The following is a 110,297-nucleotide window of genomic DNA, read 5'->3' as shown; positions in this document are numbered from 1 at the left end:
CCTGGCCGACGTCGGGATCGTCCGAATGCAGCTCCCCGCCCGCACCTGGATCAGGACCCGACCGGAACGCGACCTCAACGTCGTCTACGTGATCGGCGGGCAATACACCATCGCTGAGGGCAAGACCGTCGACCGGCCCCGGCGCGGCGACGTCTCCCTGACCCTGCCGGACCTCCCGCAGGAGAGCGACAGTGTCGAACTCGACATCCTGACCGTGCGGCTGCCCCGCAAGCTGGTCGAGGAGGTGGCCCAGGCCGAGGCGAGCATCGACGTCGCCGATCTGCGCTTCGACGCCTCCCGCCCGGTGTCGACAGCGATGGCGCGGCACTGGGCGCAGACGTTGCGCTACGTCACCCAGGGTGTGCTCGCCGATCCGGCGACGGCTGCCAACCCGCTCCTCGCCGGGCAGGCCCGCCAGTTGCTCGCCACCGCGGCCCTGGCCACCTTCCCGAACACCGCGCTGGGCGGGGACCTTCGCCCGCCGGGTGACGTCACTCCGGCGTCACTGCGCCGGGCGATGGCGTACGCGGACGAGCACGCCGCCAGCGTCATCACCATCGCCGACCTGGCCGAGGCAGCCGGCGTACGCCCCCGGGCCCTCCAGTACGCCTTCCGCCGCTACCGGGACACCACCCCGCTGGGGTACGCCCGCCAAGTACGGCTGGAACGCGCCCACCGCGACCTGCAGGCCGCCGACCCGACCACCGGCACCACCGTCGCGGCCATCGCCGCCCGTTGGGGATTCGCCAACCCGGGGCGGTTCAGCACCGACTACCGCGCCGCCTACGGCCGCAGCCCGCACCAGACCCTGCGCACCTGAGCCGGCGGCGCCAATCTCGTGCAGGTCGAGGTCGCTGCGGGTGATCTCCTCGAGGGTGGACCGGAACGCGTCGACGAGCTGGTGGGGCAGGTGCCGGACAGGACGTGACGGTCGGCGATGTCGGGGTAGGAGGTGGGTCAGGAACGACGAAAGGTGCTGTCATGAACCTGCGTTTTCTACGCCCCCTGTTCGACCAGCCTGGCCCGTGGGCGTCGGTCTACCTGGACGCCTCGCGCTCCGGCGAGAACGCCGAGCACGAGGTGGAGCTGCGCTGGCGGGCCCTGCGGGAGGACCTGGCCGGCCAGGGCGCCGACCCGGCGACCCTGGACGCACTCGACGGGGCGCTGCGCGACCAGCCCGTCCAGCCCGGCCGGTACGGGTTGGCCCTGTTCGCCCGCGCGGGGCAGGTCGCCCTGGTCGAGCCGTTGACCGCGCCGCCGCCGAGCGACGAGGCGTACCACGGTCCGCTGCCGCACGTCATGCCGCTGCTCGCCCAGCGCGGCGAGGAGATCGCCCACGTCCGTGTGCTCGCCGACCGTACCGGCGGCGACCTCGACGCGGTCACCGCCGACGGCACGCCGAGACAACGCACCGTCGAGGGCGGTGAGACCTTTCCGCTGCGCAAGGTGCAGGCCGGCGGCTGGTCGCAGCGGCGCTACCAGCAGTCGGCCGAGGTCTCCTGGGATCGCAACGCCGGTGACGTGGCCGCTGCCACAGTGGATCTGGCGGAGTCAATCGGGGCCGAGGTGATCGTGGTCGGCGGGGACGTCCGGGCCGCACAGCTGTTCGTGGAGCGGCTGCCCGTCCGGTGGCGCGACCGTACGGTACGCACCGACGCCGGCTCTCGGCACGCCGGCGCGGACAACGCCGCCCTCGACGACGTGACCGTCCAGGCCATCGCCGAGGTGGCCGACCGACACACCCGCGAAACCATCGACCGCTACCAGGCCCAGGCCGGGGACGGCAACGCGCCGACCGGGCTGGTCGAGGTCGTGGCGGGTCTGCAGCGGGGGCAGGTCGACACCGTGCTGCTGGTCCACGACGCCTCCTCCACCGACACGCTCTGGATCGGCACGGACGACGCCGCTCTCGTCGCCGCCGACGAGGAGACCCTGCGCGCCCTCGGCGTGCAGAACCCCCAACGGGTACGCGCCGATGCCGCACTGCTGCGTGCCATCGCCGGCACCGACGCCGAACTGGTTCTCGTCGGGCCCGAGGACGCGTCGTTGGAGCACGGCATCGGTGCCGTCCTGCGCTACGCCGACTCCAGCGCCCCCTGATCCGGCGCCCCGCGGCTAGGTCGCCGGGTGCGGCGCGTCACCCGGCGAACCGGCGGTTCCCTGTGCCCTACTCACCCGTCGCCGGTCCACACCCGACTGCCGTACCAGGGAGTTCGCCCATGATCCAGATGCGGACCCCATCCGGGTGGGATAGCGTCGTTACCGGGTCAAGACATGCGCCCGGGTCCTCCTCGTAGGCGAGAAGCCGATCGAGGACCGCCACCGAGCGTCTCGGAGGTGTCATGTCCACCCGTGCCACTGCTGTGCAACCCCGCGTCGCCCTCGGCGACCCCATCATGTCCCTGGCCCTGACCAGCGACGGGCCTGCCAAGCGGATCACCGTCCGCGGCGAGATCGACACCAGCAATGCCCACCTGCTCATCGAGTTGGTGGAACACGTGGTCGACCAGCGACCGTCCTGCCTCGTCCTGGATCTGGCGGACGTGGTCTTCCTCGGTGCGTACGCGGTCGGCGCGTTGCTTCAGGCCAAGCGCGCGACCGCCGACGTCGGCGTCCCGCTGGTGCTGGAGAATCCCTCCCACCGCGTCCGCTACATCCTCGCGGTGACCGGCGCCGGCGCGGAGTTCGAGCTGCCGCCGCCCGACGACCAGCCCGGCCGGAACGGCGTCAACGGACGCGCGGTGGCCCATCTGCACGCGCTCCACGATGGCGCTGATGGCCCCGCCCCACTTGACCTGTGGCGGGCCACCGCTACGTGCCCGGCGGCCGGGTCGTGATTGACAATCCGTCGTTCCGCCACCGCCGATCCCGGGCATCGACTGCGGCCATGGCCCCTGCTCAGATCCCGGGCCGGGCGCCGGCCATGTCACTGACGCTCCACGGCCTGCCGCAGCACGACGGGCGGGCGACACTCGTCGCTGCCGGTGGCGAGATCGACATGAGCAACGCACACCTCCTCGTCGCGTTCGTGGCCTTGGCCGCCGGGCCCCGACCGACCCGGGTGGTGCTGGACCTGTCGCAGGTCACCTTCTTCGGCACCGACGGCATCCGGGCCCTTGAATCGGCCGACGACATGCTCACCCGGGCCGGTACCCGACTCACGATGAGCAACCCGGCAGGCTGCGTCCGATTCGTCCTGGCGGTGACCGGCCTCAGCGAACGTTTCGCCGTCATCGAGGTCGCGCGGCCCGGCCCGGCCGAGCCGGTGACGTCGCACTGGCCCGACGGCGACCCGGGCCATCCCGCCGGACCGCGCCGCAACGAACGGGCGAGCCACTGCCCGGGTCGGCACCGGTCCGGGCTCGACCGACCATCGGGCCAGTGCCACCGACCCCGCTCTCCAGGTACGAACCCTCGGGACGGCGACCGGTCCTTGTAGCGCATGAAGGGGCACTGGCGGGTGCCCATCTGCTGGCCCCTTGGCGATGAGGTGCCGTACTCCCAGCCGCAGCCCCGCACCAGCCACTGCGCACCTGACCTCGCCGGCGATCCGCGCCGCAGCCTGAACCAGCCCGCTCTCCGCCGACGAGACCCCGGTCCCGCCGGTCACTTCACCCTGGCCACCAAGATCAACGGGAGTTACACGGAGACTCCTGAACCGCGTCTCGCAGGTTCGAAACCCTGCCGGGGGAACCTCGCACGAGGCCTTGACCAGCGGCGAGCTGGTCAAGGCCTCGATACTCATCTGCGCCGTGGGTCGCCCCGCGACTAGCTTTCGCCCTCGAGCAGGTCGCGGAGGGCGTCGAGGGCGGCGATCTCCTCCTCGAACGTCTTGCCGACGACCGGGCCGAGGAAGCGCGACAGCCCGCTCGGCTGCCACGCCAGCTTCAGCGTGAGTCGGGTCCCGCCGCCGTCGGCCGGGGTGAGGGTGTATTCGCCCTGGGTGCGTACCACGCTGCCGGTTGCCTGGAACGCCAGACGTCGACCCGGCTCGAACTCGGTCACCTCGTAATCGGCCGGGATGCGGCTCCCACCGGGGCCCTTGAGTCCCTGTTTGTAGCGAGCGCCGACCCCCTCGCCGGAGACGCGCGCGACGTCGAGCACGTTGGGACGCCAGCGCGCGTCGTTCTCGCCACGGGCGAGAAAGGCGAAGACGACCTCAGGAGTCCGTCCGATCTGCACAGTCTTCTCTGCCGAGGGCACAAGAAACCTTTCTCAGGGGTCAGGGAATGATCTTCATCTGTGCCATCATCCCACTCGCGGAATGGTCAATCATGTGGCAATGGTAGACATATCGGCCAAGATACGGTCCGAATGTCGCCTGGAGTCGGACCGTCTCGCCCGGCCCCACCGAGATGGTGTCCTTCACCCCGGCCTCGCCCGGCGCCGGCGGCTGACCGTTGCGGGCCAGCACCCGGAACTGGACCAGGTGGGGGTGGAAGTTGTGCGGGATGCCGAAGAGCGTGTCGCCGTTCGTCACCGTCCACACCTCGGTCGTGTTGCGTTTGATCTCGGTGTCGACCCGTTCGGCATCGAACTGCTGCCCGTTGATGAGGAACTGGCCGGTTGCCGGGTTGAAGTTGAGCGTGAACGCCCGCTCCTTCGTGGCTGCAGGGAGCGCGGGGATGGTGCTCAGCCGGTCGGGCACCCGGCTGGTGTCGGCGGCGGCTCGGTTGACGTCGAAGCGCAGCACCGGCCCGGCCACCGCATCGTCGAGGAAGACCTGGCTGCCGACCGGGAACGCGCCGAAGTCGACGACGATCTCGACCCGCTCGCCGGGCGTCAGGCTCCACGAGCGGATCGGCGTCGGCCCGGCGAGCAGCCCGCCGTCACTCGCGATCTGGGCGACCTCGGCGTCGTTGCCGAGCCGCAGGGTGAACGTGCGGAGGTTGGACGCGTTGACGAAGCGCAGCCGGTACTTGCGGGCGGCCACCGGGAAGTAGGGCTGCGGCTTGCCGTTGACGAGGATCGTGTTGCGGAACTGGAAGTCGTCGTGTTCGAAGATCAGGCTCGCGTCGTCGGCGAACCGCGCGTCGCGCAGCATGATCGGGATGTCGTGGTTGCCGGTGGGCAACCGAAGTTCGGCCTGGGCTGGATCGTCGATCAGGAAGAAGCCGGCGAGCCCGCGGAACACGTGCTCGGCCTCCATGTGATGGGCGTGGTCGTGGTACCAGAGCGTGGCCGCCCGCTGCTTGTTGGGATAGCTGTAGATCCGGCTCTTCCCCGGGTCCAGCACGTCGGTCGGAAACCCGTCGCTGCTCGACGGCGTATGGCCTCCATGCACGTGCACAGCGGTCGGCATGTCGAGGTGGTTGCTGTGGGCAATGACCGCGAGCCGGCCCGTCTTGACCCGGAACGTCGGGCCGGGAAACAGCCCGTCATAGGTCAACACTTCGGTACGCGTCCCGGGCAGGATCTCCACTTGAGCCTTACGGGTGGAAACGACGTAGAAGTCGGTGTTGGCTACCGAGGCGATGGGCTGCTGCACGGGCGGTATCGGCATCCGGACAGCGAACGGGGCGGTGACGGCCGCGACGTGTGCCGTCTTGCCGTGGCCGGCGTGGGTGCCGTGCGCCGGCGTCGCGGACGGGGTGGAACCGCGGGCCGCTGCCGCCGCGGTGGTCGTGACCAGCGCGGCTGCTCCCGCGGTGGCACCGGCCTTCATGACGTTGCGTCTGCTCACCATTGGTCGCTCCACTCCTGGTGGTCGAGGTCTCGGGTGAACTGTCAGGGAGGTCCCTCGACGCGCCGTCGAAAACTGGTCGCGGCCAAATGTGGATTTCACCTTAAGTTTTGGTGTGACTACCAAAAGCTAAGCTTCGATGCTTCCAACGACGAGCGGTGAGACCGTAGACTCGTGCGAGTAGTCGGCCGTGACAACTCATAGAAGGCCGATCCGATCTGAGTGCTTTGTCGCCCACGACGGGGGGAGTCGGCGACACGGCGGGCAGCGGCGCTGGGGAGAGCCGTTCGTGCCCGCACCTGGGGAGCAATAGGGCACACACCGGGGGATCCGCAATGGTTGTTGGAAACGATGCGCTGCGGAGGACCGCTGCCGAGGTTCTCGAACGCAGGCATCAACCGATTCTTGCCGCCTACCGTCAGCGTCTTGCCGCTGCGAGTGACGATTTCGAAGGGGCCGCTGACCTGATCGACAGCTACGCCGCGCAGGCCGATGTCCTGCTCCGGGAGACGATGGCCGAGATTCGCCGTGGGGCGACCGAGCCGCTGTCGGCACCGCCGCCGGCGGCGTCCACCGAGGACGTCGAGCTTCACCCACGCGAGTGCTTTCGCGCGGTCGTCGCGCTGGCCGACATCGTGCTGGCCGACGCGCTGGAGCAGTTGGTCGGCCAGCCCGACCAGGGCGCGATCCTGGCGCTGGTCGCCGACGCGCTCACCCGTACGACACTCACCCGGCTGGTCGACGCGAGTTCGCGCTATGCCGCCGGCCTGATGAACGAGGTCCACCAGGCGCAGATCGCCGAGCGTTCGTTGATCGCGCGCGAGCTGCACGACCGGCTGGGCCACAGCCTCAGCGCGGCGTACCGCAACCTGGAGGCCCACGAGCTCGCCCAGGAACGACGCCACGACGACGTGGACCGCCGGGTGGTCATCGCCCGGGAGTCGCTCCACGACGCGGTCGGCTATCTGCGTGTGCTCATCGCCGACCTTCGGCTCTCTCAGCCGCTCGGGTCACTCGACGAGGCGCTGGCCAACTTCCTGTCGACGGTCGAGACGGGCGAGACACGTCTGCACACCGAGATCAACGGCGACGAGTCGTGGGTGCCGCCCGAGGTGCTCGACGAGGTGTTCCTGGTCGTCCGCGAGGCGCTGCGCAACGCGGTGGCCCACGCCGGCGCTCGGGTGATCCATGCGGTCATCGACATCACCCCGCACGAGCTGCGGGCGACCGTCACCGACGACGGGGTGGGCTTCGACTTCGCGACGGTGCGCGACGGCTCCGGCCTGCGCGCGATGGCTGAGCGCGCGGCCGTCGTCGGCGGTCGCCTCGCGGTGCGCGCGGCGGGCCACCAGGGCTCTTCGGTCGAGCTCGTCGTGCCGCTGCTCGCCGTCGGGGCGGGGGCCGGCCGGTGACCGTCACGATGATCGAGCCGACCCGCATCGTGCTGGTCGACGACCACGTCGTGGTGCGCGACGGCCTCCGGGAGATCCTCGACGCCCAGCGCGACCTCGTGGTCGTCGGCGAGGCCGGCGACAGCGGCGCCGCTGTCAACGAGATCCGAATCCGCCAGCCCGACATCGTGCTGCTCGACGTGCAGATCCCCGGCGACGGGGTGACCACCACGGTCCGTCGGATCCGTGACGTCGCGCCGGCGAGCCGGGTCATCATCCTCAGCATGTTCGACGGCCCGACGCTGTTGCGTGAGTTGTTGACCCTTGGCATCTGCGGCTACCTGCTGAAGAACTCGACGCGCCAGGAGTTGGTGGCGGCGATCCGCAGCGCCCGCGCCGATGACGCGCCGGTGATGCTGGCGGTGTCGCGGGAGAGCCTGACCCAGGTGCAGGGGCCGGTGCACAGCACGCTGTCGGACCGTGAGCGCGAGGTCCTGCAGTTGGTCGGTCAGGCGATGAGCAACGCTCAGATCGCCGGTCGGCTCTGCCTGTCGGAGGCGACGGTCAAGCGCCACCTGCGCAACATCTTCGCCAAACTCGGTGCGGTGTCCCGGATCGACGCGGTCAACAGGGCCATCGCGGCTTCGCTGATCGTCCTGCCGAGGCTCTGCGTCGACCCGACGTTTCACGGATAGCAGGCCGCTCAAGGATTGCTCTGGGTAACTTGCCCGCAAACGGGCACTCGTGTTGGACTAATGCCGTGAATAGCACTCGCCTGTTCGTACTTGGAGCGCTCGCGCGCGGGGGCCCCATGCATGGGCACCAGATCCGCCGGGCGGCCCAGGTCGACCGTACCGAGCTGTGGAGCGACGTCAAGCCGGGGTCGCTCTACGGCGCGCTGCACCGGATGCAGGTCGAGGGCGTCATCGAGGCGGTCCGGACCGAGCAGGAGGGCAACCGGCCCGCCCGCACGATCTACGCGCTCACCTCGGCCGGCGCGGCGGAGCTGATCGACCACCGCGACGAGGCACTGCGCGACACCAAGCTCCGTCACGATCCGGTCGACCTGGCCCTGCAGAACGTGATCGACCTCGGAGAGGACGCGCTGCGCGCGATCATCGTGGCGCGCCGGAAAGCCCTCGCCGAGCAGCTCGACGCGTGGCTCGCGCTCCGAGAGCTGGCGGCACCGCACATCCGTGGTCTGGAGTGGACGACCTTCCGTCATACCGAGCTCCGACTCCGTACCGAGCTCGCCTGGCACGACGAGCTGCTCGACCAGTTGCCCAAGCTGATGGCCAACCAACCGACCTCGATGACGACCTCCTGACGGTGCCAGCCCCGGCCCCGGTGGCATCTCCGGGGCCGGGGCTGGCGGCTTGTCACTGAGCGGGCTCGGGCTGGGTGGTCACGTTCCAATCGGGCTTGCTCGCCTCGGCCCAGGGCTCTTCGGGCCGGCGGGGCAGCAGGTAGACGAGAAGGAACGTGAGGATCACGCCGACCAGGACGGCGCCGACGGTCCACTGGACCGCCCGGTTGAAGTTGGTCTCCAGCGCCGACGTGGCCGCGCTGTCGAAGGCCGCGCCGACCGGACCCGGCGCCGAGTCCGCGCAGCCGGGCGGCGTGGCCGTCGGATCCGACGCGCGCGACTGGCGGATGAAACAGTCGGCGAAGGTGGTCGTCGCCGCGCTCGCCTCGGCCGGCGGCAGGCCCGCCGCCACGAGCGATGCCTGGAGCTCCGGGCTCGCCTTCTCCGCGGCGGTCCCCGAGTAGGAGCCGAGCGTCCCGAAGAGGACCACGCCGGCCACCGCGACGCCGATCGCCTGGCCGAGACGCTGGGCGGTGCCGAGCACACCGCTGGCCGCGCCCGCGTCCTGCCAGGGCACACCGGCCAGCACGATCTCGACGCTCGGCGCGATCACCAGGCCCGAGCCGAAGCCGGCGAAGAGCAGGGCTGGCAATAGCTCCAGGCCGGAACCCCACCAGTGGATCGTGGCGATGATGCCCACCATGCCGACGATCACGATGCCTGCGCCGAGCATCAGGACGCCACGACCGAGCGCCCGGGCGACGTTGTCGGAGATGGCCGCGCCGACCAGTGTGCCGAACGAGAACGGCAGCAGGATCAGGCCCGTCGTCAGGGCGGACTTCTCCAGGCCGATCTGCAGGTGCAGCGAGAGCGCGAAGAGCAGGCCGATGAAGCCCGCGAAGTAGCAGAGGCTGATGCCGACGCCGGCGGAGAACGAGCGGTGCGCGAAGAGGCGCATGCTCACCAGCGGGACCTGGGCGCGTCGGGCGCGGCGCAACTCCCACACCGCGAAGACGGCCAACGCGGGCAGCGCCGCTGCCATCGAGACGAACGTCCATGCCGGCCAACCCAGGCGCTGGCCCTCGACCAGGGGTACGGCCAGCAGCAGGACGGCGGCCGAGACGAGCAGCATGCCGATCACGTCGAGACCGCCGCGGCGGCCTCGCGACTCGGGCACCAGGATCAGCGCGGCGACGAACGTGGCCAGGCCGATCGGCACGTTGAGCAGGAACACCGGCCGCCAGTCCCAGCCGTTGAGGTCCCACGCGATCAGCAGGCCGCCGAGGAGCGGGCCGCTGGCGGTCGCGATGCCGCCGATGGCGCCGTAGATCCCGTACGCCTTGCCGGTCTCCTTCGCCGGGAACGTGGTCTGGATCAGCGCCAGCACCGGCGGGTTGAGGATGCCGGCCATCATGCCCTGCACCACCTGGAACGCGATCAGCTGGCCGGGTGTGGCCGCGAGCGCCGACGCCGCCGACGCGAGCGTGAACCCCGCGACGCCGATGAGGAACAGCTTGCGGTGGCCGAAGCGGTCGCCGATCCGGCCGGCGGGGATGAGCAACAGGCCGTAGCCGAGCGCGTAGCCGGCGATGACCCACTCCATGGCCGTGTACGTCGACCGGAGGTCGCGCTGGATCGGCGCGACCGCCACATTGACGATCGTCGTGGCCAGCAGAATCATGAATGCCCCGGCCAAAATGACGGCCAGGATCAGCCATCGGCGCGGATTGGGTGGGGCGGCGCTGCGTTCGTCGGTCCAGCTCTCCGTCATCGCGTTCCTCCTGAGGTCGGACGGGGGTCGACAGCGGACCCACCCTTCGACTACACGCCGTCGCGTACGATTAGTCAAGTACGGCTATTTGCGTATGACCTGTACGGCACATGAGGAGGGCCCGGGTCAGGAGCTGACCCGGGCCCGGTGACGCAGAGGTGGCTACGACCAGTTGGAGGAACCCGAACCCCACTCGGAGGACCCGGAGCCCCACGCGGACGTCGCCGGCCACGCCAGGTCGAAGGGGAAGTCGTTGGCGCGGAGCTCCAGCGTGCTCTCCAACACGGCGTCGGTCAGCCGGTCGACGTCGGCGTCGCTGTGAGCGCCGCCGGCGAAGAACATCGGCATGCCGAGCGTGTAGATGCCGCGCTTGCGCAGCAGCAGCGTGAGGATGAACGTCGCCGGGTTGAGTGCCCGCGAGTAGACCCGGTAGTCGGTGTAGGAGTCTTCCGGAAGGAACTGGAAGCACCCGATGTAGTCGCCGAACCCCACCATGCGCAGCGGGATCCCCTCGGCCGCCCGGAACGCGGCCAGCCGCGCCTGGACCCGGTCGACCTTGGCCTGCAGCTCGGTGTAGTAGGCGGGCCCCTTGTCGCGAAGCAGCTGGAGCGTGGCCAGCGACGCCGCCACCGACAGGTAGTTGCCGGTGTGGCTGCCCTGCAGGCCGGTCTTCTGGCCGAAGTCGGTCCAGGACTGCCCACTGGTCTGCGAGATGTCGAGGATGTCGGCCCGGCCACCGATCGCCGACAGCGGCAGCCCGAGCCCGCTGATCACCTTGCCGTAGGTGACGAGGTCGGTCGGGATGTCGAACTTCTGCGCGGCGCCGCCGAGTCCCGAACGGAAGCCCGTCAGCACCTCGTCGAGGATGAACGGCACCCCGAGCCGCCGGGCGGCCACCGCCACCTCGCGGATCATCGGGATCGTCGTCTCCTCGAACGGGAACGACGAAGCGGCCGGCTCGGCCAGGATGCAGGCCAACTCGCCCGCGTGGCGCTCGATCAACTCGACCGCGAGCGCTGTGTCGTTGGGCAGGATCAGCAGGTCGCGCGGCTCGGCCGGGGTGACGCCGGCGAACGCCGAGACCAGCGGAATGCCGTCCTTGCCGATCTCCGGGAACGGCACCGCGGGATGCCCGTGATACCAGGGCGCGGTGTTGTGGACGGCCAGGTCGTGGGACCCGTGCAGGGTGCCCTCGAACTTGGCGACCATCCGCCGCCCGGTGTGCGCACGGCAGAGCCGGATCGCCGACTGGGTGGCGCCCGTACCCGAGTGTTGGAAGGCGAACTTCTCGTTGTGCGGGAGGATCTCCCGCAGCAGCGTCGCCAGCTCCAGCTCCAACGCGTTGGTGTAGCCGTTGCCGGTGCCCTTGCCGAGGTGCTCGCGGACGAAGTCGACGACCGGCGCCGGGTTGTGCCCGTGCAGCGCCTGAGCGCCGTATCCCATGTGGCAGTCGAGGTAGTCGTTGCCGTCGATGTCGGTCAACGTCGATCCGCTCGCGGTGGCCGCGATGACCGGAAACGGCGGTGCCTGGAACGGCCAGAACACGTGCGCGGCGGCGTCGACCGCCCTCAGTTGCTCGACGTGCGCGGCCGAGGCACCCTGGCGCGCGCCGATCTCGCCGAACAGCTCGTAGACCCACTTCTGCTGCATGAGGTCCTGAATGACCTCGATCGCTCCGCGCTCCTGGTGGCTGGCGCCCATCGTGTCCCCTTCGCATGGCGGCCGTGACAGGCGCAGCCTGCGCCCGTCCACTCGAACCCGGCTGGAGAACCGGTCGATCGACGCGGCTTCGAGCCGGTCTCGAGCGCCGTCGTCGAAGCTCGCCGCCATGACGGAAAATCGGGTCAATCTCTACTCGCTGACCGACACGATCACGCCGTGGGCAGTGCGGGCCGCGGCGACGCTCGGCCTCGCCGACCTGATCGCCGCGGGCACCACCACGCTCGACGAGCTCGCCGCGGCGACGAAGGCCAATCCCGACGCGCTGCACCGGCTGCTGCGCTACCTCTCGGTCCGCGGCGTCTTCAAGGAGACCGAGCCGCGGGTGTACGCCCTGACGGAGGCCGCCGAGTTCCTCAAGACCGACCACCCCGCCGCCCAGCGTCCCTGGCTCGACGTCGACTCGATGGCCGGCCGGATCGAGGGCACGTTCAGCTCGCTGACCCACTCGATCCGCACCGGCGACGCGGCGTACCCAGTGCGTTACGGCATCGAGTTCTGGGACGACCTGGCCACCAACCCCGACCGGGCCACGTCGTTCGGCGCGCTGATGGCCACCCACGCGAGCTACTTCGACCAGGTCGTCCAGGGCTACGACTGGAGCACCGTCAACCACGTCGTCGACGTCGGCGGTGGCACCGGTGCCCTGCTCACCGAGATCCTCAAGGCCCAGCCGCACCTGCGCGGCACAGTGGTCGACCTGCCGGGCGTCGTCGAGCAGGGCCGGGCCCGGTTCGAGGCGGCGGGCATCGCCGACCGCGCCGAAGTGGTCAGCGGGAGCATCTTCGACCCGCTTCCGGCCGGCGCCGATGTCTACATCCTGTCGAACGTTCTGCACGACTGGAACGACAGCGCCGCCGAGAAGATCCTCCAGCGGGCGGCGGACGCGATCGGCACGACCGGAAAGGTGCTGATCGTGCAGATCCTCGTGAAGGACGAGAACGACAACTTCCCCGATGACCCGGCTCGGCTGATGTTCATCACCCAGATGGACCTGCGCCTCCTCTCGCTCATGGCGGGCAAGGCGAGGACCTGGCGCGAGTACGCCGAACTGGGCGAGAAGGCCGGGCTCCAGGTGGCGGGCAGCACGGTGATCCCCACCGGGCAGACCCTGCTCTCGCTCCGCCGCGGCTGAGCCGACGGGCCCCTTGCTGACGGTTTCCGGTTGGGAAGGGGCCCTCGCTAACGGACCGTGCGCGCGTCGTACCGTTGCGGACATGAACCCGGCCATCCGACGAATCGCGATCGATGCCCTCATCGCGATCGTCGTCGCGGCCGTGGTGGCGGTGGCGATCCGGGTCGCCGACGAGCCCGGCGCCCGGCCGCCGGACGTGCGCGCCTACGCGATCGGCGCGGTGATCGGGCTGCTGCTGGTCTTCCGGCGCCGCTGGCCGCTGCTGGTGCTGGTCGGCTCGGTCACCGCGCTGATGATCTACTACGCGCTCGAGTATCCGGGCATCCCGCCCGCCCTCCCGCTGGCCGCCGCGCTCTTCTCCGTGGCGGCCGCCGGCCGGTTCACCTGGGCGCTCGTCGTCGCCGGGTTCTTCGTCGTCCTTGAGCTGATCATGCGGTACACGCTGCTCGGCGAGGGTTTCTTTCCCGCCCTCTCGGCCACCCTCGAAGAGGGCTCGCTGCTCGCGGCCGTGGTGCTGCTCGCCGAGACGATCCGCACCCGCCGGGTCCGGCTGGCCGAGGCACAGCAGCGTCTCGCCGTGATGCGCCAGGAGCGTCAGCACGAGGTCGCTCAGGAGCGGCTCCGCATCGCCCGCGAGGTCCACGACGTGCTCGGTCACACGATCGCCGCCATCAGTGTGCAGGCGAGCCTCGCCGACGACATCTTCGACAGCAAGCCGGCCGAGGCGCGGGCCGCATTGCGGAGCATCCGGGGCGCGGCACGCGACGCCATGCACGAGGTCCGCTCGGCGATCGGCATGCTCCGCGACGCCGGGGAGGTGCCCGATCTGGCCCGCGTCTTCGCGGTCGCCGAACAGGCCGGCGTGAAGGTGCGATCGGGGATCGCCGGCACCCCGCGCCCGATCCCACCGGAGGTGGCGCTCTCGGTCTACCGGATCGTGCAGGAGTCGATCACCAACACGGTCAAACACGCCGAAGCGTCGACCGTCGACGTCACCATCGCCTACGCGGGTGACGCCGTCACTGTGGAGATCGTCGACGACGGGGTCGGGTCCGGGGCGAGCCAGCGGGGGCACGGGGTGGCCGGCATGCGGGAACGGGCCACGGCCGCCGGTGGGTCGCTTGAGGCCGGGCCTCGGCCGCAGGGCGGGGGGTTCCGAGTGGCCGCGCGGCTGCCGGTCGAGGTGGAGGAGACAGCGTGACGATCCGGATGGTGCTGGCGGACGACCAGACACTCGTGCGGGCCGGCTTCCGGGGCCTGCTCGACCACAGCGACGACCTGGAGGTGGTCGGTGAGGCATCCAACGGCGCCCAGGCTGTCGAGATGGTCGCCGCGACCCGGCCGGACATCGTGCTGATGGACGTGCGAATGCCGGTGCTCGACGGCGTGCGGGCCACGGCCGCGATCGTCGAGCGGTTCCCGGCCGTGCGGGTCATTGTCCTGACCACCTTCGAGCTCGACGAGTACGTCTTCGAGGCGCTGCGCGCCGGCGCGAGCGGGTTCCTGCTCAAGGACATCGAGCCCGACGAGCTGCGCCAGGCGGTGCGGGTGGTGGCCGGCGGCGACATGTTGATCTCGCCGCGGGTGACGAGCCGTCTGGTGAGCGCGTTCGTCAGCAAGGTCGCGCCGACGCCGGTCGACGGCGGCCGGCTGGCGGTGTTGACCGACCGCGAGCGCGAGGTGATGAGCCTGGTGGCCAGCGGGCTGACGAACGAGGAGATCGGGCGTCGGCTGTCGATGAGCCCGGCCACGGCCCGTACCCACGTCCACCGGGCCATGGTCAAGCTCCGCGTCCGCGACCGCGCGCAACTCGTCGTCCTCGCCTACCAGACGGGGCTCGTCACGCCCGGCAGCTGACTACGGCACTTGTTTCGCAGGCGGTGCCGGCTACGGCGATCGCCGTACGCATCGGGCGTTCCTCAACGGATGCCGCGGGGTGCGCATCCTTCGTATGTTGGCGTCATGTTTGAGGTCGGAGAGAACGCCGATGGGATCCTGGCCGGGGTCCTGTTCCTGATCTGGCTGTCCGCGGCGATCCTCGCCACGCGGCTGGCCTGGCGGCCGACGCCCGAGGCGCTGCGCAAGAGCGCCCGTCGGCTGCTGCGTCTGCTCGTCGCCGCGCTGGTGGTGCTGGTCGTCAAGTGCGTCGCGATCGGGCTGATGCTCGCCGTCGACTGGATCTTTGCCGACAACCGCGTGATCGTGCAGATGCCGCTCCTGCTGCTGCCGATGCTGGCCGTCGTCATCTGGACCGTGCCGGGCCTGCGCGCCCTGGCCAACCGTGACGACGCACCGGTCGACGTCGAGACGCGCTCCGCCGCCGCCGATCCCCGATTCGTCGTGCCGGTCCAGGTGACGGCCGTAGCGACGGTCGTTGGCGTCTACTTCGCGTACGTGTCCCGTCCGGTCCCGTCCTACCTCGACGACATCGCGACCCACGCCGCGCCGATCCTGCTGTCGGTGGTGGTGCTGTGGTTCTGGCAGGTGCGTCGCCTGCGGGTCGTCACCGCGACCGGCTTCGCACGCCGTGGCCGGCGTGCCAGCGCCCTGCGCGCCACCGCACAGGCCGCCGTCGTGGTGCTCGTCGTCGCCGCCGGCATCACCTACGTGGCCCAGAGCAGCAGGCTGCCCGACCGGATGTCCATGACGTCCCACGACAACGTCGACTACGGTGGCGGCCCCTCGATCGGTCACGGTGGTCACGGCGGGACCTCGGTCGACGACCTGCGCGGGCCGCGGACCGGCAAGCCCAACAAGGCCTTCACACTGACCGCGAAGAACGCAACGGTACGGCTCTCGTCGGGCACCGAGATCAAGGCGCTGACGTACAACGGACAGTCGCCCGGGCCGGAGCTGCGGGTCCGCGAGGGAGACCTCGTCGAAGTGACGCTGCACAACGAGATTCCCGACGAGAACGTGACCATCCACTGGCACGGCCTCGACGTCCCCAACGGTGAGGACGGCGTGGCCGGGGCGACGCAGAACGCGGTGGAGCCGGGCGGCAGCTTCACCTACCGGTTCATCGCCGAGCAGGTCGGCACGTTCTGGTACCACACCCACCAGAACCCGCTCGAGGCGATCCGGCGAGGTCTGTTCGGCGCGCTGATCGTCGAGCCGCGCGACGGCCCACCCCCCGGCGAGCGTGACTTCGTCGTGCAGGCCCACGAGTGGCGTACGCCGGACGACAACATCGTCTCGTTCGGCACCAGCGACACGCTGCAACGCCAGGAGGTTGCCCCGGGCACGCCGGTGCGACTGCGTCTGATCAACACCGACAACAACCCGTCCACCGACAGTCGTCCGCGGGCTCTGACTGTCAACGGCACGCCGGTGCGGGTGGCGGCGATCGACGGGGTCGACGTCAACGGCGCGACCCCGCTGACCGACCCGCGGTTCGGGTTGGCGACCGGTGGACGCTACGACGTGACGTTCACGATGCCGGCGGGTCCGGTGCGCCTGACCGACCTCGCCAACCGCGACGGCGGGCTGGTCCTGGCGCCACCGGGTGACACCTCGACGCCGAAGATCGTCGACGACGGGGACCAGTTCGACCCGCTCTCGTACGGTTCTGGTGGCTCCCGGCCCTTCGACGCCGGCTCGTCGTACGACCGCTCGTTCACCCAGCTCCTCGACGACCGGCTGTCCTTCTACAACGGGGGGCTCCACCTGGTGCCGATCATCAACGGGCACAGCTTCCCCAACACGCCGACGCTCATGGTTCGAATGGACGACGTGGTCAAGGTGCGGATCGTCAACCGCAGCCACCAGAACCACCCGATGCATCTGCACGGCCATCACGCGTTGGTGCTGTCCCGCAACGGGGTCCGCGCGACCGGGTCACCGTGGTGGATCGACAGCCTCGACGTGATCCCCGGCGAGATCTACGAAATCGGCTTCAAGGCGGACAACCCGGGGCTCTGGATGGACCACTGCCACAACCTCGACCACGCGGCCAACGGCATGGTGATGCACCTCGCCTACGAGGGCGTGACATCCCCCTATGAGCTGGGGCGCGGCACCCCCAATCAGCCGGAGTAGGCGAACCTGTCGAGCCTTCCTCCACCGGGCCTCGAGGCAACGACGGCAGCGTCGTTCGCATCCGAACCCCGCATGCTGAGGAGAACCCATGCTCGACGCGATGCGACGAACGTTGTCGCTGGCTGTGCCGCTGGTACTGGTGGCCGGCATTGCCGCGCCCGCCACTGCGGCCACCTCGACCACTGGGCGACTGACCGTCGTCGCCCGCAACCTCGACAACCCTCGCGGTGTCGCCATCGACCGGGCCGGCACCGTCCACGTCGCCGAGGCCGGGCTCGGCGGCGACGACGTGTGCATCCCCGGCACGTTCGGCACCAACCTCTGCTACGGCTCGACCGGTGCGATCACGGCGGTTCGTCACGGCTGGCAGAAGCGAGTCGTGACGGGTCTGCCGTCGCTGCGCAGCACCGGCGGCGGCTTCTCCGTCTACGGGGCCCACGACCTGGCCTTCGACCGGCAGGGCAAGCTCCTGGTGGCGATGGGCTACAGCACCGACCCGGTCTCGCGCGACCTGCTCGGTGCGGCCGGGGCCACGATGGGGACGATCCTCCGGGTCGAGGGGAAGCGCCGCTGGTCGGTCGTCGGCGACCTCTCAGCCTTCGAGGGGCAGAACAACCCCGACGGGGTCATTCCGGAGAGCCAGCCGTACGCCGTGGTCGCCGACGGGCGTGACGTCTACGCGCTCGACGCGGCCGCCAACGACGTGCTCAGGATCGACCGCCGTGGCGTTGTCACTGCCGAACACGTGTGGCCGCAGGAGCAGGTTCCGGCGCCGCCGGAGTGGGGCCTGCCGCCCGGCTCGACGACGCCGATCCAGTTCGTGCCGGTCACCATCACCCGCGGGCCGGACGGTGCCTTCTACATCGGACAGCTGACCGGGCACCCCTTCCCGAACGGTGGCGCGCGGGTGTGGCGGCTGGTGCCCGGGCAGGAGCCGACGATCTTCGCGACCGGCTTCACCAACATCATCGACATCGCGTTCGACAAGCGGGGCCGACTGGTAGTGCTGGAGATCGCGAAGAACGGGCTCAGCTCCGGGGACTCCACCGGTGCGTTGATCCGGGTGGAGCGCGACGGTAGCCACCGGGAGCTGGCGAGCACCGGCCTGGACTCTCCGATGTCGTTCGCCATTGCTTCCGACGGCAGCTTCTACATCGCCAACAAGGGCCTCGGCATCGGCGAGTTGGTCCGTCTGTCCACACGAGACTGACAGAATCGCGCGGCGATCGTGGCGTTCTTCGTGTCGGGAGGACGCCACGATAGCTGTGGCGTCACACGTCCGCGATACGGTGCCAATCGTGTGCACGCTGGCGGCGGGGGATGGGGTCTGGGGGTTAGGTTGACGCGGTCCGACGGCGGGTCTTCCGCCGGCGCCACCACCATCCTCATAGTCGACGACCACGCTCTCGTCCGCGAGGGGCTGCGCTGGGTGCTCGAGGTGCACGCCGACCTCGACGTGGTCGACGAGGCGGGCGACTCGGCCACCGCGGTCGCCAAGGCTGCGTCGGAGCGCCCCGACGTGGTGTTGCTCGACGTCGAGATTCCCGGCGATGACCCGGTGGTCACGGTGCGCCGCATCCGTGAGGTGTCGCCCGACAGTGCAGTCGTCATCCTCAGCATGTATGACAGCCCTGACCTGCTGCGCCGTCTGATCGCCGCCGGGGTGCGCGCCTACCTGCTCAAGAGCGTGGGTCGTGAGGAGCTGGTCGCCGCGATCCGCAAGGCACGCGACGGCAGCGGCTCGGTGCTGCTCTCGGTCTCCGGTCAGAGCCTGGTGCAGGTGCAGAACGCGGAGTCGGCCATCCTGTCCCACGTCGAGCTGGAGATCCTGCAACTCGCGGCCGAGGCGATGACCAATGCCCAGATCGCACGGCGACTCGACCTGACCGAGGCCACTGTGAAGAGCCACCTACGTCGCATCTTCGCGAAGCTCGGCGCGGTCTCCCGCATCGACGCGGTCAACAAGGCGGTGGCAGCGTCACTGGTGACGCTGCCACACGACCGGTTGGTGCCACGCCCGCGCCGCCCGCCATTCTAGGGCCTGTTTCATAAGAACTGGCCGGCCTGCGGCGGGCCCGGACGACGACCGGCGGCGTTGCGGTTTCGTCCGGATACAACACCGGTATCCGGACGAAACCGCGCCTTGCCGGATCGCCGCCCGGACTCCGCCTCGGCTCGACCGCCCTTATGAAACAGGCCCTGGCGGTCGGCGACGTTCCTCAACAAGCGGCCTTGAGGTCGGCGGCGCGGTCCGTGCGCTCCCAGGTCAGGTCCGGGAGTTCACGGCCGAAGTGGCCGTAGGCGGCCGTCTGCTGGTAGATCGGACGCAGGAGGTCCAAGTCGCGGATGATCGCCGCCGGGCGCAGGTCGAAGACCTCGCCGATCGCCTTCTCGATCCGGTCGAGCGGCACCGTCTCCGTTCCGAACGTCTCCACGAACAGGCTCACCGGGTGGGCCTTGCCGATCGCGTAGGCCACCTGCGCCTCACACCGTTCGGCCAGGCCCGCGGCGACCACGTTCTTCGCCACCCACCGCATCGCGTACGCCGCCGAGCGGTCGACCTTCGACGGGTCCTTCCCCGAGAACGCGCCACCACCGTGCCGGGCGTACCCGCCGTAGGTGTCGACGATGATCTTCCGTCCGGTCAGGCCGGCGTCGCCCATCGGGCCACCGATCTCGAACCGCCCCGTCGGGTTGACCAGCAACCGGTAACCCTCGGTGTCGAGGTCGAGCGCCTCCAGCTCCGGCGTGATCACGTGGTCCCGGATGTCGGGGGCGAGCAGTTCGTCGAGGGAGATGTGGGCGGCGTGCTGCGTGGAGACCACGACGGTGTCGAGCCGGACCGGGCGTAGGCCGTCGTACTCGACGGTGACCTGGGTCTTGCCGTCCGGCCGCAGGTAGGGCACCGTGCCGTCCTTGCGGACGGCGGCCAGCCGACGGGCCAGCCGATGGGCCAGCGCGATCGGCAGCGGCATCAGCTCCGGCGTCTCCGAGCAGGCGAAGCCGAACATCATGCCCTGGTCGCCGGCGCCCTGGGCGTCGAGACCACCGCCGGACGAACCGTCGCGCAGCTCGATCGCCGTGTCGACGCCCTGCGCGATGTCGGGCGACTGGGCGCCGATCGAGATGCTGACGCCGCAGGATGCGCCGTCGAAGCCCTTCTTCGACGAGTCGTACCCGATGCCCAGGACCGTTTCCCGCACGATGCGCGGGATGTCGGCGTAGGCCTGCGTGGTGACCTCGCCCGCGACGTGGACCTGGCCGGTGGTGATCAGGCTTTCGACGGCGACCCGGCTGTGCGGGTCCTGCACCAGTAACGCGTCGAGGATCCCGTCGCTGATCTGATCGGCGATCTTGTCGGGATGACCTTCGGTGACCGACTCGGAGGTGAAGAGGCGGCGCGACATGTGTGACTCCTAACCCGAGGGGCGTGGGGGCCCGGCGAGTCTTCCCGCCCCTGGTGGAGGTTGCCTGGAGGAAGCATCGAGCGATCAAAGGGGTATCCGCCGTACAACTTTCGACACACATCGATCCTCGGAAGAACCCGCGATGTCGCTACCTGCGGTCGTTCCGACACGCCCCGCTCATCCATAGCTTGAGAACGTCTCGACGAGTGCTATGGGGAATGGGGGGACCACTGTGGTCAGGTACGAGATCCTCGGGTCGCTGGAAGTGATCCACGACGGCCGGATCTGCACGCCGACGCCGCCGAAGGTGCGGACCGTGTTGGCGCTGCTGGTGATGCGGGCCAATCGGGTCGTTCTGGTCGACTCGATAATCCGGGAGCTGTGGGGTGACGATCCGGCGCGCAGCGCCGTCACCACCGTGCAGACCTACATCTACCACCTGCGCAAGCTCTTCGCGAAAGAGGGGATTGAGACTCCGGACCGGACCGTGCTGGAGAGCCGTGCCCGCGGCTACCTGCTCAGGGTGGAGCCGGGCCAGCTCGACGCCGAGGTGTTCGAGTCGATGCTCGACCAGGGCCGCTCACACATCGAGTCGGACCGGCCCGAGGAGGGCGCCGAGGTGCTGCGGCGGGCGCTGGCCATGTGGACGGGGCCGGTGGGCGCCAACGTGACGTTCGGGCCGGCGTTGGAGGCGCACGCGATCCACCTTCAGGAGCAGTGGATCCGTGCGCTGGAGCTGCGCATCCAGGCCGACATCACGCTCGGCCGCCACCGCGAGCTGATCGGCGAGCTGCGCTATCTCGTGGGCACGTACCCGCTCAACGAGTGGTTCCACCGCCAGCTCATCGTGGCGCTCAGCCGCTCGGGGCGCCGTGGCGAGGCGTTGCAGGCGTACCACCACCTGCGCCGGGTGCTCAGTGAGGAGTTGGGCCTGGACCCTTCGCCTGACCTCCAGCGGCTCCAGCGGGAGGTGTTGGCAGCCGGCGGGCCACTGCGCCCGGGGCTTGCCAGGGCCTCGTGACAGGCCCTCGACCGACGCTCCAGCGCCGTTCGACCGGCCGTCCCTAGCTTTCACACGGACATCGCGGCCAGGAGGTCTTCCATGACGAGCACATCCGACCGTCGGGTGGTCATCACCGGGATTGGCGTCATCGCCCCCGGTGGACTGGGCACCAAGGCGTTCTGGGAACTGTTGACCGCTGGCCGCACGGCCACCCGTACCCTGTCGTTCTTCGACGCCACCCCCTTCCGGTCGCGGGTGGCCGCGGAGGCCGACTTCGACCCGGTCGCCGAGGGCCTGTCGCCGCAGGAGGTCCGCCGGATGGACCGGGCGGCCCAGATGGCCGTGGTCTGCACCCGGGAGGCGCTGGCAGACAGCGGCTTCGAGGTCGCCGACCCGACCCGGGTCGGCGTCAGCGTCGGCACGGCGGTCGGGGCCACGATGAGCCTCGAAGAGGAGTACGTCGTGGTCAGCGACGGCGGCCGGAAATGGCTGACCGACCACCGGTACGCCACCCCGCACCTCTACGACTATCTGGTGCCGAGCTCGTTCGCCCGTGAGGTGGCGTGGTCGGTCGGGGCGGAAGGTCCGGCGACGGTGGTCTCCACCGGCTGCACGTCGGGCCTCGATTCGGTCGGCCACGCCCGGGAGCTGATCCGGGAGGGCTCGGCCGACGTGATGATCGCCGGCGCGACCGACGCCCCGATCTCGCCGATCACTGTGGCCTGCTTCGACGCGATCAAGGCGACCACGGCCCGCAACGACGACCCGACGCACGCCTCGCGGCCGTTCGACAACAGTCGCGACGGGTTCGTTCTCGGCGAGGGTTCGGCGATGTTCGTCCTCGAAGAGCTCGAACACGCCCGCCGGCGAGGTGCCCAGATCTACGCCGAGCTGGTCGGGTTCGCCTCGCGCTCCAACGCCTTCCACATGACCGGCCTGCGGCCCGACGGGCGGGAGATGGCCGAGGCGATCCGCGTCGCGCTCGCCGATGCCCGGCTGCCCGGCGACGCCGTCGACTACATCAACGCGCACGGCTCGGGTACGAAGCAGAACGACAGGCACGAGACGGCGGCGTTCAAGCGGAGCCTCGGCGATCACGCGTACCGCACCCCGGTCAGCTCGATCAAGTCCATGATCGGCCACTCGCTCGGCGCCATCGGCTCGATCGAGATCGCGGCGTCGGCCCTGGCGATCAAGCACGGGGCGGTGCCACCGACGGCCAACCTGCACGAACGCGACCCGGAGTGCGATCTCGACTACGTGCCGCTCACCGCCCGTGAGCAGCAGACCGACGTGGTGTTGAGCGTGGGCAGCGGGTTCGGCGGCTTCCAGAGCGCGATGCTCCTGGCGCGTGTGGCATGACCACTGTCGTCACCGGGGTCGGGGTGGCAGCGCCCAACGGCTTGGGCCGCGACGCCTTCTGGGCGGCCACCGTCGCCGGGGTGGGTGGCATCGGGCCGATCAGCCGTTTCGACCCCTCGGGTTACCCCGCCCAGTTGGCCGGCGAGGTTCCCGGATACGAGGCGGCCGATCACATCCCGAGCCGGCTCATGGCGCAGACCGACCACATGACCCGGCTGTCGCTGACGGCGGCGCAGTGGGCGCTGGCCGATGCGTCGGTCGACCCGTCGGCGCTGCCCGAGTTCGGCATGGGTGTCGTCACGGCCAGCGCGTCGGGCGGCTTCGAGTTCGGCCACCGTGAGCTGGAGAAGCTCTGGAGCAAGGGTTCCGAGCACGTCAGCGCCTACCAGTCGTTCGCCTGGTTCTACGCAGTCAACACCGGCCAGATCTCGATCCGCCACGGGATGCGTGGGCCGACCGGGGTGCTCGTCACCGAGCAGGCGGGTGGGCTCGACGCGGTGGCACAGGCCCGGCGCCAGGTGCGCAAGGGCGTGCAGCTCGTGATGACCGGCGGTGTCGACGCGTCGCTCTGCCCGTGGGGCTGGACGGCCCAGCTCGCCAACGGCCTCCTCAGCACGGGGCGCGATCCGGCCACGGCGTTCCTGCCGTTCGACGCCAACGCGTCGGGTTACGTGCCGGGCGAGGGCGGGGCGATCCTCGTGCTGGAGGACGAACACGCCGCTGCCCGGCGCGGGGCCGCCGTCTACGGGGTGATCGCCGGATACGGCGCGACGTTCGACCCACGGCCCGGCTCCGGCCGCCCACCGGGACTGCGTCGGGCGGCCGAGATGGCAGTGACCGACGCCGGTCTCACACCGGCCGACATCGACGTCGTCTTCGCCGACGGCGCCGGTGTCGCCGAGCTCGACCGCGTCGAGGCCGAGGCGATCACCGCGGTCTTCGGCCCGCGCGGGGTGCCGGTGACCGCGCCCAAGACGATGACCGGCCGGCTCTACTCGGGCGGGGCGGCGCTCGACCTCGTCTCCGCGCTGCTGTCGATCCGGCACGGTGTCATCCCGCCCACCACCAACATCCGCCAGCCGGCCGAGGGCCTGCACCTCGACCTGGTGCGCGACGTCGCGCGGGAGACACCCGTACGCGCGGCGCTCGTCCTCGCCAGGGGCTACGGCGGGTTCAACGCGGCCATGGTCGTGACCGACGAAAGGAATGGACGATGACCGACGCCAGCCTCGCCGCCGTCGCGAACTTCGACGAGCAGCAGGCACTTGACCTGCGTGAACGGCAGATCGCGGTGCTGGGAAGCGCCAAACAGATCGCCAACGTGATCTACGTGGTCACCGAGCTCGGCGTGGCCGACCTGCTCGTCGACGGACCGGTGCCGGTCGCCCAACTGGCGGCGGCGACCGAGTCGCACGAGGACGCGCTGCGGCGGATCCTGCGCGCGGCCTCCGCTGTCGGCATCTTCGACGAGCAGGAGGACGGGTCGTTCGCGCTCACCCCGCTCGGTGAGGGGCTGACGTCGGCCCGGATCGGCGGGCTGCGGCCGATGGTGCAGTTCAGCGGGGCCGACTTCAACCGCCTCCCGTACGCGGAGATCCTGCACAGCGTCCGCACCGGCGAGCCGGCCTTCAACAAGGTCTTCGGCATGGGCTTCTACGACTACCTCCAGGCCCACCCGGAGGCCAACCGGTTCTTCGAGGGCTTCATGGCCCACTGGAGCCGGCGACTCGCCGACCGGTTCGCGGCGGAGTTGGCGCCCGAGCGGTTCGGCCGGATCGCCGACATCGGCGGCAGCAACGGCTACTTCCTGGCCAAGATGCTCCAGCGTCACCCCGAGGGCACAGGTGTTCTCTTCGACCTGCCCGAGGTGGTGGCCGATGCCGAACCGCTGCTCAAGGAGCACGGTGTCACCGAGCGGGTCGAGGTGCGGGGCGGCGACTTCTTCACCGACGAGCTACCGGCCGGTGCCGACGCGTACATCCTGAAGTCGATCGTCCACAACTGGCCGGACGACACCTGCGTCACGCTGCTGCGTCGGATCCGCGCGGCGATCGGCGACGCCGACTCCCGCCTCATCGCGATCGACCAGATCGTGCCGCCGCGCAACCAGTGGGACCACGCCAAGATCATCGACATCGACATGCTGGTGCTCTTCGGCGGCAAGGAGCGCGACCTCCGGGAATGGCAGGCGCTGTTCACCGCGTCCGGTTTCGAGCTGGTCAACACCCCCGCATCCCGCGGCTGGGCCCTGCTCGAAGCGCGTCCGATCTAGGAAAGGAAGCCCGCAATGGCACACATCGGCATCGACCAGCCGGTCGTGACGATGGTCAACATCTTCACCGTCGAGCCGGCCAACCAGCAGAAGCTCGTCGACATCCTGATCGAGGCGACCGACGCGGTGATGTCCAAGGTCGACGGGTTCGTGTCGGCGAACATCCACGCGAGCCTCGACGGGACCCGGGTCGTCAACTACGCGCAGTGGAAGAGCGAAGAGCACTTCACCGCGATGCTCCAGAACCCCGAGGTCCACCCCCACTTCGGCGAGGTACGCGCGATCGCCACGCCGGAACGCCACCTCTACAAAGTCGTCTACACGGAGGACGCTCATGTCTGACGGAAGCACCGACGTCCTGATCGTCGGCGGCGGCCCGGTCGGCCTGTCGACCGCGCTCTTCCTGGCCCGCAAGGGGATCCGGCCGATCGTGGTCGAACGTCGGCCCCGGCTGTCGACGATCCCTCGCGCGACCGGTCTGCACGCCCGCACTGTGGAGATCTTCCGCACCGTCGGCCTGGAGCCGGCAGTGCAGCAGGCCGGCATGAAAATCGTCGGGCCGGGCGCCGAACTCGACCTCGTCCGCGCCGGCCGCGCCACGCCACTGGTCATGCTCGGCGCCCAGTCCCTGGCCGACCTCCACAAGTCCTTCGTCATGGAGGCGCACGACGTCGACTATGACAAGTTCACGCCGAGCTGGCCGATCTGGTGCGGCCAGGACCACTACGAGCCGCTGCTTCACGACGCCGCCGTCGAGGCGGGCGCGGAGATCCGCTTCCAGAACGAGCTGGTCGGGCTGACCCAGGACCAGGACGGGGTGACCGCGACCGTCAACGACAACGGCACGACACGCACCATCCGGGCGCGCTACGTCGTCGGGGCCGACGGCGTGAAGAGCCCCGTCCGCGAACTGCTCCAGATCGGGAACCGCAGCAACGGCGTCGCCGGGAACTTCGTCAGCATCATCTTCCGCGCCAAGGTCGACCTGCCCGAGTCGGCACCCCGGTTCACGCTGATCTACCTGATGAACCAACTGGCCCAGGGTCTGCTGCTCTTCATCGAGCCGGGGCGGTGGATGTTCGGCGTCAACTACTACCCCGAGCGGGGGCAGTCGCCGGCCGACTTCACCCCGGAACGCTGCGTCGAGCTGGCCCGGATCGCGGCCGGTGACCCCGAGCTGGAGGTCGAGGTCGAGTCGGCCCAGCCCTGGGACGCGCGGCACATGGTCGCCGACGCGTACCAGTCAGGGCGGGTCTTCCTCGCCGGCGACGCCTGTCACGCCCACCCGCCGGCCGGCGGCTTCGGCGTCAACGCCGGCATCCAGGACGCGCACAACCTGGCGTGGAAGCTCGCCGACGTGCTTCACGGGCACGCCGACGAGAGCCTGCTCGACTCCTACGAAGCCGAGCGTCGTCCGGTCGGCGCGGCGACCGCCGACCAGGCGTGGATGCTCTTCCGCACCCGGGGTCAGCTCGCCGACGAGGACAAGGCCGCCTACCGGGACTTCGTCATCGTGACGATGGGCTACCGCTACACCTCGAACGCGATCGTCGGCGCGCCCGCCGACACCGAGCTGCTGCCCCGCGAGCTGACCTTCACCGGCCAACCCGGATCGCGTGCCCCGCACGGCTGGGTCGACCAGGACGGCGCTCGGGTCTCCACTATCGACGTGCTGACCGAGGGCTGGACGTTGGCCACGGCTCCCGGCGACGACGCCTGGCTTGCGGCGGCCGAGGCGGTCTCGGCGGAGACCGGGCTTCCGATCAAGGCGCTGACCGCCGGTCCCGGCGGTGACCTCGCCGACGACGGCTCGTGGCTCGCGAGCTGCGGCGTCGGCCCCGGCGGGGCGCTGCTGGTACGCCCGGACGGCATCGTGGCCTTCCGCAGCGCCGGCCCGGTCGACGACCAGGCGCAGACCCTGACCGCCGCCCTGGCCACGATCCTGCGGGGAGCGTGAGCACATGTCCTACCGCGCCCTCATGGTCATGCGGATGGCCCCCGGTCACGCCGACGCGGTCGCCGAGCTCTTCGCCGAGCACGACAAGGGCGACATGCCCTACGTCGTCGGCATCTCGCGGCGCACGCTCTTCCAGTACCAGGACCTCTACATGCACCTGCTCGAAGCCGACACCGACGTCTTCGACAAGCTCCTCGCGGCCCGAGCCCGCGCGGACTTCCAGGAGGTCAACCGGCGCCTCTCGGCCTACCTGCAGCGCTACGCGCCGGACAGCATGACCGAGTTGCAGGACTCGAAGGCCACGCCCTTCTACACCTGGAGCCCCGAGACAGGGAGCATCACGTGACGCTGACCCGCCGCGACATCAACGACATGATGCAGGCCTACAAGAAGACGAGCCTGCTGCGTACCGGGGTGGAGCTGGGCGTTTTCGATGCGCTCGCCGCCGGCCCGGCCACGGCCAGCGGGCTCGCTCCGAAGCTCGGCATCCACCCGCGGGGCGCGCGCATCCTGCTCGACGCGCTCACCGCGATCCGCCTCACCGACCGGACCGGCGAGCACTTCTCGCTCACCCCGGCGGCCGCCGACCACCTGGTCAGCACCCGTCCCGACTACCTGGGCGGAATGGTCAAGGTGATGTCGAGCGACTGGGAGTGGGACGCGCTGCGCGACCTCAGCGCCGCCGTACGGGCCGGCGGCACCGTCCTCGACGTGCACGCCGAGACCCCGGAGTACACCTACTGGGAAGACTTCGCCGCGTACGCGACGAAGGTCGCCCAGCCGACCGCCGAGGTGATGGCCGAGGCGCTCGCGCCGTGGACGAAGGAGCGCGCCGAACTCGACATCCTCGACGTCGCCTGCGGCCACGGCGTCTACGGCTACACGCTCGCGCAGCACAACCCGCAGGCGACCGTGGCCTCGCTGGACTGGCCCAACGTGCTCGCCGTGACGGAGAAGCACGCCGAGCGGCTCGGCGTGCGCGACCGGGCGTCGTTCCTGCCGGGTGACATGTTCACCACCGATCTCGGTGGCCCCTACGACGTCGTGCTGCTCACCAACGTCACCCACCACTTCTCCGAGGAGCGGGTGCATGAGCTGGTGAACCGGCTCGGTTCCGTGGTCAAGCCGGGTGGCCGGCTGGTCATCGTCGGCTTCACCACGGGCGACGAGTCGCCGGCACTGGACCCGGCGCCGTACCTCTTCTCGGTGCTGATGTTGGTCTGGACCTTCGAGGGAGAGTCGCACTCCGTCGCCGCCTACAACCGGGCCCTCGCTGCGGCGGGCTTCGGCCCGGCCACCGTCCACCCGACGGACCTGCCGTTCCGAGTGCTCGTCGCAGAGAAGGGATGATCCATGCATCGGCAACCGATCGTGAAGGTCGCCGCCACCGACGTGCCCGGCATCAACCGGATCGGCGGCGAGGTGCGGATCCTGCTCAGCCCGAAGACCGTCGACGCGACGGAGGGCTTCATGGGCACGGTCCGCCTGGAGCCGGGCGAGTTCCTGGCGGAGCAGTACAACCCGTACTCGGACAAGTTCTGTTATCTGGTGCGCGGCGAGGTCGTGATCCGGGTCGACGGCGCGGAGGTCAAGCTCGCGGCCGACGAGGCCCTCATGGTCCGTCGCGGCCAGCGGCACCGCATCGTCAACGCCGGTGGCGAGACCGCGCTGATCGTGTTCCAGATCAGCCCGCTCGCGCCGCGCCCCGAGCTGGGCCACGTCGACACCGAGGAGGTCCCGCACCCCGAGTCGCCGGTCCCGCAGGTCGGCGGCGTGCGCGACGGGTGGCAACGACCGACGGGAGGAAACTCATGAGCCAGCTGACCCTCGACGACCTGCGTCGGATCCTGGAGACCAGTTCCGGTGTGGTCGAGCAGACCGACTGGGCCGATCCGGCGACGCTCGACGCGCCGTTCGACGACCTCGGCTACGACTCGCTCGCGCTGTTGGAGCTGGCGGCGCGGGTGCAGCAGGAGTACGAGGTGCGCATCCCCGACGACGCCGTGTCGATCATGAAGACGCCGCGGCTCGCCGTCGACTACGTCAACCAACGACTCGCGGATCGGTGACCCCATGGCCGGACACACGGACAACGCGGTCGTCATCAACGCACCGTTCGACCTCGTCTGGGACCTGACCAACGACATCCCCAACTGGCCCTCCCTGTTCAGTGAGTACGCCAGCACGGAAGTGCTCTCGACGTCCGCCGACGGGGCCGTCGTCTTCCGCCTTACCATGCATCCCGACCCGGCCGGCCGGATCTGGAGCTGGGTCTCCGAGCGGGTGCCCGACCGCAGCGACCGGGTGGTGCGGGCACGGCGGCTGGAGACGGGCGCCTTCAAGTACATGAACCTGTTCTGGGAATACACCGAGATCCCGGACGGCGGCGTGCGGATGCGGTGGGTACAGGACTTTGAGATGCGGCCGGGCGGGCACGCCGACGACGAGGGCATGACCGCCCACCTCAACCGGACCACACGTGAGCAGCAGGCACGCATCCGGGAGATCGTGGAGAAGGCCGCGGCCGAACGCGGGCAGTCATGACCGCCACCGTCAACACGCCCGTCGGCAAGAGCTGGCTGATCTGCCCAGGCTGCCGGGCGCTGCTCTACCAACGTCGGGTCGAGCGCAACCTGGGCGTCTGCCCGGAGTGCGACCACCACGACCAGGTCACCGCACACCAGCGGATCGAGCAGCTCTTCGATCTCGACTCGGTCGAGGAGCTGCCGCCGGTCGGTGCCTTCGGTGATCCGCTCGGGTTCGTCGACACCAAGCCTTACCCGCAACGGATCGAGGCGGCCCGTCGGCGCACCGGGCTCGACGAGGCGGTCGTCTGCGTCCGGGGCGCTGTCGAGGGGCAGCCGTTGATCGCGGCGGTCATGGACTTCCGGTTCCTCGGCGGCAGCCTCGGCACGGGCGTCGGCGAGCGGATCACCCGGGCCGCCGAGTTGGCGCTCGAAACCCGTACGCCGCTGCTGATCGTCAGCGCCTCCGGCGGCGCCCGGATGCAGGAGGGCGTGCTGTCGCTCATGCAGATGGCCAAGACGAGCGCGGCGCTCGGGGCCCTCGACGAGGCCGGGGTGTTGACGATCTCGCTGGTCAGCGACCCGACCTACGGTGGCGTCGCGGCATCGTTCGCGACGCTCTGCGACGTCATTCTCGCCGAGCCGGGGGCGCGCCTCGGCTTCGCCGGGCCGAGGGTCATCCAGCAGACGCTGCGTCAGCCGCTGCCGGCCGGCTTCCAGACCGCCGAGTACCTCTTCGCCCGCGGCATGCTCGACGACCTGGTGCCCCGGTCGAACCTGCGGTCGACCATCGGCCGGTTGCTGGCCTTCGCGGGGGCCGACCGGTCCGCGCCGGATCCTTACCCGGTACGGGCCACCACGCCCCCCGAGTCGGCGGACCCGTGGGCGGTCGTGGCGCTGTCCCGCGACCTCGGCCGACCCTCCACACTCGACTACATCGGCCACTTCGTGGACGGTTTCGTGGAGCTGCACGGCGACCGGCTGGCGAGTGACTGCCCGGCGATCGTCGGCGGCGTCGGTCTGATCGACGGCCGGCCCACAGTGGTGATCGGCCACCAGAAGGGCCACACGGTCGCCGAGGTGGCCAGCCGCAACTTCGGCATGGCGACACCGGCCGGCTATCGCAAGGCGGCCCGGCTGATGCGCCTGGCCGAGAAGCTCGGCACGCCGATCGTGACGCTGATCGACACGCCCGGCGCCTACCACGGCATCTCCGCGGAGGAGAACGGGCAGGCCCTCGCCATCGCCGACAGCATCCGGTTGATGGCCGGGCTGACGGTCCCGGTCGTCGCCATCGTGACCGGCGAGGGCGGCAGCGGAGGCGCGCTCGCCCTCGGCGTCGGCAACCGGGTGCTGATGCTCGCCAACGCCACGTACTCGGTGATCAGCCCGGAAGGCTGCGCCGCGATCCTCTGGAACGACTCCGGTCGGGCCGACGAGGCCGCCGCGCAGCTCAAGCTCCAGGCCGGCGACCTGCTGTCGCTCGGCATCGTCGACGGGGTGGTTCCCGAACCACCCGGAGGGGCACCGGCCGATCCCGGGGCGACCGCGTCAGCCGTACACCGGGCGGTTGTCGACGCGTTCGCGGAGTTGGCCGGTCTCAACCGCGAGGAGGTGCGGGCCCATCGTCGGGCCCGCTTCCGACAGATCGGAGGTTTGACGAATGCCGGAGGGTAACGCCGACCCGCTGGATGCCGCGGTCCGCAGTCTCGCGCGGCTGATCGGGTCGACGCCAGGTCCGGTCCGCCGCGCCCGGCTCCAGCACGGCGATCTGGTGGTCGAGGTGGAGTGGCCGGACGGCGCACCCGGGATGGCGGCGGTCCCGGCGGTTCCGCCGGTGGAGGCCGACGCCGGTCTGCACTACGTGTGCGCGCCGATGGTCGCGACGCTCTACCTCGCGCCCTCGCCCGGGGCCGACCCGTTCGTCAGTGAGGGCGACCAGGTCGTGCCCGGCCAGCAGGTCGCGATCCTCGAAGCGATGAAGATGATGATCCCGGTCGAAGCCGACCGCGCGGGCGAGGTCGTGAAGGTGCTGGTACCCAACGCGACCCCGGTCGAGTACGGCGAACGGTTGATCGCCTTAGCTGTGTCGGAGGGCTGACCCAGTGTTCGAGTCGGTGCTGATCGCCAACCGGGGCGAGATCGCGGTCCGGATCGCCCGGACCTGCCGGGAGATGGGGCTGCGTACCGTGGCGGTCTACTCGACCGTCGACCGGGACTCGGCGGTGGTGCGCCTGGCCGACGAAGCCGTCCAGATCGGGCCGGGTCCCAGCCGGCGCAGCTACCTGAGCGCTCCCGCCATCATCGAGGCGGCCCGCCGCACCGGGGCCGACGCCATCCACCCGGGCTACGGATTCCTCTCCGAGGACCCGGACTTCGCCGAGATCTGCGAGGCCGACGGGATCACGTTCATCGGGCCGCCGCCCGCCGTGATGGCAGCGCTGGGCGACAAGGCCCGGACGCGGGGCATCATGGCGGGCCTCGGCCTGCCCGTACTCCCCGGCACTACCGACGCCGTCGAGTCGGCGGCCCACGCCCGCGCGGTCGCCGACGAGATCGGCTTCCCGCTGATCATCAAGGCGGTCGCCGGTGGCGGCGGTCGGGGCGTACGGGTCGTCCGCGACCCGGCCTCGTTCCTTGGCGAGTTCGCCGCCGCGCGGGCCGAGGCGCAGCTGCTCTTCGGCGACAACCGGGTCTACATCGAGCGCTACCTCGAGTCGGCCCGGCACGTCGAGGTGCAGGTGCTCACCGACCGCTACGGCAACGGCATCCACCTCGGCGCGCGCGACTGCTCGGTGCAGCGGCGTCACCAGAAGCTGATCGAGGAGTCGCCCGCGCCCGGGTTGCCGCAACACATGGTCGACCGGATGACCGCCGCCGCGGTCACCGGCGCGCTCGGTGTCGGCTACGTGGGCGCGGGCACCTTCGAGTTCCTGGTCGGCGGTGGGGACGACTTCCACCTCATGGAGGTCAACTGCCGGCTCCAGGTCGAACACCCGGTTTCCGAGCTGGTGACCGGCGTCGACCTGGTGCGGCAACAGATCCTCGTCGCGGCCGGCGAACGGCTCGCGCTGACCCAGGCCGACGTGACGCCGCGCGGCACCGCGATCGAGTGTCGCCTCAACGTCGAGGATCCGGCACGCGGCTTCGTACCGACGCCGGGTGAGCTGACCCGCTTCGACCTGCCCGCCGGCCCGTTCGTCCGCGTCGACACGCACGGGTACGCCGGCTACCGGGTCCCGGCCGACTACGACTCCCTCCTCGCGAAGGTGGTCGTCTGGGCGCCCGACCGCACCCAGGCCCTGGCCCGAATGGCCCGAGCCCTCGACGAGTGCGCCGTCGAAGGGCCAGGTGTGGCCACCACCCGCGACTTCCTCCGATCGACGCTCGACCACCCGCTGTTCCGCGCCGCGAAACACGACACCTCGCTGGTCGACACCATGCTCACCGGGCTCCAGCCGGACACCACCGAAGCTCCAGGGCGCCACTAACCGAAGGGTTCACACTGCTGCCGGTTCGCGGGTTTACGGCCCGTGCGTCCACGCGGGCGCCCGCGGACGGAAGGTGGCCGACATGGCAATTGACAACGCTTCTCGAGGTGTCAGCCGACGGCGATTATTGGCCGGAGTCGGCGCGGGGGCGCTCGTGGCCGGCACCGGGGGAATCCTGCTCGACGCGACGCCCGCGGCGGCCGCGTTCTCCAACCGGTTCGGCCGGATGTTCCCGTCGCTGCCGGCGTTCGGGTCCGCGACGACCCAGATGCGGAACGCGCTGATCGACCTGTCGCGCGTCGGCGGCCCGATGGACGCCCGCGACCCGCTCAACGTCGGCGCGGAGGCGCTCGCCGACCAGCAGCAGCACAGCATCAACAACCCCGACAACTTCTCGATCCCGCAGGGCATGACGTACTTCGGGCAGTTCGTCGACCACGACCTGGCCTTCGAGACGACGGCGCCGCTGGGTACGCCGGTCGACCCGACCACGGTGCCGAACCCTCGGACGCCGGCCCTCGACCTCGACTCGCTCTACGGTGGCGGGCCGACCGGGAACCCTGAGCTGTACAACTCCGCCGATCCCGCCAAACTCAAGATCGAGTCGGGTGGGCGCTTCGAGGACCTGCCGCGCAACTCCAGTGGCAGGGCGATCGTCTTCGACGTCCGCAACGACGAGAACCTGCCGATCGCGCAGATCACTGCCGCGTTCATCCTCTTCCACAACCGGGTGGTCGACCTGGTGCGCGCACAGGGCACACCGGCGGCACAGGTCTTCGCCGCCGCCCGGCAACTCGTCACCTGGCACTACCAGTGGATCGTGCTCAACGAGTTCCTTCCGCTGATCGCCGGCCCGGGCACGGTCTTCACAGTGCTCAACGGTGGCCGCCGCTTCTACCGACCGGAGCCGAACGCGACGTTCATCCCGGTCGAGTTCACCGCGGCGGCGTTCCGCTTCGGCCACAGCCAGCCGCGGCCGGCCTACCTGGTCAACCGCACCGGCAACGGTGGCGACGAGTTCTACGCCATGCTCTTCGACCCGGCGCTGAGCGGCGCCGACCCGGCCGACCTGCGCGGCGGGAAGCGGGCCGCCCGTCGTTACCTCGACTACCAGTTCTGGTTCCAGTTCTTCGACGGCCAGGTGCGCTGGAGCAAGTGGATCGACGTCCGCAACTCGACGCCGCTGTTCGGCTTCCCGCTGCCACCGCCGCCGTCCGGCTCGCCGTCGGCCAACCTGCTCGGACGCGACCTGCTCCGTCAGCTCACCTTCGGCATCCCGTCGGGCCAGCGGATCGCCGCCCACATCGGGGCGCCCGCACTGGGCAGCTTCAACTTCCCGGAGCTCAGTGGGTACGGCCTCGGCCTGGACTCGAACACCCCGCTCTTCTACTACATCCTCAAGGAGGCACAGCTCCAGGCCGGCGGAGGGTCGTTGGGCGCGGTAGGTGGGCGGATCGTGGCAGAGGTGCTCATCGGCATCGCCCAGCTCGACCCGGCGAGCTACCTGAAGGTGCAGCCCAACTGGCGTCCGACCCTGCCGGCCCGCTTCTCGGGCCAGTTCACGATGGCCGACCTGCTCACGTACGCCCGGGTCGACCCGGCCAGCCGCAACTCCTGACGGCGCCTGCTCCGCACCCGGGCCCGGGTGGCCCGGTGTGCGGAGCATGAGCCCGGTTGAACGGGACTCCAACGGTCCTCGACGCGGGTGGGGGAGGGTGCGGGCATGACTGGCAACTTCAGCGATTTCAAGGTGGCGGATCTGTCGTTGGCGGCCTTCGGGCGTAAGGAGATCGAGCTGGCCGAGCATGAGATGCCGGGTCTGATGTCGATCCGGAGGGAGTTCGCCTCGCGGCAGCCGTTGAAGGGTGCGCGAATCACCGGCTCGCTGCACATGACCATTCAGACGGCGGTGTTGATCGAGACGCTGGTGGCGCTCGGCGCGCAGGTCCGTTGGGCGTCCTGCAACATCTTCTCCACCCAGGACCACGCGGCGGCGGCGATCGTGGTCGGCCCGACCGGCACCCCGGACGACCCGGCGGGTGTCCCGGTCTACGCCTGGAAGGGCGAGTCCCTCGACGAGTACTGGTGGTGCACCCAGCAGGTGCTGCTCTGGCCGGACGGGCAGGGCCCGAACATGATCCTCGACGACGGTGGTGACGCCACGCTGCTGGTGCACAAGGGCGCCGAGTTCGAGGCGATCGGGGCGGTCCCGTCGCCGGAGAGCGCCGACTCGGAGGAGTACGAGGTCATCCTCGGTGTGTTGACGCGGTCACTGCGGGAGGACAACCGCCGCTGGACGCGGGTCGCTGCCGGGATCAAGGGGGTGACCGAGGAGACCACGACCGGCGTGCACCGGCTGTACGAGATGCAGCAGGCGGGCAACCTGCTGTTCCCGGCGATCAACGTGAACGACTCGGTGACCAAGAGCAAGTTCGACAACAAGTACGGCTGTCGGCACTCGTTGATCGACGGGATCAACCGGGCCACCGATGTGCTGATCGGCGGGAAGGTCGCCGTGGTGTTCGGCTACGGCGACGTCGGCAAGGGCTGCGCCGAGAGTCTGCGTGGTCAGGGTGCGCGGGTCATCGTGACCGAGGTGGACCCGATCTGCGCCCTCCAGGCGGCGATGGACGGCTACCAGGTCGCGACCATCGACGACGTGGTCGAGACCGCGGACATCTTCGTGACCGCCACGGGCTGCTTCAGCGTGATCACCAACGAGCACATGGCGCGGATGAAGCACCAGGCGATCGTGGGAAACATCGGCCACTTCGACAACGAGATCGACATGGCCGGTCTCGCGAAACGCGGGGACGTCGAGCGGATCACCGTGAAGCCGCAGGTGGACGAGTGGCGGTTCACGGACGGCCACTCGATCATCGTGCTGTCCGAGGGCCGGCTGTTGAACCTGGGCAACGCCACCGGGCATCCGAGCTTCGTGATGTCGAACAGCTTCGCCAACCAGACCATCGCGCAGATCGAGCTGTTCACCAGCACCGACCAGTACCCGATCGGTGTCCACACCCTCCCCAAGCACCTGGACGAGAAGGTGGCCCGACTCCACCTCTCCGCGCTGGGTGTCCGCCTCACCGAACTGACCAAGGAACAAGCCAACTACCTCGGCGTCCCGGTCGAAGGGCCCTACAAGCCCGACCACTACCGCTACTGAGAGGGCCCGTCCGCATGATCGCCGTATCCGGCTCGATCGCGACCGACCATCTGATGCGTTTCCCGGGGCGGTTCGCCGAGCAACTCATCGCCGGCAGCCTCGACACCGTCTCGCTCTCGTTCCTCGTCGACGACCTGGTCGTCCGGCGCGGCGGGGTCGCGGCCAACATCGCCTTCGGGCTCGCTCAACTCGGGCACCGGCCGGTGCTGCTCGGCGCGGTCGGCGGCGACTTCGGCGACTACCGCAGCTGGCTGGAGCGGCACGGGGTCGACTGTTCGGAGGTGCAGGTCAGCTCCGTCGCACACACCGCCCGGTTCATCTGCACCACCGACACTGACCTCTGCCAGATCGCGTCGTTCTATCCCGGCGCGATGGGTGAGCCCGACCGGATCAGCCTCGACGGTGTCGCCGCGCGGGCCGGCGGGCTCGGGCTCGTCATCGTCGCCGCGGAGAACCCGGACACGATGCTCGCCCGCGCCGCCGTCTGCCGCCGGCTGGGCCTGCCCTTCGCCGCCGACCCGTCACAGCAGCTGGCCCGGATGCCGTCGGCCGACATCGAGGCGATGATCAACGGTGCTCGCTACCTGTTGACCAACGAGTACGAGGCGGCCCTGCTGGAGTCGAAGACTGGGCTGAGCGAAGACGACATCCTGCGCCGCGTGGGCGTGCGGGTCGTGACCCTGGGCGCCAACGGGGTACGCGTCACCGGGCAGGACTGTGACTTCCTGGTCCCGGCGGCACGGGTGGGCCGCATCGTCGACCCGACCGGCGTCGGCGACGGCTTCCGGGCCGGCTTCTTCGCCGCGCTCGCTGCCGACCTGCCCATCGAGCGCGCGGCACAGGTGGGCTGCGTGCTGGCGGCGCACGTGCTGGAGGTTGAAGGCCCGCAGGAATACACGGTCGACGCCGACGTTTTCGAGCGCCGCATCGCCGACTCCTACGGTCCGGACGTCGCGGTCGACGTACGGGCGCTGGGGCTGGCTCGGGTCTGATCGGGCCAGCCGGGGGACGAGCCGGGCCCGTCCCCGGCGGTCTTCAGACGATTTACGACGATCAGCGAAGCTCGATCTTGACACTGTGATACCGGATGACTACCCTACGGGCCGATCTGCACATCGGGGGTGTCATCGTGGCGGTGCCGATCGACTTCATGGTGCTCGGGCCGCTGGAGGTTCGCGCTGGCGACCGACGCGTTGAGCTGGGCGGCGAGCGGCAGAGAAGGCTGCTGGCCGGTCTGCTTCTCCGCCACGGTCAGCTGGTGTCCGCCGCAGACCTGATCGCCATCGCCTGGAACGGGAACCCGCCCGCGACAGCTCGCAACCAGATCCACAGCGGAATTTGGCAGCTGCGTCGCACACTTGACCGCTACGGTGCGGCGCACCTGCTGGTTGGGGAGCGCGCCAACTACCGGCTTCGGGTCGACGCGAGTCAGCTGGACCTCGCCCGATTCAAGGACGCCGTGTCCGAGGGGCGACGCCTCGTAGCGCTTGACGACAAGCGCAAGGCTGCCGTCGTGCTGCGTCAGGCGGTGTCGATGTGGCGGGGCCCTGCCCTCGCGGATCTGAACGGCATCGTGCTGGAGCGCGAGGCGGCCGTTTTGGAGGAGATGCGCATCGCGGTTCTCGAAGAGTGCCTGGAGTGCGAGCTGACCTTCGGCGGCGGGGCCGCAGTGGTCGCCGAACTGACTGATCTGGTGGCGAAACATCCGCTGCGCGAGCGGCTCGCGGCCATGTTGATGACCGGCCTCTACCAGTCCGGACGGCAGGCGGAGGCGATCGAGGCGTACCAGCGCGTCGCTTCCACGCTCGCCGATGAACTGGGCGTCGACCCGGGCGACGAGCTGCGTAAGAGGTACGAGGCGATTCTTCGGCAGGACCGAGCCCTCGACCCGTCGGCGCGTCCCGAGGGCGTCACCCTTGCGTCGGGCACCGGTGCGACACCTGTTCGTCCGGCTCAACTTCCTATGCAAGGGGCCCTTTTCGTCGGCCGTTCTGCGAGTCTGGCCGAATTGGATGCGGCTCTGGTGACCGATCCCACTGACCAGCCGCACCCGACGGTCCTGTCCATCGTGGGCCATGCCGGTGTCGGCAAGACCGCGCTGGCCGTCCGTTGGGCGCATCGGGTCCGCGACCGTTTCCCGGACGGGCAGCTCTTTGTGAACCTGGACGGGTTCGGCCCGGACGGAACGGCGGCCCTCAAGCCCACCGACGTCCTACGAGACTTCCTGGAAGCGTTGCACGTTCCGTCAGACCGGATACCTCCCGGGCTCAACGCCCAGGTGGGTCTCTATCGCAGCGTCCTGGCCGACCGCCGGGTGCTGGTTGTACTGGACAACGCCCGCGATGCGGCACAGGTGCGTCCGCTGCTTCCGGGCAACCCGTCCTGCCTGGTCGTGGTCACCAGCCGAAACCGGCTCACCGGACTCGTCGTGAACGAAGGCGCTCAACCCGTCTCGCTCGGCATGCTGACCGAGGTGGAAGCGCACGAGTTGCTCACCCGTCGACTCGGCGTCGCCCGGGTCGTGCAGGACGCGGAAGCCGTCGACCAGATCATCCGCCGGTGCGCAGGACTACCCTTGGCGCTGGCCATCGTCGCGGCGCGTGCGGCCACCGACGCCCAGCTCTCGATCGAGGTCCTCGCCGATCGCCTCGGGAGCGGCGGGGATCTGGACGTCCTTGCCGGAGACGATCCGCGGTCCGACCTCCGGACAGTTCTCTCCGGCTCCTACCGCGCTCTCAGCCCCGAACGCGCCCGACTGTTTCGCCTGCTCGGCCTGCATCACGGCCTGGAGATGGCCGTCTCGACCTGCGCCAGCCTGGGCGGCCTGCCGCTGGACCAGACCAGCCGACTGCTGGCCGACCTGGTAGCCGTGCACATGGTCGAGCGGCGTTCGACAGACCGGTACGCGCTGCACGATCTCCTGCGCGCATACGCGCGCGAACTGGTCAATGTTCACGAGACCGAGCGCGATCTGCGCGCCGCGCGGCATCGGATGCTCGACCACTACCTGCACACCGCCCATGTCGCCGATCGCCTGATCTATCCGCACCGGCGTGACTCGATCGACCTGGCGGCGCCGCAGCCCGGCGTGACCACGGAGGTCCTCACTGACAGCGACGCGGCGTTCGCCTGGTACACGCACGAACGGCGGGCGCTCGTCACGGCCGTCGACATGGCAGCCTCGCACGGGTTCGACTCGCACGCTTGGCAACTTGGCTGGACACTGACCACCTTCCTCAATCGATGTGGGTGGTGGCACGAGTGGGCTGCGGTCGAGGCCACGGGTCTCGTCGCTGCGCAGCGACTGAAGGACCGCAGGGCCGAGGCCCGCTGCCATCGCGGCCTCGCCAACGCCCACACCCGTCTGGGGCACTACGAACGTGCCCGCCAGCACCACGGGTCTGCCTTGAAGCTGTACGTCGAGATCAGGGACCGGACCGGGCAGGCCCAGGTCCACAGCAATTTGTCCTGGTTGGCCGAGCGCCAGGGAAGCTACCGTGACGCGCTGGCACACGCCGAACAGATGCTGCATCTCCATCGGCATGCGGGCCCCGAGTCTGGCGAGGCCAGCGCACTCAACGCGGTCGGGTGGTATCACAGCCTGCTGGGCGACCACACCCGCGCGCTTGACTACTGCGGACGCGCCGTTGCTCTCATGCAACGCCTGGGCGACCTCCACGGTGAGGCGTACGTGTGGGACAGCCTGGCGCATGTTCACCACCAACGAGGCGACCACGCCCAGGCGCTCTCCTGTGGGCGGCGGGCGGTCAACCTGTCGGCGGAGGTCGGTGAAACCACTCTCCAGGCCAGCGCGTTGGCCCGCCTCGGCGACACCTACGAGGCCGCAGGTGACCTGGCCGCCGCGTGGAAGGTGTGGCATCAAGCCTTGGATGTCTATGACGGACGTGACGAGGTGCAGGCGGCAGCCATTCGAGAAAAGCTGAAGGTCAGCATCTACGGCTCCTGACTGCCGACCAGTTGGGACACCCAGACACGGACCCCCAAACACGAGCATCTGGCTCATCGACGAGTGTTCACACCTTGGCAGCGGTGCGCGCCTCCGCTAACGTCCATGGGAACGCTCCCATGAACTTAGATACATCTATGTGATCTGGAGGCAACACGTCGTGGCTATTCTCTCCTCGCTCCGCCGCAGATCGGCGGCCATCAGCGTGGCGGCCGTCGCGGGCGCCACCGCCGTCGGCGTCTGCCTCGCCGTCAGCAGCGCCTCCGCCGGCACGCTGTCCGGGTCGCTCTACCGTGACCCGAGCTCGGCCGTCGTCCGCTGGGTGGCCGCCAACCCCGGCGACTCACGTACGGCCGTCATCCGCGACAAGATCGCGAGTCAGCCGCAGGCGCGCTGGTTCGCCAACTTCAACCCCTCGACCGTGCAGTCCGAGGTCTCCGGTTTCATCGGCGCCGCCAACGCGGCGCAGCAGATCCCGGTTCTGGCCGTCTACGAGATCACCAACCGGGACTGCGGCGGGGCCAGCGCCGGTGGGGCGCCGGACCTCAACCAGTACCAGACGTGGGTGTCCAACTTCGCCAGAGGACTGGGCAACCAGACCGTCATCATCATCCTGGAAACCGACTCGCTCGCTCTGCTGACGTGCCTGAGCGCCGCCGAGATCAACGCGCGCAACCAGGCGATCTCGACGGCCACCCGGACCATCAAGTCGGGCAACCCCAACGCCAAGGTGTACCTCGACGGCGGCCACTCCACCTGGAACAGCGCGGGTGAGACGGCGAACCGGCTCCGCGCGGCCGGCGTGCAGTACGCCGACGGCTTCTTCACCAACGTGTCGAACTACAACTCCACCTCCAGCGAGGCGAACTTCGGCCGGGCGGTCATCTCCGCCCTCAACGGCATGGGGATCTCGGGCAAGCGCCAGGTCATCGACACCAGCCGTAACGGGGGCGCCAGCGGGGACTGGTGCGGCGACGACAACACCGACCGGCGCATCGGGCAGTACCCGACGACCAACACCGGCGATGGCAACATCGACGCGTACCTGTGGGTGAAGCCGCCGGGAGAGGCGGACGGCTGCCGCTTCACGGCCGGTTCGTTCCAGCCCGACCTGGCCTTCAGCCTGGCCAACGGCGCGCCCAACCCGCCCACCACCACCCCGCCGACGACGACGCCGCCGCCGACGACCACTCCACCGACCACGACCCCGCCGACGACCACGCCGCCGACCACCCCTCCGCCGAACACCACTCCGCCGGCCGGTGACGGCTGCTACGCGTCGATCGCGGTCAACCAGTGGGCTGGCGGTTTCACCGCGAGCGTGACGGTCACCGCCGGCAAGTCGGACATCAACGGCTGGACCGTGACCGTCCCGCTGCCCGACGGCGCGGTCACCAGCGCCTGGAACGCGCAGGTCAGCGGCACCAGCGGGACCGTAGGGTTCACCAACGTGAGCTACAACGGACGGGTCCTCGGCCGGCAGTCGACCACCTTCGGCTTCCAGGGCACCGGCACCGGCCCGGGTGTGTTGGCCGACTGCGTGACCAGCTGACCCCAGCCGATGCGACGGCCCGGCGCGGAGGACCACTCTCCGCGCCGGGCCGCTCTCTGCCACCCCGGCTGAACGCCCAGGTCGCGCTCGCGCTGCCCGTCTACGTCCGCACGCTGGTGGCCTGTGGCTTCTCGGCATCGCGGCTGCGGGTCGGTCGCACCAACCAACTGCTGTGGTCGGGCTTGTGGCTCCTCCCTCTCCCGCGGGACATCTCGTGGCCGGCGAGCAACACGATCGCCACGGCCGTCAGCAGGCCACCGAACAATGGAATGACGCGCACCCCGGCCGTCGCCAGCAGACCCGCGCCGATCAACGAGCCAGCCGCGAGGCCGAAGTTGAAGGCGACGCTGAGGCTGGCCGACGCCATGTCTGTGGTCGACGGGGCCACCTGCATGACACGGTGCTGGATTCCCGCGATCAGCGAACTGAACGACATCCCCGCCACGGCTAGCAACGGGATCGTCAATGCCTTGCTCGCGCCGACTCCGTAGAGGCCGAGCATCGCGGCGGTGAGGAGCCCGAGTAAAACCAGCACGACACCGAGCGGAAAGCGGTCCAGGACCCGGCCGACCGCCCAGGTGCCGGCGACACCGAACGAGCCCTGGACGAAGAGCAGCAGGCCGAGAGATGCTGCGGCGAACCCGCTGACGTCGAGGAGGAAGACGGTCATGTAGGTGAACGCGCCCATGGCGCCGGTGACCGCGAGAATGGTCGCGACGAGGAGAACGACGAAGCGGTGCCGATCCGGCATCGGCCCGATGTCTCCCGCACTCTGTTGCGGTGTGACGCTCGGTAGGAGCAGGGCGACCGCGACGCAGGCGACGAAGCCGAAGACGGCCATCGCGACGAAGGCCGCCCGCCATCCGGCCTGCCCGCCCAACCAGGTGCTCAGCGGCACGCCGAGGACCGGGCCGAGAGCGTTACCGATCGACAGTCGAGCCACGATGCGGCCTCGGATGTTCGCGGGGAACATTGAGATCGCCACCGGGAACACCACCGCCCAGAAGACACCGTTGGTGGTGGCGGACACCAGCCGCGCGGCGAGCAACACCTCATAGGAGGTTGCGAAGGCCGACACCGCCGTCGCCGCGGCGAACACACCGAGGGCGCCGGCGAGCAGCGGGCGTCGGGGCACACGCCGAGTGACCCGGGTCAGGGGGAGTGCCACAACCATGACCACCACGGCGTACCCGGTCACCAGCAGGCCGGCCTCGGACCTGGAGCGTCCCAGGTCTGGCGCGATCAGCGTGAGCAACCCGATTGGAAGCACTTCGGTGGTGACGTAACAGAAGGTGGCGGCGGACAACGCGGCGAGGGCATAGACCGCGCGTCGTTCATGCACCATTGGCTGCCTCCCAGATCCTGGACGTCCGTCAATGATCCCGGCTATCTGTATTTTGACGGTAGCATAGATGCTTGGGCATTCTTCGCTGCCGATCCCCTTCCCTTGCGCCGGCGTATCAGGCCAGGCGGGTCACGCCGACTCCTGGACTGGACGGGGAATAACCGTCGTAGACGGTCTAGGTGGTAGCATCGTCGGTATGCCACTCGACGTGTGCCAGCTACCGTTGGTCGGCGGCCACCCGGCACTCGATCTGGCCAACACCCTGGAGCGAGGGGGCGAGTCGCCGCACGATTTCCTGACCGACAGTTCCGCCCTGCTGCGCTGGTCGGTCCGGGTGGGCGTGGTCAGCGACGCGGAGGCCGACCAGGTGGGGCGGGCGTGGCGCGACGAGCCCGCGGCGGCGCACGCGGGACTGGCCGCCGTGCGGGACATCCGTGAGGGCCTCCATCTTGTGCTGCTTGCGACGATCACGGACACGGACGGTGGTACGGCGGGTGACCCCATCGCCGCCGGTGCCGCGCTGGTCGCTCTGCATCAGCGCTGGTCCGGCGCGGCCGCCCGAGCGAGATTCGTGCTCGACTCGTCCCGGGTGCGGCTGGCCTACGGCACGGTGCCGGCCATGTTGGTGCCGGACCGGATCGCCGAGGCCGCCCTCGACGTCATGCTGACGGCCGACCTGACCCGGGTGCGCCGCTGCCCGGTGCTCGAAGGGGGCTGTGGCTGGCTGTTCCTCGATCAGAGCCGCAACGGTTCCCGCCGCTGGTGCCGCATGGCGGACTGCGGCAACGCGGTGAAGGCGCGACGGCTCACTGAGCGTCGCCGTGCCGCCCGGCCCGCCAGTTCGTAGCCGGTCGACGATGGTGATCGATGGCGTGCGTGGCGAGTTGCCGACGGCAGCGGACGGGTGCTGACCTCATGTCGGTTCCACTGGCGTCCCGTCGGGTTGTCGCCCGGTGCTGGGACAACAGGCGTCCGGATGGCGGGGTGAACGCCTGCCGCTCCCTGCCACCCCAGCTGCACGCCCGGGTCGCTAGACTGGGCCCTCGCGCCCCCGTAGCTCAGGGGATAGAGCATCGGTTTCCTAAACCGTGTGTCGCAGGTTCGAATCCTGCCGGGGGCACGTCATAGAGCAGCGGGTCAGTCAGGCGGCGTAGATCAGCTTGACTCCGTCCAGCCCCAGAGCGGCTGCCCGCGTGCCGCGGACCCCGCTGTTGAGGTTGCGCCAACTGTTGTTGCTGGCGGCCTCGTGCACCCATCCGTCGACGACGTTGTAGATGTGCTTCACCCCGTTGACGTTGAGCGCGGCCAGCGAGGTGCCCTGTGCGCCGTGGATGCCGGTCCACAGGTTGGCCCAGCCGGCGTTGCTGGCGGCCTCGTGGATCCGGCCGCCGTTGAGGGTGTAGAGGATCTTCGTGCTGCCCACTGTGATCGCGGTCGTCGCCGTGCCGGTCACCGCACCCGCGCTGCCGGAGACCGGTAGGGCGCGCCAGCCGGCGTTGCTGGCCGCCTCGAACACCTGACGGGGCTGGTCGGCCGGGTTCTGCTGGATGAAGACCAGCGGGCTGATCCGGGTGCCGGCCGGGTCGATCATGTGCCAGCGCAGGTGCGGGCCCGTCGAGCTGCCCGAGCCGGGTGCGCCGGCTGCGCCGCCGGAGCGGCCCACGATCGTGCCCGCACCCACGCTGGTGCCGTTGGCCAGCAGGAACTGGGACAGGTGCAGGTACTGGCTGCGGTACCCGTCCGCATGCTGGATCGTGACGGTGTGACCGCCCGTGCCGTTGTTGGGGATGTTCTGGATGGTGCCGGCGCCGCAGGCCGGCAACGCCGTGCCCACCCCCATCCCGAAGTCGATGCCGCCGAGTGATCCACGGCGGAGGTGACCCTCCCAGGTATCGGTGATCGGGTAGGCGCTGAACGGGTTGTAGATGGCCGGCGCGGCCTGTGCGGCCTCGGGAACCAGCAGGCCACCGGTGCTGATGGCACCCGCGCCCAGCACCGCCGCGCGCAACATCGTGCGGCGACTCACGGCGGAGGTGGTCGTGTCGCCGCCGCAGCAGCTGCCTTCGTGACCGTCCGTCATTCCCACTCCTTCTGCGCCCGCCAACGTATCTACGGAGGCTAATGGGTGGGGTGCTCTGGCGGTACCGGAGCCACCAGACGTTGATCAGAGCGTCGGCAGCTGTTCGGCTCGGGTGACCACCTGGTCGATGAGGCCGTACTCCCGGGCCTGCTCGGCGGTGAACCAACGGTCCCGGTCCCAGTCCCGCTGGATCTCGTCGAGGGCTCGTCCACTGTGCTGGGCGATCAGCTCCTGCATCGTCCGCTTTACGTGCAGCATGTTCTCCGCCTGGATGGTGATGTCGGCGGCGGTTCCGCCCATCCCGCCGGACGGCTGGTGCATCATGATCCGCGAGTGCGGTAGCGCGTACCGCTTGCCGGCCGTACCCGCGCAGAGCAGGAACTGCCCCATCGAGCCGGCGAACCCGAGCGCCAGCGTCGCCACGTCGTTGCGGACGTAGCGCATCGTGTCGTAGACAGCCATTCCCGCGCTCACCGAACCGCCCGGCGAGTTGATGTAGAGGTAGATGTCCCGGTCGTCGTCCTCAGCGGCGAGCAGCAGGATCTGCGCGCAGATCTGGTTGGCCGACTCCTCAGTGACCTCGGTGCCGAGGAAGACGATCCGCTCGCGCAGCAGCCGCTCGAACACCTGGTCACCGAAGGACGGCTGCCCGCCCTCCAACATCCGCACGTCGTACCCGATCATGTGCCGCCGCCTTCCGCCGTGCCGGCGGGCGGTGGGGACCACCCGGGGGACCGGCCTCTCCAGCGTGCGGGCGACCACGGTGGCTGGCCCAGTGATTCTGCCGCCGGCAGATCCGCCGACGGCAGAACCCACGCGGCCTACGCGACGGTCACCCGCCGCAGGCCCAGCCGGGTCTGCGCGCAGTCAGCAAGGGCGGCGGTACGCGGACCGGGGCGCAAGCCACCAGCGGAGGCTTTTCCGACGACGATGAGGGTCGGCTCGCTCGCCACCGGCCCTCGGTGCAGGACGAACCCGCCGACACGTGGACCCACCAGCAGTGTGGCGTTGCCGATCTCCCGGCGAGTCGCATCGACCCGCTCCAGGTGGGTGAGCGCGGCGCGCGGCGCGGCCGGGAGGCGGGGCTCGACGCGGCGCATGTCGTCGCGGGCCTCGCCGAGCAGGTCGGCGAGGCTGATGCCGAGCGCCCGGCAGATCGCCGCCAGCACCTCCGACGAGGCCTCCTTTCGACCTCGCTCGACCTCCGAGAGGTAGGGCACGGAGACGTCGGCCGACGCGGCTACCTCTCGCAGCGTGCGGCCCTGACGCTGGCGGTGACGGCGGAGCACTCCGCCGATGACTCGTCGCAGCAACGACATGCCGGCCTCACTTTCGCGGTCGTCGTCGGGAACACCCTCATCATGCCCGTCCCCGGCCGTCCGGACCGACCCGTCGGGCCCGCGCCGCTCCGGCGGCGCGGGCCCGGGGCTCTCACCGGTGCAGGTGGGTGTGCCAGGCGGCCGGGTCGCCCACCAGCGTGATCGTCGGGAACAGCGCGCGAGTGCCACCGGTGGGAAGTAGAGCGCTGTCGTCGATCGTCACGTTCGCCCCGTTCACGTCGTAGACGGTCAGCGACTCGTTGCCGTCCTCCCCGCTGAACCGCGCCTGGTGCCCACCGACTGTGGTGTTCGGGTCGACGTACGCCTTGTCGGCGGGATCGGTGACGTTGCGGTAGCGGGAGACGCCGACGGATAACGTCCGGGCCCGCTGCCACTGTGGCTCGGCGGTGTCGGGCTGTGCGGTCCAGGTCCAGCCGGCGTACCAGGATCGGGGCTCGTCCAGTGACTCGTTCACGTCGAGCGTGATCATCCGTAGGTTGGCCGGGACGCCCGCCACCGTCGCCGGCATCGGGACGGGGTCGGAGCCGAAGCGCAGCGACCGGGCAACGTGCGTCGCCGTGGCTCGCACGTCCGGCCCGGCCCCGACCATCCGCAGCTGCGCCCAGCCGTCCGGGGCGTACCGCCAACGCAGGATCGCCTCCGGCTTCTCGGCACCGGAATAGCTGGCGAAGACACTGGGCCCGCCGTTCAGCTCAGGGCCTGCCTCGGTGGCACCGGCCACGGCGGGCTCAGCGCTGTCGCGCTGGGGTGCCGACGGTTGCACGCCCTTCGGGAGAAGCGAGACCGCCACGAACTGTCGCTGGTCGTCGGTGCGGCCGTTCGACGCGCCGAGGTGGACACCCGGGCCGGAGAGGAGCAGTCCGGCCTGGTACTGGAGATCCCGCAGCCCGTCCGGCAGCCAGCCGAACCGGACGTACACCCGCTGTGGGTCGACAGTGGTGAGCGCGACCGGTAGGCCGGTCTCGCCACCGGCGGGCGCCGTGCCGAGCGGGGCGGGGGCCGGCGGTCGGTCCGGGGTGAGCAGGTTGGGAAGGGTGAGCCCGCCGACGGTCAGCGCCACCGCCAGCAGTGCGGCGCCGGCACCCTGAGTGAGGTGCCGTTGCCGCCGTGCCGTGCTCATCGCCCGTTCCACGTCCAGCACGACGGAGGGCCGCTCGGCCGACTCGATCTCGGTCAGCATCAGGTCGCCGATCTGGCGTTCGTCCAGCATCGTCACTCCTCTCAGTTCGCGGTCAGGGTGGGGGTGAGCAGGGTGCGCAGGGTGGCCAGGCCCTTGGCGGTCTGGCTCTTCACCGTCCCCGTCGAGCAGCCCATGGCCCGGGCGGTCTCCTCGACGCTGAGGTCCTGGAAGTACCGCAGCACCAGCACCGCGCGTTGGCGTGGCGGCACCTGCCGCAGCGCGCCCACCACTGTGATCCGGTCGGTCGGGTCGGCAAAAGCCCTGGACACGTCGGGCAGCGCGGCGCCGAGGCGGACCCGCGCCCACCGCAACCGCCGCTCGTCGATCAGTCGCCGCACCAACATCGTGCGGACCAGCGCGTCCAGGTGGTCGGCCTGCCGGGCGCGTGCCCACGAGCGGTACAGCTCGGTGAGCACCCGTTGCAGGATGTCGTCGCCCCGGTCCCAGTCCCCGCACATCAGGTAGGCGGTGCGCCGCCACTGCACCATCCGGGACCGGACGTACTCGGTGTATTCGTCGTCGGCCTCGGCTTGCCGTCTGCCGCTCGTCGTCACGAGGGTCGCGCCCCCTCCGTCTGCCGGCCTGCACCGGTTCGTCGTTGTCGTCCGGTAGTCGGGTGCGGGCGCGCCGCCGGTTGTCCGCCGCAACCCGGGCGTGCGGTCGCCGGTGTACCCGCTATGTTGTGGGCGTGCAGGCGACGGCGGGGGAGCAGGTTCGACGGTGATCCATTTTCCCGCGCAGCGCCGGGGCCCACTGAGCGCGCTGAGCCTTCGGCTCGCCGCCGCACTGGGCCTGGTCTTCGCCGTGGTCGCCGCGGTCTACCTGGGCCGGGACGGCTACCGCGATGTCAACGAGGACGGCCTCACCCTCCTCGACTGCTTCTACTACGCGGTCGTGTCGCTCTCGACCACCGGCTACGGGGACATCACCCCGGCCGCGCCGTCGGCCCGGCTGGTCAACGTCCTCTTCATCACCCCGGCCCGAGTGATCTTCCTTATCATCCTGGTCGGCACCACCCTGGAAGTTCTGACCGAGCAGTACCGGACCGGCCGTCGCCTGTCGCGGTGGAGGAGAGCCGTGAAGGACCACGTCATCATCTGCGGCTACGGCACCAAGGGGCGCAGCGCTGTCTCCGCCCTGATGGAGAACGGTCTGGACCGCTCGCGGATCGTGGTGGTGGAGCGCAGTGCCGCGGCCCTGCGGCAGGCCACCTCCGCTGGGCTGGTGGCGATCGAGGGCTCGGCGACCCGTTCGTCGGTGCTGAACGAGGCGCACGTCAAGAACGCGAAGGCCGTGATCATCGCGACCGACAGTGACGACGCGTCGGTGCTGGTCGCGCTGACGGTACGGCAGCTCACCGCCGGACAGGTCCGCATCATCGCGGCGGCGCGGGAGGCGGAGAACGCCCCGCTGCTCAAGCAGAGTGGCGCGCACCATGTGATCGTCTCCTCGGCCACGGCGGGCCGGCTGCTCGGCCTGTCCACATCGGCGCCACCGCTGATCGACGTGGTGGAGGACCTGCTCACTCCCGGCCAGGGCATGGCGCTGGCGATGCGTTCCGCCGAGCGGGACGAAGTGGGTCGCTCGCCGCGCGAGCTGGAGTCGTTGGTGATCGCCCTGGTGCGGCGGGGCAAGGTGGTCACCCTGGCCGACCGGGCCGGCGCGGTGATTGAGACCGGCGACATGCTGGTGCACGTACGCGACGACCGCCCCCAGTCGGCCACCACCGCCTGATCGTCCCACCGCGATCGGCCGGTGTGACCGTTGGCATGACGGCGCCGCTGTCGCCGCTGTGGTGAGGCGGCGTCAGCAGGCGTCGTCGGCGACGCAGATCGCCTCGGTGCAGTTGACTGCCGTGCCGGCGGAGGCCCGGCTGAGCAGTTTGTAGAGCGTCTCCCGCTCGGCGGGATCCAGTGCGCCCAGCACCTCGTCCTCGGCGCCGGCCAGGGCGCATTCGGCCTCACTGAGGCGTTTTGCCCCATCTTCGGTGAGTTCGACGACATGTCGGCGGCGATCCTCGGGCGAGCGCCGACGCTCGATCAGCTGCTTCGCCTCCAGGTCGTTGAGCAGCCCGACGATGTTCGTGCTGTCCATTTCCAGGATGGTGGCGAGCGCTTGTTGCCCGGTGCCGCCGCCGGCGCGCAGCACGGTGAGCGCGACCAGATGCCGGGGGCGTAGCCCCAGCGGCGCCAGCACCGACTCGGACCGCAGTCGCATCCGCCGGGCCAGATGGTCCAGGAGTGCGCCCGAGCGGTGCTCGGAGGAGTCGAGCGGCTGCGCGGACATGTGACCCAGTCTACCGACCCTGCGGAACATCGGCCTGCTATAAATAGTTGGTGCCTCACGAACGATTTCTAGAGGAGGAATGATGCACCTGCTACATATTGATTCGAGCATCCGCGGTGACTGGTCGGTCAGCCGGCGACTCACCTCCCGCGCGGTCGACGCATGGCGTGCGGCCCACCCGGACGGCACCGTGGCCTACCGGGACCTGGGCGCCGAGCCGCTGCCGCACCTGGACTCGGAGGGTGGGCTGGCGCGAATGACCCCTCCGGATCAGCACACGCCGGCCCAGCGCGAGTCCTGGCAGCTCAGCGAGCGGCTCGTCGACGAGGTGAAGCAGGCCGACGTGGTGCTGCTCGGCCTGCCGCTCTACAACTTCGGCGCGCCCAGCAGCGTCAAGTCCTGGGTCGACCACCTGATCGTTCCCGGGCTGGCGTACGACCCGACGACGCAGGAGGGCCTGCTCGGAGGGCGCGAGTTCGTGGTGCTGGCCACCCGGGGCGGCGGCTACGGCGAGGGCACCCCTCGCTACGGCTGGGACCACGCGGAGCCGTGGCTCCCGCACGGCCTGTCAATGACCGGCATGCAGCCGCGCTTCATCAGCGCCGAGCTGACCCTGGCGCCGTCGGTGCCGGCGATGGCCGAGCTGATCCCGCTGCACGAGGCGAGTCTCGCGGCGGCCGAGAAGGAGATCGACAACCTCTGGACGCCGGCCACCGCCCAGCGCTGAGGCAGCGCCGGTACTGACGAGAGCGGCCGCCCCGGATCGGGGACGGCCGCTCTCGTCAGTACGGACGGGTCAGATGATCGTCCAGGTGTCGCCGCTGCCCAGCAGGCCGGCGAGCTGCTGCTCGGGGGTCTCGGTGACCTTTGCCTTGGCGGCCGCGAGCTGCGCCTGCACCACGCTGTCGTAGGACGGTCGGTCCACCGAGCGGAACACCCCGATCGGAGTGTTGCGCAGGTCCAGGCCGGGCAGCCGGGACAGCGCGAAGGCGTACGCCGGGTCGGTCACCGTCGCGTCGTGCACGACGATCTCCTCCGGGCGGACCGAGCTGGTGTCCCGGACCTCCAGGCCGAAGCCACCCGGCGGGTGCACCACGCAGAACTGCCCGTCGGCGCCGAAGGTGATCGGCTGCCCGTGCTCCAGGCGGATCAGGTAGTCGTCCCGGGTGGACGGGTCCTTGAGCTGGTCGAACGCCCCATCGTTGAAGATGTTGCAGTTCTGGTAGATCTCCACGAAGGCCGAGCCCTCGTGCTCCGCGGCGGCCCGCAGCACCGACTGGAGGTGCTTGCGGTCGGAGTCGATGGTGCGGCCGACGAAGCTGGCCTCCGCGCCGAGAGCGAGCGAGAGCGGGTTGAACGGGGCGTCCGCCGAGCCGGCCGGTGTCGACTTGGTGATCTTGCCGACCTCGGACGTCGGAGAATACTGGCCCTTGGTCAGACCGTAGATCCGGTTGTTGAACAGCAGGATCTTGAGGTTGACGTTGCGCCGCAACGCGTGGATCAGGTGGTTGCCACCGATGGAGAGCGCGTCGCCGTCGCCGGTGACCACCCAGACCGACAGGTCCGGCCGGGACACCGACAGGCCGGTCGCGATCGCCGGGGCCCGACCGTGGATCGAGTGCATCCCGTACGTGTTCATGTAGTACGGGAAGCGGGACGAGCAGCCGATCCCGGAGACGAAGACGGTGCGCTCCCGGGGGATGTTCAGCTCCGGCATGAACTGCTGGATGGCTGCCAGGATCGCGTAGTCACCGCAGCCGGGGCACCAGCGCACCTCCTGGTCGGACTTGAAGTCCTTCGCGGTGAGCTTTACGGCGACGGGCTCAGACATTCTTCAGCACCTCTTCCAGCGTCGTCTCCAGCTCGGCGGCCGTGAACGGAAGGCCGCGGACCTGGTTGTAGCTGATCGCGTCGACCAGGTAGCGGGCCCGGATGACGTGGGCCAGCTGGCCCAGGTTCATCTCCGGGATGACCACCTTGTCGTACGAGCGGAGCACCTCACCGAGGTTGGCCGGCATCGGTGCCAGGTGCCGCAGGTGCGCCTGGGCGATGGAGAGGCCACGCTGGCGGACCCCGCGGCACGCCGCGCCGATCGGCCCGTACGTCGAGCCCCAGCCGAGGACCAGCACCCGGGCGTCGCCGTCCGGGTCCTCCACCTCGATGTCCGGCACCGGGATCGTCTCGATCCGGGCGGCCCGGGTGCGCACCATGAAGTCGTGGTTGGCCGGGTCGTAGGAGATGTCCCCGGTCTTGTCGGCCTTCTCCAGACCGCCGATCCGGTGCTCCAGGCCCGCGGTGCCGGGGATCGCCCACGGCCGGGCCAGGGTCTCCGGGTCACGCAGGTAGGGCAGGAAGGTGGTGCCGTCCTCGCCGTTGGGCTTGGTGGCGAACTCGACCCGCAGGTCGGGCAGCGACTCCACGTCCGGCAGCAGCCACGGCTCTGAGCCGTTGGCGACGTAGTTGTCGGACAGCAGGATCACCGGGGTGCGGTAGGTGAGCGCGATCCGGGCCGCCTCCAGCGCCGCGAAGAAGCAGTCCGACGGGGACCGGGGCGCGATCACCGCGACCGGCGCCTCACCGTGCCGACCGTAGAGCGCCATGTTGAGGTCGGCCTGCTCGGTCTTGGTCGGCATTCCGGTCGACGGGCCAGCGCGCTGCACGTCCACGATCACCAGCGGCAGCTCCAGTGCCACCGCGAGCGAGATCGTCTCGCTCTTGAGCGCCACGCCGGGGCCGCTGGTGGTGGTCACGCCGAGCGATCCGCCGTAGGAGGCGCCCAGTGCGGCGCCGACGGCGGCGATCTCGTCCTCGGCCTGCACGGTGAGAACGCCGAAGCGCTTGTGCTTGCTCAGCTCGTGCAGGATGTCCGACGCGGGCGTGATCGGGTACGCGCCGAGGAAGACCGGCAGCCCGGAGCGGACCCCGGCGGCGACCAACCCCAGCGAGAGCGCCGCGTTGCCGGTGATGTTGCGGTACGTGCCCGGCTTCATCTTGGCCGGCTTGACCTCGTAGCGGACCGCGAAGTCCTCGGTGGTCTCGCCGAAGTTCCAGCCGGCCTTGAAGGCGGTGACGTTCGCGGCGACCAGCTCCGGACGGGCCGCGAACTTGCGCTCCAGGAAGCGCAGCGTCGACTCGTAGGGCCGGGAGTACATCCAGGAGAGCAGGCCGAGCGCGAACATGTTCTTCGACCGCTCGGCGTCCTTCTTGGACACCTGGTGGGCGGCGAGCGCGCCGACCGTCATCGAGGTCAGCGCCACCGGGTGCACGACGTAACCGGCCAGCGAGTCGTCGTCCAGCGGGCTGGTCTGGTAACCGACCTTGGCGAGGTTGCGCTTGGTGAACTCGTCGGTGTTGACGATGATGTCCGCGCCGCGTGGCAGATCGGCCAGGTTGGCCTTCAGCGCCGCCGGGTTCATCGCCACCAGCACGTTGGGCGCGTCGCCCGGTGTGAGGATGTCGTAGTCGGCGAAGTGCACCTGGAAGCTCGACACGCCGGGCAGGGTGCCGGCGGGAGCCCGGATCTCGGCGGGGAAGTTTGGCAGCGTGGAGATGTCGTTGCCGAGCTGCGCCGTCTCCGAGGTGAACCGGTCGCCGGTCAGCTGCATGCCGTCGCCCGAGTCACCGGCGAACCGGATGACCACGCGGTCGAGTTGACGGATCTGCTTGGTCACTGTGCCACCTTCGTTCGCGACTGCGGGGCTTGCCCGGCCACGGAACCTCCCTGACGCAACGCTTCACCGCACCGCCCCAGGCTGGTCCGGCCGCTGTCGTTCCTCACCTGAGAGCCTACGTCTAAGGGAGCCCTAACCATCCCCGGAGGTCCGCCGACTGGGACCCGAAGTAGTCGTGAAACGCCCACATTCGCGGTGTTACGCCCCGCCCGCCGTAATTCAGATCACCACCGGGTCGCGCCGATGACCCCGGCCGCGCGCTGCCGGGGTCATCCGTCGATCAGTCGGCGGGGTTTGGCGCGGGCTCCGGCGGCGGGCCGCCGAGCCGGCGGCGCAGCGAGGTCGTGGCCAGCGTGAGAGCCAGCATCACCAGCAGCGTGGAGACCGCGATCAGGATCACCGCGGTGCGCTGCACCGAGGTCAACCCGCCGCCCCGGGTCGTGGCACCGGCGGGCAGTACGCCCTGCGAGCCGGTCGGTGCGGGCGGGGAGACCACCGGCGTGGCCAGTGCGGCCGCCGCGGTGATCCGGAAGCTCATCTGCACCCGACGGGTCGGACCGCTGCGTGGATCGAGTTGACCGATCAGGGCCCCGGACAGCGGCGCTTCGCGCTGCGCCTGCGGCGTCGCCTCCACCGGCAGCTGCACCTCGGCTGTCGTGCCGGCCAGCACCACACCGGCGTCGCAGCGGGTACGCGTCGGGTCGACCGCCACGCAGCCGATCGGTGGGGTCGGCACTGTCACCCCGGCCGGCAGGACGACCTCGACCCGGCCGGCGGCGTCCACTGCGCCGGTGTTGCCCAGCCGGAGCGTGAGGGTGCTGGGGCCGCCGCTGATGTCGAAGGCCACCTCGTCGGCGGCGAGCGCGATCCCGGGCACCGGCGGGCCCGCTGGGAAGAGCACAGCGAAGCCCTGGTCGTCGCTCGCCTCTCCGGCCGCTCCCGGCGCGTCCGCGATGACCTGGACGGAGCCGCTGAGCGGCATCTGCTTCCACGCCGTGCCAGCGACCCGCAGCCGCAGCACGGTGCTGAACCGGACGCCCGCTCCGGCGGTCCAGGCCCCGCATCGGTACGTCCCACCACCGGCGGCGGCACAGCCCTTCGTGCCGGCATCGGTCAGCCCGGCGGGCAGCGTGTACGAGAGTCGGATCTGTTCCGTGGCGGTACCGGTGTTGTGCACAGTGACCTGGAGGGTGGCGACCGTGCTCGGCGTGTTCCAGTACGCCTCGGTGAGGGTGACGTCGCCGGTGGTGACCTGCACGCCCAGCGGGCTCTGCGGCGGCGGCGCCGAACCCGGGGCGGGCGGGCGGACCGTCGGCGCCGGCGGTGTCGGCGGGGCGGGGAGTGCCGTCGGTGGCACCGGGGGAGCCGGGCTGGGCGGTCGGGTGGTGCCGCCCGGCGCGGGCGCGCTGGTGGTTGGCGCCGGCGGGACCTCCGGGGCGGTGGTCACCGGCGCCGGTGGCGTCGTCTCCGGTGGCGGCGCGGTGGTCTCCGGTGCCGGGTCGGTCGGCTCGGGTTCGCCGCCCGGGTCTTCGGTCGGGGTGGGCTCCTCCGCCGGTGTGGTCGGGGGCACCTCGCCTCCCGGCTCGTTGACCGGCTCGGCCGAGGTCGCGACCGGGTCCGCGTCCGGCGCGGCCGCGCTGGCCCAGGCCGGTCCCACGGCGAGCGCCGTGAGCAGGCCGAGCGCGAGCGCGGTCGCCAGCAGGGGCGTGGAACGTCGCCCCTCCGCCCGGTTACCGGGCGATGCCTTCACGCGGGCCATCTGACCTCCGGTGACATGGGTGGGTGTCCAATATTCGGTAACAGTTGCCCCTGTGCACTAGTCCCATCCGGAAACAAATCCGTAACGTGTTTGGGACGGCCGGTCCGGGCGGACGGTAGGCTGCCGACTGTGAACGGATACCTGGGCTCGTACGCGACGCTCGGGCTCCTGCTGCTCGCCAGCGTTCTCTTCTTTGTTACGGCGTTCTCGGCCAATCGGGTGTTACGCCCGGCGCGTCCGGCCGATCCGCCGGGCAAGCGGGCCAGCTACGAGTGCGGGCTCGACCCGGTCGGTGCCGACTGGGCGCAGATGCAGATCCGCTACTACGTGTACGCCTACCTGTACGTGCTGTTCGCGGTCGAGGCGGTGTTCCTCTTCCCCTGGGCGGTGGTCTTCGACCGGCCGGGCTTCGGTCTGGTGACGGTGGTGGAGATGGCGGTGTTCGTGGCCGTGCTCGCGCTCGGCATCCTCTACGCCTGGCGTAGGAACATCCTCCGCTGGACCTGAGCGCTACTGCCTCCGGCGATCGTGTCGGTCCCTCCGACCGTTCGCTGTCGGTTACGGCGACGACCGGTCACGCGAGTCCCCGGCGGGTGGCCGTGGGCGGGCGGTCGCCTCGGATCGAGGCCACCATGTCCAGCACCCGGCGGGTTGGGCCGACCTGGTGGGCCCGGAAGACCCGGGCGCCCAACCAGGCCGAGACGGCCGTCGCGGCGAGCGTCCCCTCCAGCCGTTCGGCCACCGGCAGGCCCAACGTCTCACCGATGAAGTCCTTGTTGGAGAGCGCCACCAGCACCGGCCAGCCGGTCGCGGTCAGCTCGTCCAGTCGGCGGGTGATCTCCAGCGAGTGCCGGGTGTTCTTGCCGAAGTCGTGCGCCGGGTCGATGAGGATGCCGTCGGGGCGTACCCCTGCCGCCACCGCACGCTCGGCGAGCCCGGTCACCGTCGCGACCACGTCGGCGACCACGTCGGTGAAGGCGGCCCGGTGCGGCCTGGTCCGCGGCGTCAGCCCGCCGGCGTGCGAACAGACCAGGCCGGCGCCGGTCCGCGCGGCCACCCGGACCAGCGCCGGGTCGACGCCCGACCAGGTGTCGTTGAGGAGGTCGGCCCCGGCCGCCACGGCCTCCGTCGCCACCTCGGCCCGCCAGGTGTCGATGGAGATCACCACCTCCGGAAACGCGGCTCGGACGGCGGCGATGGTGTCCACCGTGCGCCGGATCTCCTCGGCGACGTCCACGTCCGCGCCGGGGCCGGCCTTGACACCGCCGATGTCGATGATGGCCGCGCCCTCGTCCACCGCCCGCTCCACCGCCCGCAGAGCGCTGTCGGCGGCGTAGGTGGCCCCGCGGTCGAAGAACGAGTCCGGCGTGCGGTTGATGATCGCCATCACCACCAGCTCGCCGGGGGCGAACGTGTGCCCACCCAGCCGAAGCGCCCCGGCCATGCCCGCCTCCTGGAAGTTCACGCCGTCGCCGCCGCGTCGGCCGGTCCCGACGCTAGTCGGTCGCCCGTCCAGGATTCCGGGCGGGCGTCGGCACCGATCGTGATCGAGGCGGGTGGCGGGGTCGCTCCCGGCCGGCTGCCATGCCACGATCAGTACATGGGTCAGCTTCTGCTCCTCCTGGTCGTGGCGTTGACCGTCGCGGCGGTGATATTCGGCGTGACGGTGCTGGTCAGCGGGCGTGATCCCGGCCTGGTGCCGGCCGAGCCGGATTCGCAGGCCGTGGCATTGCCGGGCACCCGCCCGTTGCGCGAATCCGACGTGGGGGCGGTCCGTTTCGACACCGGGTTGCGCGGGTACCGGATGGACCAGGTCGATCAGGCGTTGCGCCGTGCCGCCTACGACATCGGTTACAAGTCCGAGCTGATCGGCGTACTGGAGTCGGAGGTCATCGCCTTGCGTGAGGGGCGCACCGACGATGCGGACGTGCTGCGGCAGGCCCGCGAGCAGTCCGCCAGCAAGGTGACCACCGCGGACGCGGGCGAGCCGGCCGAGCCGGGCAAGGCAGCGGAGCCGGGCAAGGATGCGCCGCTGACCGGCGAGGCGGGCTCCGCCCCGGTCGGCTCGACGACTCCCGGCCCGTTGCCCGCCGCCAGCTCGTCCCCGGCGGATTCCGATGGGGTGGCGCCTGCCGCCGCGCCCACCGACGACGAGCCGGCTGATCGTGAGCAGACCGCCGGCACCGAGCAGCGCGACGCGGTGGTTCGGTCGGAGTCGGCGTGACCGAGCCGGAGGGCGCTGACGATCTTCGCGAGGCGGCCCGACCCGGTGCGGGTGAGGTGACCGCCACGGTGATCGTCGAGGCCCCGGCGGAGCGGGTGTTCGCGGCGCTGCTCGCCTGGGAACGTCAGTCCGACTGGATTCCGTTCACCCGCGTCCGGGTGGTCGAGGGCGACGGGCGCGAGGGCAGCCGGATCGAGGCGGTGACCGCGCTCGGCCGGGCGACGCTGCGCGACGAGATGCGGGTGGTCCGGGTCGACGAGCCGTACGAGATCGGCGTCGTGCACCACGGCCAGCTGCTGCGCGGCCCGGGAGTGCTGCGCTGCACCCAGCTGGACCGGGACCGCACCCAGGTCGTCTGGCACGAGTGGTTCCACCTGCCGGGCGGTCGGGCCGGTCGAGTGGCGTGGCCGGTGCTCTGGCCCGGCTCCAAGCTCGGCCTCACCCAGGCGCTGAAGAGGTTTGCCCGTCTGGTCGAGCAGGGCCGGCTGCCCTGACCGGGGAGCCGGGTGCCGGCTGCCAGCCCGGTGCGCGGAAGAGATGCCCGACCCGGTGCCGCCAGGTCGCCGCGGCGCGCAGGTCCCGGGCGATCGAGGCGTACTCGTGGAAGGCCACCCGGACCGGGTTGTAGCTGGCGACGTTCTTGGTCAGGCCGTACACGCAACGTTCCCGTTCCGGCGCGAACGACCTGAAGAGCCGGTCCCAGACGATCAGGATGCCGCCGAAGTTGCGGTCCAGGTAGCTGCCCTGCGACGCGTGATGCACCCGGTGGTGCGACGGCGTGTTGAACACCGCCTCGTACCAGCGCGGCATCTTCTCGATCCGCTCGGTGTGGATCCAGAACTGGTAGAGCAGGTTGACCGAGCCGCAGAATGCGACCACGGCCGGGTGGACGCCGGCCACGATCAGCGGGATGTAGAACACCCAACTGGTCAGGCCGGTCCACGGCTGGCGCAGGGCGGTGGAGAGGTTGAACCGCTGCGACGAGTGGTGCACCACGTGCGAGGCCCAGAGGATGCGGATCACGTGGTGGCCGCGGTGCGACCAGTAGTAGCAGAAGTCCTGCGCGAGCAGGATCAGCGGCCAGGTCCACCAGAGCTCGGCGACCCGCAGCGGGGTGAGCGCGTAGAGCAGCGCGTACGCGGCGGCGATCGGCACCTTCCAGAGCAGGTCGGCGAAGATGCTGCCCAGCCCCATCGTCAGGCTGGTCGCGGTGTCGGCGCCGCCGTAGCCGACCTCGTCGTCGTCGCGGTGCAGCAGGTAGGAGACCCGCTCCAGCACGATGAGGAGCACGAAGGCCGGGATCGACCAGGCGATGACGTCCGGGAACTCCTTCACCGCGGCCTCCGCTCGCCGTCACCGGTCGGGGTGCACCATCTGGTGACCTCGACCTACCGGTCGGTAACAAGCACCATAGGCAGCCGGGCGGCCGGTGGCAATGGGGTGTCGGTGCGATGCCCTAGCGTGTACGAGGTGACTGACCTGGTGATCGGCGCAGATGGGCTGGCTCGTTGCGCCTGGGGGTCGAGCACCCCCGACTACGCCATCTACCACGACACGGAGTGGGGGCGGCCGCTGCGCGGCGACGACGCGCTCTACGAGCGGATGACGCTGGAGGCGTTCCAGTCCGGGCTGTCCTGGCTGACCATCCTGCGCAAGCGTCCGGCGTTCCGACTGGCCTTCGACGACTTCCACATCCCGACCGTCGCCCGCTACGACGACTCCGACGTGACCCGGCTGCTCGCCGACGCCGGCATCGTCCGCAACCGGGCCAAGATCGAGGCGGCGATCGCCAACGCCCGCGCCGCACTGGAGCTGCCGGAGGGCCTGTCCGCGCTGCTCTGGTCCTTCGCGCCGGATCCCCGGCCAACTCGTCCCGCCTCGTTCGCCGAGCTGGCGCCGATCACCCCGGAGTCGACGGCGATGGCCAAGGCACTCAAGAAGCGCGGCTTCCGGTTCGTCGGCCCGACCACCGCGTACGCGCTGATGCAGGCCACCGGGATGGTCGACGATCACATCGTCGGCTGTCACGTCACCCTTCCAGCGGCGGCGTGATGAGATGGCAGGCATGACGACCGAGACCGCGCACCGGGCCGGTGCGGCCGGCAACGCCGACGGGGTGGGCGCCTGGGCGGTGCTGCTGCCCGCCGAACGGTACGAGGCCGAGCGGCTCGTGCACCACGACACGCTGGAGCTGACCGGGCTCACCGACGTCACCCGACCAGCGCTGGGCGACCAGGTCGCCGTGCTGGTCGACGCGCCGCCACGGCTGGTGGCCCTCGGCCGGGTCACCGCGCCGGGTCGACGCCACCGCGAAGACCCGGACGACCCGCAGTCCCCGGTCGAGCCGGGCACGCTCGTCGTCGCGTACACCCGTCGGGCCTTCGACGAGCCGGTGCCGGCCGACCTGCTGACGCTCGACGGGCCGGTCACCGCTGTGGAGCCGGCGGCCTTCCGGGCGCTGGCCGACCAGCTCGGCCCGCCCCCGGCGCGGCGCACCTGGCTGGTCAGCCTCGACCTGCCGATCGAGGCCGGCACGCCGGCCGAGGCGGTTCGGCTGTTCTGGTCCTACGTGCAGGAGCTGGGCCCGCGTGAGCTGCCCGCCTTCGTCTCGCCGGCCGGCGACGAGCTGGCCATGCAGGCGTTCGTGCTGGGCGAGCAGGCCAACCAGGACCCGGAAGAGGACGACTAGAAAAGCTTGTCCACTCGTCCCCGCCAGTCGGCGAGGACCGGGCCCGGGTCGGTGTCCAGCACCCGCTCCAGCAGCGTGGCGTAGACGTCCCGGAAGTCGGTGGTGTATTTCAGGTCGCCGTCGTCGAGGTCAGTGAGGCTCGGTGGTGCGCCGTGCCAGCCGCCCCGGACGCCCGCGCCGAGCAGCAGCACGTCCGAGGCCGTGCCGTGGTCGGTGCCGTCCGAGGCGTTGGCCCGTACCCGACGGCCGAACTCGGAGTAGACCGCCACCACCACCTTCCGGCCCGCCTCGGTGCGACTCATCCGGTCGGCGAACCCGGTCAACGCCCGGTCCAGCTGACCCAGCAGCACGGCCTGCAACTGCTTCTCGTCGGCGTGCGTGTCGAAGCCGCCCAGCGAGACCGAGAAGACCCGGGTGGACACTCCCGCCTCGACGCACTGCGCGACCAGGTCGAGCTGCGCGTCCAGCGGGGTGCGGGCCCCACCGGTGGCCGTCGCGGGGGCCTGCTCGCCGTCCGGGTCCGCCGTGTCCGGGTCGGCGGAGTCGCGCACCTGGCGGATCATCTCGTCCACCGACCGCAGGTCGGCGAAGCAGGCGGCGGCCCGGCCCCGGGCCGCCGACTCGCCCGCCTCGGCGGCGGCGAACGCGGTCAGTGTCGCCGCGGGCAGCCCCTTTGCGGCCTTCCGGTCGGTCACCGGCACCGCCGCACCGGCGCTCTCCGCCCCGGCCAGCAGCGGCGGCAGCGCCGGCTCGAAGGAGACCGCCAGCCGAGGGTCGCCACCGGCGCGGTCCAGCCACCGCCCGAGCCAGCCGGTGTTGCCGGGCCGGTCCGGTTGCGCGGTGTGCCAGATGTCCATCGAACGGAAGTGGCTGCGGTCCGGCTTCGGGTAGCCGACTCCGCGCACGATCGCCAACCCACCGCCGGACCAGCGCTGGTGCAGGCCGGCCAGCGCCGGGTTGAGGCCGAAGTCGTCGTCCAACCGCCGCACCTCCCCGTCCGGGTAGGCCAGCTCCGGGCGAGCCGCCCGGTAGGCCGGGTCGCCGTACGGAATGACCGTGTTGAGACCGTCATTGCCGCCGTAGAGGGTCACCAGCACCAGCGTGCGGGACTGTGGGTCCCGGTCCCCGCCGGTGTCCAGCAGGTCCCTCAGGCTGTACGCGCCGGCCCCGGCGGCCAACGCGCCCGCGCCGACCACCCCGCTGGTCAGTAGGAACCTGCGTCGGGTCAGGGTGTCCATGTCGACTCCTCCGCTCAGCTGACTGTGTATTCGGGGCTGACCAGGCCGGCGGCCAGCAGCTTGCGGGGCTCACCAGCCAGCGGGGTGAGAGCGGCGCGGGTGCGCGCGCCCCAGGCGTCGACCACCAGCAGTCGGGCCAGCGCGTCCGGTCGGCCGGCGGTGGGCGCGGCGGTCAGCCGGGCCAGCACCGCTGGTGCCGTGGCGGCGGCGAGCACCCCGGCCGTCCGCAGCCGGGCCTGCAACGACGAGGTGGTCAGCCAGGCGGACCCGGCCGGCCAACCGCCCACGCTCGGTGGGCGCAACGGCACCTGGTCGAGCGCGTTCAGACCGGCCAGCAGTTGTCTACGTTGCTGCTCGGGCAACGCGGACGGTCGGATGCCGAGCTGCCGCAGCGCACCGACCAACCACTCCACCGGCTGTTTCACCAGCGTGCCCCGGGTCTGCGCGAAGGCCGGTGCGGAGAAGAGCGCGCGCACTGTCGCGATGGTGTCCGCGCCGGCCAGGCCATCCGGCGCCGGGGTTGCGGTGCCGGCGTAACGGAGCCAGAGCCGACCGGCCACGAAGGTCGCCGCCGCCGGTTGGGCCGCCAGCAGGCCGGCGTACGCCTCGGCGTCGAACCGGCCGCTCTGCCCGAGGATGCTCTTCTCGCCAGGGTCGTGCCGCTTGGTTTCGAAGCGGACCGCGCCGGTACGCCGGTCGACCACCCAGCCGGTCAGGGCCCGCGCGCCGGCCTTCACGTCGGCCTCGCTGTAGGCGCCGATGCCGAGGGTGAACAGTTCCATCAGCTCGCGGGCCAGATTCTCGTTCGGCGCCTTGCGGGTGTTCTTCTGCCCGTCCAGCCAGACGATCAGGGCGGGGTCGCGCACCATCGCGGCGACCAGCGGGCCCAACGGCCCACGACCGTGCCGGCGCAGCGTCTCCAACTGGCCCACCATCAGTCGCGCCGACTTGACCTTCTGCGCGCTGGTGGCCCAGTGCCCGTGCCAGAAGAAGAGCAGCTTCTCGGTCAGCCCGTCCTCGGCCGCCACCATCCGGTCCAGCCACCACTCGGTGACCTGCTGGAGTTGCTTGCGGCGCTCCGCGTTGGCCTGCTGCCGTTGCTCGCGGGTGGAGTCCTTGGTCAGCCCGGCGTACGGGTCCGGGGGCAGCGTCGGAACCGGCGTGGCCGCCGCACCCCGGTCCGTCGCGGGCGGGGTGAGCAGCCGGTCCAGTGTCGCCGCCGGCCCGGCCCGCTCGGCCGCGTCCACCTCGTCGGCGGTCGGCCCGAAGGTGGCCCGGCGCAGCAGGTGCGCCACAGATTCACGATCGCTCATACCGGCCGACGCTAGGCGTCCCGTGTTCGAGGACGGTAAGGGCGGCGTCCGGATCGCGTTCAGCGTCCCTCGAAGACCGGTTTCTGCTTGCCGACGAAGGCGAGGGTGGCCGCCCGGTGGTCGGCGGTGGCACCGCAGATCGACTGGGCCTGCGCCTCGGCGGCGAGGGCGTCGGCGAGGGTACCGGCATCGGCGATGGAGAGCTGTCGCTTGATCGCCCCGTACGCGACGGTCGGGCCGGCGGCGAGGCGGGCGGCCAACTCCTGGGCGACGGGCAACACCTGCTCGTCGTCGTCCGTCAGCCGGTTGAGCAGCCCCAGCCGGCAGGCCTCCTCGGCGCGGACCGGCTCGGCCAGCAGCAGCAGCTCCACCGCCTTGGCGTGGCCGACGAGCCGGGGCAGCGTCCAGGAGGCGCCGGTGTCGGCGGCGAGACCGACCTTGGCGAAGGCCATCAGGAAACTGGTGGTCGGACCGCCGATGCGGATGTCGGCCAGGAACGCCAGCGACGCGCCCGCCCCGGCGGCCATCCCGCGGACCGCGGCGATCACCGGCTTGGGCAGGTTGGCGAGCCGGGCGGCGATCGGGTTGTAGTGCGCCCGCACGGTGCCCAGCGGGTCACTGGCGGCGTTTTCCAGGGTGGCCACGTGCTCGCGCAGGTCCTGACCGGCGCTGAACGACCCGCCGGCCCCGGCAAGGACAACCGCGCGGCAGGACCGGTCGGTCTCCAACTCCGCGAGGGCGTCCCGCAGCGCCTCCTTGAGCGCCACGTCGAGCGCGTTCATCGCGTTCGGCCGGTTCAGCGTGAGGGTGACGACGGCATCGGTCCGGTCGACCAGCAGCGGCTCGGTCACGTGTCTAACGACCCTTCTGTCGGACGATGCGGTTGCCGGCGTCGAGGCACTGTTCGACGTACCGGTCGGCGGCCGGACGCAGGCGGGCTGCGTGCCGGTCGAAGAAACTGGCCGCGGCGGTGCCGGGCCACCGCTCGGGCAGCAGCGCCGGGGGCAGCTGCGGATCCTGGAAGAGGAACGTACGCCACGCGTGCACGAGGCGGAACCGCGTCGCGTACGCCTCCTCGTCGCTGCTGCGCACTGTGACCGCGGCGAGCAGTGGGCGCTGGTCCGCGACGAACCGCTCGTAGGCGCGGCCGATCTCGGCCAGGTTCCAGGCGCGTCGGACCACGCCCATCGCGCCGGGGGTGCCGGAGAAGTGCGAGGCGGTGAACCGCTCGAACCGGATGCCGGTCTCGGCGAGGAGCAGGTCGACATCCTCGGCGGGACGGGTGGCGACCCAGGTCTGCTCGTCGAGCGTCCCGTAGCCGAGGAAGCTCAGGTTGGCGGCGAGCCGCTGGCGGTCCCGCCGGGAGCCCGGAGCCTCCAACACCAGCAGATCGAACCGGCCGTCCCAGGTGACCCGGCCGGTCCGGTAGATCCGGGCCGCTGCCTCGTCGAGTCGGCGGGCAGCTTTCGGTGTGATCGAATATCCCGGTCCGGAGACCAACCGGAGGGGCTCGAGCCAGCCTTGACGCACCATCCGGGAGACGGCGGTGCGAACTGCTGGCGGTGCGATTCCCAGCGGCGCCAGTAGCTTGACCAGGGCAGCAACCGGTGCCCGGCCACCCCTCGGACGGAGGTGGTCGCCGTACAGGTCGAAGAGTGCCGACCGTGCCTGCATGACCGCACATTGTGACAGGCCTTCTCAAGATAAGCTAGATGCTGTTACATCAATGCTGCTCCGGTTTGGGTCCGGCGGTGTTCATCAGGGAAAATCGTTGGTCGACACCCCCGTGACCGTTGCGGGTGGTCGTGACGAAGTGGCTGTGGGGCAACCCACCGACCCTGGTGTAGGTCTGAGGGGAGACAACATGGCGGCGATGAAGCCGCGGACGGGCGACGGTCCGCTGGAAGTCACCAAGGAGGGGCGGGGCATCGTCATGCGGGTCCCGCTGGAGGGCGGTGGCCGGCTCGTCGTCGAGATGACTCCCGACGAGGCCAACGCGCTCGGTGACGCACTGAAGGCAGCGGCTGGCTGAGTAAGGAGTGCTCCGGGCGGCTCACGCCGCCCGGAACGTTCTTTGGGCCCTGAGCCACCGGAATCGCCGGTGGCTCAGGGTCTTCAACGCTGCGGTCAGGTGGGTTCGCCGCCGGTCCGCGACACTTTCCTGGAGGTACGGTTCCGCGTGCTCGCCATCCGTCTGATTGCCGAGCCCGACCGGCTCGACGTCCTCGTCCTGCCCGTCCGCTCCGCCGATTCGACGGCGGAAGGCGACACCTCGGCCGAGCCCGTACCGACCGCCGTGGCGGGCCCGGACGGCACGGACGACGAGGCGGCCGCGCTGGCGTCAGCGGCCCGGCTGACGGGCCGAGCCGGCGAGATCCACACCCAGCTGCGCCCCGGGCGTACCCCCGGCCGGCTGCTGCTGCTCGGCATCGGTGACGGCGGCGAGGCGGCTTGGCGGACGGCCGGCGCGGCCCTGGCCCGCTCAGCTTCAGCTGAGACGCATATCACCATCGCGCTGCCGGCCGGGGTGACTCCGGCCGCGGTTCGCGGGTTGACCGAGGGGCTGCTGCTCGCCCCGTACCGGTTCCGACTCACCGAGGCCGGCGACCGACCGGCGCTCACCGACGTCGACCTGCTGCTCGACGACCCGACCGGGTACGAGGACACCGTCGCCACGGCCCGGACCACGGCCGCGATGACCCATCTCGCCCGGGACCTGACCAACACCCCCTCGTCGGTGAAGACCCCGCAGTGGTTCGCCGACCAGGTGGCCTCCGCCGCAGCCGACCTTCCGGACCTGCGGCTGCGGGTGCGTGGCCCGGCCGAGCTGACCACCGAGGGCTTCGGCGGGATCCTCGCCGTGGGCGGTGGCTCCGCCAGCGGACCCCGGCTGGTCGAACTGGACTGGCACCCCGCCAACGCGCGCACCCACGTGGTGCTGATCGGCAAGGGCATCACCTTCGACACCGGCGGCATCTCGATCAAGCCGGTGGCGTCGATGAAGCTGATGCGCAAGGACATGGCGGGCGCGGCCGCGGTCGTCGCCGCCACCCTGGGCGCTGCCGCGCTGCGACTGCCGGTCCGGATCACCACGTTGACCCCGCTGGCCGAGAACATGGTCAGCGGCTCGGCGTTCCGCCCCGGCGACGTCATCCGGCACTACGGCGGTACGACCAGCGAGACGACCAACTCCGACGCCGAGGGTCGGCTGGTCCTCGCCGACGCGCTGGCGTACGCGGTGCAGCAGCTCAAACCGGACCTGCTGCTCGACCTGGCCACGCTCACCGGCGCGAACTCGGTGGCGTTGGGCAAGCGCACCGCCGCCCTGTACAGCGAGAACGACGAGCTGGCCGCCAGCGTGCTGGCGGCGACCGAGGCAGCCGGCGAGTCGGCGTGGCGAATGCCGCTGCACACCGACTACGTCGAGTACCTCGGCAGCGAGATCGCCGACCTCTTCAGCGCACCGACGCAGGGTGCCGGCTCGGTGATGGCCGCGCTCTACCTGCGCGAGTTCACCGGCGACCTACGGGACCGCTGGCTGCATCTGGACATGTCCGCCCCGTCCTGGGCCGACGGCGACCAGGCCGAGGTCAGCCGTGGCGCCACCGGCTGGGGCGTCCGGTCGTTGCTGCGCTGGCTGGCCGACGTCAACTAGGGCGTGGGTCAGAGCCTCGGCGCGACCGTGGCTCTGACCTGTCCTGGGCTCGCATCAGCACTTCACCGCGGCGAGCAGCCCGTGCCCGACCGGAAGCAGCGCGGGAATCCAGTGCTCCGACTCCCGGACCGCCTTGATCGTCTCGCGAACCGTCACCGTCTCCGCGTCCCGGGCGGACGGGTCGCCGATCCGGTCGCTGGCCAGCACACCGTTGAGCGCCAGCACGCCCCCCGGGCGCAACAGCCGCAGCGCCGCCTCCACACAGGCGTGGAAGCCGGTCGCCTCCGCGTCCACGAAGACCAGGTCGTACGCACCGTCGGCGAGCCGGGGCAGCACGTCGAGCGCCCGACCGGTGATGATCCGGGTACGCCCGGCCGCGAAACCCGCCTCGGCGAAGATCCGCCGGGCGATCCGCTGGTGCTCCACCTCCACGTCGATGGTGGTGAGCACGCCGTCGACGCGCATGCCGCGCAGCAGCCAGACGCCGCTCACTCCGGTGCCGGTGCCGATCTCCACCACCGCACGGGCGTTGCCGGCGGCGGCCAGCAGCCGCAGCGCCGCCCCCGCGCCGGGGGTGACCGCGTCGAGGCCCACCTCCCGGGCCAGGCTGCGGGCGGTACGCAGAACGAGATCCTCGGTGACGTACGACTCGGCGAAGTGCTGGGCCTGTGTCGTCGAACTGCCGGAACCGGCGACCGTGGCGATGGGGCACCTCCGGGGGCGGTGCGTGGTGCGGGGGCGGGTTGGCACTGTGAGCGTAGAGGCGACCGTCGTGGGGCGCAGCCGCGCCTCCGCCGGAAGCGATCACCGGGGCAACCGCTGACTGCACCGCGTCCATCCGTGCAATCCTGGAGGCGGTATCCCGTCAGCCGCGACCAGACCGGCCCGTGGCCGGGCGACGCGGCACGGGATCCGGGGACGGACTGGGAGGCACCGACGTGACCGACGGCTGGGACTGGCGCCGGGGCGGTGAGACTCCGGCTCCGGCGCGACCGCCCGGGGCAGGAGCCCCGTCGGTGGGGCCGCCGACCATGCCGGGGGCTGACCGCACGCCCCTCGCCTCGCCAGGCAGCGGAACAACACCGGGCTGGCCGGCGTCTCCCGTCGGGCCGGCGTCCTACGGCGCGCCGGCTGCGGGCGGGCCCAACTCGGCCGACGCGTCGGCCTGGTGGTCGGACGCGCTCGCCGACCCCTGGCGCGACCCGGCGGCCCCGACCGCTGTGGTGGTCCCCGGGGTGGTGACCCCCGGCGCCGAGCCCGAGCCGGTCACCGACCCAGACGCGCCGGGCCGGCCGACACTGCGCCACCTGTTGCTCATTCCCGTGATCACCGCGCTGCTGGCCGGCACCCTCGGCGGTGCGTTGGGCTACGCGTTCGCGGTGCGCGGCGGCGCTGGTGCGGCGGTCCTCGGCGGTGCGCCCGCGGAGGTGCCGGCGCTGGCGCAGCGCAAACCGGAGTCGCTGGCCGGGGTCGCCGAACGGGTCCTGCCCAGCGTGGTCACCGTCCGGGTGAGCAGCCTCGGCGGGACCAGTGAGGGCTCCGGTTTCGTCGCCACCGCCGACGGCCATGTGATCACCAATGACCATGTGGTGGCCGGCGGCACCGGAAAGGCCTCGGTGGTCTTCAACGACGGCAGCACCGCGCCGGCGACCATCGTCGGTCAGGACGCGGAGTCGGACATCGCGGTGATCAAGGTGAGTCGTCCCGGGTTGCGGCCGGTGGAGTTCGGCGACTCCGACGCGCTGGCGGTCGGCGACCCCGTGCTCGCCATCGGCTCGCCGTTGTCGCTGGCCAACACGGTCACCGCCGGCATCGTGAGTGCGCTGGACCGGACGATGCAGGCCGGCGAGCCGGGCGGGCCGGTGCGTTACTACGCCGCCATCCAGACCGACGCAGCTGTCAACCACGGCAACTCGGGCGGCCCACTTGTCGACGGCGCCGGCCGGGTGGTCGGCGTGAACTCCACCATCAAGTCACTTGTCGCCGAGGGGCAGGAGGCGGGCAACATCGGGCTCGCCTTCGCCATCCCGATCAACCAGGCCAAGCGGGTGACCCAGGACATCATCGGCACCGGCAAGGCCCGGCGTACGGTGATCGGCGCCCGGGCGGACGGCCCGACCGGGGTCGTCGGGGGTGGCCTGCGGCTGGCCGAGGTGGAGCCGTCCGGCCCCGCGGACGGCGCCGGACTGAAGGCGGGCGACGTGATCCTCAAGATCAACGGGCGGCCGATGACCGAGCCGACGGATCTGACCGCGTTGGTCCGCAAGTACGCGCCGGGCTCGGTCGTGACCGTCGAGTATCGGCGGGGCTCCGCCCGGCAGAACACCTCGGTAACTCTCGCCGCGGACGCGAAGTGACTCACCGCGGAAGCGAAGTGAACAGCGGCGCACCCCTTGCCCGAAAGCCGTCCGCCGTGCGTAGTCTTGCTGCTGACGCCGAGAGGAGGCCCGCGGGATGCTCGACAACCTGAACTGGTGGGAGATCGGTGCGCTGCTGCTCCTGGCGCTGCTGATCTTCGGCGACCGGCTCCCCGCTGTGATCACCGACGGCCTGCGGTTGGTGCGCAACCTGCGCAACATGGCCCGCAACGCCACCGGCGACCTGAGCCGTGAGCTAGGCACCGACATCCAGCTGGAAGACCTGCACCCGAAGGCGTTCATCCGCAAGCACCTCCTCAGCGAGGAGGACGAGGCGGCGATCCGCAAGCCGTTGCAGGGCGTTTACGACAACCTGCGCGCGGACGTCAGCGGCGTGCATAACGACCTGAAGGACGTGGCCAACGCCGCCGACCTGCGGTCGAACGAGGCCCGGTCCGGCACGGCCACCAGCAGCCCCTCGGCTCCGGCCCCCCGCGCCAGCTACGACGACGCCACCTGACCGACCCGTACCCCGACCGGCTGGTGCCCGCGACCGGCTAGTCCGCCCTGCCCGGACTCGGCCGGATCGTGCCCGCCTGGGCCCGGCGCCGGCTTGATCGACTCGGGTTCCCGGAAGTCGCGGTATCCCACGCCGTTTGAGCGGCCGACTTCCTGAAACCCGAGTTGACCATGCCGGCCACGCCGGCCGGTACCGGCCCTGCCGGCCGCCTGCCCGTGCCGACTGCCTGCCCGTGCCGGTCGCCAGCCACGTCGCGGCGGCCTGGCTGGACCACCTACCGACGCGACTCAGCCCGCCGGCCAACAGTGGCCGACGGGCTGACGGTGTACCGGGTGGTCAGCGCCCAGCGGGCTTGAGACCGAGTGGCTTGCCGAGCAGTGACTCGCGGCGCAGGGCGAGCCGGTCGGCGATCGTGCCGAGCGCCTGGGCGGCCGGGGACTCCGGTTCGGCCAGCACGATCGGGTTGCCGGCGTCGCCGGCTTCGCGGACCCGGGTGTCCAGTGGGATCTGACCGAGCAGCGGCACCTGGGCGCCGATGGTCCGGCTCAGCGACTCCGCCACCGCCTCACCACCGCCAGCGCCGAAGATCTCCATCCGGGAGCCGTCCGGCAGCTCCAGCCAGGACATGTTCTCGATGACGCCGACCACCCGCTGGTGGGTCTGCAGGGCGATCGCCCCGGCCCGCTCCGCCACCTCGGCGGCGGCGGTCTGCGGGGTGGTGACGATCAGGATCTCCGAGTTGGGCAGCAACTGGGCCAGCGAGATGGCCACGTCACCCGTGCCCGGCGGCAGGTCGAGCAGGAGCACGTCCAGGTCGCCCCAGTAGACGTCGGCCAGGAACTGCTGCAGTGCCCGGTGCAGCATCGGGCCGCGCCACACGACGGCGGCGTTGCCGGACGTGAACATGCCAATGGAGATCACCTTCACGCCGTGCGACTGCGGCGGCATGATCATGTCTTCGACCCGGGTGGGCCGGGCCTCCGTGCCGAGCATCCGGGGCACCGAGTGGCCGTAGATGTCCGCGTCGACCACGCCGACGGAGAGCCCACGGGCGGCGAGCGCCGCCGCCAGGTTGACCGTGACACTGGACTTGCCGACGCCACCCTTGCCGCTGGCCACCGCGTACACACGGGTGCGGGAGCCGGGCTGGGCGAACGGGATGACGGGCTCCTCGGTGGCGCCGCCGCCACGCAGCTGCGACTGCAACGACTGCCGCTGCTCGGGGGTCATCACCCCAAAGTCGATCTCCACGCCGGTGACGCCGGGCACAGCGGCGACGGCGGCGGTGATGTCCGTACGCAGCTTGTCCTTGAGCGGGCAGCCGGCGACGGTGAGCAGCAGCTCGACGCGGACGACACCGCTGGCACCGATCGTGGCGGAGCGGACCATGCCCAGCTCGGTGATGGGCCGGCGGATCTCCGGGTCGTTGACGGTGGCCAGGGCGGCCTGGATCGCGTCCTCGACGGTGCTCACGGGTGCTGACATGCCCGCAATGCTACGTCGCGGGGCATCCGTTGCCGCCGCTGCCCGGGGCGGTGTGAGCCAATCGATGACCCGTCGGTCAGCTCTCTGACCGGCGCGGGCCGGTGCCGTCCGGCCGGGCGTCCCGGGTGAAGTCGCCGTCCAGGTCGTCGCGGGGTTCTTCCAGTCCGACGCCGTCGGTCGGCCGCTGGCCACGTCGCTCCTGCCGGCTGTCCTTCTCCTGCTGGCGGCGCTCCAGCCTTTGCCGGCGCTGCCCCATCTCGTCCAGCTCCTCGGCCAGCCGGGTCAGCTCGGAGCGGAGGAAGTCGCGGGTCGCCACCTCACCCAGCGCGATCCGCAGGGCCGCGATCTCCCGGGCCAGGTACTCGGTGTCCGCCTTCTGCGCGGTGGCTCGCCGCCGGTCCTCCTCCAGGGCCACCCGGTCCCGGTCGGCCTGCCGGTTCTGGGCCAGCAGGATCAGCGGCGCCGCGTAGCTGGCCTGCAACGACAGCACCAGGGTCAGGAACGTGAAGGTGTACGGGTCGAAGCGCAGATCCGCCGGGGCCAGGGTGTTCCAGACGAACCAGATCGTGATCACCACCGTCATGACGACGATGAAGTTCGCGGTGCCCATGCCGCGGGCGATGCCCTCCGACCACCGGCCGAACGCCTCCGCGTCGAACCGGGGCAGCTTGATGCCCCGGGGCTCGCGCGGCTGGTCGAGCCGTTCGTTCCGCCGCTGCTCAGCCATCCGCGCCGTCCAGCGCCGCGTCGGTGGTGCCCGGGGCGGCCAGGGCGTCGCGGTCCCGCCAGTCCCGGGGTAGCGAGTGGTCCAGCACGTCGTCCACTGTCACGGCGCCGACCAGCCGGTTGCTCCGGTCGATCACCGGCATGGCGACCAGGTCGTAGGTGGCCATCCGACGGGTGATCTCCGGCAACGGGGTGGTGGGGCGCAGCGGGTCGATGTCGTTGACCACCACCTTGCCCAGCAGGTCGGCCGGCGGTTCACGCAGGAGCGCCTGGAAGTGCACCATGCCCAGGTAGCGGCCGGTCGGCGTGTTCTGCGGTGCGCGGGTCACGAAGACCTGCGCGGCGACGGCGGGGGAGAGCTGCGGCTCCCGGATCCGGGCCAGCGCCTCGGCGACTGTGGCGTCCGGCGGCAGGATGACCGGCTCCGAGGTCATCACACTGCCCGCCGTGCCGGGGGTGTACTTCAGCAGTTGGCGTACCGGGTCGGCCTCGTCCGGCTCCATCAGGTCCAGCAGCACGTCCTGCTCGGGTGGGGGCAGTTCGTTGAGCAGGTCCGCGGCGTCGTCCGGGTCCATCTCCTCCAGGACGTCGGCGGCCCGCTCCCGGTCGAGGGCGGCGAGGATCTCCACCTGGTCGTGCTCGGGCAACTCGCTGAGCACGTCGGCCAGCCGCTCGTCGTCCAGCGCGGCCGCGACCTCGTTGCGCCGGGCGTCGGGCAGATCCTGCAACGCGTTGGCCAGGTCGGCGGGGCGCATGTCCTCCAGGACGGCGAGCAGGTTCGCCGTACCCCGGTTGTCGGCGATGCCGCTGAGCCCGCGCACCCGGTCCCACTCGACCTGGTGCAGGTGGCCGCGGCGGCTGAGCCGACCGGTCTGCTCGCGTACGGCGACGCGGGTCAGCGACCACTCGCCACCCCGGGAGCACTCCATCGCGACGTCCACGACCGCGCCGGGCTGGCCGCCCGGGTCGAGTTGCACCCGCCGGTCGAGTAGTTCCTGGAGCACCAGCAGCTCGTTCGGGCGCTTCTCGAACCGGCGCAGGTTGAGGGTGCCGGAGCCGAGCACGACGGCGTCCGCGTCGATGGAGGTGATCCGGTTGATGGACAGAAAGATCCGACGACGCATCGGCATCTCGGCGACGAGGCCCACCACCTCCGGCGGACGCTTCGTCGCCCGCAGCCGTGCCACGGCGTCACGAACCCGGCCCACCTGATCGCCGTTCGGGTCGAAGACGGCGACTCCGGCGAGACGGGCGATGTAGACCCGGGTCGGCGTACTCACGGGCACCAGCCTAAGCGCCTAGTGTTTATCAACATGTCGACCTTGGCCTACGAGATCGTGGACGTCTTCACCGATCGCCCCTTCGCCGGCAATCCGCTGGCGGTGGTGTTCGGCGCGGAGGCGCTGGCCACCGAGCAGATGCAGGCGCTCGCGTTGGAGTTCAACCTGTCCGAGACGGTGTTCGTGCTGCCGCCGACCCAGGTCGGCAGCACCTACCGGGCCAGGATCTTCACTCCGGTGGAGGAGTTGCCGTTCGCCGGGCACCCCAGCGTCGGCGCGGCGGTCACCGCCTGCCGGCGGGGCATGTTCGGTGTGGGGCAGGTCACCCAGGAGTGCCGGGCCGGTGTGCTGCCAATCGAGGTGACCGCGTCCGGGGCGACGCTGACCGGTGGCGCCCCGACCCTCGGCCCGGAGCTGGACCCGGAGCCGTTGCTGGAGATCGCCGGGCTGGTCGCCGACGACCACGTCGGGCCCGCCCCCCGGGTCGCCGGCTGCGGGCTGGAGTTCCCGTACCTGCCGGTGCGTCCGGAGTCGGTGGCCCGCGCCCGGGTGGATCCGGCGGCAGCGCAGCGGTACGGGGTGTCGCACGTCAGCGTCTTCTCCTGGGACGCGACCGCGCAAACCGCGCACGCCCGGGTCTTCGTGCCGGGGATGGGCGTTCCGGAGGACCCGGCGACCGGTTCGGCGGCGCTCGGCCTCGGTGTCTGGCTGGTGGCGAGCGGTCTGCTGCCCGGCGAGGGGCGGTCGGAGTACGCGGTCCGTCAGGGCGTGGAGATGAACCGTCCGTCCGCGTTGGCCTGCACGGTCACCGCGGCGAACGGTGTGGCGATCGGCGCGACGGTCGCCGGCCAGGTGGTGCCGGTGGCCCGCGGCGAGATCGCCGTGCCGCCGTTCGTGGGTTGAGCGGAGGCGCCGATGCGGGAGGATGCGGGTGTGACGGACGAGGACGCCCCCGGGGGCACCCCACTGGTCGACGAGGCGATGAAGAAGGCCGCAGTGGCCTGGGTCAGCGTTGCCGGCGGGCCGGCGCTCGCGCTCTGGTGCGCCCCGCTGGAGGGCGCGCTGCTGGTGGTCAGCGGGCCGGGCGAGCAGGCCGCACCGGGTCTGGCCGACGCGACCGAGGCCCAGGTCACCCTGCGCGGCGACCACGGTGGTCGGATCGTCACCTGGCCGGCCCGGGTGAGCCGGTTGCAGCCGGGCACCGAGGCGTGGGATGTCACCGCGGCGCTGGTGGCGGCGAAGCGCCTCAACGCGCCCGGTCCGACCGCTGACCTGGTGGCCCGATGGGCTGCCGACGGATGCGCGGTGAACCGCCTCGCCCCGGCCGGTACCCCGCTGGCCGGAACGGAGTTGCCGGCCGACGCGCAGGCCGAGCCACCCCGGGCGACTCCGGCGGTCCGGGCCACCCGTAAGCCGTTCCGCCTGCACCGGGTCCGCCGCCGCTGATCGGTTGATCAGGTCCGACCGCCGACGCCCGCCACCGCGGCGTCGGCGTCGACGAGGGCGAGCACCTCGCCCAGGGTGCCGAGCGTGGGGCCGCGCCAGTCCCGGTCGGCGTTGAACACCATGTGCGTGGCCAGATCCGGTGCGGCGAGCCGGACGGCGGTCATCCCGGCCCGCTCGGCGCCGGTCAGCTCCTGGCTGCCGCCGTCACCGACGTAGAGGCAGTCGCCCGGCGCGAGCCCGAGCCGCTGGCAGGCCGTCAGGTAGAGCGTCGGATCCGGTTTGCACCGCCCGACCTGCACCGAGAAGACCCGTACGTCGAGCAGGGGGGCGATCGCGAGCTGCGGCAGGAAGGCCGGCAGTTCGTGCGTACAGTCGCTGATCACGCCGGTGCGCAGGCCGCGCTGGCGCAGAGCCGCCAGCACCGGCACCGCGTCGGCCCGCAGCCAGGTGTCGGCGCGGACCGCCCGGTGCCGGGACGCCACCGCTGCCCGTACCGCGTGGTCGCTGGGCTGTACGCCGGCCTGGGCGCACACCCAGCGCAGGGTCGCCTCCGCGTCGCCGAGCCGGCCGCTGGCCCGCTCGTAGTAGGTGCGGTTCAGCACCTCGGTCAAGATCTCGGTGGGACATCCGAGCAGCTCGGCGGTGCCGACGTGCGCGACACCGCGTTGTACCGAACGGGTCAGGGTGCCGAAGAAGTCGAACAGCACCGCCTGGTAGCTGGCCATGGGGGAGCGCCTCCGGGCGGTCGAGGGTCGTCGGCGCGAACCCGCGTGATCGTAACGGAGTGATGACCGTCCGTGCTGGCCATCACACGTGTGAGGATTACGTCCCGTGCCCCCACCTTCGCCCCGGCCATCAGTGGATCCGCTGACCACCGGCGCGGTCGGGCTGGCCGTGGTCGCCGTGTCGTCGTCCGCGCCGCTGATCGCGTACGCCGCCGCCCCCGCGCTGGCCATCGCGTTCTGGCGCAACCTGCTCGCGGTGGCCGTGCTGAGCCCCTTCGCGCTGGTCCGACGCCGCGCCGAGTTCCGCAGACTGACAGTTGGCGCGGGGCGGCGGGAGGGCCTGTTCTGCGTTCTGTCCGGGGTCGCCCTGGCCGGGCACTTCGCGACCTGGGTGCCGAGCGCTCAGCTCACCTCGGTCGCCACGTCCACCGCCCTGGTCGCCACCCAGCCGGTCTGGCAGGGGCTGATCGCCCGCGCCCAGGGGCGTCCGCTGCCGCGGGTGGTGTGGATCGGCATCGCGGTGGCGGTCGGCGGCGCGGCGGTCGCCACCGGGGTGGACGTGGGGGTCTCCGGCCGGGCCGTCCTCGGTGACGTGCTGGCGCTGATCGGCGCCATGTTCGCCGCCGTCTACACCGCCTTCGGGGAACGGGCCCGGGTCAGCATCAGCACCACCACCTACACCACCATCTGCTACGGGATCTGCGCGCTGATCCTGCTGGCCCTGTGCCTGGCCGGCGGCGTACGGCTGACCGGCTTCGACGGGCGTACCTGGCTGGCCATCCTGGCCCTGGTGGCGGGTGCCCAACTGCTCGGGCACTCGATGTTCAACTACGCCCTGCGGAAAATCCCGGCAACCACTGTGAGCGTGCTGATCCTGCTGGAGGCGCCCGGCGCGGCAGTGCTCGGTTGGGCCTGGCTGGGTCAGCTACCCCGCCCGTACGCGCTGCTCGGCATGGCGTTGCTGCTGGCCGGCGTGGCGGTGGTGGTGCTCGGCGGCCGGCGGAGCGAACCCAGCGCCCTGCCGGCCGACCCGACTCCGCTGGCCGACTGACGGCGCGACACGAACGGACCGAGGCCCCCCGCCTACCGGGTCAGCCCTCGTGCACCTCGATGACCCGGGTCGTCGGCGCGGCTTCACCGAGGGCGGTACGCAGCGCCGCCCGCTCCGGGTCGGCGAGGAACGATTCGTAGCCGGCCCGCCCGTCGAACTGGATCACGTGCACCTCGGTTTGCCCGTCGGTGCCGCGCAGTCGCCGCTCCAGCCGGCCGCCGTGCCGTTCGAGCAGGTCCAGCACGGCGTCCTCGTAGCGCTGCCCGGCGGCCTCGGCCCCGACGGCGAACTCGACGATCGCGACGAGCGTCAGCACACCGGCCCGGTCAGCCATCGAGACCGACGGCCTTGGCGCTCGCCGCCCACAGCCGGGCGGCGAGCTGCGGATCGGCCGCCTTGCGGAGCGGTCGACGCGGCCGACGGTCGACGTAGTAACCCCCGTTGATCAGCCGGGAGCGCTCCTGGTTGGCCAACCACACCAGGGTCTCGGCGCCCTTCTCCGGGCTGCGGAACGGCATGAACCGCATGCCGAACGCGACCAGCCTGCTGTCGTTGGCGAACCGGGTGCGGACCACCCCGGGGTGGAAGCTGTACGCGGCAACGTCCGGCCAGCGCCGGGCGGCCTCGGCGGTGAACAGGACATTCGCCTGCTTGCTGGTGCCGTACGCGCCCATCGGCCGGTAGTCACGCAGTGGCTTGTTCAGGTCGTCCGGGTCCAGTGCGCCGAAGCGGTGCGCGCCGGAGGCGGTCACCACGACCCGGCCCACCCGGTCGGCGAGCAGGTTGGTCAGCAGGAACGGGGCCAGGTGGTTGGCCTGGATCGACATCTCGAAGCCGTCGACAGTGCTCAGTGGTTGCAACGCGATCGCGCCGGCGTTGTTGGCGAGCACGTCGATCCGGTCGTACGCCGCCCGGAGCTGCTCGGCCAGCCGGCGTACGTCGTCGAGGACCGCGAAGTCAGCCCGGAACAGCTCCGGACGTTCACCGGAGTTCTCCCGTACCCGAACGGCTGCGGCCTGCAGGCGGGCCGGGTCCCGCCCGACCAGCACCACCTGGTCGCCCCGGCAGGCCAGGTGCACGGCGGCGGCCAGCCCGATGCCGGAGCTGGCCCCGGTCACCACCACCAGTCGGCGCCCAGTGAGATCTTCCACAGGTCCATTCACCCCGGTCATGGCGCGAGGTTACCGTGGCGTCACAACGCCCTTTGGGATCGTTAAGGTCCCGGATCTGTCGTCAGGTGGCGTCGGCATGCCCGCCGGACGCTGGAAGGAGCGCATCCATGGCCGCAGTCGGTCGCCCCCGCAGGTCCTGCCTCGCCGTGCCAGGTTCCAGCGTGAAGATGCTCGGCAAAGCCCAGGGCCTCCCGGCCGACCAGGTCTTCCTGGACCTGGAGGACGCCGTCGCCCCGCTGGCCAAGCCGGACGCGCGCAAGAACATCGTGGCCGCCCTCAACGAGGGTGACTGGGCCGGCAAGACCCGGGTGGTCCGGGTCAACGACCTGACCACCCCGTGGACCTACCGGGATGTCATCGAGGTCGTCGAGGGCGCCGGCGCCAACCTCGACTGCATCATGCTGCCGAAGGTGCAGACCGCCGCCCAGGTGCAGTGGCTGGACCTGACGCTCACCCAGATCGAGAAGACCATCGGTCTGGAGGTCGGTCGGATCGGCATCGAGGCGCAGATCGAGAACGCCGCCGGCCTGGTCAACGTGGACGCGATCGCCGCCGCCTCGCCGCGCGTGGAGACCATCATCTTCGGCCCGGCCGACTTCATGGCGTCGATCAACATGAAGTCGATGGTGGTCGGCGGCCTGATCCCGGACTACCCGGGCGACCCGTACCACTACATCCTGATGCGGATCCTGATGGCCGCGCGGATGCACGACAAGCAGGCCATCGACGGCCCGTTCCTGCAGATCCGCGACGTCGACGCGTTCCGCGAGGTGGCCAAGCGCTCGGCCGCGCTGGGCTTCGACGGCAAGTGGGTGCTGCACCCGGGCCAGATCGACGCCGCCAACGAGGTCTACCAGCCGGCGCAGGCCGACTACGACCACGCCGAGCTGATCCTCGACGCGTACGAGCACTACACCTCGGAGGCCGGCGGCCGGCTCGGTGCCGTGATGCTCGGCGACGAGATGATCGACGAAGCGTCCCGCAAGATGGCGCTGGTGGTCGCGGCCAAGGGCCGGGCCGCCGGGATGAGCCGTACCTCGTCGTTCACCCCACCGGCGCAGTGACCGGCCGGGCCGGGACGACCGCCGCCGGCTGTCGGTCCGGCCCGACAACCGCCGGTACGCCGGCCCGCCCCCGCGGGCCGGTCAGTAACTGCTGCTGTTGTCGCTCGTCGCGATCGCGTAGATGATCGCGGCGGCGTAGATGGCGATCACCAGCACCAGGAACCCGGTGAGAATCCAGCCGACGATGATGGCGGCCTTCGCCATCCCCGCCCCGCCCTCGCCGCTGAGCCGGATCTGCTTCTGCGCCACGTGGCCGAGGATCGCGCCGATCGGCGCGGTGATGCAGGACGTGAAACCGATCAGGGCCAGCACGAACGCCGCGATGGCCATCCCGTTGGTCTTCGGGGGCTGCGGGTAGCCGTAGCCGGGGTACTGCGGCGGGTAACCAGGCTGGGCGTATCCGGGTGGGGCGTAGCCAGGCATCGGCTGGGCCGCTGGCTGCTTCGCGCCGGCGTACGGGTCGACCGGGGCGTACGGGTCCGGGGCGTACGGATCGGGGGCGTACGGGTCGACCGGGCCAGGTTGCGCGGGCACCGGCTGACCGGCCACGAGGGTCGGGTCCGGTGCGGGGCTCGACGGCTGGGCCGACCACGTGGGATCGCTCCAGTTGCCGGGCGGCGGGGGATTGGTCATGCGAACTCTCCGTCGGGTTGGGGTGCGGAGACAGGGTAGCCAGCGCCGCCCAAACCCGACGCCCCTGCTTCCGGGTGCCGCGTTGCTCGGGCCGGTCGTAACGGGCAGGATCCCTGACATGGCATACGACGCGCGCGCCGCGGACCGCTCCGGCAGTCGACCCCGACGGGACGTCAGCCGCCCGGGTGCGGCCCGGCGCGCCCGGACGGCCGCCCCGGCGGGTAGCCCCGGTCCCGACGAGCCGGTCTCGCTCACCGACCCGGTCACCATGCGCCTCGACGGGCGGGTCGCCCTGGTCACCGGGGCCGGCAGCCCGGACGGCATCGGTTACGCCACCGCCCGGCGACTCGCCGACCTGGGCGCGCGGGTGGCCATCGTCTCCACCACCCGACGCATCCACGAGCGGGCGACAGAGCTGGGGGTGACCGGCTTCGTCGCGGACCTGACCGACGAGTCCGAGGTCGGCGCGCTGGCCGATGCGGTCGCCGAGCAGTTGGGCGACGTCGAGGTGCTTGTCAACAACGCCGGCCTGGCCAGTCGGGCCAGCCAGGGGGTGCTGCGGCCGGTAGCGCAGCTGACCTACGACGAGTGGCGCGGTGAGATCGACCGCAACCTTTCCACCGCATTCCTGTGCAGCCGGGCGTTCATCGGGGGGATGGCCGAGCGGGGTTGGGGTCGGATCGTCAACCTGGCGGCCACGGCCGGCCCGGTCAACGCCCTGCCCACCGAGGCGGCGTACGCCGCGGCGAAGGCCGGGGTCGTCGGGCTGACCCGGGCCCTGGCCATGGAGATGATCGCCGACGGGGTGACCGTCAACGCGGTGGCACCCGGCACCATCTACACCGCGGCGTCCACCATGGCCGAGATCAAGCAGGGGCTGGGCACCCCGGTGGGGCGACCGGGCACACCGGACGAGGTCGCCGCGGCGATCAGCTTCCTCTGCTCGCCGGCCGCCTCGTACATCACCGGGCAGATGCTTGTGGTGGACGGCGGCAACAGCGTCCGCGAGGCCCGCTTCCGCTGACCGCGCCGGCCGGCACCGGGCAGCGTCCGCGAGGCCCGCTTCCGCTGACCGCGCCGGCCGGCACCGGGCCGTTCGTCAGTAGCCGCCGCTGTCGCCGGTGTTGCTGAAGGCCACCAGCGCCAGCCAACCACAGCAGGCCAGCACGGTGAGCCCGGTGAAGACGTAGCCAAGGATCAGCCCCCAGGTCGCGAGCTGGTCGCCCTCCTCGCCGCTGGTGCGGATCTGCCGCTTGGCCACGTGGCCGAGGACGGCGCCGGCCGGCGGAAAGACGAAGGCGAACACCAGCGACAGGATCGCCAGCACGTTGGTGCCCCGACCCGGCCCAGACGGCGGTGGGCCGTACTGACCGTAGGGGCCCTGCGGGGGGTACGGCGGTTGCTGGCTCCAGTGCGCCGACTGCTGCGGCCCCTGGTGGCCGTACGGCGACGGTTCGCCCGCCGGTGGCCCGTACGGTGAGCGTTCCGCTGGCAGCTCGTACGCCGGCTGGTCCGGCTGCGGCGCGTACGGCGACTGACCGGCCGGCGGTGGCGCGTACGGCGACTGGTCCTTCGGTGGCTCGTAGGGTGACGGCGGCGGCTCGTCCTCGGGCGGTCCCGACGGCGGCGGGTAGCTCACAGCTGTCCTCCTCCTGCCGGTGCCGGAAAAGTCCCTCTTGCCGGACGCTACCCGCAGCGGTGAACCTTTTCACAGCGGTTGTGTGGACTGGTCACCTTGGCCTCGTCGACCCGAGGGGCCGATACTGACCCAGCGTTCAGTTACCCATGAGTAGTGCGCGGATCCCCGGAGGCTGAGATGGCCCGACTCGCCCAGACGCCCGGCCTGACCGATGTGCAACAGTCGATCCTGGAGACCGTTCGGGACTTCGCCGACAAGGAGATCATCCCGCACGCCCAGCGGTTGGAGCACGCCGACGAGTACCCCACCGACATCCTCGACGGCATGCGCGAGATGGGGCTGTTCGGCCTCACCATCGACGAGGAGTACGGCGGCCTCGGTGAATCGCTGCTCACCTACGCGCTGGTGGTGGAGCAACTGTCCCGGGGCTGGATGTCGATCTCCGGCATCGTCAACACCCACTTCATCGTGGCGTACCTGATCTCCCAGCACGGCTCCCCCGAGCAGAAGGCCCGGCTGCTGCCGAAGATGGCCACCGGCGAGGTGCGCGGAGCGTTCTCCATGTCCGAGCCCGAGACCGGCTCCGACGTCTCGGCGATCAAGTCCCGGGCCGTCCGGGACGGCGACCGCTACGTGCTCAACGGGCAGAAGATGTGGCTCACCAACGGCGCCTACTCCTCGGTGGTGGCCACCCTGGTCAAGACCGACACCGGCGCGGAGTCCGTCTACGGCAACATGAGCACCTTCCTGCTGGAGAAGGAGCCGGGCTTCGGCGAGACCGCCCCCGGCCTCACCATCCCCGGCAAGATCGAGAAGATGGGTTACAAGGGCGTCGAGACCACCGAGATGGTGCTCGACGGCGTGACCGTGCCGGACTCCGCGATCCTCGGCGGCGCCGACCAGGTGGGCCGCGGCTTCTACCAGATGATGGACGGCATCGAGGTGGGCCGGGTCAACGTGGCCGCTCGTGCCTGCGGCATCTCCATCCGCGCCTTCGAGTTGGCCGTGAGCTACGCCCAGCAGCGCAAGACCTTCGGTCAACCCCTCGCCAAGCACCAGGCGATCGCCTTCAAGCTCGCCGAGATGGGCACGAAGATTGAGGCCGCGCACGCCCTCATGGTCAACGCCGCCCGCCTCAAGGACGCCGGCCAGCGCAACGACGTGGAGGCCGGGATGGCCAAGCTGCTCGCCTCGGAATACTGCGCCGAGGTCGTCCAGGAGGCGTTCCGAATCCACGGCGGCTACGGCTACTCCAAGGAGTACGAGATCGAGCGGCTGATGCGGGAGGCCCCGTTCCTGCTCATCGGCGAGGGCACCTCAGAGATCCAGAAGACGATCATCTCCCGAGGTCTCCTCAAGGAATACAAGCTCTGACCCGCCCCGCCCCGCGAGGGTCAGGTCAGGCGGGTCAGGTTGGCGGCGGCGCGTTCGACGATGAGGCAGCGGTCCTCGACGTAGTCCATGCCGGCCTCCTCGGCGATCCGCCGCGCCTCGGCCGAGACGATGCCCAGTTGCAGCCAGACCGCGGGGGCGCCGATCGCCGCCGCGTCCCGGACCACCTGCACGGCGTCGGCCGCCGGTCGGAACACGTCCACTAGGTCGACGGGGTGCGGAATGTCGGCGAGGCTCTTGTAGGCCCGTTCCCCGAACAGTTCGTCGACCGTCGGGTTGACCGGGATGATGCGCCAGCCGTACTGCTGCATCTGCAACGGCACGCCGTGCGCGGCCTTGAGCGGGTCGCGGGACGCGCCCACGACGGCGATCACGGCGGAGTTGGCGAGGATCTGCTGAGCGGTACGCACCCGCCGACTGTAGCTCCGACTACAACAGCGTCAGCTGCTCGGCCGCCACCGGGTGCGGCGGCTCGGGCAGGCTGCGGTTGTCCCCCCGATCCCCGCGGTGCAGCCCGTGCCGGCGGGCGGCGATCCGCACCCGCGCGGTCAACTCCCGCTGGTACGCCTGCGGGGCGTACGCACCGGCCCGGTAGAGCTCGCGGTAGCGGGGCACGAGGTGCGGGTGCTCGCGGGCGAGCCAGTGCGCGTACCACTCCCGGGCGCCGGGACGCAGGTGCAGGGGCAGGGCGGTCACGCTCGTCGCACCGGCGGCGGCGATCGCCGAGACGGTGGCGTCGATCGACTCATCGCTGTCGCTGAGGCCGGGCAGGATCGGGGCCATCAGCACGCCGACGGAGAAGCCGGCGTCGGCGAGCGCCCGGACGGCGTCGAGCCGGCGGCGTGGGTGCGGCGTGCCGGGCTCGACGGTGCGCCAGAGGTGCTCGTCGACGAACCCCACCGAGAAGGAGATGCCCACCGTGGTCACCTCGGCGGCCTCGCGCAGCAGCGGCAGGTCGCGCAGGATCAGCGTGCCCTTGGTGAGGATCGAGAACGGGTTGGCGAAGTCGCGCAGGGCACCGATGATCTGCGGCATCAGCCGGTAACGACCCTCGGCGCGCTGGTAGCAGTCCACGTTGGTGCCCATCGCCACGTGCGCGCCCCGCCAGCGCGGCGCGGCCAACTCCCGCCGGACCAGCTCACCGGCGTTGACCTTGACGATCACCTTCCGGTCGAAGTCCGCGCCGGCGTCAAGATCAAGATAGGTGTGAGTATTTCTCGCGAAACAGTAAGTGCAGGCATGGGAGCAGCCTCGGTACGGGTTGATCGTCCACTCGAACGGGACGCGGGACTGCCCGGGAACCCGGTTGAGGATGGACTTGGCCTGCACCTCGTAGAAGGTCATCCCGGCGAACTCGGGGGTGTCGAAGGTGCGGGCGACGGCGCCGGGCAGCGCCAGCGGCAGGGGTGGCGTCGCTGGCGCTGCCCGCTCGGGGTCTCCCTCGACCGGGGGAGCGGTGAGGTTGTCCCAGCGCATGGGCACTATTCGAACACGTGTACGAGGTGAGCGCAAGTGACCCGCCGTACACCGGTGGGCGTCCGGGTGGTCGGAGAGGGGAGGATGGACGCCATGGAGACGTCGACCTTCGTCTACGACGGGGACTGCGCGTTCTGCACGAGCTGTGCGGAGTTCATCGAGCGCCGCATCCCCACCGCCGCGCGGGTGGTGCCCTGGCAGTTCGCCGACCTGGACGCGCTCGGCCTCACCGTGGCCGAGTGCGAGGAGGCCGTGCAGTGGGTCGGCGCGGACGGCTCCCGCGCGGCCGGTCCGGACGCCATCGCCAAGCTGCTCGCCGCGAGTGGTCCGCTCTGGCGGATCGCCGGCGCCGGCCTGCGGATTCCTCCGGTACGCGTCGCGGCCTGGCCGTTGTACCGCTGGGTGGCGCGCAACCGGCACCGGCTTCCCGGTGGCACGGCGACCTGCTCCCTGCCCCAGGAGGCCCGGGAGCGGCTCTACGGCCCGACCGGTCGCCCGACCACCGGGGCCTGATCGTCGAGCGCCGGCCCCGCGCCGGCTGTCACTGGGCCCTGGTCGGCCGGCACCGGGTCGACCTCGGCCGGGCGCGGTTGCGGGGCATCCGTCGTCGCCGCCTCGGAAGGGCTGCGGCCGATCAGTCGGCGTGCCCAGACCAACGGGCGCACCCGCTCCAGCGGTAGGAAGCTGGTCATCGCGGCCAGGTGCGGCGCGAACGAGATCGTGATGGTCGCGATGGTGACCGCGTGGAACGAGTAGAAGAAGCCGACCATGGCGAGTCGCCAGCGGGGTGGCAGCAGGAAGACCATCGGGCTCAGCAGCTCGAACGCCACGATGCCGAACTGGGCGACGATCAGCAGGTACGGCACCTGGGCGATGAGGTCCGCCAGGTCGGTGCCGCGCCGGATGATCGCGCGGGCCAGGACCGAGCCGGTCAGCCAGTCCAGCCCGCCGAAGCGCAGCTTGGCGAAGGCGGCCAGGAAGTACGTGCAGATCACCGCGATCTGGGTGACGCGTAGCGCCCAGCCGCCGGCCTCGGTGCGGGTGGTGTCGCCGTGTCGGGCGCGACCGGCGGTGGGCAGTACGGCCAGTGCGACGAGCAGCCCGAACCGGTCGTGGTCGACCTTCCCGTAGCTCATCGCGATGATCATCCACTCCAGGTACAGCGCGCACACCGCCCAGCCGAGCAGCCGGGGTGCTCGTCCGGTGGCGGCGAGAAGGGCGAGCAGCAGCAACGCCCAGAAGATCACCGTCACCAGCGTCTCGGTTGGCGTCGGCAGTGGGAGAAGGCGGCCGATCAGGAGTGGCTGGTACAGGTCGCCGGGCACGCTGACCCGGGTGCGTACCCAGGGGGTGAAGATCACCAGATCGGCGGCGACGAAGAGGTAGATCAGGGTGCGGAAGGCGGCCACCCGGCCCCGGGGTACGGCCTCGGTCAGCCAGCGGTTCATCGGGTGGCCTGCCAGCGGACGACGGTCTGGTCGGTGTGTTGGCCGGTCGGTCGGCCGGCGCGGATGCCGTGCCAGCGGATGACGATGCGGACCTCGACCAGCGCGGGGGCGTCCGGGTGGCGTTCGGCGTACGCGTCGGCGACCTCGGTGAGCAGCGTCGGGTCGGCGGCGTATCGGGCCTGCTGACCTTCGATCTCGGCGCGGCGGATGCCTGTCGCGTTCTGGTCGAGGTCGACCACCGCCCCGGAGCTGTTCACCCCCTCGACGCGGGTGTCGGGTGCGGGTGCGTTCGGCGGGTTGGAGGTGGAGTACATCCGGAACGGGCCGAACGGGAAGTCGTCGTCGCTGCCCCAGAAGGTGCCGACGACGAGCAGGACGAGGCCCAGTGCGGTCGCGCCCAGCCGGGTCACGCGCCCGCGGGTGGTCAGGTTCTCCATCGGGTCGTGACGATACGGGATGTACCGACGGCCTCGGGTCCCTCCGACGGCCAGTTCGGCCTGACCAGGCAGGTGATCATGCGGGAGTGGTTGGGGGTACGACGAAGGCCGGGCCCGCATCGGGCCCGGCCTCGCGTGTCGTCGTGGGGACGACTCAGTGCTTGTGCTCGGCCAGCTGCTTGCGGACGTCGTCCATGTCCAGCGCCTCGACCTGCTCGATCAGGTTCTCCAGCGCGGACTCGGGAAGGGCACCCGGCTGGGCGAAGACGATGACGCCGTCACGGATCGCCATGATCGTCGGGATCGAGCGAATGTCGAACTTCGCGCCCAGCTCCTGCTGAGCTTCCGTGTCGACCTTGCCGAAGACGATGTTCTGGTGCTTCTCCGAGGAGCGCTCGTAGACCGGGGCGAACCGCTTGCACGGACCACACCAGTCGGCCCAGAAGTCGACCAGGACGATGCCGTCGTTGCCGGTCACCTCGTCGAAGTTCGCCGAGGTCAGCTCAACGGTTGCCATTGCACTCTCCGATCACCGCGGTTTATCTACGTCCCGTAGAACCAGGGCTGACCGTATCGAATTCCCGGGCGGTGGGGTGCGAAACGTGCCCGGGGCTGCCGGGGGGTGCTCCTGGTCATCGATGAGCGTCTGTTCACACCCGACCTGCGGAACGCAAGTGCATGACGCACTTGCGTGACCTGCGGTAATGGGAGCGTTTCCAGGGAGATCCACGCGATTGAGCACTACGAATCGGTAACTTGGGCCTTGACAAGGAGGTATCCGGCCTGCGGAGATCGCTGATCAACCTCCGGTTCGTCACGCTCAGTAGTGTTACAAAAAGATAAATGTGACCGCGATCTCTGTTGAACCTACGCAGGCGTAGGGCAGAATTCCTCACATCAGAGCGTGGGCGGCGGGTGCCGGGGAGGGCCCCGCCGCTCATTGCGTCTCCCCCCAGGCGAGTGACCGGTGTGACATTTCCGCCGCCGTCGCGCCCCGCCGGTCGCCTTAACCATCGGTAAGGCATGCTGTGCCGAACTCCATCGCCGCCCGTCGAAGGGACCAGCATGCAGTTCGGTCGCTACTACGAGGAGTTCGAGGTCGGCGCGGTCTACCGGCACTGGCCGGGCAAGACCGTCACCGAGTACGACGACCACCTCTTCTGCCTGCTCACCATGAACCACCACCCGCTGCACATGGACGCGCACTACGCCGCAACGGCGAGCCAGTTCAAGCGCAACGTCGTGGTCGGCAACTACATCTACTCGCTGCTGCTCGGCATGTCCGTGCCCGATGTGAGTGGCAAGGCGATCGCCAACCTGGAAGTCGAGTCGCTGCGGCACGTCGCGCCGACCTTCCACGGCGACACCATCTACGGCGAGACCACGGTGCTGGACAAGCGCGAGTCCGGCTCGAAGCCCGACCGGGGCGTGGTGTCGGTGGAGACTCGCGGCTACAACCAGGACGGCACGATGGTCTGCGTCTTCCGGCGCAAGGTCATGGTCCCCAAACGGGAGTACGCGGCCGCCGCGGTGCCCGACGGGGTGGACCCGGAGCGGCCCAGCTTCCCCGAGCCGCGCTGACCGTCGCGGCGGGCTGGACCGTCGACGAACACCGGGCTCCTTCCCTCCGCGGGTCTGCGGGGGAAGGGGCTCTGTGCCCGTCGCGGGGCATATGCTGACGCCGGAGGTTCCGATGAGCCACTCCGTAGCGGGAGAGCCGTCCTCTGCCGGCCGCCGAGCCGCACCGTTGACCACCGCTGTCTACTCCGCCGCCGAGTGGGATCTGCTCACCGGCCTGCCCGGTCGGGTTCTCGTCGCCGCCGCGGCAGCCGGTCCTGGCCGGACGGAGCGTGGCGTGATGGCCGGCCTGGCCGGCCTGGATGCCGTGGCCGCGGGCCGAGCCTCCGACAGCGACCTGGTCCGCGCGGTGGTCGCCACGATCTACGCCCGCCACGACGGCACTCCGCAACCCGCTGAGCGGCTCACCGACCTGGTGGACCTGCTGGCCGCCTGTCGGGCGGCGAGCCGGGTCCTCCGGCGGCGAGCCGACCCCGCCGACTCGGCCGCGTACCGGCAGTGGGTGCAGTCGGTCGCGGCCCGGGTCTGTCGCGCGGTGCCCGGCGCCGGCGCACGCCGGGCGGACCCACCTGCCAGCCCGGCGGACCGGCGCTTCCTGGACCGGCTCGGTGCCGCCCTCGACCTGGGCTGACCGGCAGGCCGTCGCGGCGGGCGCCGACGCGGTCCGTACCCTCTGATGACCGTGACCGACGACCAGCTTGAGGTGGGCGTGGGCCCCTGGCCGGGGGACCCACCGGACGACCCCCGTTACGACAGTCAACTGCTGGCGGAGGGGGACCGGCGCAACGTCGTCGACCGCTACCGCTACTGGCGGCACGAGGCGATCGTCGCCGACCTGGACCGGCACCGGCACGGCTTCCACGTCGCGATCGAGAACTGGCAGCACGACTTCAACATCGGCACTGTGGTGCGCAACGCCAACGCGTTCAACGCCGCCGAAGTGCACATCGTCGGACGGCGACGGTGGAACCGGCGCGGCGCGATGGTGACCGATCGGTACCAGCACGTACGACACCACGAGACGATCGAGGAGTTCGTCGCCTGGGCGGCCGACCGGCAGCTGCCGGTGTTCGGCATCGACAACCTGCCCGGGTCGCGTCCGCTGGAGACCGGCACCCTGCCGCGGGACTGCGTGCTGCTGTTCGGTCAGGAGGGGCCCGGCCTCTCCGCGCCGGCCCGTGCCGCCTGCGACCAGCTCTACTCCATCGCCCAGTACGGCTCGACGAGGTCGATCAACGCGGGCGTGGCCAGCGGAATCGCCATGCACGCCTGGATCCGCGCGCACGCCGGTTCGCCACCGGACTGACCCCCGTACGGTGCCGAATCGGACGTTCCGGCTTGACGTGCCGGCGGTCCGGGGAGACGGTGGGGATGTGAGTGTCGCGGTGAGTTGTCCGAGATGCGGGGGCCCGGTAAGGGCGCCGGATCTGATGAACACCGACTCGAGGTGTGTGCGCTGCGGCCCGGTGCCGCCGTTGCACGTGCCCGAGCACATCGGAGCGGACATCGTGGCGAGCGTGGTGGAACGGATCACCGCGACCGGCGATCCGCCGGTGACGCCGTTGTGGTGCCCGTGGCCGCTGCCGCCCGGTTGGACACTCACCGGCGTGGCGTACGCCGGGGACGACCGGACGGGCGTGCGGGCGACAGTGGTGGCCTGCGCGGGCCCGGCACCGCTCGGTGGTGGTCCGGCCGATCTGGTCTTCGTGGCCGAGGAACCCGGTGTCGGCCTGGGCACCCGGCTCGCCGGTCTGACCGGCCCGGATCCGGGACCGGAGTTGGTGGACGCGTTGACCGACCCGGGGTCGGGTCACCCTGACCACGTCGGACAGGCGAAGATCAAGGTCGGCGGGCACCCTACTCCACTGTGGTTGGTGAATTCACCAACGGATCGAAGCGCGTACGCCGGCGAGGCTCGGGGAATGTGGCTCCATGCGATAGCCTGGCCGGCGAGTGCGGGTCACCTGCTCGCGGAAGACGTCGTGCTACACGACCTGACCGAGTGGACTCCGCCCGAACTCGTGTACGGCGCACCGTCCCCGTATCTACCTGGTAGAGCTTGACAACTCTTCCGGATTGACGGAGAACGGACGCAGATATTCACTGTACGACACCACACTGATACTCTGGGTGCCGCTGCGGTAATGGGACCCGGCGCCGCGCGAGAGGATGGCCCGCCATGGTCAAGAAGGTCCTCACCTGGGCCGGAATCGCATTCTTGATCTTCTTCGTCGCCTACCGGCCAAACTCTGCGGCGGACGTGTTCAAGTCGCTCGGCGGCGGGATCATGGATATCGCCCAGGGGTTTGGCGACTTCTTCACCAGCCTCGTCGCCTAGCCGCCGATGGGCAGCCCCTCCGGTCCACCCTTCGACCCGGACGACCCCGACCGGGAACGTCGCGAGCGAGACACCGAGCCGATCCCGCGGATCGGGCCTGATGACGGCCCGGGCTACGGGGCCGGTCCCGGCCTGTCCGACGGTCCGTCCCTTTCGGACGACGTCGGCTATGGCGACGGGCCCGGCTATGCCGGTCAGGGTCGTTCCGGTCGGGGGTGGATCCGTGATCCGGAGGCCAGCTACCAGCCACCGCAGATCTCCGAGGACGAGCTGGCCGGGTTGCGCGCCGACGCGACCGGCTCGACCCCTCGGCGGGTGCTGCCCCTGGAAGACGAGCCCAGTTCGCTGGTGGCTCGCTACCTCTTCCCCACCGAGCGCTACCGGGGCGAGTGGAAGCGACACTGGATCCACCTCACCAACCCGCTGTTGATCGGCGTCGCAGCGACCTTCGTGCTCGGCTACCTCTCCGGCTTCCTCGCCGGCCAGGACGTCGGCGCGTTGACCACCATCGCCGTGCTGCTGTGGTTCGCGGTCATGGGCTGGGTGGCGTGGAAGGTCGCCGACTGGTGGTACGACCGGTTCATCCTGACGAACAAGCGGGTCATGGTGGTCAACGGCATCGTCACCCGCAAGGTGGCGATGATGCCGCTGGTCCGGGTCACCGACATGAAGTACGAGCAGACTCCGACCGGCCGAGCGCTCAACTACGGCACCTTCGTGCTGGAGTCCGCCGGCCAGGAGCAGGCGCTCCGCGAGATCAAGAACCTGCCCAACCCGAACGAGCTCTACCTGCGCGTCGTCGAGGAGATGTACGAGCCTCAGGCCGTCGAGGCGCGGCTCGGCAAGGAGGCCGACGAGGCCAAGGCCGACGACGGGGCGTGAAGGTTTTCGACCGAACATCGGAGCAAGTGCGCACCTTTCGTCATGGACCAGAGCGCCGCTGACGTGGCACTCTGCCAGGACGGCAGGGGTGTGGAGGTGGGCGGTGGCGAGCAAGGACTCGTTGGAGGAGCAGTTCCGCGAGTTCGTCGCGGCCCGCTCCGCCGCGCTCCTACGCACCGCTTATCTGCTCACCGGCGACTGGGCCACGGCCGAGGATCTGCTCCAGACGGCGCTGACCAAGACCTACCTCGCGTGGAAGCGGCTCGGCGGAATCGAGGCGGTCGAGCCGTACGCCCGGCGTGTGATGGTCAACACGTCGACCAGTTGGTGGCGGCGGCGCTGGCACGGCGAACGCCCGACCGAGGTCCTGCCCGAACGGGCCGGCGTCGACGAGATCGAGCAGCAACTTGACCGTGACCTGCTCTGGCGGCACCTCCGGGAGTTGCCCAACCGGCAGCGAGCAGTGCTGGTGCTGCGCTACTACGAGGACATGTCGGAGGCGCAGACCGCCGCGATGCTGGACATCTCACCGGGCACGGTGAAAAGCCAGGCGTCCCGGGCGCTCGCCACGCTCCGTCGGCGACTGGGAGCGGACGCACCGGAGCTCGCAGCCGCCGCCGGCATCGCCGGCCGGTCGGTCGCTGCCGCCGGTGCAGGGGCCGCGACCGGTGCCGCCGGCCGGACGACGGGCTCGGGTTCCCGGACCGGGCGAGTCCCGGCCACCGGTGCCGCTGCCACACCCCGTCCCGAACGGGCGGCTGGCCGACCCGTGCCCCGCCCGGCCGCTCCCCGCGCCGCCGTGCCGCGTGCGATCAGCCAGCAGGTCGTACTGCCCACCGCCCCGGCGGCCGTGCCCGTCGGCACGGGCTCCGGGGAACAGCAGTGAGTCAGTTCCCGGGCGGGCGCGACAACCTGACGGACGGCCCGCAGCGTTCATACCAGGTGCGGCCTGACGAGCTGGAAGGTGCGGTGCGGGAGACACTCTCGCACCAGGTCGCCGTTGCCCGCCCACTGAGCGTCGATCCGGCCGGCCAGGCCATCCGCCGCGCGAACCGGATCCGGCGTCGACGCAACGCCGCCGGCCTCGCCCTCGCGGCGGTCACCACAGTGCTGCTCAGCGCCGGCATGGCCCAGCTCGGTGCCGAGACCAGGCGGGACGGCTCACCCATCGTCGTGATCGGCGACCCGGGCCCGACCAACCGGCCGCTCCCGACGGCCAGCGTTCCCGGCTCGGCCACCTCGCCCAAGACGTCGACCTCCCTCCTCTTCAGTGAGACGCTGGTCAACGCCGACGGACGGCGGCTGGTGCTGCCCGACGTGGGGCCGGCCGAACACGTCCAGCCGCTGCCCAGCGGCGGCGGTTGGCTGGTGGTCGGCGCGCCGAGCACCGCAGGACGCTCCCTGTGGGTGGTGCAGGACGACGGCCTGGTGCAGGTGCTGCTGGCCGGTGCCGGCGCGATCGTCCTGGCCCCGGACAGCCTCCAGGTCGCCTGGCGCGACGGGGACGATCTCCTGGTGGCGGGCGTGGTCGGCACCCAACTCATCGGGGCGGTGCGCACCCCGGTGCCGGCGGCGGCGGAGCCCGTCCGGTTCGTCGCTGACAGCGTGCTGGTCCGGCTCGACCCGGCCAGCGCCGGTCACACCCTCTGGCGGCCCGGTGCGGGGCCATTGCCCGAGGCCATCGACCAGAAGAGCCTCAACGTGTACGGGCGGCTGCCCGACGGGCGGCTCGTCGGGCAGGTCACCACGACCGAGCCGGGCCGGACCTGCCTCGCCATCCTCGCCCCGACACGTCGCCTGGACCCGGTACGCACCGGCTGCGGTCCAGACCTGAGCCGGGACGGCGTCGGCGGGGTCTCGCCGGACGGGCGTTGGCTGCTGGTCAACGGTGGGAGCGGCACCGCCGGTCGGTCCCTGCTGGTCGACCTGCAGCGGCTCGGGCCGGCGGCGACCGCCGTTGCGGCCGGGCCGCCGATGACCGGGGCGGTCGTGTGGAGCGACGGGACCCAGGCCTCCTACCTCGACGGCACGGGCGAGCTGGTCCGGGTCGACGTCGGCCAGGTGCGGGCGGGAAAGCCGGCCAGCCCCGCTGCGGTGCCCGGCGTGCCAGCCGGAGAGCGGCCGATCCTGGTGCAGGGCTTCTGACCCCGGGTGGCCCATGTGAGCCGGGCTCGCTGTTTCCTCGGTAACGTCGGGCGGTGACCTCGCGTACCGGCTCCGCCCCCCGGATCGACCTGCACGCCCACTCGACAGCCAGCGACGGCACGCTGACCCCGGCCGGGCTGGTCGGCGCGGCCTTCGACGCCGGGCTGGACGTGCTGGCGATCACCGACCACGACACCACGGCCGGCTGGGCGCCGGCCGTGGGCGCGCTGCCGCCAGGTCTGCGTCTGATCCGGGGTGCCGAGTTGTCGTGTCGCTGGTCCGGTGCGCAGCCGGCGGTGCCACTGCACCTGCTCGCGTACCTGTTCGATCCGGACCACCCGGAGCTGGTGGCCGAGCTGGCGCGGGTCCGAGCCGCCCGGGAGGAGCGCGGCGAACGGATGGTCGGCCTCCTGCGGGCTGACGGCATCGACGTGAACTGGCCGGACATCCTGGCCGGCGCGGGTGGCGGCACCGTGGGACGGCCGCACATCGCGCAGGCACTCATCCGCGCCGGCCTGGTCGACAGCGTCCGGGAGGCGTTCGGCCCGGACTGGCTGGGCGAGCGGTACCGGCTGCCCAAGGAGGACATCGACGTGTTCCGGGCCGTTCGACTGGTCCGGGAGGCCGGAGGCGTGCCGGTCTTCGCCCACCCGCGCGCCACCCGGCGTGGCCGGGTGGTGCCCGACGAGCTGATCGCCGAGCTGGCCGCCGCCGGGCTCGCCGGGCTGGAAACGGACCACGAGGACCACAGCCCGGCCGAACGGGAACACGTGCGGGCGCTCGCCGCCGAGCTGGGTCTGCTCGTCACCGGCTCCTCGGATTTTCACGGCACCCACAAGACCGTCCAGCTCGGCGCTTTCAGCACCAGCGTCGAGGCGTACGAGCGGATCGTCGCCGAGGGGGTGACCGAGGTCGCTTCGGGCTGATCCGGGTATTTCGCCCATCGCGGCGCGGCTAGGTTGATCACGTGGATCTGAAGCTGTTCGGCGAGGTTTTCGTGACCCTGCTGGTGATCACCGACCCGCCGGGCATGATGCCGATCTTCCTGGCGCTGACCGGCCCGCTGCCCGCCCGCGACCGTAACCGGGCAGCCTGGCAGGCCGTCGCGTTGGCGCTCGGCGTCATCGTGATCTTCGCGGTGGCGGGGCAGACCCTGCTCGACTACCTGCACGTGGACCTGCCGGCGTTGCAGGCGGCCGGTGGGCTCCTGCTCGTGCTCGTCGCCCTGGAACTGCTGACCGGCAAGGCCGACGACCCGAGCCAGCAGGTCACCTCCAACATCGCGCTGGTGCCGCTGGGCACGCCGTTGCTGGCCGGCCCGGGCGCCATCGTGGCCACCATGCTCTTCGTCCAGCAGGCCGACGGGCTGGGAGAGTTCAGCGCCATCGCCGTGGCGATCCTCGCCGTGATGGTCGCCGTCTGGATCGTCCTGCGCTTCTCCGGCGGCATCGTGAAGATCCTCCGGCCGGGCGGGATCGAGGTGCTGACCCGGATCGCCGGCCTGCTGCTGGCCGCTATCGCCGTGCAGCTCATCGCCGACGCGGTGGCCGCCTTCGTCACGCAGTACGTGAACATGGCCTGACGGCACGCGCGCGATGTCGGAGGTGGATGGCAGGATCGCAGGCGTGCGACGATCCTCATCAGCGGGGCGGCCGGCCGCCGGCGGCCGGGCCCCGCGACAGCGCGCCGGCGACGCCGAGCAGCTCGGCTTCGAGGGCATGCCGGAGCGGCTGTTCGTCTGCACCCCGAGCAAGCTCGGCACGTACGCGGACTGCCCGCGTCGCTACCGCTACTCCTACGTCGACCGGCCCGCCCCACCCAAGGGCCCCCCGTGGGCGCACAACTCGCTCGGCGCCAGCGTGCACACCGCCCTGAAGAACTGGTATGCGCTGCCCGCCGACCGGCGGCGTCCCGAGGCGCTGGCCACGCTGCTCAAGGGCACCTGGGTCCGCGAGGGCTACCGCGATGATGAGCAGGAGCGGGCCGCCTACCGGCGGGCGTTGGGATGGCTGGAGGCGTACGTCGAGACGCTGGAGCCGGATTCCGACCCGCTCGGCGTGGAGCGGGTGGTGGCGGTCAAGACCGCGGTGTTGGCGTTCAACGGTCGCGCCGACCGCATCGACTCGCGGCCCGGCCCCGAGGGGCCGGAGCTGGTCATCGTCGACTACAAGACCGGCCGCACCGGGCTGGACACCGACGACGCCCGGGGCTCGCAGGCGCTGGCGCTCTACGCGTACGCCGCCGAGCGTGTGTTCCGTCGGCCGTGCCGCCGGGTGGAGCTGCACCACCTGCCGACCGGCACGGTCGCCGGCCACGACCACACCGTCGAGTCGCTGGCCCGACAACTGACCCGCGCGGAAGAGACAGCCCGCGACATCATGGCCGCCGAGCGGGCAGTCGCCGACGGTGCCGACGCGGACGAGGCTTTCCCGGTGGCGCCCAGCCCGCGCTGTGGCTGGTGCGACTTCCGGCGGCACTGCCCGACGGGCGCGCAGGCCCCGGGCAAGGAGCCGTGGGCGGCCATGGACCGGCCCGCCGCCGGCTGATCCCGCTGCCGAGGGTCGGGTCAACCGGCCAGCGAGGCGTCGGCTTGCCGGGCGGCCCGCTCCTTGGCTGCCTGTATCAACGGCCCCTCCAGATAGCGGCGGGGGACGGCGGCGAACGCGAGCCGCAGCGCGCGCACGGTCAGGTCCGCCGACAGCGCGGTGGTCGGTAGACCGAGACCTCCGTACATCCGGCGTGCCCACGTCGGCAGCAGCGCGAACGCGGTGCTGGCGATCCCCAGGTACGCCCAACGTGGCGGGCCCAGCGTCAGTCCCAACCGGACCGGCAGGCTGAGCTTCCACGGCAGCGGCGGGGCGGTGAGGAACACCGCTGTCTCGGCGGCCTCCCGGGTCATCCGCAACTGTGGCCGTACTGCCTCGTAGTAGTCCGCGACCTCGGCGGCGGTCCCCGGGACGGTGGCCGGGTCCAGGCCGACCAGGGCGGCGGCGCGGCGCTGCTCGGTGTAGTAGCCGTCCACCTCGTCGTCGGTCAGCGGCAGCCCGGCGCGTCGGGCCGTGCTCAGGAACGACTCGACCTCGGTCACGTGCACCCAGCGCAGCAGGTCTGGTTCGTCGATCCGGAACTGCTCACCGGTGAGCGTGTCGGTCGCCCGCAGCCGGTCGTGCAGGCGGCGCAGCCGGGCCCCGGCGGCCTCCGCCTCGGCGGTGGTCCCGTAGACGGTGGTCGCCACGTAGGTCGCGGTGCGGACCAGCCGGCCCCAGGCGTCGGTGCGGTAGTTGCTGTTCTGCGCGACCCCGGCCATGGCCCGGGGGTGCAACGCCTGGAGGTAGAGCGAGCGCAGGCCGGCGACGATCAGGATCGGCTCCTCGTGCACCTTCCACGTGACCGAACCCGGACCGAAAAGGCCGAGGTCATCGGAGTCCACCGCTCAAGAGTGCCACGGTGGGGCCGACCTCGCCGGTCACGTGCCAACCGGTGCCGCTGATCAGACGTCGGCGGAGCGGCGGGCCCGACAGCCCGGGCAGAGACCCCAGAAGGTCACTTCGGCCTCGTCCACCTCGAACCCGTGCGCGCTGTTCGGCTCCAGGCACGGGGCGCTGCCCACCGCGCAGTCGATGTCGGCGATCTCGCCGCAGCCCCGGCAGACCACGTGGTGGTGATTGTCGCCCACCCGTGCCTCATAGCGGGCGGGACTGCCCGCCGGCTCGATCCGGCGTGACAGCCCGGCCCGGGACAGCGCGCCCAGCACGTCGTAGACCGCCTGGGTGGAGACCGAGTCGAGGCGTTCGCGAACCCGCCGGGTGATCTCGTCGACCTCCAGGTGGCCGCCGCCGGCCAGCACGTCGAGCACCGCGAGGCGTGGCCGCGTGACACGCAGGCCCCTCGACCGCAGCAGCTCCTCGGCACCGGACATTGGCCAATGACAACACGCCCGACCCACATCGACAACCGTCGCCCGCTCCGGGTGGCCACCGACACAGCCAGGCAAGATCGGGAGTACGGCCCAGAGGATGAACCCGATCGACGCGGCGCACGTGTCACCGGTCGAGAGCCTGGGGACGATCGGCGGACCATAGGCTGACCACCCCTGACCATGATCCACCTGGAGGGTCCGATGTTCGAGGAGATCCTGGGTCTACCGGTGCACGTCCTGGTAATCCACGCGGTCGTCGTGTTCGTGCCGCTGCTGGCGGTGCTGGCCATCGCGTACGTGGGACTACCGCGGTGGCGGCACCGGCTGGACTGGGCCCTGGGCCTCCTCGCCGTGGCCGCGCCGGTGACCGCCTACGTCGCGGTCAAGTCGGGTGAGGCGCTCACCGACGCGCTGGTGGCCCGGGGCTTCCAGGGGCCGATCCTCGATCAGATCTTCGAGCACTCCCGCTACGGTGACATCCTGTTACGCGTCGTGGTGCCGCTCGGGATCGTGGCCATCCTGCTGCTCGTGGCGACGAGTGGGCACCCCCGGGTGCCGCAGCTGCCCGCGCTGGTCATCCCGGTGCTGGCGGTAGCGGCCGTGGGGCTTTCCATTGCCGCCCTGGTCTACGTCTACCTGACCGGTCACTCGGGTGCCGAGACGGTTTGGGGCACCACCCTCTGAGCTGCTGCTCACTGCTGCTGCCCGGGGGGTGGGCATCAGAAGATGACTCGCGAGCAGAGCAGACAGAGCAGTACCAGGAGCACCACCCCGGCCGCGGCGCCGAAGCCGTAGGTGACCCGCTGCGAGCGCTGCTCGGCTGCGTCCAGGTCGGCCATGTCCTGAGGTGGCAGCTGTCGCGGCGGCGCCGGCTGCAGATGTACGGGTGGACGCCAACCCGCCGGCGGCGGCACGCTCGGCGGCGGGCCGGAGTACCCGCCGGTTGTACCTTCCGCCGGCGGTGGACCGGTCGGCCCGGCCGGCGGCGGGCCGGCGTTCCCGCTGGGATGATGCCCCGTCGATGCTGGGCTGCCCTGCTCGTTCTGCGGGAGGTTGGTGGGCCCGGTAGGTGGTGAGTTGCTGGGCTCGCTTGTCGGTGGGTTGGTGGGCCCGGTCGGTGGTGTAAGCGCGGGCGCGGCGGGAGGTTGGTCCGCCACCGTGTCGTCACCGGTGTCGGGCCGTCGCCAGTAGTCGTCCGGGGTGCTGCCACCGCTGGGGGTCGTCACGCCGTCCGACGCTACCAACGCCACCGGCGGCTCGGTCGCTTCTGGCCGGCGAGCCCAGATTCGGCGGTCTGGCCGGCTCTGGCCGGCATGCCCACCGCCGATGGCCCGGTCCACCGCCGTGGCTGCGCTAGTCTTGCCGCTCGTGAGCACCGAGGACCCCGGCACGCACGGCGCACCTGGAGACGATGACCGCGCCGTCGACCTGAGCGAAGACTTCGTGGTGCTGCCCGAGCAGACCACTGACGACACCGACCGTGGTTGGGGCGAGCGGTCCGGCGGCAACGACGACTGGCTGCTCGCGGAACGCCCCCCGCACTGGGACTGACCCCCGGTGGCTCGGCCGGCCCCCACGATGTCTATCCGGCAGCCGCCCGTGCGATGACGGGGCAGGACGGCTTCGAAGCGGAATCTGCCCTGTCGTGGTCGTGCTCCCCGCTGAACGGGTCAGCCCCGGGCCCCCGCTGACGGCGGTGGAGTCTGTGGTGGCGGGGTTCGGTCTGCCACCGATGGTGCGTCGGTGGGCACGGCGGCCGGCGGGCATCCGGCCGGGGTGTGCAGGACTGCGGCGGCCAGGCCGAGCAGCGCGGCGACCAGACCGGCCCGGAGCAGGGTGCGCCCGCCGGGCGAAGTGAGCTGGCGCAGTGGGCGCAACGCCCTCGCGGAATCCGGATCGACCATCGCCTCTGCCGCCTCCCGTCCCCGAGCGCCGCAGTGGCACCCGCTCACGGGAGGCTAGGCAGTTCCGGCCGCCTCGGCCGACCCACGACCGACGCCTGTGGACAACCGCACGGCCTGTGGAAAACGCGCATCCGTCGGCGCGGTTTGCTATGGCAGCCGCCTTGATCGACTCGAAATCAAGGAATCCGGGCGGTCAGAGCCGCGGGGACAGGCCGACTTCCGGGAACCCGAGTGGATCAAGACGCAACCGGCGGGCCGGTCGGGTCGTGGGAAGTCGGGTCGTCGGCACCGCGAGGAGGGGCCGACCTCCCGAGTTGATCGAGGCCCGACCCGTGACGGGTCGGGCCTTCGGCGATCAGGACGTGGAACTTGCCGCCGCCGCCTTGCCGCCGCCCGATCCACCCGAGGACGACCCGGAAGACGACCCCGAGGAGGACGACGAGCCCGAGGACGACCCGGACGAGGACGAGGACCCCGAAGAGGACGACGAGGACGACGAGGACGACGAGCTGTCACCGGAGAAGGACTCGGACTTCGCCGGCTTGGTGGCCGTGCCGCCGGCGGTCGTCTCGGAACCGGAAGCCCGGGAGTCGGTGCGGTAGAAGCCCGAACCCTTGAAGACAATGCCGACCGAGTTGAAGACCTTGCGCAGCCGCCCCTGACACGCCGGGCACTCGGTCAACGGCTCGTCAGAGAAGGACTGCACCGCCTCGAGCTGCTGACCGCACGTGGTGCAGGCGTACTGGTACGTGGGCACGTTCTCCTCCGGATCTGGGCTCAGCCAGTTGGCACTCGACCTATTCGAGTGCCAATGGTGCGTCATTCGGCCCGGGTTCGTCCAGCGGACGTGTGGGGCGCGACACCGCGCGCCGCACCCGGGCCGCCGTCAAGCGTACGCACCCCGTCGGCGGGAGTGACGACTGCGCGCACCCGACGGTCGTGGGGCTCTGCCGGCAGCGCCTCGACCAGCTCACCATCGTGCAGCGGCACCACCGTCACGGCCGCCTCGGGTACTCGGGCGAGTGCGCGGTCGTACGAGCCGCCGCCGCGCCCGAGCCGCCGACCGTGGCGGTCGACCGCGAGAGCCGGTACGACAACGAGTTCCGCGTGCGCCACGGCGGTCACCCCGAGGCGGGCACCGACCGGTTCTCGGATACCCCGTCCCGCCGCGATCAAGGCATCCGGCCCGGTATAAGTCGCCCAGTCCAGATCCAGGTCGGCGAGGAGCACCGGCAGCAGCAACTCGGCGTCCGCCGGCAGCGCCGCCCGCAGCACCTCGGGCAGGTCGGCGCCGCCCGGTTCGGAGCCGACCGGCACGTACGCCGTCATCCGGTGCGGGCGCAGCCGGCGTACCAGTGCTACCAGCTCGGCCTGCACGCGCCCGGCGGCGGCTGCCCGGGTGGCGGCGGGCAGCGACCGGCGGCGAGCGAGCAGCTCGACGCGGGCGTCCCGCTTCGCCATCCGGGTCACTTCCGCTTCATCAGAAAATTCCGGCACGCAACACTCCTGACGCAACACCTCTCCCACGGTTGCACTGTGTCAGCATCGCAAGCAACGGAGGCGGAACTTCCGGGGGGACCGAGTGACGCTACGCGGGCGGTTGACGGCAGCCTTCCTCGTGGTGGTGCTCGGGCCGGTCCTGCTCGGCGCGCTCTTCGTCGCCTCCACCCTCGCGGCGGTCGACCGCAGCCGCTCCACCGAGCGCCTGGCGGTGGCGGCGTCCACCGTTCGTACCTCGGTCGACGCGCTCTGCCAGCAGCTACGTGCCACCGCCGACGCGGTGGCGCTCACCGCCGATCCGGCCGTCGCCGCCGCGCAACTGGTCGGCCGGGGCCTGGCCGCCGCGGTGCTGGTCACCGACGTGGCCGGCCAGGTCACCTACCTATCGCCCGGTGCGCCGTCGACCCCGTGGCAGGACTGCGCCGGCTCGACCGAGGCCGCGAACGGGGGCTCGAACCCAGGCTCGGCCGGCCCGGTCCGTGCGCTGGCGGCCCAGGTCGACCTGCACGACCGCGCCGGCACCCGGCTGGGCACTGTGACCGCCGCGCAACTGGTCGACCCGGCCTTCGTGGCCCGGCTGGCGGCGGTGACCGGGGTGGCGGTCACCCTGCTCGACAGTGGGGCGAGCGCCGCGCGGGTCACCCACACGACCGAGTCCCGTGACGTCCGCGACGCGGTGCTGGCCGCGGCCGTCGGCGTCCGGGGCGAGCAGGTCACCGAGACCAACGAGGGCCGGTACGTGCGCAGGCTCCGGCCCTCCGACGCGCAGCCGCTGCCACTGGTGCTCTCCGTGCCCAGTGAACGGCCACCGGGGCTGCACGCCACGCTTCTCGGGGTGGTCGTGCTGGCCGGGCTGCTCGCGGTGCTGACCGCCTGGCGGCTGGCCCGGGTGACCACCCGGCCGCTGGCGGAGCTGGCCGGTGCTGTCGACCGGGTGGCCCAGGGTGACCTGACCGCGCGGGTGCCGGTACGCAGTCGCGACGAGTTGGGACGGTTGGCCGCCGCGTTCAACCGGATGACCCGGGAGACCGGCTCCTACGTCGCGGCGTTGACCAGCAACCGGGATCAGCTGCGCGGGCATCTCGCGGTGCTCGGCGACACGCTGGCCAGCACGCACGACCTGCAACGCATCCTGCGGGTGATCCTGCGCAGTGCCATCGGGGCGACCGGCGCGCGTGCCGGTGCCGTACTGCTGGTGGAGACCGGCGGGGTGCTCGTCGCGCAGTGCACCGAGGGGTTGGACGGGCGCTGGCCGGCCGAGGAGGCGGACGGGTCGCAGACGCTCCGGGTGCCGGTCGGCGTCGGCGTGGTCGGTGAGGTCGCGGCCACCGGGGAACCGCAGCGGGGCAGGGCGGAGCCGACCGAGGCACCAACGGGCGAGCCACGCTGCCGCACCTACGTCGCGGTTCCGTTCGCCGCCCCGGCCGGCGGTGCCACGGCCACTATCGGCGGACCCTCCGGGTCGGTCGACGAGGCGGACGCGGCGGCCGCGCTCGGTGTGCTGGCTCTCTACGACCGGCTGGGCGCCGACGAGTTCGACGACGACGACCTGGCCACCCTGCGCACCTTCGCCGGTCATGCGGCCGTCGCGGTGGACAACGTCCGGGTGCACGAGGAGGCGCAGCGGCTCTCCCTCACCGACCCGCTCACCGGGCTGTGGAACTACCGCTACCTGCGCGAGTCAATCCGGCGGGAGGTGGAACGGGCCAGCCGCTTCGGGCGGATGCTCAGCGTCCTCGCATTGGACCTGGACCGGTTCAAGGACGTCAACGACACCTACGGGCACGCCGCGGGGGACACCGTCCTGGCCGAGTTCGCCCGGCGGGTGCGCGGGGAGATCCGTGAGGTCGACCTGGCCTTCCGCCAGGGTGGTGAGGAGTTCGTGCTGCTGCTGCCGGAGACCGACGCGCGGGGCGCGGCGATCGTGGCCGAGCGGCTCGGCGCGGCGGTGCGCGACACGCCCATCGCCGTCGAGGCGTACGCCGGCCCGGTCCTCGTGACCGTGTCGGTGGGCATCGCCGTCTTCCCGGATCACGGCAGCACCGGGCGGGAGGTGCTGGAGGCCGCCGACGACGCGCTCTACGCGGCCAAGGCGGCGGGCCGCGACACGTACCGGGTCGCCGAGGTGCGCTCGGATCTGCCGACCCGGGAAATTCCGGTGCTCGCGTGTGCGGTGAGCCCACCCGACGGGCTGCCGCGCGCAGGCAAGCCGGTGCAGGCCAGCCGGGAGCCGGGCGGGCCCGCCCGGTCCGACCCGGCGGTGGGCGTACCGGAATCATCGCTGGCGGGCCCGGCGCACGCCCGACCGGATTCGGCCGACGACACGCCGGACAGCGCGACGGGCGCGGCGCGGGCCGGCCCGGACGCGGCGCGGCCGGGGCCGGGTGGCGGCGCGTCTTCTGGGCCACACCCGCCGCGGCAGACCCGTGGCCGATAGTCTCGCGGCATGTCGGAGCACTCAGCGAACCCCTCATCGACGGTCGCCGCAACTGGCCGTCCCCTGGCGGTCAAGGCCGTCATCCCGGCCGCCGGACTGGCCACCCGGTTCCTGCCGGCCACCAAGGCGGTGCCCAAGGAACTGCTGCCAGTGGTGGATCGGCCGGTGCTGCAGTACATCGTCGAGGAGGCCACGCAGGCCGGCATCGGTGACGTGTTGCTGATCACCGGTCGGGGTAAGACGTCGATGGTGGACCACTTCGACCGTCGCCCGGACCTGGAGACCAGGTTGGAGGAGAAGGGCGACTCCGAGCGGTTGGCCGCCGTCCGTCGGCCGAGCGAGCTGGCCGAGATCTACACAGTGCGGCAGCCCGAGCAGCTCGGGCTCGGCCACGCCATCGGGTACGCCGAGTCGCACGTCGGCGACCAGCCCTTCGCGGTGCTGCTCGGCGACGAGTTCGTCAAGCCGTCGGAGCCGCTGCTGCCGGCGATGCTGGAGTTGCAGGCCCGCACCGGCGGTGTGGTGCTCGCCTTCTTCGAGGTCGACCCGGCCGAGACCAAGCGGTACGGGATCGCCTCCGTCGAGCCGGCCGAGTCGGAGCTGACCGACATCGGCGAGGTCGTCAGGGTGACCGGGATGGTGGAGAAGCCGCAGCCCGAGGACGCCCCGAGCAACCTCGCGGTGCTCGGCCGCTACGTGCTGCCGGGCAGGATCTTCGACGCGATCCGGCGGACCAAGCCGGGCAGCGGCGGCGAGATCCAGCTGACCGACGCGATGGAGCTGCTGCGTACCGAGGGCGTCCCGGTGCACGCGATCGTCTACCGGGGCACCCGCTACGACACCGGCATGCCGCTGGGGTACCTCCAGACGGTGGTGCAGATCGCCGCCGAGCGCGACGACCTCGGTGCCGAGTTCCGGTCCTGGCTGGCCGACTTCGTCAAGGCCGACGCGGCAGGCGGATCTGGTACATGACCGCGACGGCCGACGCCGAGGCGGCCGCGAACGAGTTGACGCCGCTCGCCGACTACCTGGGCAGCGTGCTGCGCAGGTTGCGCGCGCTGCCGCCACTCGACCTCGACCTCACCCAGGCGCACGGCAACGTCCTCGCCGAGGACGTCGTCGCGCCGCACGCCTTCCCGGCCTTCGACCAGGCGGCAGTGGACGGCTACGCCGCGCGCTGGGAGGACATTTCCGGAGGGGGTCGGGGGCCGAGCTACGTCCCGGCCCCCTCCGGCACGCCCGGTGGTCGCACCATCCGGCTCAACGTGGTCGGCGATCTCGGCGCCGCGAGCTGGCGGCCGGTCCGGCTCACCCCCGGCTCGTGCTTCTCGGTGGCCGCCGGGGCTCCGCTGCCGGTCGCCGCTGACGTCGTGGTCCCGGTGGAGTGGACCGACCAGGGCATGGCCGCGGTGGAGATCTTCCGCACCCCCAAACGGGGGTACGGGGTACGTCGAGCGGGTGAGGAGCTGCCCGCCGGCACCCTGCTGGCGCGGGCCGGCACCTACGTGTCTCCGGCCCTGGTCGCCGTCTTCGCGGCGACCGGCATCGGGCACGTGGTGGTCCGGCCCAGTCCACGGGTGGTCATCGTGGCCACCGGTGACGAACTCGTCGACGTGGGCCGGGGCAGTCAGCCCGGTCAGGTGGTGGACGCGAACTCGCACGCGCTGACCGCCGCGGCGGCCGAGGTGGGCGCGCTGGCGTACCGGGTGGGAATCTGCGACGACGACCCGGAGGGGCTGCGCGGGCTGTTGGAGGACCAGACGCTGCGCGCCGACCTGATCATCACGACCGGGGGCACCGGCACCGGCCCCGGTGACATGGTGCGTCGGATCCTCTCCCGCCGTGAGGGCGGTCGCGCCGGGCCGGTCACCTTCACCGACGTGGCGCTCTATCCCGGCACCGCGCTCGGGTTCGGTACGGTCGGCGCCGAGGAGGTGCCGGTGGTCTGCCTGCCCGGCGACCCGGGCGCTGCGTTGATCGGCTTCGAGGTGCTGGCCCGCCCCGCCATCCAACTGCTCGCCGGCGCCGAGCCGGTGTTCCGACCCAGTGTGCGGGCACACCTGCTGGAGACCGTGTCGTCGCCGACGGGGCTGCGCGAGTTCCGGCCGGCGCACGTCGCCGAGCGACGCGGCGGCGGGTACACGGTCCAGCCGCTCAGCGGGGGGCCGTTCACCCTCTCCGGGTTGGCCGAGGCCAACGGGCTGCTGGTGCTCGGCGAGCGGGTCACCACGGCCGCGGCCGGCTCTACAGTGGACGTCCTGCTGCTGGACCGCCGCCGATGACGCGTTCCGGCCGGTCCGCTCGCGGCTCGCGTCGGGTGATCGTCGGATCTGTGCGGTGAACGTGGTGGGGCTACTTGCGCGCGACACGGTCCCGCGCGGGAGACTGTGCGGGTGAGTCTTTTCGGACCCGCGCGGGCACCGGGCTGGCCGGTGGAGCTGGCCGACGGCCCAGTGCTGCTGCGGCCCTACCGGCGCTCCGACGCGGCGGCGTGGTCGGAGGTGCGACGGGCCAACCGGGCCTGGCTGGCACCCTGGGAGTCGTCACTGCCCGGCGGTTGGGACGAGATGAACTCGCCGGCCGCGTTCCGCTGGGTGCACAGTGACCAGCGGCGTTCGGCCCGCGAGGGTGAGGGCATGCCGTTCGCGGTCTGCCTGCGTGAGGCCGACCGGGACCGGCTGGTCGGGCACATCAACGTGGGCAGCATCGTGCGGCGGGCGCTCTGCTCCGGCTACGTCGGCTACTGGGTGGACGCGCGGGTCGCCGGCCAGGGTGTGATCCCGACGGCGCTGGCGCTCGCCGTGGACCACGCGTTCGGGCCGGGCGGGCTGCACCGGGTGGAGGTGAACATCCGTCCGGAGAACCGGCCATCCCGCCGGGTGGTGGAGAAGCTGGGCTTCCGCGAGGAGGCGTACCACGTGCGCTACATGCACATCGACGGCGCGTGGCGGGACCACATCGGGTACGCGATGACGAGTGAGGAGATCGCCGCCGAGGGTGGCCTACTGGCCCGCTGGCACCGGGTTCGCGCCAACGCGCGGTAGGAGGATTTCCCGACATCCGCCCACTCGTCCCACGGACGGGATCGGCGCGGCGCGGTGGCATCCCGGTCGGTGCGCCGTAACCTCAAGTAACTGCAAGCTGCGGCAAGCGCTCCCCGGCCGGACGATCCACGCGCCCAGGCGTGATCGATGGAAGATCCTGCGGTCGGATGGCGGTTGCTTCGAATTCGGTGACGGGAGGGGTGAGGGTGCCGACCTCGGTGCTCCTCGCCGTCCTCGCCGCCGCCGGCCTGCTCGCCCTGGCCCCGGCGTTGGTTCGCCGGTACGACGCCACCGAGCGGCTGGTGGCGGAGCGGGCGCAGTCGACGGCGCGGGTGCTCCAGCGCCGCCGACGGCGCCGCACTGTGCCCGGACGGCGACCCGTCCATCCTCCGCGCTCACTGGTCGTCACCCTCAGTGAAGATGCGACTACTGGCGCGTTGAGCGCGCCGGTCTCCGCGCCACCGGCCGTCCGCCGCTCCGGTCGACTGCGCGCCGTGCCCGCCGCACCGAAGCGGTCCCGTCGCCGCCCGCCGCCGCGCCGACAGCACACCCCCGCCGTGTACCGGCGTCGCCGGGTGCTCGCCGCCCTACTGCTGCTCAACGTCGTCGAGCTGATCGGCGTGCTGTTCGTCAGCCCCGGCTTCTGGGTCGGCTTCGGGGTCACCTTCCTGCTCCTGGCCCTGTACGTCGTGCACCTGCGGGGCCAGGCCCTCGCCGGGCGTCGCCGCCGCCGCGCCCGAGCCCGGGAGGCCGCCTGGTTGGCCGCCCGGCAGGCCGAGGTGCGCCGGGAGCAGGCCCGCCGGGCCGCGGCCCGCCGGGAGGCGCAGCGCCGCCTCGCCGCCCAGCGCGAAGGGGTACGCCGAGCCGCCATGGGCCTGGACCGGTCGGGAGACCTGCCGGCGGCGGTCAACGGTGGATCAGTCTCGTACCGGCGCTCGGGCGGCCTGCGCGGCCGTCCCTACGAGGCCGGCCGAGGCGCCTGACGCCGGGTCCCGGCCTTGCCCAGGTCCCGGCCGCGCCCGGCTGGCTTGATCGACTCGGGTTCCTGGAAGTCGGGTGATTGTGGCGTCCGGGATGCCCCGATTTCCAGGAACCCGAGTCGATCTTCGGGTAGGCCGGAGCGCCGGGCCGGGGGCGGATTCGCGGTGGAGGCCGACGACCTGTTAGCCTTGCTGCCGGCCCGCCCGGTGTAAGCCGGGTGGGACCGAAGCCGGTTCGCCGGCGGGGGGCTGTGGCGCAGACTGGTAGCGCACCTCGTTCGCATCGAGGGGGTCAGGGGTTCAAATCCCCTCAGCTCCACCAGCAACACGTACGACCTGGGGAGAATCCCGCCAGCAAGATCGGCGGGCACAGGTCCGACACAAATCAGCGAGGATCCGGGGCCTTCGGGCCCCGTTTTCGTTTGGCGCTCGCGTCGCGCAGAGCCCCGCTGATGATGTTGCGGTGGCGGTCTTTCTTCGGCCACAGTGACGGAGGTTTCCAGCGTGATCCGCAGGCTGGAGTGCCGTAGCGCGTTCTGCGCCTCGGTGGGATCGGCACCCGAGGTGATCAGGCGGGTGGCGAAGTAGTGCCGCCGAGAGTGGAAGGTGGCCTCATCGGGCCAGCTGGCCACGTTGCGCCAGGTTCGCCACATCTGCGACCACCGCTGGTCATGAATCGGTCGATCCAAGGACGACCCGTCGAGTGACGTCCAGGTGCCGGGTGACGGTGTACCTGCCAGTGGCGCCGACCTCAGGGGCCTCGCTGTTCCATCCCAGGGACGACCAGCAATCTTCGAAGCTCACCACGTATTCCCTGTTCGAGGTGAAGACGTGAGTGACGGTCGCGGTGACCACGGAGCCGATCGGAAATCGCGCCTTGATGGATAGCCACTCCTGGTCGCTCAGGCTGGTGGGCAGGTAGGTCCGTGAACGGAATCGCTCGTCGAGAGGAAGAAGGCGAACCTGACCCGGCCTGTGTTGGAGAACCTCAAACGTGGTCACTGTGCCAACTGGAGGCCAGTCGGCCGGCTCGTGTGGCAAGACCACGACGTCAACGAAGCCCTCTGGCTCTTGGCCCAGGTCCACGAGCAACCCGATCGCTCCGGGCTTCGGTATGAGGACGACCTGACCCGTGATGTGCTCGCCCACTGGGAAGCGACGACGAGCCGCGTCGAGCTTGTCCGGCTCCAACACGCCGCGAAACCTCCTCGACTGTCCCTGGATCAATGCGCCGAGGAACGGGGACTACTGCTGATGATCATCTCGATCATGTCGAGCGCCTGGTGGGATGCGAGTGTCAAGCATGTCCCGTGACTGGGCACTCGTTGGTTCTGAGCCGTGCCGATGGCCCGCCGCCGTGCCTCTGGCCTTCGGCCGCCAGCGCGCCGCTGACAGCCCGCCGTCGGCGCGACATACGAAGAAGCCCCGGGCCGCCATGGTTGTTGGCAGATCCGGGGCTTCGGTGATTCGCCTTGACGACTGTATCGGTAAGTCGTAGCTTTCGTTCGTGGTGACTTACGGAATGCATCCGGGCTGGGAGGCGTTGGGCGATCCCAGCAGGCTCGCCATCGTCCAGCGCCTGGCCGAGCGGCCCCGTGCCGTGGGGGAGCTGGCGGACGAGCTGCCCATCAGTCGACCAGCCGTGTCGCAGCACCTCAAGGTGCTCAAGAGCGCGGGCCTGGTTGTTGACCAGGCGATGGGAACCCGTCGCGTCTACCGGCTGAGTCCGGTCGGGTTGGCCGCCCTGCGGGACCAGCTCGACACCTTCTGGCGCCGGGCGCTGGACGGCTATCAAGACATCGTTGAAGAGACCAAGGAGTGCCCATGACGCAAGCAGCTACGGCGGTCGTCCGCCGACAGATCGTCGTCAACGCGCCGATCGAACAGGCCTTCACCGTCTTCACCGAGCGGTTCGGCGACTTCAAGCCACGCGAGCACAATCTGCTCCAGGTCCCGATCGCCGCGACCGTGTTCGAGCCCAAGGCCGGCGGGCACATCTACGACCGAGGTACCGACGGTAGCGAATGCCGGTGGGCACGCATTCTCGCGTTCGAGCCGCCGACCCGGGTCGTCTTCAGCTGGGACATCGGACCGACCTGGCAGGTCGAAGCCGACCCGGATCTCACCAGCGAGGTCGAAGTCCTATTCGTTGCTGAGACTCCAGACCGGACCCGAATCGAGCTGGAACACCGGCACCTCGACCGGCACGGCCCTGGCTGGGAGTCGGTCCGAGACGGAGTCGACAGCGATACTGGCTGGCCCCTCTACCTCAGTCGCTACCTCTCCCTCTTTGGTGGCGGCAGCTGACGGCACGACCCGGCAAAGGCCGTTTCCGCGAGTCGGAGACGGCCTTTGCGATCTTTCAGGTGCTTGACCGACCTTCCGACGTCCCCGACGGGCAGGCCAGGCGAGGCGTTGATCCACCTAGGCGAAGCGTTCGGTCGTCACGGGTATCAGGCCGTGCTGTCGCAGGACGTTCGTCAACTCGGACAGGGTCGAGCCGAGCGCCGCAGTGCCATCGGTCCTCAGCAGCGCGGTCACGTCGAGGCACCAGGCCAGGGAGTGGCCGACCCGGCGCAGATCCCAGGTGAACTGGTAGCCGTGCTCGACGAGACGACCGCTCGCGGCGGACGCGACAGTGCCGCCCGCCGGTGACCGCCAGGCCGTCCGGAGGCTCGCCACCTGCTCGGCGCGGAGATCCTTGGCGAAGAGGACGCGGTACACCCGCCGTTCGTGGAAGCCGGCCGGTGGCTGCGCCGGGCCGAGCCGCAGCGGCGGGGCGGTGGCGATCGGTTGATGGTCGAGGAAGTGCGTACGAAGCAGCAGCTCGTCCGGGAGTTGCCCACCACCGAGCGCGCGGTGGACGTCCTCGGCCTCCCGGCGGGAGGTGGGGAGCACCCGCGCCAGCACCTCGGGGTCGGTGCGCATGCCGCGGCTCAGCGCGGCGGAACTCCACCAGCCGGCCTCCGGTGTCCAGCCGGCGCTGTCCAGCCCGGTCGTGGTGAAGTCGTGGTGGCGGGTGAACTCCTCGACGACGATCCCTTCCACAGTGGTGGCCGGGCCGTGGTCGTCGAGTCGAGGTAGGACCAGGTAGTAGTCCAGGGACGGTCCCGCGTCGGGCATCAGCACGGGCACGGCGCGCAACGGCTCGGTGGTCATCAGCACAACCGTAGCCAAGGAGAACGGCTAGCATCCGGACCCCAACGTGAGGAGCCCAGATGACTTCGGTGGCCCAGACCCGGTTCGGCATCATCGGCAGTGGCTGGCGGGGTGAGTTCTTCCTTCGCCTGGCCCGGCTGCTCCCCGAGCGGTTCCGGGTGACCGGGGTGGTGACGCGTACCGAATCGCGCGGAGCTGCCGTGACGGCCGACTGGGGCGTGCCGGCCTTCCGCACGACGGGCGAGTTGCTCGCCCACGAGCGGCCGGACTTCGTCATCGTGTCGGTGCCGTGGCCGGTGACACCAGAGGCGACCTGGGAGTTGGTCGCGGTCGGCGTACCGGTGCTCGCCGAGACGCCGCCCGCCCCCGACCTGGCGGGTCTGCGCTCGCTCTGGGCCGACGTCGGAGGCAGCGGCCTGGTGCAGGTCGCCGAGCAGTACCTGCTGATGCCCGGGCACGCGGCTCGGCTGGCGTTGGTCCGCGCCGGGGTGCTCGGTGAGCCGACCTCGGTCCAGATCTCCTCGACCCACCTGTACCACGCGGTCTCCCTGATCCGGGGTCTGCTCGGCGTCGGTCACGAGAGCGCCGAGGTGAGCGCGCGCGCCTTCGTCGCGCCGCTGGCCAACCCGCTCTCGCCGGCCGGCTGGAGCGGCGACGACACCCCGCAGCAGCTCTCCACCACCCTCGCCACCATCGACTTCGGCGGGCGGATGGGGTTGTACGACTTCACCGACAACCAGTGGTGGAACCCGCTGCGCACCCGCCGGTTGGTGGTCCGGGGCTCGCGCGGTGAGCTGGTGGACGACCGGGTGGTCCGCCTGGTCGACCCGAGCACGCCGGTGGAGTCGTTCCTGACCCGGCGGCAGACCGGTCTCGACCTCAACCTGGAAGGGCTCGACCTCAAGCACATCAGCTTCGACGGCGACGTGGTCTACCGCAATCCGTTCGTCGGCAGCGGGATGTCCGACGACGACATCGCGGTGGCCGACATCGTCGCCCGCGCCGGTGCGTGGGCGCGGGAGGAGGGCCCTG

At 71.0% G+C, this 110,297-nt stretch carries 115 protein-coding genes, 2 tRNA genes and 2 pseudogenes (2 of these 119 only partly in view); 75 read left to right on the top strand and 44 right to left on the bottom strand.

Features of this window, described 5'->3' with window-relative positions; all coding sequences use genetic code 11:
* The 4 genes from FB453_RS04340 to FB453_RS04325 all read left to right on the top strand — a co-directional run.
* A protein-coding gene (locus FB453_RS04340) for a helix-turn-helix domain-containing protein (RefSeq protein ID WP_145787619.1) crosses the window boundary here: on the top strand, positions 1-820 show its 3' portion. The gene continues 188 nt to the left of window position 1, outside the view; the window shows 820 of its 1,008 coding nt (coding positions 189-1,008); the start codon falls outside the window, past its left edge; its stop codon occupies positions 818-820.
* 161 nt (positions 821-981) lie between these two features.
* The gene (locus tag FB453_RS04335) at positions 982-2,100 is read left to right on the top strand and encodes a baeRF2 domain-containing protein (protein WP_145787617.1); all 1,119 of its coding nucleotides are present in this window, start codon (positions 982-984) and stop codon (positions 2,098-2,100) included.
* A gap of 242 nt (positions 2,101-2,342) precedes the next feature.
* Positions 2,343-2,837: an STAS domain-containing protein gene (locus tag FB453_RS04330; RefSeq protein ID WP_145787615.1), complete on the top strand. Its 495-nt coding sequence runs from the start codon at positions 2,343-2,345 to the stop codon at positions 2,835-2,837.
* 86 nt (positions 2,838-2,923) lie between these two features.
* On the top strand, positions 2,924-3,439 hold the full coding sequence (locus FB453_RS04325) for an STAS domain-containing protein (RefSeq protein WP_186718034.1): 516 nt from the start codon (positions 2,924-2,926) through the stop codon (positions 3,437-3,439).
* A gap of 329 nt (positions 3,440-3,768) precedes the next feature.
* Here FB453_RS04325 and FB453_RS04320 read toward each other — a convergent pair whose 3' ends face one another.
* Together FB453_RS04320 and FB453_RS04315 are read right to left on the bottom strand one after the other, a co-directional pair.
* On the bottom strand, positions 3,769-4,203 hold the full coding sequence (locus FB453_RS04320) for an SRPBCC family protein (RefSeq protein WP_145787611.1): 435 nt from the start codon (positions 4,201-4,203) through the stop codon (positions 3,769-3,771).
* 19 nt (positions 4,204-4,222) lie between these two features.
* Positions 4,223-5,686, bottom strand: a complete 1,464-nt coding sequence (locus FB453_RS04315; RefSeq protein WP_145787609.1) for a multicopper oxidase domain-containing protein — start codon at positions 5,684-5,686, stop codon at positions 4,223-4,225.
* A 332-nt stretch (positions 5,687-6,018) separates the two neighbouring features.
* On the opposite strand from FB453_RS04315, the gene FB453_RS04310 reads away from it, so the two are divergent.
* From FB453_RS04310 to FB453_RS04300, 3 genes are all read left to right on the top strand, one after another.
* On the top strand, positions 6,019-7,095 hold the full coding sequence (locus tag FB453_RS04310) for a histidine kinase (RefSeq protein WP_145787607.1): 1,077 nt from the start codon (positions 6,019-6,021) through the stop codon (positions 7,093-7,095).
* Positions 7,092-7,769, top strand: coding sequence for a response regulator (locus FB453_RS04305; RefSeq protein WP_225855431.1), 678 nt, complete (start codon positions 7,092-7,094; stop codon positions 7,767-7,769). Before FB453_RS04310 ends, FB453_RS04305 begins: the two co-directional genes overlap by 4 nt.
* A gap of 65 nt (positions 7,770-7,834) precedes the next feature.
* Positions 7,835-8,401, top strand: a complete 567-nt coding sequence (locus tag FB453_RS04300) for a PadR family transcriptional regulator (RefSeq protein ID WP_112603699.1) — start codon at positions 7,835-7,837, stop codon at positions 8,399-8,401.
* A 52-nt stretch (positions 8,402-8,453) separates the two neighbouring features.
* On the opposite strand, the gene FB453_RS04295 is transcribed toward FB453_RS04300, so the two are convergent.
* Positions 8,454-10,151, bottom strand: a complete 1,698-nt coding sequence (locus FB453_RS04295) for an MFS transporter (protein ID WP_112603701.1) — start codon at positions 10,149-10,151, stop codon at positions 8,454-8,456.
* 162 nt (positions 10,152-10,313) lie between these two features.
* A complete protein-coding gene (locus FB453_RS04290) occupies positions 10,314-11,852 on the bottom strand; it encodes an aminotransferase class III-fold pyridoxal phosphate-dependent enzyme (protein WP_170158704.1) in 1,539 nt (512 codons plus the stop codon).
* A 127-nt stretch (positions 11,853-11,979) separates the two neighbouring features.
* On the opposite strand from FB453_RS04290, the gene FB453_RS04285 reads away from it, so the two are divergent.
* The 6 genes from FB453_RS04285 (at position 11,980) to FB453_RS04260 (ending at position 19,081) form a co-directional block, all read left to right on the top strand.
* On the top strand, positions 11,980-13,005 hold the full coding sequence (locus tag FB453_RS04285) for a methyltransferase (protein ID WP_112603705.1): 1,026 nt from the start codon (positions 11,980-11,982) through the stop codon (positions 13,003-13,005).
* A gap of 82 nt (positions 13,006-13,087) precedes the next feature.
* Entirely contained in the window at positions 13,088-14,206 is a 1,119-nt protein-coding gene (locus FB453_RS04280; protein ID WP_145787603.1) for a sensor histidine kinase, read from the top strand.
* Positions 14,203-14,862, top strand: a complete 660-nt coding sequence (locus FB453_RS04275; protein WP_145787601.1) for a response regulator transcription factor — start codon at positions 14,203-14,205, stop codon at positions 14,860-14,862. Before FB453_RS04280 ends, FB453_RS04275 begins: the two co-directional genes overlap by 4 nt.
* Before the next feature lie 105 nt (positions 14,863-14,967).
* Entirely contained in the window at positions 14,968-17,043 is a 2,076-nt protein-coding gene (locus FB453_RS04270; RefSeq protein WP_186718030.1) for a multicopper oxidase family protein, read from the top strand.
* 88 nt (positions 17,044-17,131) lie between these two features.
* Complete coding sequence (locus tag FB453_RS04265) at positions 17,132-18,253, top strand: ScyD/ScyE family protein (protein ID WP_112581712.1); 1,122 nt, start codon at positions 17,132-17,134, stop codon at positions 18,251-18,253.
* Positions 18,254-18,382: 129 nt separating this feature from the next.
* Positions 18,383-19,081: a response regulator gene (locus FB453_RS04260; RefSeq protein ID WP_112581711.1), complete on the top strand. Its 699-nt coding sequence runs from the start codon at positions 18,383-18,385 to the stop codon at positions 19,079-19,081.
* A gap of 181 nt (positions 19,082-19,262) precedes the next feature.
* On the opposite strand, the gene metK is transcribed toward FB453_RS04260, so the two are convergent.
* The gene (gene metK, locus FB453_RS04255; RefSeq protein ID WP_145787596.1) at positions 19,263-20,450 is read right to left on the bottom strand and encodes a methionine adenosyltransferase; all 1,188 of its coding nucleotides are present in this window, start codon (positions 20,448-20,450) and stop codon (positions 19,263-19,265) included.
* A gap of 211 nt (positions 20,451-20,661) precedes the next feature.
* Between metK and FB453_RS04250 the strand changes: the two genes are divergently transcribed.
* From FB453_RS04250 to FB453_RS04160, 19 genes are all read left to right on the top strand, one after another.
* Positions 20,662-21,471: an AfsR/SARP family transcriptional regulator gene (locus FB453_RS04250; RefSeq protein WP_222431303.1), complete on the top strand. Its 810-nt coding sequence runs from the start codon at positions 20,662-20,664 to the stop codon at positions 21,469-21,471.
* Positions 21,472-21,552: 81 nt separating this feature from the next.
* A complete protein-coding gene (locus FB453_RS04245; protein ID WP_091394937.1) occupies positions 21,553-22,815 on the top strand; it encodes a beta-ketoacyl-[acyl-carrier-protein] synthase family protein in 1,263 nt (420 codons plus the stop codon).
* Complete coding sequence (locus FB453_RS04240) at positions 22,812-24,032, top strand: ketosynthase chain-length factor (RefSeq protein ID WP_145787593.1); 1,221 nt, start codon at positions 22,812-22,814, stop codon at positions 24,030-24,032. The genes FB453_RS04245 and FB453_RS04240 overlap by 4 nt, the downstream gene beginning before the upstream one ends.
* Positions 24,029-25,087, top strand: a complete 1,059-nt coding sequence (locus FB453_RS04235; protein ID WP_091394932.1) for a methyltransferase — start codon at positions 24,029-24,031, stop codon at positions 25,085-25,087. The genes FB453_RS04240 and FB453_RS04235 overlap by 4 nt, the downstream gene beginning before the upstream one ends.
* 15 nt (positions 25,088-25,102) lie before the next feature.
* Positions 25,103-25,429 (top strand): antibiotic biosynthesis monooxygenase family protein, encoded by a 327-nt coding sequence (locus FB453_RS04230; RefSeq protein WP_091394929.1) that lies wholly within the window; start codon positions 25,103-25,105, stop codon positions 25,427-25,429.
* On the top strand, positions 25,422-27,044 hold the full coding sequence (locus FB453_RS04225) for an FAD-dependent oxidoreductase (protein WP_145787591.1): 1,623 nt from the start codon (positions 25,422-25,424) through the stop codon (positions 27,042-27,044). Before FB453_RS04230 ends, FB453_RS04225 begins: the two co-directional genes overlap by 8 nt.
* A 4-nt stretch (positions 27,045-27,048) precedes the next feature.
* The gene (locus FB453_RS04220) at positions 27,049-27,390 is read left to right on the top strand and encodes a TcmI family type II polyketide cyclase (RefSeq protein WP_112581708.1); all 342 of its coding nucleotides are present in this window, start codon (positions 27,049-27,051) and stop codon (positions 27,388-27,390) included.
* A complete protein-coding gene (locus tag FB453_RS04215; protein WP_486480145.1) occupies positions 27,387-28,394 on the top strand; it encodes a class I SAM-dependent methyltransferase in 1,008 nt (335 codons plus the stop codon). The genes FB453_RS04220 and FB453_RS04215 overlap by 4 nt, the downstream gene beginning before the upstream one ends.
* Positions 28,395-28,397: 3 nt before the next feature.
* Complete coding sequence (locus FB453_RS04210; RefSeq protein ID WP_091394919.1) at positions 28,398-28,859, top strand: cupin domain-containing protein; 462 nt, start codon at positions 28,398-28,400, stop codon at positions 28,857-28,859.
* Positions 28,856-29,113, top strand: a complete 258-nt coding sequence (locus tag FB453_RS04205) for an acyl carrier protein (protein ID WP_091394916.1) — start codon at positions 28,856-28,858, stop codon at positions 29,111-29,113. Before FB453_RS04210 ends, FB453_RS04205 begins: the two co-directional genes overlap by 4 nt.
* Positions 29,114-29,117: 4 nt before the next feature.
* A complete protein-coding gene (locus FB453_RS04200) occupies positions 29,118-29,588 on the top strand; it encodes an SRPBCC family protein (RefSeq protein WP_145787589.1) in 471 nt (156 codons plus the stop codon).
* Positions 29,585-31,246, top strand: coding sequence for an acetyl-CoA carboxylase carboxyltransferase subunit alpha (locus tag FB453_RS04195; RefSeq protein ID WP_145787587.1), 1,662 nt, complete (start codon positions 29,585-29,587; stop codon positions 31,244-31,246). The genes FB453_RS04200 and FB453_RS04195 overlap by 4 nt, the downstream gene beginning before the upstream one ends.
* Positions 31,233-31,670: a biotin/lipoyl-containing protein gene (locus tag FB453_RS04190; protein WP_145787585.1), complete on the top strand. Its 438-nt coding sequence runs from the start codon at positions 31,233-31,235 to the stop codon at positions 31,668-31,670. The genes FB453_RS04195 and FB453_RS04190 overlap by 14 nt, the downstream gene beginning before the upstream one ends.
* Before the next feature lie 4 nt (positions 31,671-31,674).
* On the top strand, positions 31,675-33,060 hold the full coding sequence (locus FB453_RS04185; RefSeq protein ID WP_145787583.1) for an acetyl-CoA carboxylase biotin carboxylase subunit: 1,386 nt from the start codon (positions 31,675-31,677) through the stop codon (positions 33,058-33,060).
* Positions 33,061-33,142: 82 nt separating this feature from the next.
* Positions 33,143-34,678: a peroxidase family protein gene (locus tag FB453_RS04180; RefSeq protein ID WP_145787581.1), complete on the top strand. Its 1,536-nt coding sequence runs from the start codon at positions 33,143-33,145 to the stop codon at positions 34,676-34,678.
* Between the two features lie 105 nt (positions 34,679-34,783).
* Positions 34,784-36,229 (top strand): adenosylhomocysteinase, encoded by a 1,446-nt coding sequence (gene ahcY / locus FB453_RS04175; protein ID WP_145787578.1) that lies wholly within the window; start codon positions 34,784-34,786, stop codon positions 36,227-36,229.
* Between the two features lie 14 nt (positions 36,230-36,243).
* A complete protein-coding gene (locus FB453_RS04170) occupies positions 36,244-37,221 on the top strand; it encodes a carbohydrate kinase family protein (protein WP_145787576.1) in 978 nt (325 codons plus the stop codon).
* A 137-nt stretch (positions 37,222-37,358) separates the two neighbouring features.
* Positions 37,359-40,196 carry a BTAD domain-containing putative transcriptional regulator gene (locus FB453_RS04165; RefSeq protein ID WP_186718028.1) on the top strand — a complete coding sequence of 946 codons (2,838 nt, stop codon included), beginning with the start codon at positions 37,359-37,361 and terminating at the stop codon, positions 40,194-40,196.
* A gap of 160 nt (positions 40,197-40,356) precedes the next feature.
* Positions 40,357-41,748, top strand: coding sequence for a glycoside hydrolase family 6 protein (locus FB453_RS04160; protein WP_145787571.1), 1,392 nt, complete (start codon positions 40,357-40,359; stop codon positions 41,746-41,748).
* Between the two features lie 100 nt (positions 41,749-41,848).
* Here the strand turns inward: FB453_RS04160 and FB453_RS04155 are convergent, their stop codons facing one another.
* The gene (locus FB453_RS04155; RefSeq protein ID WP_145787569.1) at positions 41,849-43,093 is read right to left on the bottom strand and encodes an MFS transporter; all 1,245 of its coding nucleotides are present in this window, start codon (positions 43,091-43,093) and stop codon (positions 41,849-41,851) included.
* 196 nt (positions 43,094-43,289) lie between these two features.
* Here FB453_RS04155 and FB453_RS04150 point away from each other — a divergent pair, with 196 nt between their 5' ends.
* The gene (locus FB453_RS04150) at positions 43,290-43,940 is read left to right on the top strand and encodes a CGNR zinc finger domain-containing protein (protein WP_186718026.1); all 651 of its coding nucleotides are present in this window, start codon (positions 43,290-43,292) and stop codon (positions 43,938-43,940) included.
* Positions 43,941-44,140: 200 nt separating this feature from the next.
* A tRNA-Arg gene (locus FB453_RS04145) sits at positions 44,141-44,213 on the top strand.
* 21 nt (positions 44,214-44,234) lie between these two features.
* Here the strand turns inward: FB453_RS04145 and FB453_RS04140 are convergent.
* The 5 genes from FB453_RS04140 to FB453_RS04120 all read right to left on the bottom strand — a co-directional run bounded on the left by FB453_RS04140 (position 44,235) and on the right by FB453_RS04120 (position 48,247).
* A complete protein-coding gene (locus tag FB453_RS04140) occupies positions 44,235-45,173 on the bottom strand; it encodes a M23 family metallopeptidase (RefSeq protein WP_145787565.1) in 939 nt (312 codons plus the stop codon).
* An 84-nt stretch (positions 45,174-45,257) separates the two neighbouring features.
* Complete coding sequence (locus tag FB453_RS04135; protein WP_145787563.1) at positions 45,258-45,857, bottom strand: ATP-dependent Clp protease proteolytic subunit; 600 nt, start codon at positions 45,855-45,857, stop codon at positions 45,258-45,260.
* 137 nt (positions 45,858-45,994) lie between these two features.
* Entirely contained in the window at positions 45,995-46,492 is a 498-nt protein-coding gene (locus tag FB453_RS04130) for a helix-turn-helix domain-containing protein (RefSeq protein WP_145787560.1), read from the bottom strand.
* Between the two features lie 112 nt (positions 46,493-46,604).
* A complete protein-coding gene (locus FB453_RS04125; RefSeq protein WP_145787558.1) occupies positions 46,605-47,723 on the bottom strand; it encodes a hypothetical protein in 1,119 nt (372 codons plus the stop codon).
* Positions 47,724-47,734: 11 nt separating this feature from the next.
* Positions 47,735-48,247 (bottom strand): SigE family RNA polymerase sigma factor, encoded by a 513-nt coding sequence (locus tag FB453_RS04120; RefSeq protein WP_258397851.1) that lies wholly within the window; start codon positions 48,245-48,247, stop codon positions 47,735-47,737.
* Positions 48,248-48,413: 166 nt separating this feature from the next.
* Between FB453_RS04120 and FB453_RS04115 the strand changes: the two genes are divergently transcribed.
* Positions 48,414-49,427, top strand: coding sequence for a potassium channel family protein (locus tag FB453_RS04115; RefSeq protein ID WP_112603739.1), 1,014 nt, complete (start codon positions 48,414-48,416; stop codon positions 49,425-49,427).
* Between the two features lie 72 nt (positions 49,428-49,499).
* On the opposite strand, the gene FB453_RS04110 is transcribed toward FB453_RS04115, so the two are convergent.
* Complete coding sequence (locus FB453_RS04110; protein WP_112581693.1) at positions 49,500-49,979, bottom strand: MarR family winged helix-turn-helix transcriptional regulator; 480 nt, start codon at positions 49,977-49,979, stop codon at positions 49,500-49,502.
* An 82-nt stretch (positions 49,980-50,061) separates the two neighbouring features.
* Between FB453_RS04110 and FB453_RS04105 the strand changes: the two genes are divergently transcribed.
* On the top strand, positions 50,062-50,706 hold the full coding sequence (locus FB453_RS04105) for an FMN-dependent NADH-azoreductase (RefSeq protein WP_225855377.1): 645 nt from the start codon (positions 50,062-50,064) through the stop codon (positions 50,704-50,706).
* 69 nt (positions 50,707-50,775) lie between these two features.
* Here FB453_RS04105 and FB453_RS04100 read toward each other — a convergent pair whose 3' ends face one another.
* The 3 genes from FB453_RS04100 to FB453_RS04090 all read right to left on the bottom strand — a co-directional run bounded on the left by FB453_RS04100 (position 50,776) and on the right by FB453_RS04090 (position 55,409).
* Positions 50,776-51,810 (bottom strand): 2-oxoacid:ferredoxin oxidoreductase subunit beta, encoded by a 1,035-nt coding sequence (locus tag FB453_RS04100; RefSeq protein ID WP_145787556.1) that lies wholly within the window; start codon positions 51,808-51,810, stop codon positions 50,776-50,778.
* A complete protein-coding gene (locus FB453_RS04095; RefSeq protein ID WP_145787553.1) occupies positions 51,803-53,650 on the bottom strand; it encodes a 2-oxoacid:acceptor oxidoreductase subunit alpha in 1,848 nt (615 codons plus the stop codon). Before FB453_RS04095 ends, FB453_RS04100 begins: the two co-directional genes overlap by 8 nt.
* Before the next feature lie 280 nt (positions 53,651-53,930).
* Positions 53,931-55,409, bottom strand: coding sequence for a hypothetical protein (locus FB453_RS04090; protein ID WP_145787550.1), 1,479 nt, complete (start codon positions 55,407-55,409; stop codon positions 53,931-53,933).
* A gap of 129 nt (positions 55,410-55,538) precedes the next feature.
* Here FB453_RS04090 and ndhC point away from each other — a divergent pair, with 129 nt between their 5' ends.
* Positions 55,539-55,916, top strand: a complete 378-nt coding sequence (gene ndhC / locus FB453_RS04085) for an NADH-quinone oxidoreductase subunit A (protein ID WP_091394827.1) — start codon at positions 55,539-55,541, stop codon at positions 55,914-55,916.
* Positions 55,917-55,983: 67 nt separating this feature from the next.
* On the opposite strand, the gene folP is transcribed toward ndhC, so the two are convergent.
* Positions 55,984-56,853 carry a dihydropteroate synthase gene (gene folP / locus FB453_RS04080; RefSeq protein ID WP_091394823.1) on the bottom strand — a complete coding sequence of 290 codons (870 nt, stop codon included), beginning with the start codon at positions 56,851-56,853 and terminating at the stop codon, positions 55,984-55,986.
* Between the two features lie 156 nt (positions 56,854-57,009).
* On the opposite strand from folP, the gene FB453_RS04075 reads away from it, so the two are divergent.
* Both FB453_RS04075 and FB453_RS04070 read left to right on the top strand, forming a co-directional pair.
* Positions 57,010-57,633: a DivIVA domain-containing protein gene (locus FB453_RS04075; protein ID WP_112604132.1), complete on the top strand. Its 624-nt coding sequence runs from the start codon at positions 57,010-57,012 to the stop codon at positions 57,631-57,633.
* Positions 57,630-58,127: an SRPBCC family protein gene (locus FB453_RS04070; RefSeq protein WP_145787548.1), complete on the top strand. Its 498-nt coding sequence runs from the start codon at positions 57,630-57,632 to the stop codon at positions 58,125-58,127. The genes FB453_RS04075 and FB453_RS04070 overlap by 4 nt, the downstream gene beginning before the upstream one ends.
* Here FB453_RS04070 and FB453_RS04065 read toward each other — a convergent pair.
* Positions 58,072-58,968: a sterol desaturase family protein gene (locus FB453_RS04065; RefSeq protein ID WP_145787545.1), complete on the bottom strand. Its 897-nt coding sequence runs from the start codon at positions 58,966-58,968 to the stop codon at positions 58,072-58,074. The genes FB453_RS04070 and FB453_RS04065 overlap by 56 nt on opposite strands.
* A 135-nt stretch (positions 58,969-59,103) precedes the next feature.
* Here FB453_RS04065 and FB453_RS04060 point away from each other — a divergent pair, with 135 nt between their 5' ends.
* Entirely contained in the window at positions 59,104-59,685 is a 582-nt protein-coding gene (locus tag FB453_RS04060; protein ID WP_112698660.1) for a DNA-3-methyladenine glycosylase I, read from the top strand.
* A gap of 13 nt (positions 59,686-59,698) precedes the next feature.
* Positions 59,699-60,322 (top strand): hypothetical protein, encoded by a 624-nt coding sequence (locus FB453_RS04055; protein ID WP_145787543.1) that lies wholly within the window; start codon positions 59,699-59,701, stop codon positions 60,320-60,322.
* On the opposite strand, the gene FB453_RS04050 is transcribed toward FB453_RS04055, so the two are convergent.
* Genes FB453_RS04050 through FB453_RS04035 form a run of 4 tightly spaced genes read right to left on the bottom strand, consistent with a single transcriptional unit; the run spans position 60,319 to position 64,547 of the window.
* Positions 60,319-61,560 carry a DUF1501 domain-containing protein gene (locus FB453_RS04050; protein ID WP_145787541.1) on the bottom strand — a complete coding sequence of 414 codons (1,242 nt, stop codon included), beginning with the start codon at positions 61,558-61,560 and terminating at the stop codon, positions 60,319-60,321. The two genes, FB453_RS04055 and FB453_RS04050, sit on opposite strands and share 4 nt — an antisense overlap.
* Before the next feature lie 14 nt (positions 61,561-61,574).
* A complete protein-coding gene (locus tag FB453_RS04045) occupies positions 61,575-62,873 on the bottom strand; it encodes a DUF1800 domain-containing protein (RefSeq protein ID WP_145787538.1) in 1,299 nt (432 codons plus the stop codon).
* A 59-nt stretch (positions 62,874-62,932) separates the two neighbouring features.
* Positions 62,933-63,724, bottom strand: a complete 792-nt coding sequence (locus FB453_RS04040) for an enoyl-CoA hydratase-related protein (RefSeq protein WP_145787536.1) — start codon at positions 63,722-63,724, stop codon at positions 62,933-62,935.
* A gap of 4 nt (positions 63,725-63,728) precedes the next feature.
* Positions 63,729-64,547, bottom strand: coding sequence for a PaaX family transcriptional regulator (locus FB453_RS04035; protein WP_091394799.1), 819 nt, complete (start codon positions 64,545-64,547; stop codon positions 63,729-63,731).
* 190 nt (positions 64,548-64,737) lie between these two features.
* Between FB453_RS04035 and FB453_RS04030 the strand changes: the two genes are divergently transcribed.
* Together FB453_RS04030 and FB453_RS04025 are read left to right on the top strand one after the other, a co-directional pair.
* On the top strand, positions 64,738-64,905 hold the full coding sequence (locus FB453_RS04030) for a DUF3117 domain-containing protein (RefSeq protein WP_007455245.1): 168 nt from the start codon (positions 64,738-64,740) through the stop codon (positions 64,903-64,905).
* A 147-nt stretch (positions 64,906-65,052) separates the two neighbouring features.
* Positions 65,053-66,528, top strand: coding sequence for a M17 family metallopeptidase (locus FB453_RS04025; protein ID WP_145787876.1), 1,476 nt, complete (start codon positions 65,053-65,055; stop codon positions 66,526-66,528).
* 54 nt (positions 66,529-66,582) lie between these two features.
* Here FB453_RS04025 and FB453_RS04020 read toward each other — a convergent pair whose 3' ends face one another.
* Positions 66,583-67,152: an O-methyltransferase gene (locus tag FB453_RS04020; RefSeq protein WP_112581855.1), complete on the bottom strand. Its 570-nt coding sequence runs from the start codon at positions 67,150-67,152 to the stop codon at positions 66,583-66,585.
* A 299-nt stretch (positions 67,153-67,451) separates the two neighbouring features.
* Between FB453_RS04020 and FB453_RS04015 the strand changes: the two genes are divergently transcribed.
* Together FB453_RS04015 and FB453_RS04010 are read left to right on the top strand one after the other, a co-directional pair.
* On the top strand, positions 67,452-68,885 hold the full coding sequence (locus FB453_RS04015) for a S1C family serine protease (RefSeq protein WP_486480159.1): 1,434 nt from the start codon (positions 67,452-67,454) through the stop codon (positions 68,883-68,885).
* A gap of 97 nt (positions 68,886-68,982) precedes the next feature.
* Entirely contained in the window at positions 68,983-69,405 is a 423-nt protein-coding gene (locus FB453_RS04010) for a twin-arginine translocase TatA/TatE family subunit (protein ID WP_091394791.1), read from the top strand.
* A 336-nt stretch (positions 69,406-69,741) separates the two neighbouring features.
* Here the strand turns inward: FB453_RS04010 and FB453_RS04005 are convergent, their stop codons facing one another.
* The 3 genes from FB453_RS04005 to FB453_RS03995 form a co-directional block, all read right to left on the bottom strand.
* Positions 69,742-70,890, bottom strand: coding sequence for an Mrp/NBP35 family ATP-binding protein (locus FB453_RS04005; protein ID WP_145787534.1), 1,149 nt, complete (start codon positions 70,888-70,890; stop codon positions 69,742-69,744).
* A 76-nt stretch (positions 70,891-70,966) separates the two neighbouring features.
* A complete protein-coding gene (locus FB453_RS04000) occupies positions 70,967-71,617 on the bottom strand; it encodes a DUF1003 domain-containing protein (protein WP_145787531.1) in 651 nt (216 codons plus the stop codon).
* A complete protein-coding gene (locus FB453_RS03995) occupies positions 71,610-72,896 on the bottom strand; it encodes a magnesium transporter MgtE N-terminal domain-containing protein (protein WP_091394782.1) in 1,287 nt (428 codons plus the stop codon). The genes FB453_RS04000 and FB453_RS03995 overlap by 8 nt, the downstream gene beginning before the upstream one ends.
* A 33-nt stretch (positions 72,897-72,929) precedes the next feature.
* Here FB453_RS03995 and FB453_RS03990 point away from each other — a divergent pair, with 33 nt between their 5' ends.
* Positions 72,930-73,799 (top strand): PhzF family phenazine biosynthesis protein, encoded by an 870-nt coding sequence (locus FB453_RS03990; protein ID WP_145787529.1) that lies wholly within the window; start codon positions 72,930-72,932, stop codon positions 73,797-73,799.
* A 12-nt stretch (positions 73,800-73,811) separates the two neighbouring features.
* A complete protein-coding gene (locus tag FB453_RS03985; RefSeq protein WP_145787527.1) occupies positions 73,812-74,342 on the top strand; it encodes a hypothetical protein in 531 nt (176 codons plus the stop codon).
* Between the two features lie 8 nt (positions 74,343-74,350).
* Here the strand turns inward: FB453_RS03985 and FB453_RS03980 are convergent, their stop codons facing one another.
* Positions 74,351-75,067, bottom strand: coding sequence for an HAD family hydrolase (locus tag FB453_RS03980; protein WP_112604106.1), 717 nt, complete (start codon positions 75,065-75,067; stop codon positions 74,351-74,353).
* A gap of 106 nt (positions 75,068-75,173) precedes the next feature.
* On the opposite strand from FB453_RS03980, the gene FB453_RS03975 reads away from it, so the two are divergent.
* Positions 75,174-76,118 carry a DMT family transporter gene (locus FB453_RS03975; RefSeq protein ID WP_145787525.1) on the top strand — a complete coding sequence of 315 codons (945 nt, stop codon included), beginning with the start codon at positions 75,174-75,176 and terminating at the stop codon, positions 76,116-76,118.
* 40 nt (positions 76,119-76,158) lie between these two features.
* On the opposite strand, the gene FB453_RS03970 is transcribed toward FB453_RS03975, so the two are convergent.
* Positions 76,159-76,452, bottom strand: coding sequence for a DUF1330 domain-containing protein (locus FB453_RS03970; RefSeq protein ID WP_145787523.1), 294 nt, complete (start codon positions 76,450-76,452; stop codon positions 76,159-76,161).
* Entirely contained in the window at positions 76,445-77,269 is an 825-nt protein-coding gene (locus FB453_RS03965) for an SDR family NAD(P)-dependent oxidoreductase (RefSeq protein WP_112581675.1), read from the bottom strand. The genes FB453_RS03970 and FB453_RS03965 overlap by 8 nt, the downstream gene beginning before the upstream one ends.
* A 128-nt stretch (positions 77,270-77,397) precedes the next feature.
* On the opposite strand from FB453_RS03965, the gene FB453_RS03960 reads away from it, so the two are divergent.
* Positions 77,398-78,354, top strand: a complete 957-nt coding sequence (locus FB453_RS03960) for an HpcH/HpaI aldolase/citrate lyase family protein (protein WP_091394764.1) — start codon at positions 77,398-77,400, stop codon at positions 78,352-78,354.
* A gap of 81 nt (positions 78,355-78,435) precedes the next feature.
* Here the strand turns inward: FB453_RS03960 and FB453_RS03955 are convergent, their stop codons facing one another.
* Entirely contained in the window at positions 78,436-78,987 is a 552-nt protein-coding gene (locus FB453_RS03955) for a DUF4190 domain-containing protein (RefSeq protein WP_112581674.1), read from the bottom strand.
* 118 nt (positions 78,988-79,105) lie between these two features.
* Here FB453_RS03955 and FB453_RS03950 point away from each other — a divergent pair, with 118 nt between their 5' ends.
* Positions 79,106-80,011: an SDR family oxidoreductase gene (locus FB453_RS03950; protein ID WP_145787521.1), complete on the top strand. Its 906-nt coding sequence runs from the start codon at positions 79,106-79,108 to the stop codon at positions 80,009-80,011.
* A gap of 75 nt (positions 80,012-80,086) precedes the next feature.
* Here FB453_RS03950 and FB453_RS03945 read toward each other — a convergent pair whose 3' ends face one another.
* Positions 80,087-80,626 (bottom strand): DUF4190 domain-containing protein, encoded by a 540-nt coding sequence (locus FB453_RS03945; RefSeq protein WP_112581673.1) that lies wholly within the window; start codon positions 80,624-80,626, stop codon positions 80,087-80,089.
* Between the two features lie 177 nt (positions 80,627-80,803).
* Between FB453_RS03945 and FB453_RS03940 the strand changes: the two genes are divergently transcribed.
* Positions 80,804-82,000, top strand: a complete 1,197-nt coding sequence (locus FB453_RS03940; RefSeq protein ID WP_145787519.1) for an acyl-CoA dehydrogenase family protein — start codon at positions 80,804-80,806, stop codon at positions 81,998-82,000.
* 20 nt (positions 82,001-82,020) lie between these two features.
* Here FB453_RS03940 and FB453_RS03935 read toward each other — a convergent pair whose 3' ends face one another.
* Positions 82,021-82,428, bottom strand: a complete 408-nt coding sequence (locus FB453_RS03935; RefSeq protein WP_145787516.1) for a CoA-binding protein — start codon at positions 82,426-82,428, stop codon at positions 82,021-82,023.
* A gap of 19 nt (positions 82,429-82,447) precedes the next feature.
* The gene (locus FB453_RS03930; RefSeq protein ID WP_145787514.1) at positions 82,448-83,494 is read right to left on the bottom strand and encodes an Rv2578c family radical SAM protein; all 1,047 of its coding nucleotides are present in this window, start codon (positions 83,492-83,494) and stop codon (positions 82,448-82,450) included.
* A 93-nt stretch (positions 83,495-83,587) separates the two neighbouring features.
* On the opposite strand from FB453_RS03930, the gene FB453_RS03925 reads away from it, so the two are divergent.
* Entirely contained in the window at positions 83,588-84,007 is a 420-nt protein-coding gene (locus FB453_RS03925) for a thiol-disulfide oxidoreductase DCC family protein (RefSeq protein WP_145787871.1), read from the top strand.
* Here FB453_RS03925 and FB453_RS03920 read toward each other — a convergent pair.
* From FB453_RS03920 to trxA, 3 genes are all read right to left on the bottom strand, one after another.
* The gene (locus FB453_RS03920; RefSeq protein ID WP_112725961.1) at positions 83,971-84,942 is read right to left on the bottom strand and encodes an HTTM domain-containing protein; all 972 of its coding nucleotides are present in this window, start codon (positions 84,940-84,942) and stop codon (positions 83,971-83,973) included. The genes FB453_RS03925 and FB453_RS03920 overlap by 37 nt on opposite strands.
* A complete protein-coding gene (locus FB453_RS03915) occupies positions 84,939-85,379 on the bottom strand; it encodes a hypothetical protein (RefSeq protein ID WP_091394742.1) in 441 nt (146 codons plus the stop codon). The genes FB453_RS03920 and FB453_RS03915 overlap by 4 nt, the downstream gene beginning before the upstream one ends.
* A 154-nt stretch (positions 85,380-85,533) precedes the next feature.
* Positions 85,534-85,896 carry a thioredoxin gene (gene trxA / locus FB453_RS03910; protein WP_074316526.1) on the bottom strand — a complete coding sequence of 121 codons (363 nt, stop codon included), beginning with the start codon at positions 85,894-85,896 and terminating at the stop codon, positions 85,534-85,536.
* Positions 85,897-86,444: 548 nt separating this feature from the next.
* Here trxA and FB453_RS03905 point away from each other — a divergent pair.
* From FB453_RS03905 to FB453_RS03860, 11 genes are all read left to right on the top strand, one after another.
* Positions 86,445-86,960, top strand: a complete 516-nt coding sequence (locus FB453_RS03905) for a MaoC family dehydratase (protein ID WP_030486570.1) — start codon at positions 86,445-86,447, stop codon at positions 86,958-86,960.
* A gap of 91 nt (positions 86,961-87,051) precedes the next feature.
* Complete coding sequence (locus FB453_RS03900; RefSeq protein ID WP_181549199.1) at positions 87,052-87,588, top strand: hypothetical protein; 537 nt, start codon at positions 87,052-87,054, stop codon at positions 87,586-87,588.
* Positions 87,589-87,639: 51 nt separating this feature from the next.
* Entirely contained in the window at positions 87,640-88,263 is a 624-nt protein-coding gene (locus tag FB453_RS03895) for a TrmH family RNA methyltransferase (protein WP_145787869.1), read from the top strand.
* A gap of 10 nt (positions 88,264-88,273) precedes the next feature.
* A complete protein-coding gene (locus tag FB453_RS03890) occupies positions 88,274-89,020 on the top strand; it encodes a DUF6758 family protein (RefSeq protein ID WP_373861357.1) in 747 nt (248 codons plus the stop codon).
* A 116-nt stretch (positions 89,021-89,136) separates the two neighbouring features.
* A complete protein-coding gene (locus FB453_RS34005) occupies positions 89,137-89,295 on the top strand; it encodes a hypothetical protein (protein WP_007455302.1) in 159 nt (52 codons plus the stop codon).
* A 6-nt stretch (positions 89,296-89,301) separates the two neighbouring features.
* Positions 89,302-90,177, top strand: a complete 876-nt coding sequence (locus FB453_RS03885) for a PH domain-containing protein (protein WP_088951386.1) — start codon at positions 89,302-89,304, stop codon at positions 90,175-90,177.
* Positions 90,178-90,280: 103 nt separating this feature from the next.
* Positions 90,281-91,063 (top strand): SigE family RNA polymerase sigma factor, encoded by a 783-nt coding sequence (locus FB453_RS03880; RefSeq protein WP_486480144.1) that lies wholly within the window; start codon positions 90,281-90,283, stop codon positions 91,061-91,063.
* Positions 91,060-92,322: a hypothetical protein gene (locus tag FB453_RS03875; RefSeq protein ID WP_186718052.1), complete on the top strand. Its 1,263-nt coding sequence runs from the start codon at positions 91,060-91,062 to the stop codon at positions 92,320-92,322. Before FB453_RS03880 ends, FB453_RS03875 begins: the two co-directional genes overlap by 4 nt.
* Before the next feature lie 53 nt (positions 92,323-92,375).
* Positions 92,376-93,248, top strand: a complete 873-nt coding sequence (locus FB453_RS03870) for a PHP domain-containing protein (RefSeq protein WP_145787509.1) — start codon at positions 92,376-92,378, stop codon at positions 93,246-93,248.
* A gap of 41 nt (positions 93,249-93,289) precedes the next feature.
* The gene (locus FB453_RS03865; RefSeq protein WP_091394729.1) at positions 93,290-93,904 is read left to right on the top strand and encodes a MarC family protein; all 615 of its coding nucleotides are present in this window, start codon (positions 93,290-93,292) and stop codon (positions 93,902-93,904) included.
* A 13-nt stretch (positions 93,905-93,917) separates the two neighbouring features.
* Positions 93,918-94,868 (top strand): RecB family exonuclease, encoded by a 951-nt coding sequence (locus tag FB453_RS03860; protein ID WP_486480143.1) that lies wholly within the window; start codon positions 93,918-93,920, stop codon positions 94,866-94,868.
* 20 nt (positions 94,869-94,888) lie between these two features.
* On the opposite strand, the gene FB453_RS03855 is transcribed toward FB453_RS03860, so the two are convergent.
* Both FB453_RS03855 and FB453_RS03850 read right to left on the bottom strand, forming a co-directional pair.
* The gene (locus FB453_RS03855) at positions 94,889-95,752 is read right to left on the bottom strand and encodes an oxygenase MpaB family protein (protein ID WP_145787505.1); all 864 of its coding nucleotides are present in this window, start codon (positions 95,750-95,752) and stop codon (positions 94,889-94,891) included.
* Between the two features lie 60 nt (positions 95,753-95,812).
* Entirely contained in the window at positions 95,813-96,241 is a 429-nt protein-coding gene (locus FB453_RS03850) for a Fur family transcriptional regulator (protein WP_112581661.1), read from the bottom strand.
* Positions 96,242-96,442: 201 nt separating this feature from the next.
* On the opposite strand from FB453_RS03850, the gene FB453_RS03845 reads away from it, so the two are divergent.
* The gene (locus tag FB453_RS03845) at positions 96,443-96,925 is read left to right on the top strand and encodes a DUF2231 domain-containing protein (RefSeq protein WP_091397283.1); all 483 of its coding nucleotides are present in this window, start codon (positions 96,443-96,445) and stop codon (positions 96,923-96,925) included.
* A gap of 35 nt (positions 96,926-96,960) precedes the next feature.
* On the opposite strand, the gene FB453_RS03840 is transcribed toward FB453_RS03845, so the two are convergent.
* Entirely contained in the window at positions 96,961-97,467 is a 507-nt protein-coding gene (locus FB453_RS03840) for a hypothetical protein (RefSeq protein ID WP_145787503.1), read from the bottom strand.
* 142 nt (positions 97,468-97,609) lie between these two features.
* Here FB453_RS03840 and FB453_RS03835 point away from each other — a divergent pair, with 142 nt between their 5' ends.
* Positions 97,610-97,792: a hypothetical protein gene (locus FB453_RS03835; RefSeq protein ID WP_145787501.1), complete on the top strand. Its 183-nt coding sequence runs from the start codon at positions 97,610-97,612 to the stop codon at positions 97,790-97,792.
* A 119-nt stretch (positions 97,793-97,911) separates the two neighbouring features.
* Here FB453_RS03835 and FB453_RS03830 read toward each other — a convergent pair whose 3' ends face one another.
* Complete coding sequence (locus FB453_RS03830; RefSeq protein ID WP_145787499.1) at positions 97,912-98,145, bottom strand: hypothetical protein; 234 nt, start codon at positions 98,143-98,145, stop codon at positions 97,912-97,914.
* A gap of 332 nt (positions 98,146-98,477) precedes the next feature.
* On the opposite strand from FB453_RS03830, the gene FB453_RS34775 reads away from it, so the two are divergent.
* Positions 98,478-98,747 (top strand): hypothetical protein, encoded by a 270-nt coding sequence (locus tag FB453_RS34775; RefSeq protein ID WP_486480161.1) that lies wholly within the window; start codon positions 98,478-98,480, stop codon positions 98,745-98,747.
* A gap of 14 nt (positions 98,748-98,761) precedes the next feature.
* Here FB453_RS34775 and FB453_RS34770 read toward each other — a convergent pair.
* Positions 98,762-98,968: pseudogene (locus FB453_RS34770) on the bottom strand (FmdB family zinc ribbon protein); the annotation flags it as partial.
* Entirely contained in the window at positions 98,965-99,642 is a 678-nt protein-coding gene (locus FB453_RS03820; protein WP_145787494.1) for a 5-formyltetrahydrofolate cyclo-ligase, read from the bottom strand. The gene FB453_RS03820 and the pseudogene FB453_RS34770, both read right to left, overlap by 4 nt.
* Positions 99,643-99,727: 85 nt before the next feature.
* Between FB453_RS03820 and FB453_RS03815 the strand changes: the two genes are divergently transcribed.
* The 6 genes from FB453_RS03815 (at position 99,728) to FB453_RS03790 (ending at position 106,428) form a co-directional block, all read left to right on the top strand.
* The gene (locus FB453_RS03815) at positions 99,728-102,082 is read left to right on the top strand and encodes a diguanylate cyclase (protein ID WP_186718024.1); all 2,355 of its coding nucleotides are present in this window, start codon (positions 99,728-99,730) and stop codon (positions 102,080-102,082) included.
* Positions 102,083-102,091: 9 nt separating this feature from the next.
* Positions 102,092-103,054, top strand: a complete 963-nt coding sequence (locus FB453_RS03810) for a UTP--glucose-1-phosphate uridylyltransferase (RefSeq protein ID WP_112581658.1) — start codon at positions 102,092-102,094, stop codon at positions 103,052-103,054.
* Positions 103,051-104,364 carry a molybdopterin molybdotransferase MoeA gene (locus tag FB453_RS03805; RefSeq protein WP_091394702.1) on the top strand — a complete coding sequence of 438 codons (1,314 nt, stop codon included), beginning with the start codon at positions 103,051-103,053 and terminating at the stop codon, positions 104,362-104,364. Before FB453_RS03810 ends, FB453_RS03805 begins: the two co-directional genes overlap by 4 nt.
* 111 nt (positions 104,365-104,475) lie before the next feature.
* A complete protein-coding gene (locus FB453_RS03800) occupies positions 104,476-105,126 on the top strand; it encodes a GNAT family N-acetyltransferase (RefSeq protein ID WP_145787492.1) in 651 nt (216 codons plus the stop codon).
* Between the two features lie 200 nt (positions 105,127-105,326).
* Positions 105,327-106,109 (top strand): divisome protein SepX/GlpR, encoded by a 783-nt coding sequence (sepX, locus tag FB453_RS03795; RefSeq protein ID WP_181541326.1) that lies wholly within the window; start codon positions 105,327-105,329, stop codon positions 106,107-106,109.
* A 242-nt stretch (positions 106,110-106,351) separates the two neighbouring features.
* A tRNA-Ala gene (locus tag FB453_RS03790) sits at positions 106,352-106,428 on the top strand.
* A gap of 241 nt (positions 106,429-106,669) precedes the next feature.
* Here the strand turns inward: FB453_RS03790 and FB453_RS34765 are convergent.
* Positions 106,670-106,759 (bottom strand): annotated as a pseudogene (locus FB453_RS34765) (site-specific integrase); the annotation flags it as partial.
* A 16-nt stretch (positions 106,760-106,775) separates the two neighbouring features.
* Positions 106,776-107,300 (bottom strand): hypothetical protein, encoded by a 525-nt coding sequence (locus FB453_RS03780; protein WP_222431302.1) that lies wholly within the window; start codon positions 107,298-107,300, stop codon positions 106,776-106,778.
* A gap of 328 nt (positions 107,301-107,628) precedes the next feature.
* Here FB453_RS03780 and FB453_RS03775 point away from each other — a divergent pair, with 328 nt between their 5' ends.
* Both FB453_RS03775 and FB453_RS03770 read left to right on the top strand, forming a co-directional pair.
* Positions 107,629-107,934 carry a metalloregulator ArsR/SmtB family transcription factor gene (locus FB453_RS03775; RefSeq protein WP_145787862.1) on the top strand — a complete coding sequence of 102 codons (306 nt, stop codon included), beginning with the start codon at positions 107,629-107,631 and terminating at the stop codon, positions 107,932-107,934.
* The gene (locus FB453_RS03770; protein WP_145787490.1) at positions 107,931-108,413 is read left to right on the top strand and encodes an SRPBCC family protein; all 483 of its coding nucleotides are present in this window, start codon (positions 107,931-107,933) and stop codon (positions 108,411-108,413) included. Before FB453_RS03775 ends, FB453_RS03770 begins: the two co-directional genes overlap by 4 nt.
* Positions 108,414-108,530: 117 nt before the next feature.
* Here FB453_RS03770 and FB453_RS03765 read toward each other — a convergent pair whose 3' ends face one another.
* A complete protein-coding gene (locus FB453_RS03765) occupies positions 108,531-109,265 on the bottom strand; it encodes a hypothetical protein (protein WP_145787487.1) in 735 nt (244 codons plus the stop codon).
* A 59-nt stretch (positions 109,266-109,324) separates the two neighbouring features.
* On the opposite strand from FB453_RS03765, the gene FB453_RS03760 reads away from it, so the two are divergent.
* Positions 109,325-110,297: the 5' portion of a Gfo/Idh/MocA family oxidoreductase gene (locus FB453_RS03760; protein ID WP_145787485.1), read on the top strand. 113 nt of this gene lie beyond the right edge of the window; the window shows 973 of its 1,086 coding nt (coding positions 1-973); its start codon is at positions 109,325-109,327; its stop codon lies beyond the right edge, outside the window.

It is taken from the genome of Micromonospora sp. CNZ322 (assembly GCF_007827755.1).
Note: the sequence above shows the minus strand (reverse complement) of the source record. Positions and strands in the feature narration are given on the sequence as shown.

What these genes read in the sequence shown, in the direction of transcription:
- FB453_RS04335 (WP_145787617.1), top strand. Translation starts at nt 982, where the DNA reads ATGAACCTGCGTTTTCTACGCCCCCTGTTCGACCAGCCTGGCCCGTGG.
- FB453_RS04330 (WP_145787615.1), top strand. Translation starts at nt 2,343, where the DNA reads ATGTCCACCCGTGCCACTGCTGTGCAACCCCGCGTCGCCCTCGGCGAC.
- FB453_RS04325 (WP_186718034.1), top strand. Translation starts at nt 2,924, where the DNA reads ATGTCACTGACGCTCCACGGCCTGCCGCAGCACGACGGGCGGGCGACA.
- FB453_RS04315 (WP_145787609.1), bottom strand. Translation starts at nt 5,686, where the DNA reads ATGGTGAGCAGACGCAACGTCATGAAGGCCGGTGCCACCGCGGGAGCA.
- FB453_RS04310 (WP_145787607.1), top strand. Translation starts at nt 6,019, where the DNA reads ATGGTTGTTGGAAACGATGCGCTGCGGAGGACCGCTGCCGAGGTTCTC.
- FB453_RS04295 (WP_112603701.1), bottom strand. Translation starts at nt 10,151, where the DNA reads ATGACGGAGAGCTGGACCGACGAACGCAGCGCCGCCCCACCCAATCCG.
- FB453_RS04290 (WP_170158704.1), bottom strand. Translation starts at nt 11,852, where the DNA reads ATGGGCGCCAGCCACCAGGAGCGCGGAGCGATCGAGGTCATTCAGGAC.
- FB453_RS04285 (WP_112603705.1), top strand. Translation starts at nt 11,980, where the DNA reads ATGACGGAAAATCGGGTCAATCTCTACTCGCTGACCGACACGATCACG.
- FB453_RS04280 (WP_145787603.1), top strand. Translation starts at nt 13,088, where the DNA reads ATGAACCCGGCCATCCGACGAATCGCGATCGATGCCCTCATCGCGATC.
- FB453_RS04270 (WP_186718030.1), top strand. Translation starts at nt 14,968, where the DNA reads ATGTTTGAGGTCGGAGAGAACGCCGATGGGATCCTGGCCGGGGTCCTG.
- FB453_RS04265 (WP_112581712.1), top strand. Translation starts at nt 17,132, where the DNA reads ATGCTCGACGCGATGCGACGAACGTTGTCGCTGGCTGTGCCGCTGGTA.
- metK (WP_145787596.1), bottom strand. Translation starts at nt 20,450, where the DNA reads ATGTCGCGCCGCCTCTTCACCTCCGAGTCGGTCACCGAAGGTCATCCC.
- FB453_RS04250 (WP_222431303.1), top strand. Translation starts at nt 20,662, where the DNA reads ATGGGGAATGGGGGGACCACTGTGGTCAGGTACGAGATCCTCGGGTCG.
- FB453_RS04245 (WP_091394937.1), top strand. Translation starts at nt 21,553, where the DNA reads ATGACGAGCACATCCGACCGTCGGGTGGTCATCACCGGGATTGGCGTC.
- FB453_RS04240 (WP_145787593.1), top strand. Translation starts at nt 22,812, where the DNA reads ATGACCACTGTCGTCACCGGGGTCGGGGTGGCAGCGCCCAACGGCTTG.
- FB453_RS04235 (WP_091394932.1), top strand. Translation starts at nt 24,029, where the DNA reads ATGACCGACGCCAGCCTCGCCGCCGTCGCGAACTTCGACGAGCAGCAG.
- FB453_RS04230 (WP_091394929.1), top strand. Translation starts at nt 25,103, where the DNA reads ATGGCACACATCGGCATCGACCAGCCGGTCGTGACGATGGTCAACATC.
- FB453_RS04225 (WP_145787591.1), top strand. Translation starts at nt 25,422, where the DNA reads ATGTCTGACGGAAGCACCGACGTCCTGATCGTCGGCGGCGGCCCGGTC.
- FB453_RS04220 (WP_112581708.1), top strand. Translation starts at nt 27,049, where the DNA reads ATGTCCTACCGCGCCCTCATGGTCATGCGGATGGCCCCCGGTCACGCC.
- FB453_RS04210 (WP_091394919.1), top strand. Translation starts at nt 28,398, where the DNA reads ATGCATCGGCAACCGATCGTGAAGGTCGCCGCCACCGACGTGCCCGGC.
- FB453_RS04205 (WP_091394916.1), top strand. Translation starts at nt 28,856, where the DNA reads ATGAGCCAGCTGACCCTCGACGACCTGCGTCGGATCCTGGAGACCAGT.
- FB453_RS04200 (WP_145787589.1), top strand. Translation starts at nt 29,118, where the DNA reads ATGGCCGGACACACGGACAACGCGGTCGTCATCAACGCACCGTTCGAC.
- FB453_RS04195 (WP_145787587.1), top strand. Translation starts at nt 29,585, where the DNA reads ATGACCGCCACCGTCAACACGCCCGTCGGCAAGAGCTGGCTGATCTGC.
- FB453_RS04190 (WP_145787585.1), top strand. Translation starts at nt 31,233, where the DNA reads ATGCCGGAGGGTAACGCCGACCCGCTGGATGCCGCGGTCCGCAGTCTC.
- FB453_RS04180 (WP_145787581.1), top strand. Translation starts at nt 33,143, where the DNA reads ATGGCAATTGACAACGCTTCTCGAGGTGTCAGCCGACGGCGATTATTG.
- ahcY (WP_145787578.1), top strand. Translation starts at nt 34,784, where the DNA reads ATGACTGGCAACTTCAGCGATTTCAAGGTGGCGGATCTGTCGTTGGCG.
- FB453_RS04170 (WP_145787576.1), top strand. Translation starts at nt 36,244, where the DNA reads ATGATCGCCGTATCCGGCTCGATCGCGACCGACCATCTGATGCGTTTC.
- FB453_RS04155 (WP_145787569.1), bottom strand. Translation starts at nt 43,093, where the DNA reads ATGGTGCATGAACGACGCGCGGTCTATGCCCTCGCCGCGTTGTCCGCC.
- FB453_RS04150 (WP_186718026.1), top strand. Translation starts at nt 43,290, where the DNA reads ATGCCACTCGACGTGTGCCAGCTACCGTTGGTCGGCGGCCACCCGGCA.
- FB453_RS04140 (WP_145787565.1), bottom strand. Translation starts at nt 45,173, where the DNA reads ATGACGGACGGTCACGAAGGCAGCTGCTGCGGCGGCGACACGACCACC.
- FB453_RS04135 (WP_145787563.1), bottom strand. Translation starts at nt 45,857, where the DNA reads ATGATCGGGTACGACGTGCGGATGTTGGAGGGCGGGCAGCCGTCCTTC.
- FB453_RS04130 (WP_145787560.1), bottom strand. Translation starts at nt 46,492, where the DNA reads ATGTCGTTGCTGCGACGAGTCATCGGCGGAGTGCTCCGCCGTCACCGC.
- FB453_RS04125 (WP_145787558.1), bottom strand. Translation starts at nt 47,723, where the DNA reads ATGCTGGACGAACGCCAGATCGGCGACCTGATGCTGACCGAGATCGAG.
- FB453_RS04110 (WP_112581693.1), bottom strand. Translation starts at nt 49,979, where the DNA reads ATGTCCGCGCAGCCGCTCGACTCCTCCGAGCACCGCTCGGGCGCACTC.
- FB453_RS04105 (WP_225855377.1), top strand. Translation starts at nt 50,062, where the DNA reads ATGCACCTGCTACATATTGATTCGAGCATCCGCGGTGACTGGTCGGTC.
- FB453_RS04100 (WP_145787556.1), bottom strand. Translation starts at nt 51,810, where the DNA reads ATGTCTGAGCCCGTCGCCGTAAAGCTCACCGCGAAGGACTTCAAGTCC.
- FB453_RS04090 (WP_145787550.1), bottom strand. Translation starts at nt 55,409, where the DNA reads ATGGCCCGCGTGAAGGCATCGCCCGGTAACCGGGCGGAGGGGCGACGT.
- folP (WP_091394823.1), bottom strand. Translation starts at nt 56,853, where the DNA reads ATGGCCGGGGCGCTTCGGCTGGGTGGGCACACGTTCGCCCCCGGCGAG.
- FB453_RS04075 (WP_112604132.1), top strand. Translation starts at nt 57,010, where the DNA reads ATGGGTCAGCTTCTGCTCCTCCTGGTCGTGGCGTTGACCGTCGCGGCG.
- FB453_RS04055 (WP_145787543.1), top strand. Translation starts at nt 59,699, where the DNA reads ATGACGACCGAGACCGCGCACCGGGCCGGTGCGGCCGGCAACGCCGAC.
- FB453_RS04050 (WP_145787541.1), bottom strand. Translation starts at nt 61,560, where the DNA reads ATGGACACCCTGACCCGACGCAGGTTCCTACTGACCAGCGGGGTGGTC.
- FB453_RS04045 (WP_145787538.1), bottom strand. Translation starts at nt 62,873, where the DNA reads ATGAGCGATCGTGAATCTGTGGCGCACCTGCTGCGCCGGGCCACCTTC.
- FB453_RS04035 (WP_091394799.1), bottom strand. Translation starts at nt 64,547, where the DNA reads ATGCAGGCACGGTCGGCACTCTTCGACCTGTACGGCGACCACCTCCGT.
- FB453_RS04030 (WP_007455245.1), top strand. Translation starts at nt 64,738, where the DNA reads ATGGCGGCGATGAAGCCGCGGACGGGCGACGGTCCGCTGGAAGTCACC.
- FB453_RS04010 (WP_091394791.1), top strand. Translation starts at nt 68,983, where the DNA reads ATGCTCGACAACCTGAACTGGTGGGAGATCGGTGCGCTGCTGCTCCTG.
- FB453_RS04005 (WP_145787534.1), bottom strand. Translation starts at nt 70,890, where the DNA reads ATGTCAGCACCCGTGAGCACCGTCGAGGACGCGATCCAGGCCGCCCTG.
- FB453_RS04000 (WP_145787531.1), bottom strand. Translation starts at nt 71,617, where the DNA reads ATGGCTGAGCAGCGGCGGAACGAACGGCTCGACCAGCCGCGCGAGCCC.
- FB453_RS03990 (WP_145787529.1), top strand. Translation starts at nt 72,930, where the DNA reads ATGTCGACCTTGGCCTACGAGATCGTGGACGTCTTCACCGATCGCCCC.
- FB453_RS03985 (WP_145787527.1), top strand. Translation starts at nt 73,812, where the DNA reads ATGCGGGAGGATGCGGGTGTGACGGACGAGGACGCCCCCGGGGGCACC.
- FB453_RS03980 (WP_112604106.1), bottom strand. Translation starts at nt 75,067, where the DNA reads ATGGCCAGCTACCAGGCGGTGCTGTTCGACTTCTTCGGCACCCTGACC.
- FB453_RS03970 (WP_145787523.1), bottom strand. Translation starts at nt 76,452, where the DNA reads ATGGCTGACCGGGCCGGTGTGCTGACGCTCGTCGCGATCGTCGAGTTC.
- FB453_RS03960 (WP_091394764.1), top strand. Translation starts at nt 77,398, where the DNA reads ATGGCCGCAGTCGGTCGCCCCCGCAGGTCCTGCCTCGCCGTGCCAGGT.
- FB453_RS03955 (WP_112581674.1), bottom strand. Translation starts at nt 78,987, where the DNA reads ATGACCAATCCCCCGCCGCCCGGCAACTGGAGCGATCCCACGTGGTCG.
- FB453_RS03950 (WP_145787521.1), top strand. Translation starts at nt 79,106, where the DNA reads ATGGCATACGACGCGCGCGCCGCGGACCGCTCCGGCAGTCGACCCCGA.
- FB453_RS03940 (WP_145787519.1), top strand. Translation starts at nt 80,804, where the DNA reads ATGGCCCGACTCGCCCAGACGCCCGGCCTGACCGATGTGCAACAGTCG.
- FB453_RS03930 (WP_145787514.1), bottom strand. Translation starts at nt 83,494, where the DNA reads ATGCGCTGGGACAACCTCACCGCTCCCCCGGTCGAGGGAGACCCCGAG.
- FB453_RS03925 (WP_145787871.1), top strand. Translation starts at nt 83,588, where the DNA reads ATGGAGACGTCGACCTTCGTCTACGACGGGGACTGCGCGTTCTGCACG.
- FB453_RS03920 (WP_112725961.1), bottom strand. Translation starts at nt 84,942, where the DNA reads ATGAACCGCTGGCTGACCGAGGCCGTACCCCGGGGCCGGGTGGCCGCC.
- FB453_RS03915 (WP_091394742.1), bottom strand. Translation starts at nt 85,379, where the DNA reads ATGGAGAACCTGACCACCCGCGGGCGCGTGACCCGGCTGGGCGCGACC.
- trxA (WP_074316526.1), bottom strand. Translation starts at nt 85,896, where the DNA reads ATGGCAACCGTTGAGCTGACCTCGGCGAACTTCGACGAGGTGACCGGC.
- FB453_RS03905 (WP_030486570.1), top strand. Translation starts at nt 86,445, where the DNA reads ATGCAGTTCGGTCGCTACTACGAGGAGTTCGAGGTCGGCGCGGTCTAC.
- FB453_RS03900 (WP_181549199.1), top strand. Translation starts at nt 87,052, where the DNA reads ATGCTGACGCCGGAGGTTCCGATGAGCCACTCCGTAGCGGGAGAGCCG.
- FB453_RS34005 (WP_007455302.1), top strand. Translation starts at nt 89,137, where the DNA reads ATGGTCAAGAAGGTCCTCACCTGGGCCGGAATCGCATTCTTGATCTTC.
- FB453_RS03885 (WP_088951386.1), top strand. Translation starts at nt 89,302, where the DNA reads ATGGGCAGCCCCTCCGGTCCACCCTTCGACCCGGACGACCCCGACCGG.
- FB453_RS03860 (WP_486480143.1), top strand. Translation starts at nt 93,918, where the DNA reads ATGTCGGAGGTGGATGGCAGGATCGCAGGCGTGCGACGATCCTCATCA.
- FB453_RS03850 (WP_112581661.1), bottom strand. Translation starts at nt 96,241, where the DNA reads ATGTCCGGTGCCGAGGAGCTGCTGCGGTCGAGGGGCCTGCGTGTCACG.
- FB453_RS03845 (WP_091397283.1), top strand. Translation starts at nt 96,443, where the DNA reads ATGTTCGAGGAGATCCTGGGTCTACCGGTGCACGTCCTGGTAATCCAC.
- FB453_RS03830 (WP_145787499.1), bottom strand. Translation starts at nt 98,145, where the DNA reads ATGGTCGATCCGGATTCCGCGAGGGCGTTGCGCCCACTGCGCCAGCTC.
- FB453_RS03810 (WP_112581658.1), top strand. Translation starts at nt 102,092, where the DNA reads ATGTCGGAGCACTCAGCGAACCCCTCATCGACGGTCGCCGCAACTGGC.
- FB453_RS03805 (WP_091394702.1), top strand. Translation starts at nt 103,051, where the DNA reads ATGACCGCGACGGCCGACGCCGAGGCGGCCGCGAACGAGTTGACGCCG.
- FB453_RS03775 (WP_145787862.1), top strand. Translation starts at nt 107,629, where the DNA reads ATGCATCCGGGCTGGGAGGCGTTGGGCGATCCCAGCAGGCTCGCCATC.
- FB453_RS03770 (WP_145787490.1), top strand. Translation starts at nt 107,931, where the DNA reads ATGACGCAAGCAGCTACGGCGGTCGTCCGCCGACAGATCGTCGTCAAC.
- FB453_RS03765 (WP_145787487.1), bottom strand. Translation starts at nt 109,265, where the DNA reads ATGACCACCGAGCCGTTGCGCGCCGTGCCCGTGCTGATGCCCGACGCG.